Annotated in this window: 99 protein-coding genes and 1 pseudogene (2 of these 100 only partly in view); 51 read left to right on the plus strand and 49 right to left on the minus strand. The window is 66.0% G+C overall.

Features of this window, described 5'->3' with window-relative positions; translation table 11 throughout:
* From GA645_RS02110 to GA645_RS02130, 5 genes are all read left to right on the plus strand, one after another.
* A protein-coding gene (locus GA645_RS02110; RefSeq protein WP_152219522.1) for an Hpt domain-containing protein crosses the window boundary here: on the plus strand, nucleotides 1–3,892 show its final stretch. The gene continues 4,496 nt to the left of window position 1, outside the view; the window shows 3,892 of its 8,388 coding nt (coding positions 4,497–8,388); the start codon falls outside the window, past its left edge; the stop codon is at nucleotides 3,890–3,892.
* Nucleotides 3,885–4,916: a chemotaxis protein CheB gene (locus GA645_RS02115; protein ID WP_152219524.1), complete on the plus strand. Its 1,032-nt coding sequence runs from the start codon at nucleotides 3,885–3,887 to the stop codon at nucleotides 4,914–4,916. Before GA645_RS02110 ends, GA645_RS02115 begins: the two co-directional genes overlap by 8 nt.
* 16 nt (nucleotides 4,917–4,932) lie before the next feature.
* Nucleotides 4,933–5,433 (plus strand): chemotaxis protein CheW, encoded by a 501-nt coding sequence (locus GA645_RS02120; protein ID WP_152219526.1) that lies wholly within the window; start codon nucleotides 4,933–4,935, stop codon nucleotides 5,431–5,433.
* A 6-nt stretch (nucleotides 5,434–5,439) separates the two neighbouring features.
* The gene (locus GA645_RS02125; protein ID WP_152219528.1) at nucleotides 5,440–6,237 is read left to right on the plus strand and encodes an AraC family transcriptional regulator; all 798 of its coding nucleotides are present in this window, start codon (nucleotides 5,440–5,442) and stop codon (nucleotides 6,235–6,237) included.
* 74 nt (nucleotides 6,238–6,311) lie between these two features.
* Nucleotides 6,312–6,920 (plus strand): LysE family transporter, encoded by a 609-nt coding sequence (locus GA645_RS02130; protein ID WP_152219530.1) that lies wholly within the window; start codon nucleotides 6,312–6,314, stop codon nucleotides 6,918–6,920.
* Between the two features lie 136 nt (nucleotides 6,921–7,056).
* On the opposite strand, the gene GA645_RS02135 is transcribed toward GA645_RS02130, so the two are convergent.
* Together GA645_RS02135 and GA645_RS02140 are read right to left on the minus strand one after the other, a co-directional pair.
* Nucleotides 7,057–7,776: a 16S rRNA (uracil(1498)-N(3))-methyltransferase gene (locus GA645_RS02135; protein WP_152219532.1), complete on the minus strand. Its 720-nt coding sequence runs from the start codon at nucleotides 7,774–7,776 to the stop codon at nucleotides 7,057–7,059.
* A 65-nt stretch (nucleotides 7,777–7,841) separates the two neighbouring features.
* Nucleotides 7,842–9,245, minus strand: coding sequence for an adenosylmethionine--8-amino-7-oxononanoate transaminase (locus GA645_RS02140; RefSeq protein WP_152219535.1), 1,404 nt, complete (start codon nucleotides 9,243–9,245; stop codon nucleotides 7,842–7,844).
* Nucleotides 9,246–9,436: 191 nt separating this feature from the next.
* Here GA645_RS02140 and GA645_RS02145 point away from each other — a divergent pair, with 191 nt between their 5' ends.
* From GA645_RS02145 to GA645_RS02155, 3 genes are all read left to right on the plus strand, one after another.
* Complete coding sequence (locus tag GA645_RS02145) at nucleotides 9,437–10,927, plus strand: flavin monoamine oxidase family protein (RefSeq protein WP_152219537.1); 1,491 nt, start codon at nucleotides 9,437–9,439, stop codon at nucleotides 10,925–10,927.
* A 177-nt stretch (nucleotides 10,928–11,104) separates the two neighbouring features.
* Nucleotides 11,105–11,659: a cytochrome b gene (locus GA645_RS02150; protein WP_152219539.1), complete on the plus strand. Its 555-nt coding sequence runs from the start codon at nucleotides 11,105–11,107 to the stop codon at nucleotides 11,657–11,659.
* 27 nt (nucleotides 11,660–11,686) lie between these two features.
* Nucleotides 11,687–12,262, plus strand: coding sequence for a YceI family protein (locus tag GA645_RS02155; protein WP_152219541.1), 576 nt, complete (start codon nucleotides 11,687–11,689; stop codon nucleotides 12,260–12,262).
* A 195-nt stretch (nucleotides 12,263–12,457) separates the two neighbouring features.
* On the opposite strand, the gene GA645_RS02160 is transcribed toward GA645_RS02155, so the two are convergent.
* A complete protein-coding gene (locus GA645_RS02160) occupies nucleotides 12,458–12,892 on the minus strand; it encodes a MarR family winged helix-turn-helix transcriptional regulator (RefSeq protein ID WP_152219543.1) in 435 nt (144 codons plus the stop codon).
* Nucleotides 12,893–13,149: 257 nt separating this feature from the next.
* Here GA645_RS02160 and mexA point away from each other — a divergent pair, with 257 nt between their 5' ends.
* The 3 genes from mexA to GA645_RS02175 are packed head-to-tail and all read left to right on the plus strand — an operon-like array spanning nucleotide 13,150 to nucleotide 18,916.
* Nucleotides 13,150–14,307, plus strand: coding sequence for a multidrug efflux RND transporter periplasmic adaptor subunit MexA (gene mexA / locus GA645_RS02165; protein ID WP_152219545.1), 1,158 nt, complete (start codon nucleotides 13,150–13,152; stop codon nucleotides 14,305–14,307).
* A 15-nt stretch (nucleotides 14,308–14,322) separates the two neighbouring features.
* Nucleotides 14,323–17,466, plus strand: coding sequence for an efflux RND transporter permease subunit (locus GA645_RS02170; RefSeq protein ID WP_152219547.1), 3,144 nt, complete (start codon nucleotides 14,323–14,325; stop codon nucleotides 17,464–17,466).
* Nucleotide 17,467: 1 nt separating this feature from the next.
* Nucleotides 17,468–18,916, plus strand: coding sequence for an AdeC/AdeK/OprM family multidrug efflux complex outer membrane factor (locus GA645_RS02175; protein ID WP_152219549.1), 1,449 nt, complete (start codon nucleotides 17,468–17,470; stop codon nucleotides 18,914–18,916).
* Between the two features lie 113 nt (nucleotides 18,917–19,029).
* Here the strand turns inward: GA645_RS02175 and GA645_RS02180 are convergent, their stop codons facing one another.
* The 13 genes and pseudogenes from GA645_RS02180 to ubiE all read right to left on the minus strand — a co-directional run bounded on the left by GA645_RS02180 (nucleotide 19,030) and on the right by ubiE (nucleotide 29,724).
* Entirely contained in the window at nucleotides 19,030–19,464 is a 435-nt protein-coding gene (locus tag GA645_RS02180; protein ID WP_152219551.1) for a UPF0158 family protein, read from the minus strand.
* 100 nt (nucleotides 19,465–19,564) lie between these two features.
* Nucleotides 19,565–21,142, minus strand: a complete 1,578-nt coding sequence (locus GA645_RS02185) for a methyl-accepting chemotaxis protein (RefSeq protein WP_152219553.1) — start codon at nucleotides 21,140–21,142, stop codon at nucleotides 19,565–19,567.
* 383 nt (nucleotides 21,143–21,525) lie between these two features.
* Nucleotides 21,526–22,398, minus strand: coding sequence for a methyl-accepting chemotaxis protein (locus GA645_RS29225; RefSeq protein WP_372239794.1), 873 nt, complete (start codon nucleotides 22,396–22,398; stop codon nucleotides 21,526–21,528).
* A 48-nt stretch (nucleotides 22,399–22,446) separates the two neighbouring features.
* Nucleotides 22,447–23,478 (minus strand): annotated as a pseudogene (locus tag GA645_RS29230) (methyl-accepting chemotaxis protein); the annotation flags it as partial.
* A gap of 145 nt (nucleotides 23,479–23,623) precedes the next feature.
* Entirely contained in the window at nucleotides 23,624–24,331 is a 708-nt protein-coding gene (locus GA645_RS02195) for a 16S rRNA (uracil(1498)-N(3))-methyltransferase (RefSeq protein ID WP_152219557.1), read from the minus strand.
* On the minus strand, nucleotides 24,328–25,125 hold the full coding sequence (gene tatC, locus GA645_RS02200) for a twin-arginine translocase subunit TatC (protein ID WP_152219559.1): 798 nt from the start codon (nucleotides 25,123–25,125) through the stop codon (nucleotides 24,328–24,330). The genes GA645_RS02195 and tatC overlap by 4 nt, the downstream gene beginning before the upstream one ends.
* The gene (gene tatB, locus GA645_RS02205) at nucleotides 25,122–25,616 is read right to left on the minus strand and encodes a Sec-independent protein translocase protein TatB (RefSeq protein WP_152219561.1); all 495 of its coding nucleotides are present in this window, start codon (nucleotides 25,614–25,616) and stop codon (nucleotides 25,122–25,124) included. The genes tatC and tatB overlap by 4 nt, the downstream gene beginning before the upstream one ends.
* Before the next feature lie 3 nt (nucleotides 25,617–25,619).
* Entirely contained in the window at nucleotides 25,620–25,865 is a 246-nt protein-coding gene (locus GA645_RS02210) for a twin-arginine translocase TatA/TatE family subunit (protein WP_152219563.1), read from the minus strand.
* A gap of 24 nt (nucleotides 25,866–25,889) precedes the next feature.
* A complete protein-coding gene (locus GA645_RS02215) occupies nucleotides 25,890–26,228 on the minus strand; it encodes a phosphoribosyl-ATP diphosphatase (protein ID WP_065086256.1) in 339 nt (112 codons plus the stop codon).
* Nucleotides 26,218–26,631, minus strand: coding sequence for a phosphoribosyl-AMP cyclohydrolase (hisI, locus tag GA645_RS02220; protein ID WP_152219565.1), 414 nt, complete (start codon nucleotides 26,629–26,631; stop codon nucleotides 26,218–26,220). Before hisI ends, GA645_RS02215 begins: the two co-directional genes overlap by 11 nt.
* An 83-nt stretch (nucleotides 26,632–26,714) precedes the next feature.
* Complete coding sequence (ubiB, locus tag GA645_RS02225; RefSeq protein ID WP_152219567.1) at nucleotides 26,715–28,322, minus strand: ubiquinone biosynthesis regulatory protein kinase UbiB; 1,608 nt, start codon at nucleotides 28,320–28,322, stop codon at nucleotides 26,715–26,717.
* Nucleotides 28,319–28,945, minus strand: coding sequence for an SCP2 domain-containing protein (locus GA645_RS02230; protein ID WP_256676158.1), 627 nt, complete (start codon nucleotides 28,943–28,945; stop codon nucleotides 28,319–28,321). The genes ubiB and GA645_RS02230 overlap by 4 nt, the downstream gene beginning before the upstream one ends.
* Entirely contained in the window at nucleotides 28,942–29,724 is a 783-nt protein-coding gene (gene ubiE, locus GA645_RS02235; RefSeq protein ID WP_152219571.1) for a bifunctional demethylmenaquinone methyltransferase/2-methoxy-6-polyprenyl-1,4-benzoquinol methylase UbiE, read from the minus strand. Before ubiE ends, GA645_RS02230 begins: the two co-directional genes overlap by 4 nt.
* 140 nt (nucleotides 29,725–29,864) lie before the next feature.
* On the opposite strand from ubiE, the gene GA645_RS02240 reads away from it, so the two are divergent.
* From GA645_RS02240 to GA645_RS02250, 3 genes are all read left to right on the plus strand, one after another.
* Entirely contained in the window at nucleotides 29,865–30,140 is a 276-nt protein-coding gene (locus GA645_RS02240; protein WP_152219573.1) for a polyhydroxyalkanoic acid system family protein, read from the plus strand.
* Between the two features lie 168 nt (nucleotides 30,141–30,308).
* Complete coding sequence (locus GA645_RS02245; RefSeq protein WP_152219575.1) at nucleotides 30,309–30,719, plus strand: phasin family protein; 411 nt, start codon at nucleotides 30,309–30,311, stop codon at nucleotides 30,717–30,719.
* A gap of 10 nt (nucleotides 30,720–30,729) precedes the next feature.
* The gene (locus tag GA645_RS02250) at nucleotides 30,730–31,590 is read left to right on the plus strand and encodes a phasin family protein (protein WP_152219577.1); all 861 of its coding nucleotides are present in this window, start codon (nucleotides 30,730–30,732) and stop codon (nucleotides 31,588–31,590) included.
* 49 nt (nucleotides 31,591–31,639) lie between these two features.
* On the opposite strand, the gene GA645_RS02255 is transcribed toward GA645_RS02250, so the two are convergent.
* The 10 genes from GA645_RS02255 to GA645_RS02300 form a co-directional block, all read right to left on the minus strand.
* A complete protein-coding gene (locus GA645_RS02255; RefSeq protein ID WP_152219579.1) occupies nucleotides 31,640–32,254 on the minus strand; it encodes a TetR/AcrR family transcriptional regulator in 615 nt (204 codons plus the stop codon).
* Nucleotides 32,255–32,492: 238 nt separating this feature from the next.
* A complete protein-coding gene (gene phaC / locus GA645_RS02260; RefSeq protein WP_152219581.1) occupies nucleotides 32,493–34,175 on the minus strand; it encodes a class II poly(R)-hydroxyalkanoic acid synthase in 1,683 nt (560 codons plus the stop codon).
* 317 nt (nucleotides 34,176–34,492) lie between these two features.
* Nucleotides 34,493–35,494, minus strand: a complete 1,002-nt coding sequence (gene phaZ / locus GA645_RS02265; protein ID WP_256676048.1) for a poly(3-hydroxyalkanoate) depolymerase — start codon at nucleotides 35,492–35,494, stop codon at nucleotides 34,493–34,495.
* Nucleotides 35,491–37,170, minus strand: a complete 1,680-nt coding sequence (phaC, locus tag GA645_RS02270) for a class II poly(R)-hydroxyalkanoic acid synthase (RefSeq protein ID WP_152219583.1) — start codon at nucleotides 37,168–37,170, stop codon at nucleotides 35,491–35,493. Before phaC (GA645_RS02270) ends, phaZ begins: the two co-directional genes overlap by 4 nt.
* A 620-nt stretch (nucleotides 37,171–37,790) precedes the next feature.
* Nucleotides 37,791–38,162 carry a gamma-butyrobetaine hydroxylase-like domain-containing protein gene (locus GA645_RS02275; RefSeq protein ID WP_152219585.1) on the minus strand — a complete coding sequence of 124 codons (372 nt, stop codon included), beginning with the start codon at nucleotides 38,160–38,162 and terminating at the stop codon, nucleotides 37,791–37,793.
* A 92-nt stretch (nucleotides 38,163–38,254) separates the two neighbouring features.
* Nucleotides 38,255–39,595: an ATP-dependent protease ATPase subunit HslU gene (hslU, locus tag GA645_RS02280; RefSeq protein ID WP_152219587.1), complete on the minus strand. Its 1,341-nt coding sequence runs from the start codon at nucleotides 39,593–39,595 to the stop codon at nucleotides 38,255–38,257.
* 170 nt (nucleotides 39,596–39,765) lie between these two features.
* Nucleotides 39,766–40,302: an ATP-dependent protease subunit HslV gene (hslV, locus tag GA645_RS02285; protein WP_152219589.1), complete on the minus strand. Its 537-nt coding sequence runs from the start codon at nucleotides 40,300–40,302 to the stop codon at nucleotides 39,766–39,768.
* A gap of 152 nt (nucleotides 40,303–40,454) precedes the next feature.
* The gene (locus GA645_RS02290) at nucleotides 40,455–41,288 is read right to left on the minus strand and encodes an SPOR domain-containing protein (protein ID WP_152219591.1); all 834 of its coding nucleotides are present in this window, start codon (nucleotides 41,286–41,288) and stop codon (nucleotides 40,455–40,457) included.
* A gap of 6 nt (nucleotides 41,289–41,294) precedes the next feature.
* Nucleotides 41,295–43,058: an arginine--tRNA ligase gene (argS, locus tag GA645_RS02295; RefSeq protein WP_152219593.1), complete on the minus strand. Its 1,764-nt coding sequence runs from the start codon at nucleotides 43,056–43,058 to the stop codon at nucleotides 41,295–41,297.
* A 203-nt stretch (nucleotides 43,059–43,261) separates the two neighbouring features.
* A complete protein-coding gene (locus tag GA645_RS02300; RefSeq protein WP_152219595.1) occupies nucleotides 43,262–45,481 on the minus strand; it encodes a primosomal protein N' in 2,220 nt (739 codons plus the stop codon).
* A 210-nt stretch (nucleotides 45,482–45,691) separates the two neighbouring features.
* On the opposite strand from GA645_RS02300, the gene rpmE reads away from it, so the two are divergent.
* From rpmE to GA645_RS02340, 8 genes are all read left to right on the plus strand, one after another.
* Nucleotides 45,692–45,907, plus strand: a complete 216-nt coding sequence (gene rpmE / locus GA645_RS02305) for a 50S ribosomal protein L31 (protein ID WP_090264577.1) — start codon at nucleotides 45,692–45,694, stop codon at nucleotides 45,905–45,907.
* A 25-nt stretch (nucleotides 45,908–45,932) separates the two neighbouring features.
* A complete protein-coding gene (locus GA645_RS02310) occupies nucleotides 45,933–46,736 on the plus strand; it encodes a thermonuclease family protein (protein WP_152219597.1) in 804 nt (267 codons plus the stop codon).
* On the plus strand, nucleotides 46,733–48,184 hold the full coding sequence (locus tag GA645_RS02315; protein WP_152219599.1) for a M48 family metalloprotease: 1,452 nt from the start codon (nucleotides 46,733–46,735) through the stop codon (nucleotides 48,182–48,184). The genes GA645_RS02310 and GA645_RS02315 overlap by 4 nt, the downstream gene beginning before the upstream one ends.
* Before the next feature lie 103 nt (nucleotides 48,185–48,287).
* Nucleotides 48,288–49,556 (plus strand): malic enzyme-like NAD(P)-binding protein, encoded by a 1,269-nt coding sequence (locus GA645_RS02320; protein WP_152219600.1) that lies wholly within the window; start codon nucleotides 48,288–48,290, stop codon nucleotides 49,554–49,556.
* Between the two features lie 140 nt (nucleotides 49,557–49,696).
* On the plus strand, nucleotides 49,697–51,040 hold the full coding sequence (locus GA645_RS02325) for a nodulation protein NfeD (protein WP_152219602.1): 1,344 nt from the start codon (nucleotides 49,697–49,699) through the stop codon (nucleotides 51,038–51,040).
* Nucleotides 51,040–51,810, plus strand: coding sequence for a slipin family protein (locus GA645_RS02330; protein WP_152219604.1), 771 nt, complete (start codon nucleotides 51,040–51,042; stop codon nucleotides 51,808–51,810). The genes GA645_RS02325 and GA645_RS02330 overlap by 1 nt, the downstream gene beginning before the upstream one ends.
* A 92-nt stretch (nucleotides 51,811–51,902) precedes the next feature.
* The gene (locus tag GA645_RS02335) at nucleotides 51,903–52,676 is read left to right on the plus strand and encodes a phosphatase PAP2 family protein (protein WP_256676049.1); all 774 of its coding nucleotides are present in this window, start codon (nucleotides 51,903–51,905) and stop codon (nucleotides 52,674–52,676) included.
* Nucleotides 52,677–52,742: 66 nt separating this feature from the next.
* Entirely contained in the window at nucleotides 52,743–53,474 is a 732-nt protein-coding gene (locus GA645_RS02340) for an ABC transporter substrate-binding protein (protein ID WP_152219606.1), read from the plus strand.
* A 112-nt stretch (nucleotides 53,475–53,586) separates the two neighbouring features.
* Here GA645_RS02340 and yccS read toward each other — a convergent pair whose 3' ends face one another.
* On the minus strand, nucleotides 53,587–55,782 hold the full coding sequence (yccS, locus tag GA645_RS02345; RefSeq protein ID WP_152219608.1) for a YccS family putative transporter: 2,196 nt from the start codon (nucleotides 55,780–55,782) through the stop codon (nucleotides 53,587–53,589).
* Nucleotides 55,783–55,965: 183 nt separating this feature from the next.
* The gene (gene dbpA / locus GA645_RS02350) at nucleotides 55,966–57,342 is read right to left on the minus strand and encodes an ATP-dependent RNA helicase DbpA (protein ID WP_152219610.1); all 1,377 of its coding nucleotides are present in this window, start codon (nucleotides 57,340–57,342) and stop codon (nucleotides 55,966–55,968) included.
* A gap of 321 nt (nucleotides 57,343–57,663) precedes the next feature.
* Between dbpA and GA645_RS02355 the strand changes: the two genes are divergently transcribed.
* Together GA645_RS02355 and GA645_RS02360 are read left to right on the plus strand one after the other, a co-directional pair.
* Nucleotides 57,664–57,876 (plus strand): cold-shock protein, encoded by a 213-nt coding sequence (locus GA645_RS02355; RefSeq protein WP_015475193.1) that lies wholly within the window; start codon nucleotides 57,664–57,666, stop codon nucleotides 57,874–57,876.
* A 90-nt stretch (nucleotides 57,877–57,966) separates the two neighbouring features.
* Nucleotides 57,967–58,494: a RimK/LysX family protein gene (locus tag GA645_RS02360; RefSeq protein ID WP_152219612.1), complete on the plus strand. Its 528-nt coding sequence runs from the start codon at nucleotides 57,967–57,969 to the stop codon at nucleotides 58,492–58,494.
* On the opposite strand, the gene mdtD is transcribed toward GA645_RS02360, so the two are convergent.
* Nucleotides 58,495–59,931, minus strand: a complete 1,437-nt coding sequence (gene mdtD, locus GA645_RS02365; RefSeq protein WP_152219614.1) for a multidrug transporter subunit MdtD — start codon at nucleotides 59,929–59,931, stop codon at nucleotides 58,495–58,497.
* A gap of 305 nt (nucleotides 59,932–60,236) precedes the next feature.
* Between mdtD and GA645_RS02370 the strand changes: the two genes are divergently transcribed.
* Nucleotides 60,237–60,770 carry a DUF2780 domain-containing protein gene (locus GA645_RS02370; RefSeq protein WP_152219616.1) on the plus strand — a complete coding sequence of 178 codons (534 nt, stop codon included), beginning with the start codon at nucleotides 60,237–60,239 and terminating at the stop codon, nucleotides 60,768–60,770.
* A gap of 101 nt (nucleotides 60,771–60,871) precedes the next feature.
* The gene (locus GA645_RS02375; protein WP_152219618.1) at nucleotides 60,872–61,426 is read left to right on the plus strand and encodes a DUF2780 domain-containing protein; all 555 of its coding nucleotides are present in this window, start codon (nucleotides 60,872–60,874) and stop codon (nucleotides 61,424–61,426) included.
* An 8-nt stretch (nucleotides 61,427–61,434) separates the two neighbouring features.
* On the opposite strand, the gene GA645_RS02380 is transcribed toward GA645_RS02375, so the two are convergent.
* A complete protein-coding gene (locus tag GA645_RS02380) occupies nucleotides 61,435–62,319 on the minus strand; it encodes an acyltransferase (protein ID WP_152227861.1) in 885 nt (294 codons plus the stop codon).
* Nucleotides 62,320–62,485: 166 nt separating this feature from the next.
* On the opposite strand from GA645_RS02380, the gene GA645_RS02385 reads away from it, so the two are divergent.
* From GA645_RS02385 to GA645_RS02405, 5 genes are all read left to right on the plus strand, one after another.
* Nucleotides 62,486–63,013 (plus strand): ATP-dependent zinc protease, encoded by a 528-nt coding sequence (locus GA645_RS02385; protein WP_152219619.1) that lies wholly within the window; start codon nucleotides 62,486–62,488, stop codon nucleotides 63,011–63,013.
* Between the two features lie 66 nt (nucleotides 63,014–63,079).
* Nucleotides 63,080–63,766, plus strand: coding sequence for a two-component system response regulator CreB (gene creB, locus GA645_RS02390; protein WP_152219621.1), 687 nt, complete (start codon nucleotides 63,080–63,082; stop codon nucleotides 63,764–63,766).
* Entirely contained in the window at nucleotides 63,766–65,184 is a 1,419-nt protein-coding gene (gene creC, locus GA645_RS02395) for a two-component system sensor histidine kinase CreC (RefSeq protein ID WP_152219623.1), read from the plus strand. Before creB ends, creC begins: the two co-directional genes overlap by 1 nt.
* A 352-nt stretch (nucleotides 65,185–65,536) precedes the next feature.
* On the plus strand, nucleotides 65,537–66,982 hold the full coding sequence (creD, locus tag GA645_RS02400; protein ID WP_152219625.1) for a cell envelope integrity protein CreD: 1,446 nt from the start codon (nucleotides 65,537–65,539) through the stop codon (nucleotides 66,980–66,982).
* 23 nt (nucleotides 66,983–67,005) lie between these two features.
* Nucleotides 67,006–67,293 (plus strand): hypothetical protein, encoded by a 288-nt coding sequence (locus tag GA645_RS02405; RefSeq protein WP_372239795.1) that lies wholly within the window; start codon nucleotides 67,006–67,008, stop codon nucleotides 67,291–67,293.
* A 288-nt stretch (nucleotides 67,294–67,581) separates the two neighbouring features.
* On the opposite strand, the gene GA645_RS02415 is transcribed toward GA645_RS02405, so the two are convergent.
* A complete protein-coding gene (locus GA645_RS02415) occupies nucleotides 67,582–68,205 on the minus strand; it encodes a glutathione S-transferase family protein (RefSeq protein WP_152219629.1) in 624 nt (207 codons plus the stop codon).
* A 16-nt stretch (nucleotides 68,206–68,221) separates the two neighbouring features.
* Nucleotides 68,222–69,181 (minus strand): lyase, encoded by a 960-nt coding sequence (locus GA645_RS02420; RefSeq protein ID WP_152219631.1) that lies wholly within the window; start codon nucleotides 69,179–69,181, stop codon nucleotides 68,222–68,224.
* Nucleotides 69,182–69,261: 80 nt separating this feature from the next.
* On the opposite strand from GA645_RS02420, the gene GA645_RS02425 reads away from it, so the two are divergent.
* Entirely contained in the window at nucleotides 69,262–70,119 is an 858-nt protein-coding gene (locus tag GA645_RS02425; protein WP_152219634.1) for a protein phosphatase 2C domain-containing protein, read from the plus strand.
* Between the two features lie 240 nt (nucleotides 70,120–70,359).
* Here GA645_RS02425 and GA645_RS02430 read toward each other — a convergent pair whose 3' ends face one another.
* The 3 genes from GA645_RS02430 to GA645_RS02440 form a co-directional block, all read right to left on the minus strand.
* Nucleotides 70,360–72,756: a TonB-dependent siderophore receptor gene (locus GA645_RS02430; protein ID WP_152219636.1), complete on the minus strand. Its 2,397-nt coding sequence runs from the start codon at nucleotides 72,754–72,756 to the stop codon at nucleotides 70,360–70,362.
* 177 nt (nucleotides 72,757–72,933) lie between these two features.
* On the minus strand, nucleotides 72,934–73,896 hold the full coding sequence (locus GA645_RS02435) for a FecR domain-containing protein (protein WP_152219638.1): 963 nt from the start codon (nucleotides 73,894–73,896) through the stop codon (nucleotides 72,934–72,936).
* A complete protein-coding gene (locus GA645_RS02440) occupies nucleotides 73,893–74,411 on the minus strand; it encodes an RNA polymerase sigma factor (protein ID WP_256676050.1) in 519 nt (172 codons plus the stop codon). Before GA645_RS02440 ends, GA645_RS02435 begins: the two co-directional genes overlap by 4 nt.
* A 173-nt stretch (nucleotides 74,412–74,584) precedes the next feature.
* Between GA645_RS02440 and GA645_RS02445 the strand changes: the two genes are divergently transcribed.
* A complete protein-coding gene (locus GA645_RS02445; RefSeq protein ID WP_152219642.1) occupies nucleotides 74,585–75,337 on the plus strand; it encodes a glutathione S-transferase family protein in 753 nt (250 codons plus the stop codon).
* Nucleotides 75,338–75,390: 53 nt separating this feature from the next.
* On the opposite strand, the gene GA645_RS02450 is transcribed toward GA645_RS02445, so the two are convergent.
* Both GA645_RS02450 and GA645_RS02455 read right to left on the minus strand, forming a co-directional pair.
* Nucleotides 75,391–76,920: an NCS1 family nucleobase:cation symporter-1 gene (locus tag GA645_RS02450; protein WP_152219643.1), complete on the minus strand. Its 1,530-nt coding sequence runs from the start codon at nucleotides 76,918–76,920 to the stop codon at nucleotides 75,391–75,393.
* Between the two features lie 467 nt (nucleotides 76,921–77,387).
* Nucleotides 77,388–79,565 carry a malate synthase G gene (locus GA645_RS02455; RefSeq protein ID WP_152219645.1) on the minus strand — a complete coding sequence of 726 codons (2,178 nt, stop codon included), beginning with the start codon at nucleotides 79,563–79,565 and terminating at the stop codon, nucleotides 77,388–77,390.
* Between the two features lie 294 nt (nucleotides 79,566–79,859).
* Here GA645_RS02455 and GA645_RS02460 point away from each other — a divergent pair, with 294 nt between their 5' ends.
* Nucleotides 79,860–80,309, plus strand: coding sequence for an N-acetyltransferase (locus GA645_RS02460; protein ID WP_152219647.1), 450 nt, complete (start codon nucleotides 79,860–79,862; stop codon nucleotides 80,307–80,309).
* Between the two features lie 13 nt (nucleotides 80,310–80,322).
* Nucleotides 80,323–80,841, plus strand: coding sequence for a glycine cleavage system protein R (locus tag GA645_RS02465; RefSeq protein ID WP_152219649.1), 519 nt, complete (start codon nucleotides 80,323–80,325; stop codon nucleotides 80,839–80,841).
* 649 nt (nucleotides 80,842–81,490) lie between these two features.
* Here GA645_RS02465 and rarD read toward each other — a convergent pair.
* The 6 genes from rarD to GA645_RS02495 all read right to left on the minus strand — a co-directional run bounded on the left by rarD (nucleotide 81,491) and on the right by GA645_RS02495 (nucleotide 86,064).
* The gene (gene rarD / locus GA645_RS02470) at nucleotides 81,491–82,378 is read right to left on the minus strand and encodes an EamA family transporter RarD (protein WP_152219651.1); all 888 of its coding nucleotides are present in this window, start codon (nucleotides 82,376–82,378) and stop codon (nucleotides 81,491–81,493) included.
* A 233-nt stretch (nucleotides 82,379–82,611) separates the two neighbouring features.
* Nucleotides 82,612–83,586 (minus strand): serine/threonine protein kinase, encoded by a 975-nt coding sequence (locus GA645_RS02475; RefSeq protein ID WP_152219653.1) that lies wholly within the window; start codon nucleotides 83,584–83,586, stop codon nucleotides 82,612–82,614.
* A gap of 56 nt (nucleotides 83,587–83,642) precedes the next feature.
* A complete protein-coding gene (locus GA645_RS02480) occupies nucleotides 83,643–84,053 on the minus strand; it encodes a substrate-binding domain-containing protein (RefSeq protein ID WP_152219655.1) in 411 nt (136 codons plus the stop codon).
* Between the two features lie 111 nt (nucleotides 84,054–84,164).
* Nucleotides 84,165–84,929: a TOBE domain-containing protein gene (locus GA645_RS02485; RefSeq protein WP_152219657.1), complete on the minus strand. Its 765-nt coding sequence runs from the start codon at nucleotides 84,927–84,929 to the stop codon at nucleotides 84,165–84,167.
* 93 nt (nucleotides 84,930–85,022) lie between these two features.
* Nucleotides 85,023–85,745: a ComF family protein gene (locus tag GA645_RS02490; RefSeq protein WP_152219659.1), complete on the minus strand. Its 723-nt coding sequence runs from the start codon at nucleotides 85,743–85,745 to the stop codon at nucleotides 85,023–85,025.
* Between the two features lie 25 nt (nucleotides 85,746–85,770).
* On the minus strand, nucleotides 85,771–86,064 hold the full coding sequence (locus tag GA645_RS02495; protein ID WP_152219661.1) for a hypothetical protein: 294 nt from the start codon (nucleotides 86,062–86,064) through the stop codon (nucleotides 85,771–85,773).
* Between the two features lie 239 nt (nucleotides 86,065–86,303).
* Between GA645_RS02495 and bioB the strand changes: the two genes are divergently transcribed.
* From bioB to GA645_RS02545, 10 genes are all read left to right on the plus strand, one after another.
* Nucleotides 86,304–87,362 (plus strand): biotin synthase BioB, encoded by a 1,059-nt coding sequence (bioB, locus tag GA645_RS02500; protein WP_152219663.1) that lies wholly within the window; start codon nucleotides 86,304–86,306, stop codon nucleotides 87,360–87,362.
* Nucleotides 87,363–87,558: 196 nt separating this feature from the next.
* A complete protein-coding gene (gene bioF / locus GA645_RS02505; protein WP_152219665.1) occupies nucleotides 87,559–88,764 on the plus strand; it encodes an 8-amino-7-oxononanoate synthase in 1,206 nt (401 codons plus the stop codon).
* Nucleotides 88,757–89,482: an alpha/beta fold hydrolase gene (locus GA645_RS02510; protein WP_152219668.1), complete on the plus strand. Its 726-nt coding sequence runs from the start codon at nucleotides 88,757–88,759 to the stop codon at nucleotides 89,480–89,482. The genes bioF and GA645_RS02510 overlap by 8 nt, the downstream gene beginning before the upstream one ends.
* Nucleotides 89,475–90,278 carry a malonyl-ACP O-methyltransferase BioC gene (gene bioC / locus GA645_RS02515; RefSeq protein WP_152219670.1) on the plus strand — a complete coding sequence of 268 codons (804 nt, stop codon included), beginning with the start codon at nucleotides 89,475–89,477 and terminating at the stop codon, nucleotides 90,276–90,278. Before GA645_RS02510 ends, bioC begins: the two co-directional genes overlap by 8 nt.
* 87 nt (nucleotides 90,279–90,365) lie before the next feature.
* Nucleotides 90,366–91,049, plus strand: coding sequence for a dethiobiotin synthase (gene bioD / locus GA645_RS02520; protein WP_152219671.1), 684 nt, complete (start codon nucleotides 90,366–90,368; stop codon nucleotides 91,047–91,049).
* Nucleotides 91,050–91,123: 74 nt separating this feature from the next.
* Nucleotides 91,124–91,354 (plus strand): hypothetical protein, encoded by a 231-nt coding sequence (locus GA645_RS02525; RefSeq protein ID WP_152219673.1) that lies wholly within the window; start codon nucleotides 91,124–91,126, stop codon nucleotides 91,352–91,354.
* Nucleotides 91,355–91,662: 308 nt separating this feature from the next.
* Nucleotides 91,663–93,468, plus strand: a complete 1,806-nt coding sequence (locus GA645_RS02530) for a phenylacyl-CoA dehydrogenase (protein ID WP_152219675.1) — start codon at nucleotides 91,663–91,665, stop codon at nucleotides 93,466–93,468.
* 165 nt (nucleotides 93,469–93,633) lie between these two features.
* Nucleotides 93,634–94,914 carry a GGDEF domain-containing protein gene (locus tag GA645_RS02535; RefSeq protein ID WP_152219677.1) on the plus strand — a complete coding sequence of 427 codons (1,281 nt, stop codon included), beginning with the start codon at nucleotides 93,634–93,636 and terminating at the stop codon, nucleotides 94,912–94,914.
* Nucleotides 94,915–95,032: 118 nt separating this feature from the next.
* Nucleotides 95,033–96,829, plus strand: coding sequence for an acyl-CoA dehydrogenase C-terminal domain-containing protein (locus GA645_RS02540; protein ID WP_152219679.1), 1,797 nt, complete (start codon nucleotides 95,033–95,035; stop codon nucleotides 96,827–96,829).
* Between the two features lie 304 nt (nucleotides 96,830–97,133).
* Nucleotides 97,134–98,912: an acyl-CoA dehydrogenase C-terminal domain-containing protein gene (locus GA645_RS02545; protein WP_152219681.1), complete on the plus strand. Its 1,779-nt coding sequence runs from the start codon at nucleotides 97,134–97,136 to the stop codon at nucleotides 98,910–98,912.
* A 626-nt stretch (nucleotides 98,913–99,538) separates the two neighbouring features.
* Here the strand turns inward: GA645_RS02545 and GA645_RS02550 are convergent.
* The gene (locus tag GA645_RS02550; RefSeq protein WP_152219683.1) at nucleotides 99,539–100,417 is read right to left on the minus strand and encodes a LysR family transcriptional regulator; all 879 of its coding nucleotides are present in this window, start codon (nucleotides 100,415–100,417) and stop codon (nucleotides 99,539–99,541) included.
* Between the two features lie 100 nt (nucleotides 100,418–100,517).
* Here GA645_RS02550 and GA645_RS02555 point away from each other — a divergent pair, with 100 nt between their 5' ends.
* On the plus strand, nucleotides 100,518–101,225 hold the full coding sequence (locus tag GA645_RS02555; RefSeq protein WP_152219685.1) for an MOSC domain-containing protein: 708 nt from the start codon (nucleotides 100,518–100,520) through the stop codon (nucleotides 101,223–101,225).
* Nucleotides 101,226–101,438: 213 nt separating this feature from the next.
* Nucleotides 101,439–103,412 carry a PhoX family phosphatase gene (locus GA645_RS02560; protein WP_152219687.1) on the plus strand — a complete coding sequence of 658 codons (1,974 nt, stop codon included), beginning with the start codon at nucleotides 101,439–101,441 and terminating at the stop codon, nucleotides 103,410–103,412.
* Nucleotides 103,413–103,562: 150 nt separating this feature from the next.
* On the opposite strand, the gene fnr is transcribed toward GA645_RS02560, so the two are convergent.
* The gene (gene fnr, locus GA645_RS02565; protein ID WP_152219689.1) at nucleotides 103,563–104,264 is read right to left on the minus strand and encodes a fumarate/nitrate reduction transcriptional regulator Fnr; all 702 of its coding nucleotides are present in this window, start codon (nucleotides 104,262–104,264) and stop codon (nucleotides 103,563–103,565) included.
* Between the two features lie 294 nt (nucleotides 104,265–104,558).
* Between fnr and GA645_RS02570 the strand changes: the two genes are divergently transcribed.
* The 4 genes from GA645_RS02570 to GA645_RS02585 all read left to right on the plus strand — a co-directional run bounded on the left by GA645_RS02570 (nucleotide 104,559) and on the right by GA645_RS02585 (nucleotide 108,703).
* Nucleotides 104,559–105,317 carry a hypothetical protein gene (locus GA645_RS02570; protein WP_152219691.1) on the plus strand — a complete coding sequence of 253 codons (759 nt, stop codon included), beginning with the start codon at nucleotides 104,559–104,561 and terminating at the stop codon, nucleotides 105,315–105,317.
* Between the two features lie 107 nt (nucleotides 105,318–105,424).
* Nucleotides 105,425–106,714, plus strand: coding sequence for an FAD-binding oxidoreductase (locus GA645_RS02575; RefSeq protein ID WP_152219693.1), 1,290 nt, complete (start codon nucleotides 105,425–105,427; stop codon nucleotides 106,712–106,714).
* 13 nt (nucleotides 106,715–106,727) lie between these two features.
* Complete coding sequence (locus tag GA645_RS02580) at nucleotides 106,728–107,279, plus strand: helix-turn-helix domain-containing protein (RefSeq protein WP_152219695.1); 552 nt, start codon at nucleotides 106,728–106,730, stop codon at nucleotides 107,277–107,279.
* A gap of 74 nt (nucleotides 107,280–107,353) precedes the next feature.
* Complete coding sequence (locus GA645_RS02585; RefSeq protein ID WP_152219697.1) at nucleotides 107,354–108,703, plus strand: glutamine synthetase family protein; 1,350 nt, start codon at nucleotides 107,354–107,356, stop codon at nucleotides 108,701–108,703.
* 387 nt (nucleotides 108,704–109,090) lie between these two features.
* On the opposite strand, the gene GA645_RS02590 is transcribed toward GA645_RS02585, so the two are convergent.
* The 4 genes from GA645_RS02590 to GA645_RS02605 form a co-directional block, all read right to left on the minus strand.
* Nucleotides 109,091–110,659, minus strand: coding sequence for a PAS domain-containing methyl-accepting chemotaxis protein (locus tag GA645_RS02590; protein ID WP_152219699.1), 1,569 nt, complete (start codon nucleotides 110,657–110,659; stop codon nucleotides 109,091–109,093).
* The gene (locus tag GA645_RS02595; protein WP_152219701.1) at nucleotides 110,656–112,836 is read right to left on the minus strand and encodes a bifunctional diguanylate cyclase/phosphodiesterase; all 2,181 of its coding nucleotides are present in this window, start codon (nucleotides 112,834–112,836) and stop codon (nucleotides 110,656–110,658) included. Before GA645_RS02595 ends, GA645_RS02590 begins: the two co-directional genes overlap by 4 nt.
* A gap of 161 nt (nucleotides 112,837–112,997) precedes the next feature.
* Entirely contained in the window at nucleotides 112,998–113,321 is a 324-nt protein-coding gene (locus GA645_RS02600; protein WP_152219703.1) for a hypothetical protein, read from the minus strand.
* A 299-nt stretch (nucleotides 113,322–113,620) separates the two neighbouring features.
* Nucleotides 113,621–113,864 carry the 3' portion of a Bro-N domain-containing protein gene (locus tag GA645_RS02605; protein WP_152219705.1) on the minus strand. 242 nt of this gene lie beyond the right edge of the window, so the window shows 244 of its 486 coding nt (coding positions 243–486); its start codon lies off the right edge, out of view; the stop codon is at nucleotides 113,621–113,623.

Here is a 113,864-nt window from a genome sequence, read left to right on the forward strand (position 1 = left end):
GGCCGAGCTGGCCGATGCGCTGCTGGCGGTCTATGGCGAAGTGCAGCGGGGTCGGCTCGATGTTGGCGAAGCCTTCTTCAGTGCCGCCGAGGAGGCCCACGAAGCGCTGATCGGCATGATGGACCAGGTGGCTGCTGCGTTGCAGGTCAGCGCACGCCCGGAACAGGTCCAAGCGCTGCGCCGCCTGCTGGACTCGGTGACCGGGCCGGAGGAGGACTTCGTCGACCTGGAGAGCCTGACCGCCGACGACTTCCCGGCCGAGGACGAAGAGTTCCTGCTCGACACCCGCCCGGTGGCCGAGGAAGACCTGCCGGACGGCCTGACCTGGCCGCCCCGCAATGACGCCGCCGAACAGGCGCAGAACGCCGATGACGATGAAGTCATCACCGCCACCGACCCACGCCCGCACACCGCGCCGCAGCATCCGCCGCAAGCGCTGGACGAGGAAATGGTCGCGATCTTCCTCGAAGAGGCGGTGGATATCCTGGATAACGCCGGCCAGGCGCTGGATCAGTGGCTGAAGTCGCCGGAGGCCCTGGCGGCCCTGTCGACCCTGCAGCGTGACCTGCACACCCTCAAGGGTGGCGCGCGCATGGCCGAGATCCGCGAGATCGGCGACCTGTCCCACGAACTCGAATCGCTCTACGAAGGCCTGCTGGACCACCGCTTCCAGCACAGCCCGGCATTGGGCGATCTGCTGCGCACCTGCCACGACCGCCTGGCCACCCAGCTCGACCAGCTGCAGGCCGGCCAGGCGCTGACCGACCCGGCCGATCTGGTGCAGACCATTCGCACCTTTCGGCAGAACCCCGCCGCCGGCCTGAGCGCTTCACTGGCCCAGGCTCCCCTGGCGGTGGAAGCAGAAGCCGAAACGGAGCAGGAGCCGGTCGCGCAAGCCATCGAACTGGAGCTGCCCGCCGAGCCAGAGCTGGAAGTCGAAGCCGACACCGCCGAAGAGGCGCTGCCGGAGGTCGACGTGCAGTCCACCCTCGACAACGCCGAGACCCGGAACGTCGACGCTCCGCGCGAGATCGCCGAGGCGCGGGCCGCCGAAGCCGGCTACGAGCTGGACGACGAGCACGATCAGGAACTGGTGGAAATCTTCCTCGAGGAAGGTTTCGACATCCTTGAAAGCTCCTCCGGCGCCTTGCAGCGCTGGATGGAAAATATCGACAACAGCGTCGAACTGGAGGCGTTGCAGCGCGACCTGCACACCCTCAAGGGTGGCGCCCGGATGGCCGAGATCCGCCCCATCGGCGACCTTGCCCACGAACTGGAATTCCTCTACGAGGGCCTGTGCGGCGGGCGCCTGCGCGCAAGCCCGACCCTCTTCGAACTGTTGCAGCGCTGCCACGACCGTCTCGCCGAGATGCTCGAGGCCGTCCAGAGGCACCGTCGGATTCCGGAGGGCGACTCGTTGATCGAGGCGATCCGCCGATTTCGCGCAAGCCCCGACGAACAACTGAGTATCCCCAGCAGCGTCAGCCTGCAGCCGCTGGGCGCCGAATCGACCCTGCCGGAAGGTCCGGAAGCGGACATCCTCGACATCTTCCTCGAAGAGGCCGATGACCTCCTCGACAGCATGGAGCAGGCACTGGGTCGCTGGGACGGGGAGCGTGAGAACGGCGCCCTGGACGAGCTGCTGCGCATCCTTCACACCCTCAAGGGCGGCGCGCGCCTGGCTGGCCAGAGCAGCCTGGGCGACCTGGCCCATGACCTCGAACAGCACCTGTCCGAGGCCCAGCAGCAGGGTGCACCCTGGCCCGACAGCCTGTTGCTGGACGTTCAGTCCGGCTTCGAGGGGCTGCAGGCCGAGGTGGATCAGCTACGCCTGCACCTGGGTGAAGCCGATAGCGTCGAGGCGGACATCGAGGCACCGCGAGTCGAAGAGCCGGCTCCGCAGCACCTGCCGGTACTGCCCGAAGCCATCATGGCCGCCACTGTGCCGCAGCGCGTCGAAGCGCCGGTGGTGCTGCCCTTCGTCCGCCGTGCCCAGGAGGCCGCTCAGGAGGCGGCTACCCGCCGTGCACCGCAGGAACTGGTGAAGGTCCCCGCGCAGCTGCTCGAAGGGCTGGTCAACCTCGCCGGTGAGACCTCCATCTTCCGCGGTCGCGTCGAGCAGCAGGTGAGCGACGTCGGCTCGACCCTGACGGAAATGGAAGCCACCATCGAGCGGGTGCGCGACCAGCTGCGCCGTCTGGACACCGAGACCCAGGCGCAGATCCTCTCGCGCCACCAGGCCGACGCCGAGCGTGCCGGCTACGAAGAGTTCGACCCACTGGAAATGGACCGCTATTCGCAGTTGCAGCAGCTCTCGCGCGCGCTGTTCGAGTCCGCGTCCGACTTGTTCGACCTGAAGGAAACCCTGGCCGCGAAGAACCGCGACGCCGAGACCCTGCTGCTGCAACAGGCGCGGGTCAACACCGAGCTGCAGGAAGGCCTGATGCGCACCCGCATGGTGCCCTTCGACCGCCTGGTTCCGCGTCTGCGCCGGATCGTCCGCCAGGTGGCGAACGAGCTGGGCAAGCAGGTGGAGTTCGTGGTCAGCAACGCCGAAGGCGAAATGGACCGCACGGTACTCGAACGCATCGTCGCGCCGCTGGAGCACATGCTGCGCAACGCGGTGGACCACGGCATCGAGTCCGGCGAGGCGCGCCGCCTGGCCGGCAAGCCGGAGGTCGGCACCATCCGCCTGACCCTCGGCCGCGAGGGTGGTGACATCCTCCTGACCCTGGGCGACGACGGCGGCGGCATTCGCCTCGATGCGGTGCGCCGCAAGGCCATCGAACGTGGACTGATGACCGCTGACAGCGACCTGACCGACCATGAGGTGCTGCAGTTCATCCTCGAGGCCGGTTTCAGTACCGCCGAGAAGATCACGCAGATTTCCGGCCGTGGCGTCGGCATGGACGTCGCCGCGTCCGAAGTGAAGCAGCTGGGCGGCTCCATCAGCATTCACTCGACGCTGGGCGAGGGCACCCACTTCAACATCCGCCTGCCCTTCACCGTGTCGGTGAACCGCGCGCTGATGGTGCTCTCCGGCGAGGACCTGTACGCCCTGCCGCTGAACACCATCGAAGGTATCGTGCGAGTCTCCCCGTACGAGCTCGAGGCGCTCTACGAGCAGGCCGCGGCCGAGGGCAACGCTTCGCCGCGCTTCGAATACGCAGGCCAGGACTACGAACTGAAGTACCTGGGCGACCTGCTCAACAATGGCCAGCATCCGAAGCTGGTGGGCCAGTCGCTGCCGCTGCCGGTGATCCTGGTGCGCTCGGCGGACCACGCCGTGGCGGTGCAGGTCGACGCCCTGGCGGGCTCCCGCGAAATCGTGGTGAAGAGCCTCGGCGCGCAGTTCGCCGGGGTTGCCGGTATCTCCGGCGCGACCATCCTCGGTGACGGCCGCGTGGTGGTGATTCTCGACCTGCTGGCGACCATCCGCGTGCGTCATGCCCACGCCCTGCAAGCGCAGCCGCGCCGCCAGCTGGTGGGGCCTGCCGTGGCGGAAGTCGAGCACCAGCGCCCGACCCTGGTCATGGTGGTGGACGACTCGGTTACCGTGCGCAAGGTCACCAGCCGCCTGCTGGAACGCAACGGCATGAACGTGCTCACCGCCAAGGACGGGGTGGACGCCATCGCCCAGCTGCAGGATCACAAGCCCGACATCATGTTGCTGGACATCGAGATGCCGCGAATGGACGGCTTCGAGGTGGCGACGCTGGTGCGCCACGACGAACAACTCAAGGACCTGCCGATCATCATGATCACCTCGCGTACCGGCGAAAAGCACCGCGACCGTGCCCTGGCCATCGGCGTCAACCAGTACCTGGGCAAGCCGTACCAGGAATCCGAACTGCTGGAGAGCATCCTGAGCCTGGTGAAGTCCCATGTCTGAGCAGAGCACGCCGCGTATCGCGGTCATCGCCGACACCTCGCTGCAGCGCCACGTGCTGGCCCAAGCCCTGGCCGGCCACGGCTACCAGGTGGTGCTCAACGCCGATCCGGCGCGCCTGGACAGCGAGCAACTGGACGCCTGCGAGACCGACCTGTGGCTGGTGGACCTGGCACAACAGGAAGACTCGCCCCTGGTAGACAACCTGCTGGAGCAGTCGCGGATACCCGTGCTGTTCGGCGAGGGCCATGCGCCGGAGCGGCATTCCGAACATTACCCGCGCTGGGAACGGCGCCTGGTCTCCAAGCTGCGCAAGCTGGTGGGCGACCCCAGCGCCGGCGTCGGCCGCAGCCTCGCGGCGCTGCTTGAAGAAGCGCAGCGGCCGACCCGCGTGACGCTGCCCGACGACCTTGCCGCATCGCCCCTGAAAGCCGGCGAGCCGGCTTCGCAGGTCTGGTTGCTGGCGGCCTCGATGGGCGGACCGGCGGCGGTGAAGGCCTTCCTCGACGCGCTGCCCGGCGCCTTGCCGGTCGGCTTCCTCTACGCCCAGCACATCGATCCGGCGTTCGAGGCCAACCTGCCGCAGGCTGTCGGTCGTCACAGCCAATGGCATGTGAACACCGTGCGTGACGGCGATCCGGTGCGTTGCGGCGAAGTGGTGGTGGTGCCGATCAGCCAGGAGCTGGGCTTCGACGGCGAAGCGCAGATGCGTGTCCTTGATCGCCCCTGGCCGGAGCCCTACAGCCCGTCCATCGACCAGATGATGCTCAACCTGGCCCAGCAGTACGGCGAGCGCTGCGGCGTGATCGTCTTCAGCGGCATGTGCAGCGACGGCAGCGCCGCGGCGGCCTACGTGCGCCGGCAAGGCGCGGAAATCTGGACCCAGCGCGCCGACAGTTGCGCCTGTTCGAGCATGCCCGACAGCCTGCGCGAGGGCGGCTACAGCACGCTCACCGCCGACCCGCGCGAGCTGGCGGCGGCGCTGGTCAACCATCTGGCCGCGCAGTGCGTGGCCGAAGTAACCTGAAAGCTGGAGTGGTGCGATGAGTGATCTTTCCGTGGTCAAGGAAGGCGGCCAGCCTGCCGTGGCGGCCAGCGCCGCGCCGGCGACCCTGACCGGCCTGCTGGTGCCGCTGGCCGATCGCAACCTGCTGCTGCCCAACGTGGCGGTGGCCGAGCTGATCACCTACCGCGCGCCGCACCCGGTGGACGGCCTGCCGGCCTGGTACCTGGGCCAGGTGGCCTGGCGCGATCTGCGCCTGCCGCTGCTGTCCTTCGAGGCGGCCTCCGGCGGCCAGGCGGAAGTCGGCGCCGGCGCCCGGGTGCTGGTGCTCAACGCTCTCGGCGGGCGGGCCAACGTCAAGTTCCTGGCCCTGCTGGTGCAGGGTATTCCGCGTTCGCTGAAGGTCGGCGTCGACCTCAAGCGCGCCGACGTGCCGCTGGCGGCGCTGGAGCTGGATGCGGTGGGCCTGGGCGACGAGCAGGCGCGCATTCCCGACCTGGTCGCGCTGGAGCAGATGCTGGCCGACTCCGGCCTGATCTGATCGCCCGTGAGCGGCCTGCGACTCCTGCAGCTGGGTGATCAGCCCGGTTTCGAGGTGGCCAGCGCCACGCTCGGCGGCCATTCCTTCGAGCGCCACAGCCACGACGAATTCGTCATCAGCGCCAACCTGCGTGGCGAGGAGAGCGTCTGGCTGGACGGGCGCACCTTCGACGCCGGCCCTGGCGCCATCACCAGCTACAACCCTGGACAGATCCAGGGCGGCGGAGTCGCCGAAGGCCAGCCCTGGCAGTTCGTCAGCCTCTACATTGCGCCGGATCAGTTGGCCTCGATGCTCGGCCTGCAGCGCCTGGAGTTCGAGCGATCGAGCGAGCGGCCGCCCGCTCTCGCCGGTGCCATGGCCGATGCCGTTGAGCGTGTGCTGGGCGATGACGCCTTCGTCCGCCAGCGCGGAGAGGAGCATCTGACGCTACTGCTGGCCGAGATCGCTCGTGTCATGGGCGTACGCCTGCCGCAGGAGGGTGCCGAGAGTGGCGGTCGGATTATCGAGCTGCAGGACTGGCTGGCCGCCGACCTGGCGCAACAGCCGAGCCTGGACGAGATGGCTGCCTATGCGGGGCTGTCGAAGTATCACCTGTTGCGCAGCTTCCAGAAGCAGGTGGGCTTGAGCCCCCGGCAATGGGCGATGCAACTGCGCACCCGGCGTGCCCAGGCGCTGCTTCGCGCAGGCCTTGCGGCCACTGACGTGGCGCATGAGCTGGGCTTCGCCGACCAGAGCCACCTCAACCGGCACTTCCGCGCGGCCTATGGCGTATCGCCGGGGAGTTTCCAGCGCGCCCTGCGCTGAGCAATCTCGTTCAAGTACGGTGTCCGTTGCCCAGGCAAAATCACGCCATCGCCCTTCTGTTCGAGAACTGATCCATGACCCTGTTCTTCGCCGCACTGCTGTTCGGCATCGTCTTCTGCCTGTCCCCCGGCGCCGTGCTTGCCGAAACCCTGCGCCGTGGTCTCAACGGCGGCTTCCGCCCGGCGCTGCTGGTGCAGTTCGGCTCGCTGATCGGCGATGCCGTCTGGGCGTTGATCGGCCTGACCGGGCTGGCGCTGCTGCTCGGCCATGAGACGCTGCGCCTGCCGCTGACCCTGTCCAGCGCGGCGTACCTGGCGTGGCTGGGCGTGCAGAGCCTGCGCGATGCCCGTCGGGTGGGAGTGGTGGCGGGCGCCGGCGGCGAGCAAAACGCCGGGGCCTTCGCTTCCGGGGCCATGCTGTCGCTGTCGAACCCGAAGAACATTGTCTACTGGGGCGCGCTGGGCGGGGCCATGGCCGGGCTGGTGGAAGGCGTGCCGACGCTGCGGGACTCGCTGGTGTTCTTCGCCGGCTTCATGATGGCATCGGTGCTCTGCTGCTTCTTCTGCGCGGCGCTGGTGGACTGGCTGCGGCGCAACGCTTCGCCGCGCTGGCATCGGGTGAGCCACGCATTGTGCGGTGTGGTGCTGCTGCTACTGGCGGGGCTGGCGTTGCGGGGAATCTGAGGCGCCGGATGTTTCGGCGCTGGACGGTTCGCGAGCAAGCTCGCTCATACAGGTCGCCGGTAAGTACAGTGCGCTTTTCGTAGGGCCGAGGGGGACGCCTAGTTCGTGCTCGCGAACCCGTCATACGCCGAAGCGATTAGAAATCACCCCAAAGCTGCTGCGCCACGCTCAGCGCCACCACTGGCGCGGTCTCGGTCCGCAACACCCGCGGCCCCAGTCGCGCCGCATGGAACCCTGCGGACTTCGCCTGTTCCACTTCCGCATCGCTCAACCCACCCTCGGGGCCAATCAGGAAAGCCAGGCTCTGCGGCTTGTCATGGCTGGTCAGCGGCTCCGCCACCGGGTGCAGCACCAGCTTGAGCTGCGCCTCGCAGCTTTCCAGCCACTCGGCCAGGGTGACCGGCGCATTGAGCACCGGCAGCACCGAGCGGCCGCACTGTTCGCAGGCGCTGATCGCCACCTGGCGCCAGTGGGCCATGCGCTTGTCGGCGCGCTCGTCCTTCAGGCGCACTTCGCAGCGTTCGCTGACGATCGGGGTGATCTCGCTGGCACCCAGTTCGGTGGCTTTCTGGATCGCCCAGTCCATGCGCTCGCCACGGGACAGGCCCTGGCCCAGGTGCACGCGCAGCGGCGATTCGGCCTGGCCGTCGAAGACCTCACGCAGCTCCACGCGGACGTTCTTCTTGCCCACCTCGATCAGCTCGCCCAGGTATTCGCGGCCCGAGCCGTCGAACAGTTGCACGGCGTCGCCGGCCGTGTGCCGCAGCACGCGGCCGATGTAGTGGGCCTGGGCTTCGGGCAGCTCGTGCTGGCCGAGGGAGAGCGGGGCGTCGATGAAGAAGCGGGAGAGGCGCATGGCGTTATCGGTGCAGAAGGGGAAAGCGGCAAGCTTAAAGCTTTCGGCCTGCCGCTTGTAGCCGATCAGCCCGGATCGCGGTGGTCCGGGTGGAAGTTGCTGACGGCCACGCTCACCGCGTCGCGGGTGGCGATGTCGATGCCTTCGCTGGCGACTTCGGCGAGGAAGTCGATCTGCTCGGGGGTGATGATGTACGGCGGCAGGAAGTACACCACGCTGCCCAGCGGGCGCAGGAGTGCGCCGCGCTCCAGGCCATGCTGGAAGACCTTCAGGCCGCGGCGCTCCTGCCACGGGTAGGCGGTTTTCGTGGCCTTGTCCTGGACCATCTCGATGGCGAGGATCATGCCGGTCTGGCGGATTTCCGAGACGTGCGGGTGGTCGGCCAGGTGCACGGTGGCGCTGGCCATCTTCGCCGCCAGGGCCTTGTTGGCCTCGATGACGTTGTCCTGCTCGAAGATGTCCAGGGTCGCCAGGGCGGCGGCGCAGGCCAGCGGGTTGCCGGTGTAGGTGTGCGAGTGGAGGAAGGCGCGCAGGGTGGAATAGTCGTCGTAGAACGCCTGGTAGACCTTGTCGGTGGTGAGCACCGCGCTCATCGCCAGGTAGCCGCCGGTCAGCGCCTTGGAGAGCACCAGGAAGTCCGGGGTGATGCCGGCCTGCTCGCAGGCGAACATGGTGCCGGTGCGGCCGAAGCCCACGGCGATCTCGTCGTGGATCAGGTGCACGTCGTAGCGGTCGCAGGCCTCGCGCAGCAGCTTGAGATAGATCGGGTGGTACATGCGCATGCCGCCGGCGCCTTGCACCAGAGGTTCGACGATGACTGCCGCAACCTCTTTATGGTGCTGCTCCAGCGCCTGCTCCATGGCGGCGAACATGGTCCGCGAGTGTTCTTCCCAGCTCACCCCCTCGGGGCGCAGGTAGCAGTCGGGGGTCGGCACCTTGATGGTGTCCATCAGCAGCGACTTGTAGGTCTCGGTGAACAGCGCCACGTCGCCCACCGACATCGCCGCCACGGTCTCGCCGTGGTAGCTGTTGGTCAGGGTGATGAAGCGCTTCTTCTCCGGCTGGCCGAGGTTGTGCCAGTAGTGGTAGCTCATCTTCAGCGCCACTTCGATGCCGGCCGAGCCGCTGTCGGCGTAGAACACCCGGGAGAATCCGGCCGGGGCCAGGCGCAGCAGGCGCTCGGACAGCTCGATTACCGGCTGGTGGCTGAAGCCGGCGAGGATCACGTGCTCCAGCTGGTCCACCTGGTCCTTGATGCGCTGGTTGATGCGCGGGTTGGCGTGGCCGAAGACGTTGACCCACCAGGAGCTGACCGCATCCAGGTAGCGCTTGCCTTCGAAGTCCTCCAGCCAGATGCCTTCGCCGCGGCGGATCGGGATCACCGGCAGGCGCTCGTGGTCTTTCATCTGGGTGCAGGGGTGCCATAGCACCTGGAGATCGCGCTGCATCCACTCGGCATTCAGGCCCATGGGGCTGCTCCTTATCTGTCTGGTCGTCTGGCTGGCGGCTTGAGAGGGGTCGGCCAAGCCTATGCAATGCACCTGAGATGAACAAGGACAGGTCCTACGACACATACCGTTGATTGCCGACCAAGATGGCTATCCGCCCTTCAGGCGCTGACGTATGCTTCGCGCTTTTGCACCTTTTGGGGAACTTGGCGATGAAGAAGGGATGGCTGCGCGCTGCCGCGTTGCTTGCTCTGGGGGTGTTCAGCGTTGTGGCGCTGGGCAAGGACAAACAGCCGACGGCCATCGTGGTGGGCGCCGGACTCGCGGGTCTGTCTGCGGCCTATGAACTGCAACAGGCCGGCTGGCAGGTCACCGTGCTGGAGGCCAAGCCGCAGGTGGGTGGGCGCTCGGGCCTGGCCACCAGCGAGTGGATCGGCAACGCCAAGGTGCAGCCGACACTGAACGGTTACCTGGATACCCTGAAGATCAAGTCCGTTCCGGCCCCCGAGTTCGTGCGTACGCCGAGTTACCTGATCGATGGCGTGTACTACTCCAGCAGCGACCTGAAGCAGAAGATGCCGGCCGTTGCCGCGGATCTGGAGCGCTTCGAGAAGTCGCTGGACGAGCTGGCCGCCTCCATCGAGGACCCGCTCAACCCGCTGGCGAGCAAGACCCTGTTCGCCCTTGACCAGATGAACGCCGCGCGCTGGTTGGACAAGCTGAACCTGTCGCCGACCGCGCGCCTGCTGGTCAACCAGCGCATCCGTTCGCGCTATGACGAGCCGTCGCGCCTGTCGCTGCTGTACCTCGCCCAGCAGGGCCGCGTGTACCGCAACGTCGATGACCGCGACCTGCGCGCTGCGCGCCTGCCGGGTGGCAGCCAGGTGCTGGCGCAGGGCTTCGTCAAGCAGCTCAAGACCATCAAGACCAACGCCAAGGTCACCTCGATCACCCAGGACAAGGACGGCGTGACCGTCAAGGTCGGCCCCACCGGCTACAGCGCCGACTACCTGGTGCTGGCCGTGCCGCTGCGCGCGCTGGGCAACATCCAGATGACCCCGGGCCTGAACGAGAAGCAGCAGGCCGCGCTGAAGGGCACCAACTACGGTTGGCGCGACCAGATCCTGATGAAGTTCAAGCGTCCGGTATGGGACGATAAGACCCGCCTGTCCGGCGAGATCTTCAGCGACCAGGGCCTGGGCATGATCTGGGTCGAGCCTGCGACCAAGGGCGGCGCCAACGTGCTGATCAACCTGTCCGGTGACAACGCCCGCCTGATGCAGGCTTTTGGCGACCGTCAGCTGTCGGAACAGGTGCTGATCCGCATGAACAAGTACTACCCGAAGATGCGTGGCGCGTACGACGGCTATGAAATGCGTCGCTACAGCATCGACGCCGGCACCGGCGGCTCCTACCTGGCCTACGGTCCGGGTCAGATCAGCCGCTTCTGGCGTGTCTGGGAAACCCCGGTGTCCCGCGTCGCCTTCGCCGGCGAGCACACCGACGCGCTCTATCCGGGTACCCTGGAAGGCGCCCTGCGCAGCGGCAAGCGCGCCGCCAGCCAGGTCCGCGACCTGCAGGTCGGCAAGACCCCGGCGCTCGAAGGCAAGATGCCAGTGGCCGACAGCAAGCCCGCCGCTGGCGAGGCTCCGGCCGCTGCCAAGGGTGAGAAGAAGGGCGTTCTGTCCTGGCTGCCGTTCTGACCTGATCCGTTCTGCACACAATGCCGGCTAAAGCCGGCATTGTTGTTTTCGGGCGCTGGTTCGCCCGTTTCACTGGCGATCTATCTTGTGAATCGATGTTTCAAAGCAGGATTTTCCGCTTTTATTCGATGGATTTGCCGCTAGTCTTGAGCCTCCATTTTTCAAGGATGTGGATCGATGCAATGGCGTAATTCCCCCGCACGCTACGGACTGGTCAGCCTGTTCATGCACTGGGGCAGTGCGCTGGTGGTCTTCGGCCTGTTCGGCCTGGGCCTGTGGATGCGTGAGCTGGACTACTACGACAGCTGGTACCACCGGGCTCCGGAAATCCACAAAGGCATCGGCATCCTGCTGCTCATCGCCCTGGTTCTGCGCGTGTTCTGGCGCTTCGTCAGCCCGCCGCCGCCGGCGCCGGCCAGCCATGGCTCGATGACCCGCCTGGCCACCAGGCTGGGGCACCTCGCCCTGTATGGCCTGCTGTTCGCCGTGATGATCGCCGGCTACCTGATCTCCACCGCCGAAGGCAAGCCGATCAGCGTATTCGGCTGGTTCGACGTGCCTGCCACCCTGAGCGGCCTGCCTGACCAGGCCGACGTCGCGGGCGCCATCCACCTCTACCTGGCCTGGGCGCTGGTGGTACTGGCCGTGCTGCACGCCCTGGCGGCCCTCAAGCATCACTTCATCGATCGCGACGCCACGCTGACGCGTATGCTCGGCCGCGCCGCGAAGTAAAAAACTCACTCATAGGGAGATTGTTCAATGTTGAAGAAGACCTTCGCCGCGCTGGCTCTGGGGACTGCGTTGTTCTCCGCCGGCCAGGCCATGGCCGCGGATTACAAGATCGACAAGGAAGGCCAGCACGCCTTCATCGAGTTCCGCATCAAGCACCTGGGCTACAGCTGGCTGTATGGCCGCTTCGACGACTTCGGCGGTGATTTCACCTTCGACGAGAAGAACCCGGCGGCCGACAAGGTCAAGGTGACCATCAACACCAACAGCGTGAACTCCAACCACGCCGAGCGTGACAAGCACCTGCGCAGCGCGGACTTCCTCAACGTGTCGAAGAACCCGACCGCGACCTTCGAGTCCACCGCTGTGAAGGCCGATGGCAAGAACGCCGAAATCACCGGCAACCTGACCCTGAACGGCGTGACCAAGCCGGTCACCATCAAGGCCGAGCTGGTTGGCCAGGGCGACGATCCGTGGGGCGGCTACCGTGCCGGCTTCCACGGCACCACCACCCTCAAGCTGAAGGACTTCAACATTCAGCGCGACCTTGGCCCGGCTTCCCAGGAAGTGGAGCTGACCCTGTCGGTCGAAGGGGTGCGTCAGTAAGACGCGAGACTGCGAAAACGCCGGCGGATGCCGGCGTTTTCGTTTGTGCGGCTCAGAGCCTGTTTACGATCTGGCGAGCTAGAGCCGTAGTAGGCGAGAAGCGCCCGAAGAGCGGAGTTTACGTGCTGTAAATGAGCATCTGAGGGCGCTTTTCAACGCCCTACGGCTGACGCGCAGCAGATCGTAAACAGCTTCTTACTCCGGGCGGCCTGTCAGGCACTGTTGGAGCAGACGGCTGAGCATCTGTTGCTGGGTGTCGTCGAGCGGCGCGAACAGATCGTCATGAGTTTGTGCGAGGATGGCTTGGGTGCGCGCTTCGATGGTCCAGCCGGCCTCGGTGAGGAATAGCTGGAAGCTGCGTTGATCTTCGGGATTGCGCTCGCGGCGGACCAGCCCGAGCTCTTCCATCTCGCGAATCTTGCGGGTGACCAGCGCCTTGTCGCGGCACAGTTTTCGCCCCAGGCTCTGCAGGCTCTGGCCGGCATCGGCGCCGATCAGTTCGAGCAGGCGGATGTCCGGCGGCGCGAGGTCGATACCCTCGGCGCACAACTTGTCCTGGATGCGTTCGCGCAGGTAGTCGAAAACCTGCATCAGGGCTTGTGGCAGCTCGGGATTCACGGTGTGGGTCATCGGTGCGGTCACGGTAAACGGAATGTAAATTCGGTTGATTGGATCAACCATTTTTCTTATTTTAGTTGATGTTATCAACTTTGTGCTGTCAGACCTCCGCCTTGCGGGAAATCTACTGCGAATTCGGCAAATGGCTAAATCGTTTCAGTAGGTTTCCTTCAGGGCTTTCGGACGTTTACAAACAGAATTGAATGTAAGTATTTTTGCCAGCTTTTCCGGACCGCCACGCCGGATGCTTTGCTCACGAGGACAACGATATGCAACGAAAGCCAGCCATGCGCGCCCTGGTTCCGGCCCTGCTCGTCGCCATGGCCACCCTTGCCGGCTGTGACAAGAGCCAGGCTCCGCAGGAGAAGCCGATCCCCGAAGTCGGGGTGGTGACCCTGCAGCCGCAGGAGGTCGCCTTGAGCACCGAGCTGCCCGGCCGCACAACTGCCTATCGCATCGCCGAGGTTCGCCCGCAGGTGAACGGCATCATCCTCAAGCGCCTGTTCAAGGAAGGCAGCGACGTCAAGGAAGGCCAGCAGCTGTACCAGATCGATCCGGCCACCTACGACGCCACCCTGCAAAGTGCCGAGGCCAACCTGGTCTCCACCCAGCAGCAGGCCGAGCGCTACAAGGAGCTGGTGAAGGACGAGGCGGTGAGCAAGCAGCAGTACGCCGATGCCCAGGCTGCCTACCTCCAGGCCAAGGCCACGGTGGACAACGCCAAGATCAACGTGCGCTACACCAAGGTCTACTCGCCGATCTCCGGTCGTATCGGCCGCTCCTCGGTCACAGAGGGCGCGCTGGTGCAGAACGGCCAGGCCACCGCGATGGCGACCGTGCAGCAGCTGGACCCGATCTATGTCGACGTGACCCAGCCCACCACCTCGCTGATCCGCCTGCGCCGCGAGCTGGCCGCAGGGCAACTGGAGAAGGCCGGCGACAACGCGGCCAAGGTCAAGCTGTACCTGGAGGACGGCTCCGAGTACCCGATCGAGGGCAAGCTGGAGTTCTCCGAGGTTTCGGTCGACCAGGGCACCGGCTCGGTCACCGTGCGCGCGATCTTCCCCAACCCGAACAAGGAGTTGCTGCCGGGCATGTTCGTCCATGCGCAGCTGCAGGAAGGCGTGAAGAAGCAGGCCATCCTCGCGCCGCAGCAAGGCGTGACCCGTGATTTCCGTGGCCAGGCCACTGCGCTGGTGCTGGGTAACGGCGACAAGGTCGAGCAGCGCACTCTCAAGGCCGAGCGCACCGTCGGTGCCTACTGGCTGGTCACCGACGGCCTGAAGCCCGGTGACCGACTGATCACCGAAGGCCTGCAGTTCGTCCAGCCGGGCGTCCAGGCCAAGGCCGTACCCGCGAAGAACGTGGCGCCCACCGCTGGGGCCGCCGAGCAACCCGCCGCCGCGCAACCGGCCAAGCAGGGTTAATCAAGGGGATTCGTAATGTCGAAGTTTTTCATTGACCGGCCGATCTTCGCCTGGGTGATCGCCCTGGTGATCATGCTGGCGGGCGGTCTGTCGATCCTCAAGCTGCCGGTAAACCAGTACCCGGCCATCGCGCCGCCGGCCATCGCCATTCAGGTCGCCTACCCGGGCGCCTCCGCCGAAACGGTGCAGGACACCGTGGTGCAGGTGATCGAGCAGCAGATGAACGGTCTCGACCATCTGCGCTACATCTCCTCGGAAAGTAACTCCGACGGCAGCATGACCATCACCGTGACCTTCGACCAGGGCACCAGCCCCGACATCGCCCAGGTCCAGGTGCAGAACAAGCTGCAGCTGGCCACGCCGCTCCTGCCGCAGGAAGTGCAGCAGCAGGGCATCCGCGTGACCAAGGCGGTGAAGAACTTCCTGATGGTGGTTGGCGTCGTCTCCAAAGACGGCAGCATGACCCGGGAAGACCTGTCGAACTATATCGTCTCCAACCTCCAGGACCCGCTGTCGCGGACCACCGGTGTGGGTGACTTCCAGGTGTTCGGTTCGCAGTACGCCATGCGCATCTGGCTCGACCCGGCCAAGCTCAACAGCTACCAGATGACCCCGGGTGACGTGCGTACGGCGATCCAGGCGCAGAACGTGCAGATTTCCTCCGGCCAGCTGGGCGGTCTGCCCGCGGTCAAGGGCCAGCAGCTCAACGCCACCATCATCGGCAAGACCCGCCTGCAGAACGCAGAGCAGTTCAAGGAAATCCTCCTCAAGGTCAACGCCGACGGTTCCCAGGTGCGCCTGAAGGACGTCGCCGACGTGACCCTGGGCGGCCAGGACTACAGCATCAACGCCCAGTTCAACGGCAAGCCGGCCTCGGGTATCGCGATCAAGCTGGCCACCGGCGCCAACGCGCTGGACACTGCCAAGGCGATCCGCGCCACGCTGTCCTCGCTGGAGCCGTTCTTCCCGCAGGGCATGCAGATCGTCTACCCGTACGACACTACCCCGGTGGTTTCCGCCTCCATCCATGAGGTGGTGAAGACCCTGGGTGAAGCGATCCTGCTGGTATTCCTGGTGATGTACCTGTTCCTGCAGAACTTCCGCGCCACGCTGATCCCGACGATCGCGGTGCCGGTGGTCCTGCTGGGCACCTTCGGCGTGCTCGCCGCCTTCGGCTTCTCGATCAACACCCTGACTATGTTCGGCATGGTGCTGGCGATCGGCCTGTTGGTGGACGACGCCATCGTCGTGGTGGAAAACGTCGAGCGGGTGATGGCCGAGGACGGCCTGTCGCCCAGGGAAGCGGCGCGCAAGTCCATGGGCCAGATCCAGGGCGCGCTGGTCGGTATCGCCCTGGTGCTGTCGGCGGTGTTCCTGCCGATGGCGTTCTTCGGTGGTTCCACCGGGGTGATCTACCGCCAGTTCTCCATCACCATCGTCTCGGCCATGGCCCTGTCGGTGCTGGTGGCCCTGGTACTGACCCCCGCGCTCTGCGCCACCATGCTCAAGCCCATCGAGAAGGGCGATCACGGCGAGCACAAGCGCGGCTTCTTCGGCTGGTTCAACCGCGCCTTCATCTCCACCACCCATGGCTATGAGCGCGGCGTTTCGTCGATCCTCAAGCACCGCTTCCCGTACCTGCTGATGTATGTCCTGATCCTCGGCGGCATGGTCTACCTGTTCTCCCGCATCCCCACCGCGTTCCTTCCCGACGAGGACCAGGGCGTGCTGTTCGCCCAGGTGCAGACGCCGGCCGGCTCGTCCGCCGAGCGCACCCAGGTGGTGGTGGACGCCATGCGTGAGTACCTGCTGGACAAGGAAAGCAGCTCGGTGGCCTCGGTGTTCACCGTGACCGGCTTCAACTTCGCCGGCCGTGGCCAGAGTTCGGGCCTGGCGTTCATCATGCTCAAGCCCTGGGAAGAGCGTCCGGGGGCGGAGAACAATGTGTTTGCCCTGGCCCAGCGTGCCCAGAAGCACTTCTTCAGCTTCAAGGATGCGATGGTGTTCGCCTTCGCCCCGCCGGCGGTACTCGAACTGGGTAACGCCGTGGGCTTCGACATCTATCTCCAGGACCAGGCCGGCGTGGGGCACGACGTGCTGATGCAGGCGCGCAACCAGTTCCTCGGCCTGGCGGCGAAGCACCCGGCGCTGCAGCGCGTGCGTCCCAACGGCCTGAACGACGAGCCGCAGTACAAGCTGCTGATCGATGACGAGAAGGCCAGCGCACTGGGTGTTTCGCTGGCCGATATCAACAGCACCCTTTCCATCGCCTGGGGTTCGAACTACGTCAACGACTTCATCGACCGGGGCCGGGTGAAGAAGGTCTACCTGCAGGGCCAGCCGAATGCGCGGATGAGCCCGGAAGACCTGGACAAGTGGTACGTGCGCAACGACAAGGGCGAGATGGTGCCGTTCAGCGCCTTCGCTACCGGCGAGTGGAGCTATGGCTCGCCGAAGCTGGCGCGCTACAACGGCGTGCCGGCCATGGAAATCCTCGGTGAGCCGGCCCCGGGCCGCAGTACCGGTGAGGCCATGGCCGCGGTCGAGGAGATCGTCCAGCAATTGCCCAAGGGCGTTGGTTACGCCTGGACCGGCTTGTCCTACGAGGAACGGCTGTCCGGCTCCCAGGCCCCTGCGCTCTACGCCCTGTCGCTGATCGTGGTGTTCCTCTGCCTGGCGGCCCTGTACGAGAGCTGGTCGATTCCGTTCTCGGTGATGCTGGTGGTGCCGCTGGGTGTGATCGGCGCACTCTTGGCGACCTCCATGCGCGGCCTGTCTAATGACGTGTTCTTCCAGGTGGGCCTGTTGACCACCATCGGGCTGTCGGCGAAGAACGCGATCCTCATCGTGGAATTCGCCAAGGAACTGCACGAGCGAGAGGGCAAGCACATCGTCGAGGCGGCCATCGAGGCGTGCCGGATGCGTCTGCGTCCGATCGTCATGACCTCCCTGGCGTTCATCCTCGGCGTGGTGCCGCTGGCGATTTCCTCCGGCGCAGGCTCGGGCAGCCAGCACGCGATTGGTACCGGCGTAATCGGCGGCATGGTCACGGCGACCGTCCTGGCGATCTTCTGGGTACCGTTGTTCTATGTGGTGGTGAGCACTCTGTTCAAGGACGCAGCGTCCAAGGAACAGGAAGCCACCGAGAAAGGGCATTGATATGAGAAAGTCCCTATTGTCCCTCGCGATCGCCGCCGGTGTGTTGTCCGGCTGCTCGCTGATCCCCGACTACGAGCGCCCCGAGGCGCCCGTGGCCGCGGCCTACCCGCAGGGCGAAGCCTACGAGGCGGCGAAACCGGCGAATGCCGGCGCCGACATCGGCTGGCGCGAGTTCTTCAAGGACCCGCAGCTGCAGCGCCTGATCGAAGTGTCGCTGGAAAACAACCGCGACCTGCGCGTCGCCGCGCTGAACATCGAGGCCTACCGGGCGCAGTACCGCATTCAGCGGGCCGATCTGTTCCCGGCGGTGGATGCCAGTGTCAGCGGTTCGCGCCAGCATGTGCCGGGCGCCCTGTCGCAGACCGGCCATTCGACGATCACCAGCGAGTACGGCGCGACCCTGGGCGTCACCGCCTGGGAGATCGACCTGTTCGGCCGCCTGCGTGCCCTGCGCGACCAGGCGCTGGAAACCTACTTCGCCAGCGAGCAGGCGCGCCGCAGCACCCAGACCAGCCTGGTGGCCAACGTCGCCAACGCCTATCTGACGCTGCGCTCCGACCAGGCCCAGCTGGAACTGGCGCGCAGTACCCTGGCCACCTACCAGAAGAGCTACGACCTGACCAAGCGCAGCTACGAGGTGGGTGCCGCCTCGGCGCTGGACCTGGCCCAGTCGCAGACTTCGGTGGAGCGCGCGCGTGCGGGCTCGACGCAGTACACCCGCCTGGTCGCCCAGGACCAGAATGCCCTGGTATTGCTGCTGGGCTCCGGCCTGCCGGCCGACCTGCCCAAGGGGCGCGAGCTGTCCGACGACCTGCTGGCCACCGTGCCGGCGGGCCTGCCGTCCGATCTGCTGCAGCGTCGTCCGGACATCATTCAGGCCGAGCACCAGCTCAAGGCCGCCAACGCCAATATCGGCGCGGCGCGCGCGGCATTCTTCCCGCGCATCAGCCTGACCGCCAACGCCGGCAGCTTGAGCCCGGATCTTTCCGGCCTGTTCGATTCCGGTTCCGGCAGCTGGCTGTTCCAGCCGTCCATCAGCCTGCCGATCTTCAACGCCGGCTCCCTGCAGGCGAGCCTGGACCTGGCCAAGGTGCAGAAGGACATCAATGTGGCGCAGTACGAGAAGACCATCCAGACGGCCTTCTCCGAAGTCGCCGACGGCCTCGCCGCCCGTGGCACCTTCGGCGAGCAGCTGCAGGCGCAGCGTGCGTTGGTCGCCGCCAGCGACAAGTACTACCAGCTGGCCAACCATCGCTACCGCACCGGGGTTGATAACTACCTGACCCTGCTCGATGCGCAGCGCTCGCTCTACGCCGCCCAGCAGCAGCTGATCAGCGATCGACTGAACCAGCTGACCAGCGAGGTGAACCTGTACAAGGCCCTCGGCGGCGGCTGGAGCGAAAGCGCGGCGCAAGCCAAGCCGATCAAGGACGAGGCGCCGCAAGGCTGATCGTTCTGGATTGGGAAATGAAAACGCCGCCCTTCGGGGCGGCGTTTTTGTTTATGCGGTGGAGTCAGCCTGTAGGAGCGGGCCATGCCCGCGATCGCGCCCATGGGGCGCTCCTACAGGGGCGCGCCAATACTGCGCCCCGCGGGATGGATATGGTTGTCCGCCAGCCAGTCCAGCGCACACTCGCGCAGGCGCTCGGCCTGGTACGCATTCCAGGCCTGCAACAGCTCGGGATATCCCATCAGCACGTGACGGAAGGCCTTGAACGGCTTGCGCCCCTCGATGGCATTGGCCAGGGCGGAGTAGGCGTGGGGGTCGGGTACGTCGCGCAGGAAATTGCGCATCAGGTCCAGCGACTGGCCGCTGCTCAGCGGCTCGATGGGCAGCAGGCGCTCCGGTTCGCGGTGCAGCAATTCGGCCAGCTCGGGGTCGGGATCGTCTTCGGGAATCAGCAGCACCTGGCCGCTGAGCAGGTCCAGGTAGTGGTCGATCCCTTGGGTATCGAGCGCGAAGGCCAGTTCGTCGAGGTCGATGGTCAGCGGGCGCATGGTCTCTCTCCCAAAGTGGCGAGTCACTGATCCTACGCCATGCCCATGACAACTGTCCTGCCGTTGCTGGTCGGCGCGGGAGCACCGACCGGTTCGACGGTCACAGGCGGAAGCGGCCTACCTGCAGCTGCAGTTCATTGCCCAGACGTGCCAGTTCGGTGCTGGAGCCGGCAGTCTGCTCGCTGGCGGCGGCGGACTGCTCGGCGATCTCGCGCACCTGCACCACGCTGCGGTTGATCTCCTCGGCCACGCTGCTCTGCTGTTCGGCGGCGGAGGCGATCTGCAGGTTCATGCCCTGGATGTCGGCCACGGCGCGGGCGATCTCGCCCAGTGCCTCGCCCGCGCGGCGGGTCAATTCCACCGAGCTGCCGGTCAGCCGGCGGCTGCCGTCCATGCGCTGCGCCGCGTCCTGGGCGCCGCGCTGCAGGGCGGCGATCAGGCCCTCGATCTCTTCGGTAGACTGCTGCGTGCGCTTTGCCAGGCCGCGCACTTCGTCGGCCACCACGGCGAAACCACGCCCGGCGTCGCCAGCGCGGGCGGCCTCGATGGCAGCGTTGAGCGCCAGCAGGTTGGTCTGCTCGGCCACCGACTTGATCACATCCAGTACGCTGCCGATCTTGTCGCTTTCCTGGCGCAACGACTCCATGGCCTCGGCGGAACGATCCACCTCGCTGGCCAGGCGGTCGATCTGCGCCACCGCGTCGCGCACCACCTGGTCGCCCTGGCGTGCCTGCTGGTCCGCTTGCTGAGCAGCCAGGGAGGCCTGTTCGGCATTGCGCGCGACTTCCTGCACAGTGGCGGCCATCTCGTGGATGGCGCTGGCCACCTGTTCGGTTTCCACCCGCTGGGCGTTCACCCCGGCGCGGGTCTGCTCAGTGACCGCCGAGAGCTCGTCGGCCGCCGTGGCCAGCTGGCCGACGCTGCCGCCGAGCTGGCCGATCAATAGGGCCAGGTTCTCGCGCATACGCATCATGACCCGTTGCAACTGCCCCAGCTCGTCGGGACGGTGCAGGTTCAGTTCGCGCGCCAGGCCCCGCGACAGGTCACCCTGAGCGATGTGCTCGGCCAGCTCCAGCGCTTCGTGGAGCGGGCGGACGATCTGGCGGTTGATGGCCCAGCCGGACAGCAGGCCGAAAGCCAGGGCAAGGACCGCGATGAAGATCAGGCGGGTCTTGGCGGCGGCGGTTTCATCCGTGTTGCGCTGCAGCGTGTCGCTGTACAGCCGGGTGCTGGCGCTGAGCATCGCCTGGCTGGCGACGTCCAGGGCCTGGCGCGCCTGCTGCGTGGCGGTGACGCCGGAGCGGGTCAGGCCATTGAAGGCCTCGCGGTAATTGGCCACCGCCTGGCGCACCGCATTCAGCTGCGCTGCGTCGACGTCGCTGTCGTTCAGGCGTCGCTCGATCAGCTCCAGCATCTTCGTGCTGTGCTGCTCGACCCGCTCGGCCTGGGCGCGGTCGCCACCCAGTTCGAATTGCAGACGGGCGAGGTTGGCTTGCTGGCTGAGACTGCTCAGTTCGGTGATGGTCGCCAGTTGCTCGCCGCGCCCGGCTTGGTTGTCCAGGCTGCGCAGGCCGCCGAGCAGGACCAGCAGCGTGAGGAACAGAAGGATGCCGAAACCCACCACCAGCTTGAGGCTGACGTTCAGACGTCCCAGCTGGACTACTAACCAATCGTACATGTCGAAAGCTCCAGAAAGGCTTCGCCACGGGATCGACGGCCCGAGGCAGGGAGGATCGGTTGGGGGGCGGGTGAGGCGGATTTTCTCGGGACGCATCTGTGTGCGTCAGAGGGTATCGGCGGCTAATTCGGAAACTAAAGGTGAAAAATGGTCACGATTTGCTCTTTTGGAGATAGGCCCGCTCCTACAGGGTGCTGTGTAGTGTTGGCTTCGTAGTTACGTAGGATGGGTGGAGCTTGCGATACCCACCAGAAGTGTTCGCGCGGGAAGCGATGGGTATCGCTTCGCTCCACGCCATCCTACGGACCGATCGAAGACAGGGCGCTGGGCGATGAGCAGAAAAAAGGCCCGCATTGCGCGGGCCTTTGTCATCACGCCGACGATCAGACGCGGAAGTGGCTGACCAGCACCTGCAGCTCATTGCCCAGGCGCGCCAGCTCCATGCTGGAGGCGGCGGTTTCCTCGCTGGCGGCGGCGGTCTGCTCGGAGATGTCGCGCACGTTCATCACACTGCGGTTGATCTCTTCGGCCACGGCGCTCTGCTGCTCGGAAGCGGCGGCGATCTGCTGGTTCATCGACTGGATGGTCGAGACGGTGCGGGTGATCGCGCCCAGGCGCGCGCCGGCGCGACGGGTCAGGTCGACGGTGCTGACGGTCAGCTCGCGGCTGGTCTCCATCATCTGCACGGCCTGTTGGGTGCCGCTCTGCAGGCCGGCGATCAGCTCCTCGATCTCCTCGGTGGAGGACTGGGTGCGCTGCGCCAGGGCGCGCACTTCATCGGCCACCACGGCGAAGCCACGGCCGGCGTCGCCGGCGCGGGCGGCCTCGATGGCGGCGTTGAGCGCCAGCAGGTTGGTCTGTTCGGCCACCGCCTTGATCACGTCCAGCACGCTGCCGATCTTCTCGCTTTCGCGCTTGAGCTTGAGCACCGACTCGTTGGAGCGGTCGACCTCACTGGCCAGGCGGTCCATCTGCCCGACCGCTTCGTTGACCGCGCCTTCGCCTTCGCGGGCCTCGCGGTCGGCGGCGGAGGCGGCCTCGGAGGCCTCCTCGGCGTTGCGCGCGACTTCCTGCACGGTGGCGGCCATCTCGTTCATGGCGGTGGCGACCTGGTCGGTCTCGCCCTTCTGGTTGTTGACCCCGGCGCTGGTCTGCTCGGTGACCGCGGACAGTTCCTCGGCGGCGCTGGCGATCTGCGTTACGCCGTCGTGGATGCGGCCGATCAGCTCGCGCAGGGACAGGTTCATGCGCTGCATGCTCTTCTGCAGCTGGCCCAGTTCGTCGGTACGGCTGGTGTGGATGTCGCGGGAGAGGTCACCGTCGGCGATGCGTTCGGCGTGCCCCAGTACCTCGCGCAGCGGATTGACGATCTGCCCGGTGATGGTCCATGCGGCGACCAGGCCGAACACCAGCGCGATCAGCGCGGCCAGGCCCAGCAGGGTCTTCGCCTGGTCGACGCCGGCATCACGCTTGGCGGTCTCGCTGACGGTCAGCTCACTGCTGATCTTCTCGATCTGCACCCCGGCCTCACGCATGCGGTCACGGGCGGCCTGGCTGGCATTGACCTCGGTGCGGTAGGTGTCGAGCGCCGCGCGATAGGCGGCCAGTGCGTCGAGGGCGCTCTGGTAGTCGGCTGCCAGATCGGTGGGGGCGCCCTGCATGCCGGCCTGCACGGCCTGGGTGGCTTGCTGGAGCCCGTCGACCGCGGTCTTTTCCAGCGCGGGGTTGTCGACGCTGGTGTAGGCGAGCACCTGGAAGCGCGCCGCCATCACCTGGCGGCCCAGGCTGGCCAGCGCCTGCAATTGCCGCGGAGCCTCGAGGCTGCTGCTGGCGACCAGTTTCTGTTCGGCTTTCTCCAGGCCGCCGGTGATCAGCGCGGCATTGCGGATGAGGTTCTGCTTGGCGGCGTCGCGGGCTTCGAAGGATTTCACCAGTTCGGCATACAGGCGGCGGTAGTCCCCGGACAGCTCATGTTGCTGGTCCAGCTTGCGGTGGTCGTCCTTCTCGCTGAACTTCGCGTAGAGGTTCTTATGCCGCTGATCCAGCTGGTCCAGCGTATCGATCACCAGCTTTGCGTCTTCCGGCGCACGGGTGGACTGGAACTTCAGGCGGGCGATGCGCAGGTCCTTGGCGACTGCCACCAGTTCGGAAATCTCGCCGAGCTTGTCGCCCCGGTTGATCACGTTGCTCAGGTTGATCCAGCCGGTGAGGGCGATCAGCAGGGTGAGCAGCAGCGCCAGGCCGAAGCCGGCGGCGAGTTTGAGTTTGACACTGAGGTTGTTGAACCAGCGGAACATGGTGGCGGGGCTCCAGCGATGAACAGGTCCGGTACGCATGGCTGAGCGGGGGATGCGCAGAGTGGGAACGACCGGTATCGCGGGTATCGGCGCCGATGCCTGGAACTGAAGTGTTTCGAGATGTTTTTCTGACTACTGGTTCACGCTGGAGGCCGCGTGGTTGCGGGCTTTGAGCCAGTTGGTACTAGAACAGGCGTGCCAAGAGAGCGGTGACGGCGGTTTCGACGCGCAGGATGCGTTCGCCCAGTTGTACGGGGTTCAGGCCAGCTTCGCGCAGCTTGTCGACCTCATAGGGAATCCAGCCGCCTTCGGGGCCGATGGCCAGGGTCACCGGCTCGCTCAGCGCGCGCGGGCACTCGGGCCAGGGGCCGGGATGGCCGATCAGGCCGAGGCTGCCGGCGGCCAGCGCGGGCAGGCGGTCCTCGACGAAGGGTTTGAAGCGCTTCTCGATGGTCACCTCGGGCAGTACGGTGTCGCGGGCCTGTTCGAGGCCCAGGATCAGTTGCTCGCGCACGGCCTCGGGGTCGAGGAAGGGGGTCTGCCAGAAGCTCTTTTCCACCCGGTAGCTGTTGAGCAGGACCAGGCGCGGCACGCCCATGGCGGCGACGGTCTGCAGTACGCGGCGGAGCATTTTCGGGCGGGGCAGGGCGAGCAGCAGGGTGATCGGCAGCTTGGCCGGTGGTCCCAAGTCGAAGCTCACCTGCAGCTCGGCTTCGTTGGCTTCCAGGCGCAGCAGGCGACCTTCGCCCATCAGGCCGCCGAGTCGGCCGACACGCATCCGGTCGCCGCTTTCGGCGCGGTGGACTTCCCGCATGTGGGTCAGGCGGCGGTCGCGCAGGATCACGCGATCCGCCGCGACGAAGTCGGCGTCGTCGAGCAGCAGCAGGTTCACGGGCGGGTCGCCGGCGGCTGGTCGCCCTTGGATTCGTCTTCTTCGGTTTCCGGCCCGCGCTTGCGGATCAGGTGGCTGAACAGCACGCCGGCCTCGAACAGCATCCACATCGGCACCGCCAGCAGGGTCTGCGACATCGGGTCCGGCGGGGTGAGGAGCATGCCGACCACGAAGCAGCCGATGATCACGTAGGGGCGGATCTTCTTCAGGTAGGCCACATCGACCACCCCGATCCACACCAGGAGGACGGTGGCCACGGGAATCTCGAAGGCCACGCCGAAGGCGAACAGCAGGGTGAGGAAGTCCAGGTAGCTGTTGATGTCGGTCATCGGCGTCACGCCTTCCGGGGCCTGGCCGAGGAAGAAGTGGAACATCAACGGGAATACCAGGAAGTAGGCGAAGGCCATGCCGGCATAGAACAGCACGATGCTGGAAGCCAGCAGTGGCAGGGCGACGCGCTTCTCGTGCTTGTACAGGCCCGGCGCGATGAAGCCCCAGATCTGGCCGAGGATCACTGGCATGGCGAGCAGCACGGCGACGATCATGGTCAGCTTCAGCGGCGCGAGGAAGGCCGACGCCGGGTCGATGGCGATCATGGTCGCGCCTTCGGGCAGGAAGCGCCGCAGCGGCGCGGAGGCCAGGGCGTAGATCTTCTGCGAGAAGTACAGCAGGCCGATGAAGATCACGAAGATCGAGATCACGCAGCGCAGCAGGCGTGTACGCAACTCGGTCAGGTGCGAGACCAGGGGCATTTCCTGGTCGTGTTCGGGCTGTTCGGGTTTTTCGGCGCTCATGGGTTACGCGGCGTCTCGGACGATGCGGGCGGCTGGCTTGCGGCCGGCGCCTGGGGCGTGGCGGTCGGCTCGGCCGGGGCGGCGGGGGCCGCTTCCGGGCTGGCGGCAGGCGCAAGGCCCACACCCGGCAGGTTGTTCAGGCGGCTGTTGGGCGCGATGGTCGGCGCTACAGTCGGGGCTGGGGGCGGGGTTTCCGCCTGCGGCTGCGCGGCCTGGCCTTCGTCGGCGGATGGATTGAGGCCAGTCAGCGGCGCCATCAGCTTCTTGGCTTCCTGTTCCATCTGCAGGATGTGCTCGTTGTGCAACTGGCGGCGGATTTCATCCGCGCCCAGCTCACGCTCCACTTCCGTCTTGATGGCGTTGAAGCTGCGCTTGAGCCGGCCGATCCACAGGCCGGCGGTGCGCGCGGCACCCGGCAGGCGCTCGGGGCCGAGCACCAGCAGGGCGACCAGGCCCACCAGCAGCAGTTCGCTGAAGCTGATACCGAACATGGATCAGTCCTTGCGCGCCGGCTCTTCGACCTTCTGCGCCTGGGCGTCGATGGTGTGCGGCTGGTTCAGCGGCTGAGCGGGAGTGGCGGGTGCGTCTTTCTTCTCGTCTTCCTCGGTGTTCATCGCCTTGCGGAAGCCCTTGATGGCTTCGCCGACGTCCGAACCCAGGTTCTTCAGGCGCTTGGTGCCGAAGACCAGGACTACGACGATCAGGATGACGACCCAGTGTTTCCAGTCAAAGATGCCCATCTTGTTCTCCTCGAGTTGTTCGTGTCAGGCCGACGGCTGGCGTGCCGCTTTCTCGTCGTGCCCGGAAAGGCCGAAGCGGCGATCCAGCTCGTCCAGTACCGCCTGTGGGTGCTGGCCGAGGGCGGCGAGCATCACCAGGGAGTGGAACCAGAGGTCGGCCGTTTCGTAGATCAGGTCCGTGCAATCACCGCTGGTGGCGGCGTCCTTGGCGGCGAGAATGGTTTCCACCGACTCTTCGCCAACCTTCTCCAGGATCTTGTTCAGGCCCTTGTGATACAGGCTGGCCACGTAGGAGCTGTCCGGTGCGGCATTCTTGCGCGCTTCGAGGACTTCCGCCAGACGGGCGAGGGTATCAGTGCTCATGGGGTTTTCCTGTAGCGGCGTGGGTGTAGATGGCATCCGGGTCCTTCAGGACCGGGTCGACCGTCTGCCAGGCGCCGTTCTCGAACACCCGGTAGAAGCAGCTTTCGCGGCCGGTGTGGCAGGCGATGCCGCCCAGTTGCTCGACTATCAGGATCACCACGTCGGCGTCGCAGTCCAGGCGCAGCTCGTGCAGCTTCTGCACATGCCCGGACTCCTCGCCCTTGCGCCAGAGCTTGCCGCGCGAGCGCGACCAGTAGATGGCACGGTTCTCGGCGGCGGTCAGGGCCAGGGCCTCGCGGTTCATCCAGGCCATCATCAGCACGCGACCGGTGCGATGGTCCTGGGCGATCGCCGGCACCAGCCCATCGGCATTCCAGTTGATTTCGTCCAGCCAGTCTTTCATCTCGGGTTCCGTACGGCGGGCACGCGCGGTGCCCGGAGCCACTGTCTACAACGCTTAAGTGTGCCAGCCGGGGCGGCGACTGGCTATCGGCGCAGAATCAGATATAGACCACCGGCCAGCATCGCCCAGGCTGGCCAGGCGGCGAGGGTATGGGTGGCGAGGCCGGTTTCGGCGGCGCCGGCGACCAGCACCGCGCCAATCAGTCGCGCCGGCCAGGCGCTGGCCATGCCCGCCTGGCCGCTGCCATCGCGGCTTTCAGGCTGTGGCTCGCGGGACAGGCGCTCAAGGGTGTCACGGGTCATCTGTGCCAGATGCGGCAGCTGTTCGAAGTGCTGCTGGGCGTTGCGCAGCAGGGTGCCGGGGCTGACGCGCTCGCGCATCCAGCGTTCCAGGAAGGGCTGCGCGGTGGTCCACAGGTCCAGTTCCGGGTAGAGCTGGCGGCCCAGGCCTTCGATGTTCAGCAGGGTCTTCTGCAGAAGCACCAGTTGCGGCTGCACTTCCATGTTGAAGCGGCGCGCGGTCTGGAACAGGCGCAGCAGCACCTGGCCGAAGGAGATGTCCTTGAGCGGCTTCTCGAAGATCGGCTCGCACACGGTGCGGATCGCCGCTTCGAAATCGTTGACCTTGGTCTCGGCCGGTACCCAGCCCGAGTCGATGTGCAGCTGGGCGACCTTACGGTAGTCGCGCTTGAAGAAGGCGATCAGGTTGCGCGCCAGGTAGTCCTGGTCCTCGTCGGTGAGGCTGCCGACGATGCCGCAGTCCACCGCGATGTACTGCGGGCTCCAGGGCGTGCGGGTGCTGACGAAGATGTTGCCGGGGTGCATGTCGGCGTGGAAGAAGCTGTCGCGGAATACCTGGGTGAAGAAGATCTCCACGCCGCGCTCGGCCAGCGCCTTGAAGTCGGTGCGCTGGTCGCGCAGGGTGTCCAGGTCGGTGACCGGGATGCCGTAGATGCGCTCCATCACCAGCACCTTCGGGCGGCACCAGTCCCAGTACACCTGGGGTACGTAGAGCAGCGGCGAGCCGTCGAAATTACGCCGCAGCTGCGAGGCGTTGGCGGCTTCGCGCAGCAGGTCGAGCTCGTCGTAGATGGTCTTCTCGTAGTCGCTGACCACTTCCGCCGGGTGCAGGCGGCGCGCGTCGGCGGAGATGCGTTCGGCGGTACGGGCGAGGATGTGCAGCCAGGCGATGTCGGAGCGGATCACCGGCTCCAGGTTCGGGCGGATCACCTTCACCACCACTTCTTCGCCGGATTTGAGCTGCGCGGCGTGAACCTGGGCCACCGAGGCCGAAGCCAGCGGTTCGCGCTCGAAGCGCGAGAACACCTGCTCGATCTTCGCCCCCAGCTGCTCCTCGATGCGCGCTACGGCGAGCTCGGGCGGGAAGGGCGGAACCTTGTCCTGCAGTCGCGCCAGCTCGTTGGCGATGTCGTCGGGCAGCAGGTCGCGGCGGGTGGAGAGGATCTGGCCGAACTTGATGAAGATCGGCCCGAGGTCCTCCAGCGTCAGCCGCAGGCGCTCGCCACGGCTGAGCTGCAGCGGCTTGCGCGGCAGCCAGCGCCACGGCAGCAGCCCTCCGACCAGACGCAGCCACCAGGGCAGGAAGGGCAGTTCGAGGACCATGTCGTCCAGTCGGTAGCGGATGGCTACGCGCTGGATGCGCAGCAGGCGGCGGAAGGCGAGCAGCTTCATGCGTCAGGCTTGATCTTCTGGGTCATGCGGGTAATCCGCGCGTCGAGGCGGTCGAGGGACATCTTCAGCTGGTCCAGCTCTTCGAAGCGGGCTTCGGCTTCGTGCTGTCCGACCAGGGTGCGGCTCTCCTCGGCGAGGTAGTCCGCCAGGCTCAGGCGCAGGCTTGCCAGGCTGTCGCCGGCCCAGGCCATGCCGCCGCGCAGGCGCGCGCCGAGCAGGTGCGCAGGCACCGGGCCGAGCCAGCGGGAGACTTCGTATTCCCAGTCCAGCTCCAGGCTCTGGAGGATGTCGGCCAGCTCCAGCAGCATGGCGCTGTCTCCGCCCATGGTCACTTCCGGGCTGTGCAGGACGCGGGTCTTGTCCTTGGCCAGCGCCAGTTGCAGCAGGCTGCCGGCCGGCGCGACGAGGGTGCAGTCGGCCTGTGCCTCATGGTGCGCGGCCAGGTGCAGGCCGTCGGCATCGGGCAGGATGAACAGCCGCAGCGCGGGCGCCTGGCAGTCCACTTCCAGCACCTTGCCGGCGAGCCGGCCGAGACGCCGCAGCGCCACGCCATCGAGCCGCAGCACGCGGTTGACGGTGGCCTCGGCGCTGGCCAGGGCGGCCTGCAGGAGCAGGGTCATCAGGGCTTGATGCCGCGGTGCAGGGCGACCACGCCGCCGGTCATGTTGTGGTAGGTGACGCGGTCGAAGCCGGCCTCCACCATCATCGACTTCAGGGTTTCCTGGTCAGGGTGCATGCGGATCGATTCGGCGAGGTAGCGGTAGCTCTCGGAATCGTTGGTCACCAGCTTGCCCATCAGCGGCAGCAGGGTGAAGGAGTAGGCGTCGTAGGCCTTGGACAGCAGGCTGCTGGTGGGCTTGGAGAATTCCAGCACGAGCAGGCGGCCACCGGGCTTGAGCACCCGCAGCATGGAGCGGATGGCTTCGTCCTTGTGGGTGACGTTGCGCAGGCCGAAGGCGATGGTCACCGCGTCGAAGTAGTTGTCGGGGAAGGGCAGCTTCTCGGCATCGGCCTGGACGAAGCTGACGTTGCCGGCGACGCCGCTGTCGAGCAGCTTGTCGCGGCCGACCTTGAGCATCGAGGCGTTGATGTCGGCCAGCACCACTTCGCCGGTAGGGCCGACGAGGCGGGAGAACTGGCGGGTCAGGTCACCGGTGCCGCCAGCGATGTCCAGCACCCGGTTGCCGGCGCGCACGCCGGACAGCTCGATGGTGAAGCGCTTCCACAGGCGGTGGACGCCACCGGACATCAGGTCGTTCATCAGGTCGTACTTGGCGGCGACCGAGTGGAATACCTCGGCGACCTTCTCGGCCTTCTCGCTCTCGCGCACGGTCTTGTAGCCGAAGTGCGTGGTGGGATCGGCGGGGTCTTGGCCCGCTCCGGGCTTGCGCGGTTCGCTCATGGCATTTCTACCCTGGAAGTCAGTGGCGGGCATTCTAACAGGAAGCACGGAAAACGCCGCCCCGGTCACGGCGCCACCGGGGTGCGGCGATACGGCGCGGCGCGTATGATCGCAAGGTCAGTCAGTCTCGGAGTTCCAGCATGTCCCGTATTCACGTCGAACGCCCCCATTCCCTCGGCCGCGAAGCCGCCCGCGCGAAGGCGGAAAAGCTTGCCGACAAGCTCAATCGCGAGCATGGCGTGAGCAGTGAATGGCAAGGCGACACCCTGGTGATCAAGCGCAGCGGCGTGGACGGACGTATCGAGGTGGGCGAGGACAGGATCGCCGTGGACGTGAAGCTGGGGCTGATGCTCTCGGCCATGAGCGGCCTGCTCAAGGGGGAGATCGAGCGCGCCCTGGACAAGGCCCTGGCCTGATTCGAAGCCGGCCCCGTTCCCCGCGGGGCCATGCCGTTTTCCAGCGGCGCCGGCGGTCCTACAAACGCTGGTATGTGTTTTCTAATTTTCCCCGATACCTTGGCCACAGTCCCGCCTTTCGCGGGCAGCTATTCGACATCTTCGAATCCGAATCTGTGAGGTGCCACCATGGCCAAGGCTGTCAGCAAGAAGAAAGTCGTAGAACTCGAATCATCCCTCTACTCCGATGCCAAGCACTACGCCCGGCAGATCTGGCTCGCCGGCCTGGGCACCTATGCCCGCGTGGGGCAGGAAGGCAGCGAGTACTTCAAGGAACTGGTCAAGTCCGGCGAGTCCGTGGAGAAGAAAGGCCGCGAGCTGGTGACCACCCAGATCGACGCCGCCAACGACAACGTCAAGGGTCGCCTGCACAGCGTGAAGGCCAAGCTGAATTTCGAGAAGATCGAAGCGGTGTTCGACGCACGTGTAGCCTCTGCCCTCAACCGAATCGGAATTCCCTCCAGGCGCGATGTAGCGGAGCTCTCTGCTAAGCTGGATTCGCTGAGCGAAGTGCTCGAGCGTGTCGCGAGAACTCAATAAGGAGAGCAGGATGGCTGGCAAAAAAACTACCGATAAAGAGTCCAGTTGGATCGGCGAGATCGAGAAGTACTCGCGGCAGATCTGGCTGGCCGGCTTGGGGGCCTACTCGAAGGTCAGCAAGGACGGCAGCAAGTTGTTCGAGACCCTGGTCAAGGACGGCGAGAAGGCTGAAAAGGAAGCCAAGACCGAAGTCGACAAATCCGTCGGCGCGGTGAAGTCTTCGGCGCGCTCCGCCAAGTCGAAGGTTGAAGCGGTCAAGGGCAAGGCGATCGACAAGTGGGGCGAGCTGGAAGAGGCGTTCGACAAGCGCCTGAACAGCGCGATCTCCCGCCTGGGCGTGCCGAGCAGCCGTGAGGTGAAGGACCTGCACAGCAAGGTCGAGAGCCTGACCAAGCAGATCGAGAAACTCACCGGCGTCAGCGTCAAGCCCGCAGCCAAGCCGGCCGCGAAAGCTGCCGCGAAACCGGCTGCCAAACCCGCCGCGAAAGCCGCAGCCAAACCGGCCGCGAAACCCGCTGCGAAGACCGCGGCGGCCAAGCCTGCGGCGAAACCAGCCGCCAAGCCGGCTGCGAAAGCTGCTGCGAAGCCTGCGGCCAAGGCTGCCGCCAAACCGGCTGCGAAGCCGGCAGCCAAGCCCGCTGCAAAACCGGCTGCCAAGGCTGCTGCGGCGAAACCTGCCGCTGCGAAACCTGCCGCTGCGAAACCTGCCGCTGCGAAACCGGCTGCCGCGAAGAAGCCGACCGTGAAGAAGGCAGCTGCACCCAAGCCTGCCGCCGCCAAGCCGGCAGCTCCGGTGGTCACTCCGACACCGGCCGCTGCACCGGTCGTGACGCCCGCCGCCGCTCCGGTGACGCCGCCGACCCAGGCCTGATAGGCCCGTCGCTGTACCCACGCCCGGCCTCGCGCCGGGCGTTTTCATTTCAGCGGCTCAGGTAACGCTCGGCCAGGCGTTCGGCGATCTGCCGAGAGTCTTCGCGCAGGTGCGGAGCCACCAGCATCATCACCTGGTAGACCACATGGCGCACATCGCCCGGGTGGCCGAGGATGCGCTGGTAGTCGAGGGAGAACAGCAGGGTCAGGGTGATCTGTTCGACCAGCTGGCCAAGGGATTCGGTATCGCTGCTCAGCTCGCCACGCGCCTTGAGCTGCGCCAGCAGGGTCGCCAGGGTGCGCTTGAGGCCGTTGAGCCAGCTGCGCATGCCGCGCGCCAGCTTGCCCAGGCGTCCGGCGAGGTTGGAGAGGTCCTGGAACAGGAAGCGGTAGTGCGCCAGTCGCTCGACGATCAGGTGCAGGAACAGCCAGTAATCCTCGGCGCCCAGGCGCACGTCTTCCGGCGGGTCGAGCAGTGGCGCGAGCTCATCCTGGAAGCGCTCGAACAGCGCCAGCACCAGCGGTTCCTTGCCGTGGAAGTGGTAGTAGAGGTTGCCGGGACTGATGCCCAGCTCGGTGGCGATCTCCAGGGTGGAGACGTTCGGTTCGCCCCGCTCATTGAACAGCAGCAGAGCGCACTCGAGGATTCGGTCGCGCGTTTTCATCCGTGTTCTGGTTCTGGCCGCAGTGGGGCCGACGATAGCCTCAGGGGTGAGGGGCTGCCAATCGGACGGTTTCAATCTTTTTGGGGGTTTGTGTAGGAGCGAGCTTGCTCGCGAACCTCGTCGAGCCGAGAGCACATGGCATCAAGCGGTTCGTGAGCAAGCTCGCTCCTACGAAGAGCAAAGCAGAACGGTGCAAGCGGCGAGCGTGGAGCGAACAACCCGCAACGGGTTGCGGCACTCAACGCACGTGCACGTAGGTGCCTGGCGCCGCCTCCTTTTCCGGGTACTCGGCATTGCCCAGCTCGAAGCTCACCGGGCGGCGCTCGCCGGAGCGTTGCTGGATCCACTCCAGCCACAGCGGCCACCAGCTGCCTTCGTGGCGCTGGGTGTCGTAGTACCAGGCGCGTGGGTCGGAGCTGAGCTTGGCGTTGTCGAAGTAGCAGGCCTTGGGGTTGCCCGGCGGGTTGAGGATGCTCTGGATATGCCCGCTGTTGGAGAGGATGAAGCGGCTCTCGCCGCCCAGCAGCAGGGCCGAGCGATACACCGAATCCCAGGGAGTGATGTGGTCGGTGATGCCGGCGACGTGGAAGTTGTCCACCGCGACCTTCTTCAGGTCGATGGCGGTGCCGTTCACCTCCATCGCCCCCGCCCTGGCCAGCGGGTTGTGCTTGAAGAAGTCGAGGAAGTCGCCGTGCAGCGCGGCCGGCAGGCGGGTGTTATCGTTGTTCCAGTAGAGGATGTCGAAGGCCGGCGGCTCCTTGCCCAACAGGTAGTTGTTGACCCAGTAGTTCCAGATCAGGTCGTTGGGGCGCATCCAGGCGAATATCTTGGCCATGTCGCGGCCGTCCAGTACGCCGTGCTGGTAGGAGCGACGCTTGCTGCTCTCCAGGGTCTGCTCGTCGGCGAACAGCGCGGCGGGGGTTTCCACCTGGCTGTCGAGCAGGCTCACCAGGTAGGTGGCGCTGGCGATCTTGCGTAGTTGTCGGCGCGCCTGCAGATGCCCCTGCAGTGCGGCGATGGTCAGACCGCCCGAACAGGCGCCCATCAGGTTGACGCTGCGGCTGCCGCTGACCGAACGGCAAACCTCGATGGCCTCGTCCAGCGCGTTGACGTAGGTCGACAGACCCCACTCCCGATGGCGTGCATCCGGGTTGCGCCAACTGACCATGAACACCTGCAGATTGTTCTTCAGGGCGTACTGGACGAAGCTCTTCTCCTGCGTCAGGTCGAAGATGTAGAACTTGTTGATCTGCGGCGGGACGATCAGCAACGGCTTGGCATGCAGGTGCTCGCCCATCGGCTTGTACTGGATCAGCTCCAGCACCTCGTTGCGGAACACCACCGCGCCGTGCGTGGTGGCCAGGTTGTGGCCGATCTCGAAGGCGCTGCGGTTCACCTGGCTGGGCATGCCACCGTTGTGCATCAGGTCGTCGAGCAGGTGCTGCACGCCCTTGAGCAGGCTCTGGCCGCCGGTGTTGAACAGCTCCTTCACCGCCAGCGGGTTGAGCAGGGTGTTCGACGGCGAGGCCGCGTCGGACAGGATCGACAGGAGGAAGCGCGCACGGGCGCGGTCGTCGTCGCTCAGGTTGCTTTCATCGACCCAGGCCAGCAGTTGCTTCTGCCAGGCCAGATAGGCCTGCACGGTGCGCCGGTAGATCGGGTTGAGGCGCCAGGACGGGTCCTGGAAGCGCGCGTCCTGCGGGTTGGGCTGCAATGGCGAGTCGCCGATCAGCACCCGGCCGATCTGCTTGCCGAATGCCGCCAGGTGGCGCGCCGAGTGGACCGGCTGGCGGACCCCCTGCACGGCGACCATGCGCAGGGTGGACAGCAGGTCCTTGCCGCGCAGGCCGACGATGGCGCTCCGCGCATTCATGAACTCGGTGGGAACAGGGACGCTACCTGACTCGGCTTTCTCTCGCATGAACAGCACTCCGTAAGGGGCCAACCTGGCAGTGGCGAAGCAAGGCCTGTACCGGAAGTCGGGAAGACCCTTCCGCAGGCGGCTGCCGCCGGTTCAAGGAGGTGCACGGGTATCGACGCGAGAGGAAAACTGCCCGAAAACAGGGCAGCGGATCAGCAGTCAGGCAGCAGTCCGGCCACCTTTTGGGGCGGCGGGAGTCTGCTGTCCCGAATCAGGCGCTACGTGTCGATACCCGCGAACACGCCTGTTTGTTGTTAGTAACTGCGAAGCGAATGGTCAAGGCAGGATGCCCTCGTACTATTACGAAGCTGTGATATTCAACCGGCCTTTGGCGTAAATGGCCGCGGGTGGATGACCGCGCGCTGCCGCTCCTCCTGGAGGAACTTCATGATGATCGGCGCCACGGTTTCGGCGCGGGTCACCAGGAACAGGTGGCCGTCGTCGATCACGTGCAGCTCCGCGTTGGGGATGCGCCAGGCGAGCATGCGCATGTTGATCAGCGGGATGATCGGGTCGTCGTCGCCGGCCAGGATCAGCGTTGGCTGGCGGATCTTGTGCAGCCAATGGATGCTGGTCCAGCCCAGGCCGGCGAACAGCTGCCAGTAGTAGCCCATCTTGCCCGAGGAGCGCACCTTGCTGGCGAACGCCATGGCCAGCTTGGGGTCGCGGCGGAAGGCACCGCCGTAGATGTCCGGCGCGATGTGCACGCCGTAGGACGGCTGGATGTAGCGACGCGGACTGGCCATGCGCCAGAGCACCTTGGGCTTGCCCGGCACCATCACCGCGCCGGCGGCGGTGGCGGCCAGGATCAGCTTCTTGCAGCGCTCCGGGTAGTCATGGGCGAACTGCTGCGCCAGCGCGCCGCCCCAGGACACGCCGATGGCGGTCACCTGGCCGTAGTCCAGGTAGTCGAGCATCCGCGCGGCCAGCTTGGCCAGGCCAGGGAAGCGATACGGCGTGCTGGGTGTGGACGAGCCGCCGACGCCGGGGACGTCGAAGGCGATCACCTCCAGGTCCGGGTCCAGCGCGGCGACGAAGGGGAATACCAGCTCAAGGTTGGCGCCGATGCCATTGAAGATCAGCAGCGGCGTCATGTGTTCCTTGCCCGGTCTCACGGCGGTGCGGATGGTCTGCCCGTCGAGCTCGATGGTGCGGAACTCGAAGGGCTGGGCGGCCGGCGCCTTGCTTGGTGACACTTCCGGACTACTGCGCCGGGCCTTGGTTCGCCGCGGCGCGGCGACCACCTCGGTGGCCGCTGGCGGTTGCTGGAAGGCGTCGTCCATGACGGCGTCGACGGGTGGCACAGGTTCTGTCTTCATCGCTCGTGTACGTAGGTTCCAGGGGCGGCTTCGGCGGCCGGGTGGGCCTTGTTGCCCAGCGCGGTGGGCGCCTTGCGGGTCTTGCCCGAGCGCTCGGCCAGCCAGTTCTGCCAGTGCAGCCACCAGGAGTCGGCATGCTTGCTGGCGTTTTCCTGCCAGGTCTTGGGATCGGCGGACAGCTCCGGTCCGGTCATGAAGCGCGCCTTGGGGTTGCCCGGCGGGTTGAGGATGCTCTGGATGTGCCCGCTGTTGGACAGGATGAATTCACATTTCCCACCCAGCAGTCGCGCGGAGCGGTAGCAGGCTTCCCAGGGCGTGATGTGGTCGGACAGGCCGGCCACGCAGTAGAAATCGCAGGTGATCTGCTTGAGGTCGATCGGCGTACCGGCCACTTCCAGCGCACCGGAACGGGTCAGCGGGTTGGTCTTGAACATCTCCACCAGCTCGCCGTGCAGCGCGGCCGGCAGGCGTGTGGTGTCGTTGTTCCAGAACAGGATGTCAAAGGCTGGCGGCTCGTTGCCCAGCAGGTAGTTGTTGACCCAGTAATTCCAGATCAGGTCGTTGGGACGCATCCAGGCGAACACCTTGGCCATGTCCTTGCCTTCGAGCACGCCGGACTGGTACGAGCGGCGCTTGGCGGTCTCCAGGGTCTTCTCGTCGGCGAACAGGGCGATCTGGGTGTTCATCTCGAAGTCGAGCACGCTGACCATCTGGGTGAAGGCGTGCACCTTGCTCTCGCCCAGGGCGGCATAGTGACCCAGCAGCGTCACGGTGGTGATGCCCCCGGAGCAGGCGCCCAGCATGTTCAGGTCCTTGCTGCCGGTAATCTCCAGAATGACATCGATGGCCTCCTTGAGCGCCTCGATGTAGGTGGTCAGGCCCCACTCGCGCTGCGCCTTGGTCGGGTTGCGCCAGCTGACGATGAAGGTCTGCACGCTGTTGCGCAGGCAGAAGCGCGCCAGGCTCTTCTCCGGTGACAGGTCGAAGACGTAGAACTTGTTGATCTGCGGCGGCACTACCAGCAGCGGGCGCTCATGCACGTTCTCGGTGATCGGCTTGTACTGGATCAGCTCCAGCACGTCGTTGCGGAACACCACTGCGCCTTCGGTCAGGGCCAGGTTCTTGCCGACCTCGAAGGCTTTCATGTTCACCTGGCTGGGCATGCCGCCGTTGTTCACCAGGTCCTTGGCCAGGTGGGTGAGGCCGTCGAGCAGGCTCTTGCCGCCGGTCTCGAAGAAGCGTTTGACCGCCGCCGGGTTGGACAGCGTGTTGGTCGGCGCCATGGCTTCGGTCATCAGGTTGATGACGAACTGGCCGCGGCTGATGTCCTGCGCCGACAGGTCGCTGTCGCCGATCCACGAATGCAGCTCCGTGCGCCAGGCCAGGTAGGTCTGCAGGTAGCGGCGGTAGAGCGGGTTCTGGCTCCAGGCCGGATCGTTGAAGCGGCGGTCGTCGTCGGAGGGCTTGAGTTCGGACTTGCCGAGCAGCACGTTCTTCAGCTCTAGGCCGAAGTGGGTCACGTGCTTGGCACTGTGGATAGGCTGCTTGAGTGCCTGCAGCAGCACCATGCGGGCAGACGTGAGCAGGTCCTTGCCACGAATGCCGATCACCGGATTGAGGTTGAGTGTATTTTCCGCGGCTTGCTGAGGCAGATCGTTGTTTTTCTTCTGGGTCATCGGCGACGCTCCATTGTCCTGAGACGAATACTGGCGAGGCTCAACTGGAGTGACGCGGCCAAGTACTGCTCGGATTGGCGGAACGTGGAGAAAACTCCACGCGGTTCATCACTTGGCGGCGTCACTGGAAGTCAGGAACCTCAAGTGCGGTGCATTGCACTGTCTTGGTTACCCGAGTTTCCTTCACCGCGCAAGCTGGTGCAGCGTGGGCCTTCTCCTAGGAGTATGTCGGGAAAAGTTAGAAAACGCGCCCTAGAGAGGGGGGATCTTCCGAACTCGTCCACGGCAACCACGCGAGAGCCAGTCTGCACGGCGAATGTTGCAAATGGCGTGCCCCGAAGTGATTCCCCGACGAAGGTTTGTGCGCAGAGGGGAGTGAGGGGAGGTTTCGAATTACTTCTAGGGGCTCGAGTGGGGCCGTAGGATGGCGTGGAGCGAAGCGATACCCATCACGGCGGATAACGCTGCGCGTTATTCGCCCTACGGCTTGAGTCTCATGCGGCTGAACTGCTCTTCGTAGGACCGAGGGGCGCCTAGTCCTTGCTCGCGAACAGATTTTCCTGGCGACACCGGTGTTGGGCGGTTCGCGAGCAAGCTCGCTCCTACAGGTAAGACATGCCTTACAGCATCAGCTTGACCACCGACTCCGACGGATCGCGCGACTTACCGGCCTTCTCCAGTTGCGCCAGGTAATCCGCCCACATTTCGTCCTGGCGGGTGCACAACTCGTACAGGTAGTCCCAGGTGAACAGGCCGCTGTCGTGGCCGTCGTCGAAGGTCAGCTTCAGCGCGTACTGGCCGGCCGGCTCCAGCCCGGACAGGCCAACATTGAGCTTGCCGTATTGCAGCACCGGATTGCCGTGGCCCTGCACCTCCGCCGAAGGGGAGTGCACACGCAGGAACTCGGCGGAGAGGTCGTAGGACTGCTCCCCATAGGTCAGCGAAAGCTTCTTCGAGGCCTTGTGCAGCTTGATGGCGGAGGGGATGCGCATGGACGGCTCCTGAACGGGGACTCCGGCATTGTAGCGCCGGCGGAAAACGAGCGGGGCGCCCTGAGGCGCCCCGTCGCAGCGATGCGGATTGCTTACAGGATGTAGCGGGACAGGTCTTCGTCCTGGGCCAGTTCGCCCAGGTGGCCGTTGACGTAGGCCGCGTCGATCACGATCGGCTTGTCGCTGTGCTCGCTGGCCAGGTCGGCGGCGTCGAAGGACACCTCTTCCAGCAGGCGTTCGAGCAGGGTGTGCAGGCGACGGGCGCCGATGTTCTCGGTCTTCTCGTTGACCTGGTAGGCGATCTCCGCCAGGCGCTTGATGCCGTCGGCGGCGAACTCGATGCCCAGGCCCTCGGTGTTGAGCAGCGCGGTGTACTGTTCGGTCAGCGAAGCGTGTGGCTCCTGGAGGATGCGCTCGAAGTCGCTCGGGGTCAGGGCTTTCAGCTCGACGCGGATCGGCAGGCGGCCCTGCAGTTCCGGCACCAGGTCGCTCGGCTTGGAGAGGTGGAAGGCGCCCGAGGCGATGAACAGGATGTGGTCGGTCTTCACCATGCCCAGCTTGGTGTTCACCGTGCAGCCTTCGATCAGTGGCAGCAGGTCGCGCTGCACGCCCTCGCGGGAGACGTCGGCGCCGCCCACGTTGCCGCGCTTGGCGATCTTGTCGATCTCGTCGATGAAGACGATGCCGTTCTGCTCCACGGCCTCCAGGGCGCGGGCCTTGAGGTCCTCTTCATTGACCAGGCGCTGCGCTTCCTCGTCGCGGATCAGCTTCATGGCCTCGGCGACCTTCAGCTTGCGGGTCTTGCGCTTGCCCTTGCCCATGTTGGAGAACAGGCTCTGCAGCTGGTTGGTCATCTCTTCCATGCCGGGCGGGGCCATGATTTCCACGCCTGCCGGAATGTCGGCCACCTCGACGTCGATTTCCTTGTCGTCCAGCTGGCCTTCACGCAGGCGCTTGCGGAACAGCTGGCGGGTGTTGGAGTCCTCGCGCGGCGGCTCGTCGCCGAACCCGCCGGAGCGCGCCGGCGGCAGCAGGGCGTCGAGGATGCGCTCTTCGGCGGCGTCTTCGGCGCGGTACTTCACCTTCTGTACTTCCTGCTCGCGGAGCATCTTGATCGCGGCATCGGCGAGGTCGCGGATGATCGACTCGACGTCACGGCCGACGTAGCCGACCTCGGTGAACTTGGTCGCTTCCACCTTGAGGAAGGGCGCGTTGGCCAGCTTGGCCAGACGACGGGCGATCTCGGTCTTGCCGACGCCGGTCGGGCCGATCATCAGGATGTTCTTCGGCGTCACCTCGGCGCGCAGTTCGGCGGGCAGCTGCATGCGCCGCCAGCGGTTGCGCAGGGCGATGGCCACGGCGCGCTTGGCGTCGTCCTGGCCGATGATGTGACGGTTGAGCTCGTGGACGATCTCGCGGGGAGTCATGGACATTTGATGATTTACTCCGGAACGACAGGCCAATAATCCATTCCTGATCAGCTGCGCGTCGGCAGAACTGCGTTGGAAAAGGATTCAGGATGCTCATTTGCAAATGCAAACTCCGCTCCTTCATCCCTTTCCGCCTTGTTCTGCTCTAGCTCGCTAGATCATGAACAGGATTCTTAGATGGCGCTGTCGAGCTCCTCGATGGTCAGATTCTGGTTGGTGAATACGCAGATGGAACCGGCGATGTTCAACGCGGTTTCGGCGATCTCGCGGGCGCTCATGTCGTCGGTGCCTTTCTGCAGCAGGGCCATGGCCGCTGCCTGGGCGAAGCCGCCACCGGAGCCCATGGCGATCAGGCCAAGCTCGGGTTCGACCACGTCACCGTTGCCGGTGATGATCAGGGAGGCGTCCTTGTTGGCCACGGCGAGCATGGCTTCCAGTCGGCTAAGGGAGCGGTCGGTACGCCAGTCCTTGGCCAGTTCGACGGCGGCACGCACCAGGTGTCCTTGATGCTTTTCAAGCTGCTGCTCGAAGCGTTCGAAAAGGGTGAAGGCATCGGCGGTGGCGCCGGCGAAGCCGGCCAGCACTTCACCGTGGTACAGGCGGCGGACTTTCTTCGCGTTGCCTTTCATCACGGTGTTGCCCAGGGAAACCTGGCCGTCGCCGCCCATGACGACTTTGCCGTTACGGCGGACAGATACGATGGTGGTCAAGGGTCTTACTCCACACTGCGGGGCGATGTGCCCGAATGCAGAGTCAGATGGGGACTACGAAGGCGGGGTTCAAGTCCTGCGCCGATCGGTGAAGGTGCTTTTCGCACACCACCCGTCGGCGCAGGGCCTGATCTTGCTGGAGAGACTGGGGATCAGCGGGTCTGGCGCTGCTGTAACAGCAGATTGCTGAAGCCGTTGCCGGCCAGTTGCTTCTGCGCGGCCGAGGCCTTGGTGCGGTCGCCATAGGGGCCGACCATCACCCGGTACCAGGTTTCGTCGCGCACGGTGCCGGACTCCACGCGAGCGTTCTGGCCCATCATGATGATCTGCGCGCGCAGGTGGTCGGCGTCGGTCTGTTTGCGGAACGAGCCGGCCTGCAGGTAGTACTGGGCGGCGGCCACTGCCGGCGGCGGCGTGGGCTTGGCCGGTGCCGTCTGGCCAGCCGGGGTCTGCGGCTGCGCCTGCTTCTGCGCCGTCGCTACCTGGTTGGCGGCGGCTGCGGTAGCCGGGGTTGCCGGAGTAGTGGCTGGCTTGACCACCGCGGGCGGAGGCGGAGTCTGGCCGCTGAGGGCGGTCAGCGCGCGCTGGGTGTCGATTTTTTCCGCTTCTTCCTTGGTGGCGACCACGGTCGGCGGCTGCTGCGGTTGCGCAGGCTTGGCCGGCGGAGGCACGGCTTCCGGCGGCACGGCGACTTCCGAACCCGGCAGCAAGGTGTAGAAGTCGTACTTGGGCTTCACCCCGGTCGGAGCGCTGGGTTGCTGCTGCACGGTGCCCGACGGCTTGTTGGAGCCGACCACGGTCTTGGGCGCCTCGGGCTTCTCGCGTTTGACGTCGTTGCGACCCGGCTCCAGCTTCATCAGGAACATGATGAAGCCGCCGATGGCCAGGCCGGCGACCAGCCAGGCCCAGCCGGGGACCGAACTCTTCTTGGCCGGGGCCTGGTAGCGGCTGGCGCCGCGCTTGGGAGCGGGTTTCTTCTTCGCCATGGGTGCTTACATGCGCTCCAGGGTTTCCAGGCCCAGCAACTCCAGGCCCTGCTTGAGGGTACGGCCGGTCAGCGCGGCAAGGCGCAGGCGGCTTTCCTGTTGCGCCGGGTCTTCGGCGGTGAGGATCGGGCAGTGCTCGTAGAAGCTGGAGAACAGGCCGGCCAGCTCGTACAGGTAGGCGCAGAGGATGTGCGGGACCCCCTTCACGGCGACGTTGTTGAGCACATCGGCGAACTGCGCCAGCTGCGCCGCCAGGGCAATTTCCTGGGGCTGCTGCAGGACGATCTTGCCGCCAACCTCGTCGTAACCCTTGCCCAGCTTGCGGAATACGCCGGCCACACGGGTGTAGGCATAGAGCAGGTAGGGGGCGGTGTTGCCCTCGAAGCTCAGCATCAGCTCGAAGTTGAAGCTGTAGTCACTGGTGCGGTGCTTGGACAGGTCGGCGTACTTGACCGAGTCGATGCCCACCACGTGGCCGATGCGGCGCAATTCTTCCTCGTCGAAGGGCGTTTCGCCTTTCTCGATGCGCTTCTCGTTAAGGCCTTTGACCAGGGTGTAGGCGCGCTCCTCGGCTTCGATCAGCAGGTCGATCAGCTTCACGGTGCCGCCGTCGCGGGTCTTGAACGGCTTGCCGTCGGCGCCGTTCATGGTGCCGAAGCCCATGTGCTCCAGCTCCATGCCGGCCGGGACGAAACCGGCGCGGCGGGCCACTTCGAACACCTGCTGGAAGTGCAGGGCCTGGCGCTGGTCGACGAAGTACAGCACGCGATCGGCGTGCAGCGCCTTGTGGCGGTAGCGCATGGCGGCGAGGTCAGTGGTGGCGTAGAGGTAGCCACCGCCGGCCTTCTGCACGATCACCGGCAGCGGCTCGCCTTCGGCGTTCTTGAACTCGTCGAGGAATACGCACAGGGCGCCGTCGCTCTCGACCAGCAGGCCCTTGGCGGTGAGGTCGGCGACCACCTGGGCGAGGTCATCGTTGTAGGCGCTCTCGCCCTTCACGTCGGCCATGGTCAGTTTCACGCCCAGCAGGTCGTAGACCTTCTGGCAGTGGGACAGGGAGATGTCGTTGAAGCGGGACCACAGGGCCAGGCACTTGGGATCGCCGGCCTGCAGCTTCACCACCAGCTCACGGGCGCGGTCGGCGAACTCGGGGGATTCGTCGAAGCGCTTCTTGGCGGCGCGGTAGAAGACTTCCAGGTCGTGCAGCTCGGCCTGGGCGTCCACCGGTTGTTCTTCCAGGTAGGCCAGCAGCATGCCGAACTGGGTGCCCCAGTCGCCCACGTGGTTCTGGCGGATCACCGTGTCGCCGAGGAATTCGAGTACGCGGCTGACGGCGTCACCGATGATGGTCGAGCGCAGGTGGCCGACGTGCATTTCCTTCGCCAGGTTCGGCGAGGACAGGTCCACCACCACGCGCTGCGCGGCTCCGGCCTTGCGCACGCCGATGTGGCCGTCGGCCAGGGCCTTGTCGAGGCTGGCGGCGAGCCAGGCCTGGTCCTGGAAGAAGTTCAGGAAGCCGGGGCCGGCGATCTCGACCTTGGCCACTTCCGGGCTCTGCGGCAGCGCCTCGACCAGCTTGGTGGCCAGGTCGCGCGGCTTCATGCCGGCGGGCTTGGCCAGCATCATGGCGATGTTGCTGGCGAAGTCCCCGTGGGTTCGGTCCTTGGTGTTCTCCACCTGGATGTCGGGCGTCAGGCCGGCCGGCAGGGTGCCGTCTTCGGTGAGGCTGACAAGGGCTTGCTGGATCAGGTGGCGAATCGTGTCTTTCATCGTTTTCTCCGTGCTCGCGTGCATCCGGCGCGCGCGACCGGTTTATCGGGCTCAGAACCGCGCATTATCCGTGGCCGGGCATGGCTTGCCAACCGCGGCGCGCTCCTTGTCAGTCTCACCGTTGTGGCAGAGCCCGCGGATGATGGAAGTCAATGTAGGACGGATGCGCAAGCCCAGACGGTTTTATCTGGGCGGATCATCTGTCAGAACAGATCAATCGGGTCCACATCCAGCGACCAGCGCACCTGCCGGCCACTGGGCATGCCTTCGAGCACTTGCAGCCAGGGTGTGAGCAGGCGGTGCATCGGTGCGCGTGCGCTGCTCATCAGCAGCAGCTGGGCGCGGAAACGACCGGCGCGGCGCTCCATGGGAGCCGGCACCGGGCCAAGCAGTTCTACGTCGCTGCCCAGCCCAGCCTGCAGGCGTTCGGCCTCGGCGCAGGCTTCGTCGAGGAAGGCTTCGGCCTGCCCCGGCTTGTGCGCTTCGGCGCGCAGCAGCGCGAGGTGGGCGAAGGGCGGCAGGCCGGCGGCGCGGCGTTCGGCCAGGGCCTGGTCGGCGAAGGCGAAGTAACCCTGCTCGGTGAGCTGTACCAGCAGTGGGTGGTCGGCCAGGTGGGTCTGGATCAGCACGCGGCCGGGCTCCTCGGCCCGTCCGGCGCGGCCGGCGACCTGGACGATCTGCTGGGCCATGCGCTCGCTGGCGCGGAAGTCGGCGGAGAACAGCCCGCCGTCGGCATCGAGGATCGCCACCAGGGTGACGCGCGGAAAGTGGTGCCCCTTGGCGAGCATCTGGGTGCCCACCAGGATGCACGGCTCACCCTTGTTGATGGTGGCGAACAGGTCGCGCATGGCGTGCTTGCGCGAGGTGCTGTCGCGGTCGATGCGCAGCACCGGGTAGTCCGGGAAGAGGATGCGCAGGCGCTCCTCGGCGCGCTCGGTGCCGGCGCCGACCGGGCGCAGGTCGACCGTGCCGCATTTCGGGCAGTTGCGCGGCGGCCGTTCGCGGTGATCGCAGTGGTGGCAGCGCAGCTCGCCGCTGCCCTGGTGCACGGTCATCCGCGCGTCGCAGCGCGGGCACTGGCTGATCCAGCCGCAGTCGTGGCACAGCAGGGTCGGGGCGAAGCCGCGGCGGTTCAGGTAGACCAGTACCTGCTGGCCAGCGGCCAGGGTTTCCTTGATCGAACGCTGCAGCGGCATGGAGATGCCCGAATCCAGCGGCAGGCTCTTCACGTCCAGGCGCTGGAACTTCGGCTGGTGCGCGCCGCCGGCGCGCTGGGTCAGGCGCAGCAGACCGTAGCGGCCGCTCTGGGCGTTGTGCAGGCTTTCCAGCGCGGGGGTGGCCGAGCCGAGCAGGATCGGCACGTTCTCCAGCCGCGCGCGCACCATCGCCAGGTCGCGGGCGTGGTAGCGCAGGCCTTCCTGCTGTTTATAGGAAGCGTCGTGTTCCTCGTCGATGATGATCAGCCCCGGATTCATCAGCGGGGTGAACAGCGCCGAGCGGGTGCCGATGACGATGTCCGCCTCGCCGTCGCGGGCGGCCAGCCAGGCGTCGAGGCGCTCGCGGTCGGTCAGCGCCGAATGCAGCAGGGCGATGCGCGCGTTGAAGCGGCGCTCGAAGCGGGAGAGGGTCTGCGGGCCGAGGTTGATCTCGGGGATCAGCACCAGCGCCTGCTTGCCGGCCTCCAGGGTTTCGCGGATCAGCTGCAGGTAGACCTCGGTCTTGCCGCTGCCGGTGACGCCGGCCAGAAGGAAACTGTGGAAGCTGCCGAAGCCGGCGCGTACCGACTCGAAGGCGGCGCGTTGCTCGGCGTTCAGCGGCAGTTCCGCCTGCGCCAGCCACGGGCCGTGGTGCGCCGGCACGCTGAGGGTGCGGACTTCCAATGAGACCAGGCCTTTCTCCTGCAGCAGGTCGAGGCTGTCCTTGTTGATCTGCAACTGGCTGAGCAGGTCGTGGGCGACGCCATGGGGGTGCTGCTTGAGGATCTTCAGTGTCTCGCGCTGGCGTGGTGCGCGGGCCAGGCGCACGTCGTCCTCGCGGGCGCCGGGCTCGGCGTGCCAAAAGCGCTGCTGGCGTGCCTCGGCGGGGTCACCCTGGCGCAGCAGGTTCGGCAGCGCCCAGGAGAAGGTGTCGCCCAGGCTGTGCTGGTAGTACTGCGCGGTCCAGCGGCACAGCTCCAGCAGGTGAGCCGGCATCGGCGGCTCGCGGTCGAGCACGGCCAGGGCCGGGCGCAGCTTGTCCGCCGGGACCTCGGAGGTCTCGACCTTGTCCACCAGCACGCCGACCATCTCGCGGCGGCCGAACGGCACGCGCAGCCGCACGCCCGGTTGCAGGCGCGATATGTCGACCCCGCGTGGCGGCAGGTAGTCGAACAGGCGGCGCAGCGGCGAGGGCAGGGCGAGGCGTAGAATGGAGGGTGAGGGCACGCGGCGGATTCCGGAGCGGCGGGGAGCGGCGATCTTAGCACCCGGTGACCATCGGTCGAGGCTTGACTTGCGTGGAAAAACAGCTCTGGTATGATCCACGCCCTTAATTTGTGCGGTGCCCGGTAAAGATCCCGCCTGCGGTCCTTGAAGACCGTGGCTCGGCTTCTGACAGAGACTGGGTGGCGGCACACCAACCAGAGAGAAGACATCATGAAACCGGAAATCCATCCCGCTTACGAAGAAATCGAAGCTACCTGCAGCTGCGGCAACGTGATCAAAACCCGTTCGACCCTGTGCAAGAGCATCCACCTGGACGTCTGCTCCGAGTGCCACCCGTTCTACACCGGTAAGCAGAAAGTCGTCGACACCGGCGGCCGTATCGATCGCTTCAACCAGCGTTTCGCCATGTTCGGTGGCAAGAAGTAAGATCGATTTCCGGGAAAGGCCCTCGATGGTTTTTCACGGTATCTCGAAAAAGGCGTCCCTTGTGGGCGCCTTTTTTATGGCCGTCTGTTTTGTGGCGGATGTGGCTGCCGCTGCCTGCCCTAAGCCTGAGTCGCCTGAAACGGTGCGCGTGGCGCGGGTCGTGGACGGCGACACCTTGAAGCTCGCCGATGGTCGCAGCGTGCGTCTGATCGGCGTGAACGCCCCGGAGCTGGCACATCGCGGCCGTCCGGAAGAGCCCTTCGCCGTCGCTGCGCAGCGACGGTTGCAGGCGCTGGTGGCGACCAATGACGGCGAGCTCGGCCTGGTCATCGGCCGCCAGGGCAAGGACAAGTACGGCCGCACCCTGGCCCATGCCTATGATTCGCGCGGCAACAACCTCGAATCCCGCCTGCTTGCCGAAGGCCTGGGCTACCTTGTAGCTATTGCCCCGAACACCGATCTCACCGCCTGCCAGCAGTCCGCCGAGCGCGAGGCGCGCATTGCCGGGTTGGGATTGTGGAAGCGTGCGCCGGTTCAAACCGCGAAACAGCTTCAGGAAAGTGGCTTTGCCGTGGTTCGCGGGCGCGTCGAACAGGTGCAACGTAACGGCGGAGGCCTGTGGATCGATCTCGATGGCCCGCTGGTGCTGCGCATCGATCCGCGACTGCTGAAGAACTTCAATGATGTAACCCTGCGTGACCTGCGCGGTCGACAGGTGGAGGCGCGAGGCTGGGTGATCGACCGGGCCGAGCGCGACGCAATTAAACCCGGACAGGCACGCTGGATGCTGCCTTTGACCGATCCGGCGATGATGGAGGTATTGCCATGAGCTTACGCTCGTTCGGAATTCTGGCCCTGCTGGCGTTGATCAGCGTCCTGGCCGGCTGCGCGGTCAACCCGGCCACCGGCAAGACTGACTTCGTGACGATGAGCGAGCAGGAAGAGCTAAGTCTGGGGCAGAAGTACAGCCAGGAGATCCTCAAGCAGTACCCGCGCTACGAGGACGAGAAGCTGCAGGCATACGTGCAGCAGGTCGGCGAACGGGTCGCCCGTGCCGGCGACCGGCCCAACCTGCAATACCATTTCACTGTCATCGATACCCCGGACATCAACGCCTTTGCCTTGCCCGGCGGCTACATCTACATCCATCGCGGCCTGATGGCCTACCTGGGCTCTGAAGCGGAGCTGGCTGCCGTGCTCGGCCACGAAGTCGGCCATGTCACCGCCCGCCACAGCGTGCGCCAACAGAGCCAGTCCAGCGCCTGGAACGTCCTCGGCCAGGCCGTGGCCATCGGCACCGGCGTCGGCGCCGCGGCTGACCTCACCAACGTACTCGGCACCGCCTTCGTGCGGGGTTACGGCCGCGATATGGAGCTGGAGGCCGATGGCTTGGGCGCCAAGTACCTGGCCCGCGCTGGCTACGACCCCACCGCGATGATCCAGGTGGTGCGGGTGCTGAAGAACCAGGAAGACTTCGCCCGTGACGAAGCCGCGCGCAAGGGGCAGGCGGTCCAGCCGGTGGGCTACCACGGCCTGTTCGATACCCACCCCGACAACGACGAGCGCCTCAAACAGGTGATCGGCCCGGCCCAGGCGCTGGCCGCCGGCGGCCAGCTCGAGGTCGACGTCGAGCGTTACCTGAAGGCCATCGACGGCATGCCGTTCGGCGACTCGGCCTCCAGCGGCGTCCGTCGTGGGCAGAGCTTCTACCATTCGGAGCTGGACTTCACCCTGACCTACCCGACGGGCTGGAGCATCCTCAACCAGCCGACCGCCCTGGTGGGCTTCACCGCCGACCAGCAGGCCTACATCGGCATGAAGCTGGTGCAGCGTGATGGCCAGCTGACGCCGGCGGAGTTCCTGCGCAAGGGAACCGGCGGCCGCCTGGCGGGCGAGGAGAGCTTCCAGCAGGCCGGTCTGGACGTCGCTACCGGCGTAGTGCCCGGTTCGCCCGCGCGTCGCGTCGCGGTGATCTACCAGAAGGACCGCGCCTACCTGTTCGTGGGTGCGGTGAAAGGCCGCGCCTCCCTGGAGAGCGTGGATGACCAGTTCATGCAGGTGATCCGCAGCTTCCGGCCGATGCGTGCGGACGAGAAGAAGCTTGCGCAACCGCGCCGGATCGCCGTCGTTCAGGTCAAATCCGGGCAGACTGTCGAGGAGTTTGCGAAAGCGGGTCCGGGCCTGGAATCTGACTCGATAAGTCGTATACGTTTATTGAATGACTTGTATCCAATCGGTCAGCCAAAACCTGGCGATTGGCTGAAGGTCGTACGCTAGAGGTCTTGACAGCAGGGGCTTGGGCTACCTTGGCAGGTGCGGGCTTTCTGCGTATGCTCGGACCCCCGTCTGTCCAACAAGTAACAAAAGCGGAAGTGCCCAAATGTCTGATCTGAAGACCGCTGCCCTCGAATATCACGCCCAACCCCGCCCCGGTAAACTGAGCGTCGAGCTGACCAAGCCGACCTCCACCGCCCGCGACCTGTCGCTGGCGTACAGCCCGGGTGTTGCAGAGCCGGTCCGCGAAATCGCGCGCGATCCGGAACTGGCCTTCAAGTACACCGGCAAGGGCAACCTGGTCGCAGTCATTTCCGACGGCACCGCCATCCTCGGTCTGGGGAACCTCGGCCCGCTGGCCTCCAAGCCGGTCATGGAAGGCAAAGGCGTGCTGTTCAAGCGCTTCGCCGGTGTCGACGTGTTCGACATCGAAGTCGACGCCGAAAGCCCGCAGGCCTTCATCGATACCGTCAAGCGCATCTCCATCACCTTCGGCGGCATCAACCTGGAAGACATCAAGGCGCCCGAGTGCTTCGAGATCGAGCGCGCGCTGATCGAACAGTGCGACATCCCGGTGTTCCACGATGACCAGCACGGCACCGCCATCGTGACCGCCGCCGGCATGCTCAACGCCCTGGAAATTGCCGGCAAGAAGCTGGAGTCCGCGAAGATCGTCTGCCTGGGCGCCGGCGCTGCCGCCATCTCCTGCATGAAGCTGCTGGTGAGCATGGGCGCCAAGGTCGAGAACATCTACATGATCGACCGCCAGGGCGTGATCCACGCTGGCCGCAACGACCTGAACCAGTACAAGGCCGTATTCGCCACCGAGACCGACAAGCGCACCCTGTCCGACGCCCTGCAAGGCGCTGACGTGTTCGTCGGCCTGTCCGGCGCCAACCTGCTGAGCGCGGAAGACCTCGCTCGCATGGCACCGAACCCGATCGTCTTCGCCTGCTCCAACCCGGACCCGGAAATCAAGCCGGAACTGGCTCACGCCACCCGCAATGACGTGATCATGGCCACCGGCCGTTCGGACTACCCGAACCAGGTGAACAACGTACTGGGCTTCCCCTTCATCTTCCGCGGTGCCCTGGACGTACGCGCCACCCGTATCAACGAAGAGATGAAGATCGCCGCCGCCCTGGCCCTGCGTGACCTGGCCAAGCAGCCGGTACCCAAGGACGTGTGCGATGCCTATGGCGTGAGCTCCCTGGAGTTCGGCCGCGAGTACATCATTCCGAAGCCGATGGACAAGCGCCTGATCACCGTCGTCTCCGACGCCGTGGCCAAGGCCGCCATCGAGACCGGTGTTGCCACTCTGCCGTATCCGAAGCACTACCCGCTGAAGTCCGTCGACGACGTCTTCAACGGCTGATTCGCATAGGCTCACGAGAAACCCCGCTTCGGCGGGGTTTTTCGTTTCTGGCGGGAGGCCTGGTCCAGAGGGCTATGCTTAGAAGAGGGCGTCGCCCATTCATCCGCCGCGACGCCCGCCGGCTATGGCCAGGAGGCGCCATGCTGAGGCTGCTCCGTCGACTCGCCTGTTTCCTGCTGCTTGGCGCAGGCGGAGCGCTGGCGTCCCCGACGGCAGTGGTGCTCGACCTGGACGGCGCCATCGGCCCGGCCAGCGCCGACTATGTGGTGCGCGGCATCAGTCGCGCTGCCGATGAGGGCGCGGCGCTGGTGGTGCTGCGCATGGACACCCCCGGCGGGCTGGACAGCGCGATGCGCAGCATCGTCAAGGCGATCCTGGTCAGCCCGGTGCCGGTGGCGGGCTACGTCGCCCCTGGCGGTGCGCGGGCCGCCAGTGCCGGGACCTACATTCTCTACGCCTGCCACATTGCGGCGATGGCGCCGGGCACCAACCTGGGGGCGGCAACGCCGATCCAGATCGGCATGCCCAATCCCGACCGCTCGCCGGACAAGTCCGGCGACAAGCCCGATAGCAACGCCAGCACCCTCGAACGCAAGCAGATCAATGATGCATCGGCCTACATCCGGGGCCTGGCGCAGTTGCGCGGGCGCAACGCGGACTGGGCCGAACGCGCGGTGCGCGAGGCGGTCAGCCTGTCGGCGGATGAGGCGCTGAAGCAGAAAGTGGTGGATGTGGTGGCGCCGGACGTGCCGATGCTGCTGGCGATGATCGACGGCCGCAGCGTCAGCGTCGACGGCCGCGACCTGCGCCTGCAGGTGGCCGGCGCGGCGCTGGTGGAGCGTCAGGCTGACTGGCGGACCAGGCTGCTGGCGGTGATTACCGATCCCAGCGTGGCGCTGATCCTGATGATGATCGGCATCTATGGGCTGATCTTCGAGTTCGCCAACCCCGGCATGACCCTGCCCGGCGTGCTGGGCGCGATCTGCCTGCTGCTGGGGCTGTACGCGTTGCAGATGCTGCCGGTGAGTTATGCCGGCGCAGCGCTGATCCTGCTCGGCCTGGCCTTCATGGTTGCCGAGGCCTTCATGCCCAGCTTCGGCGCCCTTGGCTTGGGCGGCATTGCCGCCTTTGTGGTCGGCGCGCTGATCCTGGTCGACACTGATGCACCGGGGTTCGGCATTCCCCTGGCGCTGGTGATCGCCCTGGCGACCGTCAGTGCCCTGTTCATCGCCGGTGTACTCGGGGTCGCGCTCAAGGCCCGGCGTCGCGCCGTGGTCAGTGGTCCGGCGGGCTTGGTGGGCAGCCTGGCGACCATCCAGTGGGTGGCCGACGACGATCCCTGCGCCGGCTGGGTGCTGCTGCAGGGCGAGCAGTGGCAGGTTCACGCCAGCCGACCGCTGCACAACGGCCAGCGGGTACGGGTGATGGCGCGTAACGGCCTGAGCCTGGAAGTGGCGGCCAACGACGATTCAGGAGGTGTGTAATGGGCTTTCCCTTCGGGCTCTTGGTGGCGCTGATCCTGCTGCTGTTCCTGGTGCTCAGTGCGCTGCGGATCCTGCGCGAATACGAGCGCGGGGTGGTATTCCAGCTGGGTCGTTTCTGGAAGGTGAAAGGGCCGGGGCTGGTGCTGGTGATCCCGGTGGTGCAGCAGATGGTCCGGGTCGACCTGCGCACGGTGGTGCTCGACGTGCCGCCGCAGGACGTGATCTCCCGCGACAACGTCTCGGTGAAGGTCAATGCCGTGGTGTACTTCCGCGTGCTCGATCCGCAGAAGGCGATCATCCAGGTGGAGAACTTCCTCGCCGCTACCAGCCAGCTGGCGCAGACCACCCTGCGCGCGGTGCTGGGCAAGCACGAGCTGGACGAGATGCTGGCCGAGCGCGAGCGGCTCAACATGGATATCCAGAAGGTCCTCGACGCGCAGACCGACGCCTGGGGCATCAAGGTCGCCAACGTCGAGATCAAGCACGTCGACCTCAACGAATCGATGATCCGCGCCATTGCACGCCAAGCCGAAGCGGAGCGCGAACGGCGGGCCAAGGTCATCCACGCCGAGGGCGAGCTGCAGGCGTCCGAGAAACTGATGCAGGCCGCCGAGATGCTCAGCCGCCAGTCCGGCGCCATGCAATTGCGCTACATGCAGACGCTGAGTGCGATCGCCAGTGACAAGAACTCCACCATCGTATTCCCCATGCCCATCGAGTTGCTCAAGGGCCTGCTCGAGTCGAGCGGCAAGTCGACCAAGCCTGACTGAAGGCAAAGTCCCTCAGATAGCCAGCGTCTATAGTTGCCGGCTCATGCATTGACGCGCTCATGCCAGGACGACATGGGCGCCCTGGGGGAACGATGAAACCTACCCTGCTTGCGGCCGTGACGCTGGCCGTTACCACCGGCCTGCTCGGTTGTGCCGGTGCGCCGCAGATGAGTTGGTCGCGCGTGGGTGATTCCGCGCAGCGCGCGGTGGTCAGTCCGGATGTCTGGGGGCCGGTGGCCGGCGCGGCGGTGATCGCCGCCGGCAACTGGGATCACAAGTGGCAGCGTTCGGCGAGCGATCACGGCTGGGTCTTCGGTGACGATGCCAACCAGGCTGCCGACCGCATGCTCAACCTCGCCACCGGGGCGAGTGTGGTCAGCGCGCTGGTTGCCGCGCCGAAACAGGCGGACAGCGAGGAAAAATGGAGCTGGCGCGGGCGCAACCTGGCGCTGCTGACGGCGGACCGCTACGCCGTGACCGGGTTCGTCGAGCAGGCCAAGGACTGGTCCGGGCGCGAGCGGCCCGACGGCGTTCCGGACGACTCCTTCCCGTCCAAGCACACTGCGGTCACCGCCGTGCACACCAGCTTCACCCGGCGCAACCTGGACTACATCGAGATGGACCCGACCCTGCGCTACACCGCCAAGGCCGGGCTCTACACGCTTGACGGGCTGACCGCGCTGGCGCGGGTCGAGGGCGACAAGCACTATCCGACCGATGTGCTGGTGGGCATGGCGGTGGGCAACTTCTTCGCCAACTTCACCTACAACCTGTTCCTCGAAGAGCCCGAGCGCGACCGCTACAACCTCGCGGTGATCCCCGAGACCGGTGGAGGCATGAGCCTGCGCGCAGCGATGCTGTTCTGATCGGGTTGGCGTGTCGTGGGGGGCTGCGGCTAGTCTTGCCTGATCATTTTCCGAATGAGTAAGTCGATGCCGCTGCGCCTCCTGTTGTTGCTGTTGTGCCTGGTCAGTGTCGCCCCGCGTGCCGATGAGGTACTGCGCATGGCGGCGGACCGCTGGCCACCCTATGCCGACATCCGCCTGCCGGGCGGTGGCGTGGCGGTGCATCTTGTACGCGCGGCCCTGCAGCGCGCCGGCTATGCCAGCGAGTACGTCGAAGTGCCCTGGCCGCGCGTGCTGTATGGCGTACGCGGCGGCGAATACGACCTGGTGGTGGATGCCTGGTACAGCCCGGACCGGGAGACCTTCGGCGAATACTCCGAACCCTACCTGACCAATCGCGTGCGCCTGATCAAGCGCCAGGGCTCGCCGATCACCTTCGCTCATCTCGCCGACCTCTATCCCTACCGGATCGCCGTGGTGCGGGGCTACAGCTATTCCCCCGAATTCGACCGAGACCCGCAGTTGCAGCGGGTGAAGGTGCTCAGTTTCGCCAACGCCGCGATGATGCTGCAGGCCGGGCGGGTGGACCTCACCCTGGAAGACGAGGTGACCGCTCGCTATCAATTCGCCGGAGAGCTGACGGCGATCAGGGACCAGTTGGAGTTCCTGCCGGTGCCGCTGGCGGAAAAGGGGCTGCACATCCTGGTCAGCCTGCGCAATCCGAAGCATGCGCAGATCGTGGCGGCGTTCAATGAGGCCATCCGCACGATGCGCGCGGATGGCAGCTATGACGCATTGATGCGGAAGCATGGGTTGTAACGGGTGGGGAGTGTCAGAACGGTGCTCTTTGCAGGAGCGAGCTTGCTCGCGAATAGACTCTCCCGGTGGCAGCGGTGCTGTGCGGTTCGCGAGCAAGCTCGCTCCTACAGGATCAGGCCGTCTCGGCCTGCTCCGCGGCAATCTCCTTCTTCAGCAGGTGCGCCGCCAGCGTCCGCAGCGGTGTGAGCTGCCGGCAGATCAGCGCCAGCTGGGTCTGCACCAGTCGATGCGCGTCGTCCTCGTCCTCGGGCAGCTCTTCCAGGCGCTTGGCCAGCGCGTCTTCCTCGTCGCTGTAGATTTCCACCGGACGCTGCTCAGTTAGGCGCGCGGCGATGTCATCGAGGCTGGCGGTGAGGCGTTCGGCGGCTTCGCTAATCAGCGTGTCGCTCGGCGCCGGGGGCAGGCGGTCGCGGTGCGCGCCGAGGGCGGAGAGGTAGCTGAGCAGGGTGTGGGAGAGCACCAGGAAGCGGAAGCCGATCTCCGCGTCCTTCCGGAAGTGGCCGGGCTCCAGCAGCATGTTCGACAGCGTGGTGGAGAGCGTGGCGTCGGCGTTGTGCGCGTTGCGCCGGGCGGTGCGGTAGGCCAGGTCGTCGCGCTTGCCGTTGGCGTACTGCTGCATGATCTCGCGCAGGTAGCGGCTGTTGCAGGCCAGGGTGCCGCCCACCAGCCGGTGCAGGCTGCGGCCGTGCCAGTCGGGCAGGACCAGCATCACCGCGGCGCCGGCGATCAGTGCGCCGAGCAGGGTATCGATCAGTCGCGGCAGGATCAGCCCGTAGCCGTCGCCCACCTGGTTGAAGCAGAACAGCACCAGCAGGGTGATCGCCGCCGTGGCGAGGGTGTAGCGCGTGCTGCGGCTGGCGAAGAAGGCGACCCCGGCGATCACGGCCAGCAGCGACTGGATCAGTGGGTTGGGGAACAGGTCGATCAGCGCCCAGCCGGCCACCAGGCCGATCAGGGTGCCGAGAATCCGCTGCACCAGGCGGATGCGCGTGGCGCCGTAGTTCGGCTGGCAGACGAACACGGTGGTCAGCATGATCCAGTAACCCTGGGTCGGGTGGATCAGGTGCAGCACGCCGTAACCGGCGGCCAGCGCCAGGGACAGGCGCAGGGCGTGGCGGAACAGCAGCGAGGTGGGCGAGACCTGCAGGCGGATGCGCTCCAGCGCCTCCTTCAGGGAGTGTGGCGAGCGGTCCAGCAGAGTGCTGTCCTGCTCGTCGTCCAGCGTGTCCGGGTTGCTCGCGCCGCTGAGCTTGCGGTCCAGCGTGGTGAGGTTGGCCGCCAGGGCGCCGAGGGAGCGCAGCAGTCCGCGCCAGGCCGGATTACCCTGCTGGCGCAGGTACTCGAGCGAGGCATTGAGGTCGGCCAGGGCCAGCTCACTGTCGTTGTAGTCGAATGGCTGGCGTAGCTGGATGGCCTTGGCCAGCGCCTTGCACGCCTTGCCCTGCTGGTTGAGCAGGCGCTGGCAGCGGAACAGCACGTCGCTGTGGAAGAAGGCTTCGGCCAGCTGGTTGTACGGATGGTGCGAGGAGCTGGCGCGCTCGTGGACGTCCTGGGCGATGAAGTAGAGCTTCAGGTAGCGGCTGATCTTCGGGCTCGGTCGGCCATGGGACAGGCGCGCGAGGATGGTTTCCTTGGCCTGGTTCAGCGCCACCACCACCCGGCCGTTCTGCCGCGCCAGGGCCAGGCGCTTGGCCTCCACGTCGAGCTGGCGCAGGGGTTCGAGCAGGCTCGACTTGATCTTCAGGTACTCGCCCAGTTCGAGGAACAGCTTCGCCAGGCTCTGCTGTACCGGCTGGTTGGCGAACAGCGCGTTCCACAGCACCGACAGCAGGCCGTACCAGCCGGCGCCGATCACCAGTAGCGCCGGCTCGCGCCAGAAGTCGGTGGGCGTGCCGCCGCGCTGGTCGACGCCGATCATGGTGTAGATCGACAGGATCAACGTTGCCGACGCGATGGCCGCGTAGCGCTCGCCCAGCGCGCCGAGCAGGGTCATGGCGAAGGTCGACAGCGCAAGGCCGGCAACGAAGACGAGTGGGTAGGGGAACAGCAGCTCCACCGCCAGCGATGCGATGGTGAAGCAGGCCAGGGTCACCAGCAGCGCCTGCAGGCGGCCCAGCCAGTGGTCGTCGGTTTCCGCCAGGGCACTGGCGATGACCCCGAGGAACAGCGGGATCACGAGCTCCGGCCGACCCTGCAGCCAGCACGCGAGCATGACCCCGCTGAGGGCGACGAACACCCGCAGGCTGTAGGCGAACTTGTCCAGCGCCCAGAGGCGCCGCAGGGACTGGAGCAGCGGGGAGGAAAACATCGAATCGGGGGTTTCCGGGTGTCTGCCGCCCAGACTAGCGGAACGTCTGCAGCGCTGCTATCGCAGGGGCGCCAGCGCGTCGTGTTGGCCGCGTCGTCCGCTTCAACCCGATGCGCTCCCTGTAGGAGCGCGCCATGCGCGCGATCGCGGGCATGGCCCGCTCCTACAGGGTGAACGGTGGTGTCAGAGAATGCGCGCCTTGAACGAGCGCCCCTTGATCTTGCCTTCGTTGAAGTGCTTGAGCGCCTGCTTGGCGCTGTCGCGCTCCACGGCGACGAAAGCCTGGAAATCGAAGATGGCGATCTTGCCGACCTGGGTGCCCTTGAGCCCGGCATCGCCGGTCAGCGCGCCGAGGATGTCGCCGGGGCGCAGCTTGTCCTTGCGTCCGCCGGCAATCGACAGGGTGGTCATCGGCGGCAGCAGCGGGGTGTCGTTGGCCTTGAGGAAGTCGATGCGCTCCCAGTTCAGCGGCGCGCCCTGCAGGTCCTCGATGGCCTGGGCGCGGCTGGCCTCGGCAGGGGTGACCAGCGACAGCGCCAGGCCCTTCTCGCCGGCGCGGCCGCTGCGGCCGATGCGGTGCACGTGGACCTGCGCATCGCGCGACAGCTCGACGTTGATCACCGCTTCCAGGGCGGCGATGTCCAACCCGCGCGCGGCCACGTCGGTGGCCACCAGAACGCTGCAGCTGCGGTTGGCGAACATGGTCAGCACCTGGTCGCGCTCGCGCTGCTCCAGGTCGCCGTGCAGGGCCAGGGCGGAAATCTTCCGGGCATTGAGCTGCTCCACCACTTCCATGCACTGCTGGCGGGTATGGCAGAAGGCGACGCAGGACTGCGGGCGGAAATGCTGCAGCAGGCGCACCACGGCATCCAGGCGCTGCTTCGGATCGATCTCGTAGAAGTGCTGTTCGATCTGGCTGTCGTCGTGCAGCGCTTCCACTTCCACGCGCTCGGGGTTCTTCAGGAACTTCGCCGCCAGTTGGCCGATGCCTTCGGGGTAGGTGGCGGAGAACAGCAGCGTCTGCCGGCGCGCCGGCAGCTGGCCGATGATGTCGGCGATGCTGTCGTAGAAGCCCATGTCGAGCATGCGGTCGGCTTCGTCCAGCACCAGGGTGTTCAGGCCGTCGAGCTTCAGTGTGCCGCGGCGCAGGTGCTCCTGCACCCGGCCCGGGGTGCCGACCACCACATGGGCGCCGTGCTCCAGGGAGCCGATCTGCGGGCCGAAGGGCACGCCGCCGCAGAGGGTCAGCACCTTGATGTTGTCGGCGGCGCGGGCCAAGCGGCGGATTTCCTTGGCCACCTGGTCGGCCAGCTCGCGGGTCGGGCACAGCACCAGCGCCTGGCAGCCGAAGTAGCGCGGATTCAGCGGGCTGAGCAGGCCGATGCCGAAGGCGGCGGTCTTGCCGCTGCCGGTCTTGGCCTGGGCGATCAGGTCGCGCCCCTTGAGGATCACCGGCAGGCTGGCGGCCTGGATCGGAGTCATCTCGCGGTAGCCGAGGGAATCGAGGTTGGCCAGCAGGTCGGCCGACAGGGGAAGGCTGGAGAAGGCGGAGGTGGTCACGAAAGAGGCCCGGGTGAATCCATATGGCCGCGCAGTGTAGCAGGAGGGCGCCCTCCAGCGGGCCAGGATACCGGCCGCGCAGGGCTTTGCGGCCACTCGTCAGAAATCGCGCGACCGCGCTCATATGGTTTTTTATACAGATTCGCTTTCCGCAGATTTTTGTCGTAGAGTGCCTGAACTGTGTTTGCATGGGTCGCCGTCGATCGTGACCTGATGCGGTCGGTTATTCCACCCCGTCCTGCTCGACTCCTTGTAACTCCTTGCAACTCAGTTCCTGGCCACTCGCGTGGCTAATTTCCAATTCGTTCCAAGGAGAACACCATGTCGAATCGTCAGAACGGCACCGTCAAGTGGTTCAACGAGACCAAAGGCTACGGCTTCATTACCCCGGAAAGCGGCCCGGACGTATTCGTTCACTTCCGCGCTATCGAAGGTAACGGCTTCAAGACCCTGGCCGAAGGCCAGAAAGTCAGCTTCGAAGTCGTGCAGGGCCAGAAAGGCATGCAGGCCGAGCGCGTTCAGGTGATCAACTAAGATCCCCTGGCGTCAGCCAAAGAACCCCGGGTGGAAACATCCGGGGTTTTTTATTGCCTGAAGCTGCCATCCCGTCCGGAGTTTTGATCCATGTCGTCGCCCGTCTTCCGCCTGCTGGCCCTTGGTCTGTTCGCCGTCACCGGCACCTGCGCCGTTGCGGCCGACGAACCGGCTCAGCCCGCCCAGCCCACGAACTGGGGATGGGTCGAAACGATCAAGTTGATGCCCGAGGAAGCCGCCTTCAAGGCCCGGCTGGATACCGGCGCGCAGACGTCCACGATGGACGCGCGCAACATCGTCCGGATCAAGAAGAACAACGAGCGCTGGGTGCAGTACGACGTGATGGTCACCGACCCCTCGACCGGCAAGGAACTGCGCCTGCCCTTCGAGCGCAAGATCGAACGTGTGCTGAAGTTCCACAACGCCAGCGGCGTTGAGCGCAGCCCGGTGGTGCTCATGGACGTGTGCCTGGGCAACAAGGTCTACCGCGAGCAGTTCTCCCTGCGCGACCGCCAGGGCCAGGACTACCCGGTGCTGCTCGGCCGTCGCAGCCTGGAGCACATGGGATCGGTGGACTCGTCGAAGACCCAGACCCTGGCCCCCACCTGCAAGCCCTGATCAGTGCTCGCTGACGTTGTTCTCCGGATCGACCCGGCGCGGCGCGGTGCGGCCATCCTCGGCATTGAGCTGGAAGAAGATCGCCGCCGCCAGCATCGACAGTAGTCCGACGCTCATATAGGTCGCGTGGAAGGCCGACAGCACGTCGCCCTGCGCACTCTCCATATCGCCATTGAAGCCCCCCAGCAGCGCTGCCGCGCACGCCACGCCCAGGCCAATAGACAACTGCATCACCACCGAGAGCAGGCTGTTGCCGGCGCTGGCGTTGTCGTCGCGCAGGTCGATCAGGGTCAGGGTATTCATGGCTGTGAACTGCAGCGAGTTGATCCCGCCCAGCACCGCCAGTTGCGCCAGCAGCAGGGGGTATGACGTGCCATGGTCCACCAGGCCGAGGCTGGCGATCATGGCGCCCAGCAGCAGCGTGTTGCCCACCAGCAGCTGGCGGTAGCCGAACAGCTCCAGCAGCGGCTTGGCCAGCGACTTGATCAGCATGGCGGCCAGGGCCATCGGGATCATGGTCATCCCCGCCTTGGCCGGCGAGTAGCCCAGCCCGACCTGCAGCAGCAGGGGCGTCAGGAATGGCAGCGAGCCGCTGCCCAGGCGGGCGAACAGGTTACCCAGCACGCCCACGGCGAAGGTGCGGGTACGGAACAGCGACGGATGGAACAGCGGCGCCTCGACGCGCAGCGCGCGTAGCCAGTATGCCGCCAGCAGGACCAGGCCGCCCACCAGCAGGAGCACCACGCGCACATGGGGCATGTGCAGCTCGCCCAGGCCTTCCAGGGCGATGGTGATCAGCACCATGGCGCCGCCGAAGAGCAGGAAGCCGACGCTGTCGAAGCGCGTGGCGCGCGCGCCGCGCAGGTCCGGCATCAGGCGCAGGGCGATGATGAAACCGATCAGCCCCACCGGCAGGTTGATCAGGAAGATCCAGTGCCAGCTGGCGTACTCCACCAGCCAGCCGCCCATGGTCGGGCCGGCGAGCGGGCCGAGCAGGCCGGGGATGGTGACGAAACTGAGGATCCGCACCAGCTCGCTGCGCGGGTAGACCCGCAGGATCACCAGGCGCCCTACCGGCATCATCAGTGCGCCGCCGATGCCCTGGACCACCCGTGCGCCGACCAGGATGCCGAGGGTGGGCGACAGCGCGCAGAACAGCGAGCCAAGGCTGAACAGGAAGATCGCGAAGAGGAACACCCGGCGCGTGCCGAAACGGTCGGAAATCCAGCCGGAGGAGGGGATCAGCAGCGCCACCGTGAGCAGGTAGGCGATCACCACGCCCTGCATGCGCAGCGGGTCCTCGTTGAGCGAGCGGGCCATGCTCGGCAGCGCGGTGTTGAGGATGGTGCCGTCCAGGGCCTGCATGAAGAAGGCGATGGCCACCAGCCAGGGCAGCAGGCGGGCCACGCGGGGCGTCAGGGTGAAGGGTTCGCTCATGATCGATCCATCGGTCAGGGATGGCTCTAGCTTAGGGAATGTTCGGCACTGGTGGGGAGTTTCAAGGGTGTGCCGTGCCTTGCCCTCATCGGAAGAGGCTCTGCATGCGCGCCTGCTGCGGTCATCCGGCGGGACCTTCTATGTGTTTGGAAATGCCTGTGCTAGACCTTTACCGGCCATCTTTTTCCGTCGTTGTGATGCAGCGCCGCGTTTCACCGAGGCCACCGATCATGGCGGAACGATGTCACTGCCGACCGGTCGATATGGCGTCCGGTCGCTTGCCGGAATTCCCAAAGGAGACAGCGATGTCCGTCAAACCCAGTGCCACCCTCGCCCTTGCCGCCCTGCTGGCGGCCTCTTCCGCATTTGCCTTCAACCTTGGCGACGCCGCCAAGGCGGTATCCGGCGCCACCGGTGGCAGCACCGCACAGGTCGCCGCCACGCCGCAGGCCAGTGGTCTGCTCAGCGCTCTGACCGGCCAGCTCGGGGTCAACGAAGAACAGGCCGTGGGCGGTACCGGCGCGTTGCTGGGCCTGGCGAAGAACCAGCTCAGCGGCGGCGACTACTCGCAGCTGCTCAAGGCCGTTCCCGGCCTCGACAAATTGTCCGGCGCGAGCGCGCTCAGTGGCCTGGGTGGCCAGCTTGGCAACTCGGCGGCCAGCAGCATGCTGGGCAACGTCAGCAGTATGGGCGATGTGAACAAGGCCTTCGGCGCGTTGGGCATGGATCAGAGCATGACCGGCAAGTTCGCTGGTGTGCTGCTGGACTACTTCGGCAAGCAGGGCGTGAACAGCCAGCTGCTGAGCAGCTTGAGCGGTCTCTGGGGCGCTGGCGCCTGAGTTGACAGGCCGTCGGACGGCGTGGAACCGCCGGCGGCCCGCTTTGTCATATCGACGACCCGGTCCCTGTTCGGGGCCGGGCATCCTCTCCGGAGCCGTCGATGTTCGCCAAATCCGCCGCTGTCCTGGCCGCCGCCTGGCTGGCCGTATCTCCCGTGTTCGCTGCCACCTTCACCGAGACCGCGGAACCTGCGCCGTCGGCTGAGGCTCCTGCGCAGACGGCCAATGCCCTGTTGAGCAACCTGACCCGCCAACTGGGCGTCAGCGAGCAACAGGCCATCGGCGGCACTGGCGCTTTGCTTGGGCTGGCCCTGAACACCCTGAAGGAAAACGACAGCACCCAGCTGCAGAAGGCCATGCCGAACATGCAGCAACTCTCCGGCAACGAGTCCATGGGCGACCTGGGCGGCGTGCTGGGTGGCCTGGGCGGAGCCGCGGCGCTGCTCGGCGGGATCAACAACCTGCAGGATGTCGACCAGATCTTCGGCGTGCTGGGCATGGACCAGTCGATGATCGGTCGCTTTGCCGGGGTGATCCTCGACTACTTCACCGAACAGGGCCTGAGCAGCCAGTTGCTCGGCACGCTCGGCGGCCTCTGGGGCATGCCCGCATCGCCGGCGTTGAAGGTGCCGCCGGTTACCGGGCGCGGGGTATAGAGCCCGCGTCAGAACTCCTGGCGCAGTGCCTCGATACGCGCGTCCTTCTCTTCCCACAGGCGCGAAACCCAGGCCTGCACGTACTGACGGAATTCCGCGTCGTTCTCGTAGTCGCCCTGCCACAGCGCGGGGTCGATTTCGCGCGCCTGGATATCCACGATCACCCGTGGCACGCGTCCGCACAGCAGGTCCCAGAAGCCCGGTCGTGGGCCCTTGGGGTAGACCAGGGTGATGTCCAACAGGGTATCGAGCTGTTCGCCCAGTGCTGCCAGGACGAAGGCGACGCCGCCAGCCTTGGGGCGCAGCAGGTTCTTGTAGGGTGACTGCTGATTGGCCTGCTTGGCCGGGGTGAAGCGGGTGCCCTCGAGGTAGTTCACCACGGTCACGGGCATGCGCTTGAACTTCTCGCAGGCGGCCTTGGTGATCTCCAGGTCCTTGCCCTTGAGTTCCGGGTGCTTATCCAGGAAGGCCTTGCTGTAGCGCTTCATGAAGGGGTAATCCAGCGCCCAGAAGGCCAGGCCGAGGAAGGGCACCCAGATCAGCTCCTTTTTCAGGAAGAACTTGAAGTAGGGCGTCTTGCGGTTGAACGCCTGCACCAGCGCCGGGATGTCGACCCAGGACTGGTGGTTGCTGATCACCAGGTAGGAGGTGTCGCCGCGCAGCTGGCTGGCGCCGCGGATGTCCCAGACGGTCGGGGTCATCAGCGCGAAGATGGCCTTGTCGATTTCCGCCCAGGTCTCGGCGATCCACATCACCCCGCGTGAGCAGGCGTCCTTGGCCGCATGGCCGGGGAGGACCAGCTTGAGCAGGGCGATCAGCAGCATCGGGCCGATCAGGACCAGGGTGTTGAGCAGCAACAGGAGGCTGGCGATGATGCCGGCCAGTGCTTGCATGGAGAGTGCCCGCGTGGAGAGTGCCTGCATGGCGATCCGGTTCCTTGTGCGACGGTGGCGCGGCCATGATACGCAGACAATTCCCCTGGCCCAAGCGGGACGCTATGGCGAACCAAGGGCCGTCGTGCTAGTCCTATGCGCACATGTCCCACCCCGGAGATTCTGCGTGAAACGCGCCCTCGCCCTGCTATCCCTGTTCGCTCTGCCCAGCCTGGTGCTGGCCGCCCAACCCAAGCTCTACGGCCGCTACGAATGGGTCAGCCTGCCCGAGCTCAACCAGACGCTGCAGGCGAAGATGGATACTGGCGCCTACACCTCGTCGCTGTCGGCCAAGGACATCCAGATCTTCCAGCGCGACGGCGAGGACTGGGTGCGCTTCAAGCTGGCCACCAAGGACGGCGGTGACTCGGTGTACGAGCACAAGCTGCTGCGCATCTCCAAGATCAAGAACCGCGCCGACGGTGCCGCCGAGGACGAAGAGGAAGACCGCAACCCCGGCCTCAGCCAGCGCCCGGTGATCGAGCTACCGGTGTGCCTGGGCGGTGACCAGCGCACCATCGAGGTCAACCTGACCGACCGCAGCCACTTCAACTACCCGTTCCTGATGGGCACCAAGGGCCTGCGCAAATTCCACGTCGCGGTCGACCCCGGTGAGCGCTTCACCGCCGGAAAACCGAACTGCTCTGGCGGCTGAGGCCCCGATTGACGCGGTGCCGGGCTTGCGGCACCGTGCCGGCAGATTCCACGGAGCCGGAACCCCATGCCGCACATCCTCATCGTCGAAGATGAAGCCGCCATTGCCGACACGCTGCTTTACGCGCTGCAGGCGGAGGGCTTCGAGACTACCTGGCTGAGCCTGGCTGGCGCTGCGCTGGAGCGGCTGCAACGCGAGGGCTTCGACCTGGTCATCCTCGATGTCGGCCTGCCGGACATCAGCGGCTTCGAAGCGTGCAAGCGGCTGCGGCGCTTCTCCGAGGTGCCGGTGATTTTCCTCACTGCCCGCGACGCCGAGATCGACCGGGTGGTGGGGCTGGAAATCGGCGCCGACGACTACGTGGTCAAACCCTTCAGCCCGCGCGAAGTCGCCGCGAGGGTGAGGGCGATCCTCAAACGTACCGCGCCGCGCGAGACGCCCGTTGCAAGCAATGGCAGCGGTCCCTTCGAGGTGGACGAGGCGCGTGCGCAGATCCGCTTTCACGGCCAGCCGCTGGCGCTGACCCGCCATGAATTCCGTCTGTTGCAGACCCTGCTGGCGCGTCCGGAACGGGTGTTCAGCCGCGAGCAATTGCTCGATGCACTGGGCGTCTCCGCTGACGCCGGCTACGAGCGCAATGTCGACAGCCACATCAAGAGCCTGCGCGCCAAGCTGCGCCAGGTCGCCGCCACCGCCGAACCCATCCAGACCCATCGTGGCCTGGGCTACAGCTACGCGCCGGACAAGAGCTGATGCGCCTGTCGCTGCGGATCTTCCTGGTCTACTTCTTTTTCGTCGGGCTGACCGGCTGGTTCGTCCTGCGCACGGTGATGGACGAGATTCGCCCCGGCGTGCGCCAGTCCAGCGAAGAGACCCTGGTGGACACCGCCAACCTGCTGGCCGAGGTGCTGCAGGCCGACGTGAAGAGCGGCACCCTCAGCCAGAGCCGGCTGCCCGAGATGCTCCGCGCCTACGGTGCGCGCAGTCCGCAGGCGGATATCTGGGGAGTGAACAAGACAGCGGTGAGCCACCGCATTTACGTCACCGATGCACGCGGCATCGTCCTGCTGGATTCCCTCGGGCAGGCGGTGGGCCAGGACTATTCGCGCTGGAACGACGTCTACCTGACCCTGCGCGGACAGTACGGGGCGCGCTCCAGTCGTGAGTCGGCGGACGATCCGGAGTCCTCGGTGATGTATGTCGCCGAGCCCATCCGCGATGGCGAGAAGATCATCGGCGTGGTCTCGGTGTCCAAGCCCAACCGGACCCTGCAGCCCTACATCGACCGCTCCCAGCGTCGCCTCGCCTGGCTCGGCGCCGGGCTGATCGTCCTTGGCCTGCTGGTCGGCGCGCTGTTGTCCTGGTGGCTCAGCCGCTCGCTGGGGCGCCTGACCCGCTACGCCCAGGCGGTCAGCGAAGGACGGCGCGCGGAACTGCCGCGCTACCGGGGTGGCGAGATGGCGCAGCTGGCCGCCGCAGTCGAGCGCATGCGCGTGCAGCTGGAGGGCAAGGCCTATGTCGAGCGCTACGTGCATACCCTGACCCACGAACTGAAGAGCCCGCTGGCGGCGATCCGTGGCGCGGCGGAACTGCTCGACGGCGAGATGCCGGCCGAGCAGCGCGCGCGTTTCGTCGGCAACATCGCCGGGGAAAGCGAGCGGCTGCAGCAGTTGATCGAACGTCTGCTGAACCTGGCCCAGGTGGAGCAGCGCCAGGGGCTGGAAGAGCGCGAGCCGGTGGCCCTGCACGGGCTGGTCGATGAACTGATCGACGAGCGTCTGGCGCGTGGGCAGGGCGTGCAACTGGCGAACGATATCCCCCTGGAGGTGACTGTGCTGGGCGAGCGCTTCCTGCTGCGCCAGGCGCTGGGCAACCTGCTGGACAATGCGCTGGATTTCACGCCGCCCGGTGGCACGGTGCGCTTTTGCGCTGAGCCGGAAGGCAACGGCTGGCGCGTCGAGCTGTTCAACCAGGGCGAGGCGATTCCCGACTTCGCCCTGGCGCGCCTGACCGAGCGCTTCTACTCCCTGCCGCGTCCGTCCAGTGGGCGCAAGAGCACCGGGCTTGGGCTCAACTTCGTCGCCGAGGTGGCGGCGCTGCATGGCGGTGGGCTGAGTGTCGAGAACGTCGATGGCGGGGTGCGGGCGAGTTTGTCGCTGCCGGAGTCATAGCGCGCCTATCGGCGCTGTTCGCGGGCATGGCCCGCTCCTACAGGGAGCGGCGGGGCTGTTTCCGTAGGAGCGGACCTTGTCCGCGAAATCCATCGCGGCGGCGCTCGTTCCAACCGGGAAATACTTGCGTATTGGGCCCGCGTAAACGACCCCTGTCCGAGGCTGGTTTGCGGTTCAGAAAGAGCATCGCGGAGAAGGGCTAGGCGCCCCCCTCGCTCCTACGAGAGCGTTGCGCCGGTAGGGGGACTGCCTTCGCCACAAAAACTCCACACAGTCTCCACATTCACTCCCCGGCGCCACCATGTCCGCGCCCCAAGCTCTCTTCGTCGTCCACCCACGGAGAGCCCTCCCCATGAATCGCCAACTCGGCATCAAGCTCGGCGCCATCGCCCTGCTGATCGTCCTCCTGCTGATCCCCCTGCTGATGATCGACGGCCTGGTCGACGAGCGTCAGAACTACCGCGACGGGGTGCTGCAGGACATCGCCCGCAGCGCCAGCTACAGCCAGCAGCTCACCGGCCCGCTGGTGATCGTGCCCTACAGCCGCACCGTGCGTGTCTGGCGCCTCGACAAGGCCAGCCAGCAGCGCGTGCTGCAGGAGCGCGAGATGCGCGGCCGCCTGTACTTCCTGCCGGAGACCTTCCTGCTCGACGGGCAGATGCGCACCGAGCTGCGCCACCGGGGCATCTACGAGGCGCGCCTGTATCACGCGGACAGCAAGGTCAGCGGCAGCTTCGTGCTCCCGGCCAACTACGGCATCGCCAGCGACCTGGACAGCTATCGCTTCGATGCCCCTCTGCTGGCAGTGGGCATCAGCGATGTGCGCGGCATCGAGAACGCACCGAAGCTGAAGGTGGGCGACGAACTGCGCGATTTCCAGCCCGGTACCCAGAGCCAGTTTCTCGGCAATGGCGTGCACGCCGTCCTGCCGCTCAAGGCCAGCGACCGCGAACAGCGCTTTGACTACGCCTTCGAGCTGTCGCTGCTGGGCAGCAGTCGCCTGGACATCACCCCGGTGGGCCGCGACAGCCAGGTCAACCTGCTGTCGGACTGGCCGCACCCCAGCTTCGGCGGCGAGTTCCTGCCCACCGAGCGCAGCGTGAGCGACCAGGGCTTCAGCGCACGCTGGCGCACCAGCTTCTTCGCCACCAACCTGGAAGACCAGCTGCGTGCGTGCACCGCACCGGCCCAGACTGATGTCGCCCGCGCCGTTACGGAGGAAGACCCCGATGCATCGCGCGCCGCTCCCGCCGTGTGCAATGAGTTCGGCAATCACCGCTTCGGTGTGGCGCTGGTGGACCCGGTGGACCAGTACCTGAAGACCGACCGCGCGGTGAAGTACGCGCTGCTGTTCATCGTCCTCACCTTCGCCGGCTTCTTCCTCTTCGAGGTGCTCAAGCGCCTGGCCGTGCACCCGGTGCAGTACGCCCTGGTGGGCATGGCGCTGGCGCTGTTCTACCTGCTGCTGTTGTCGCTTTCCGAGCACCTCGGCTTCGAGCTGGCCTACCTGATTTCCGCCAGTGCCTGCGTCGGCCTGATCGGTTTCTACCTCTGCCACGTGCTGCACAGCCTGTGGCGCGGGGCCGGTTTCAGCGCCGGGCTCGCCGGGCTCTACGGGATGCTCTACGCACTGCTCAGCGCCGAGGATTACGCGCTGCTGATGGGCTCGCTGCTGCTGTTCGGCGTGCTCGGTGGCGTGATGGTGCTGACCCGCCGGCTGGACTGGTACGGCATCGGCAAACCGGCACGCGACGACGAGTTGTCCTTTTCCCTGAGTGAAGTGCGCGTCGAGCGCTGAGGAGCATGGCCATGCCGAATCTGCTGCGTCTTTTCCTCTGCCTGCTGGCCGGTCTGCTGCTCGCCGGACTCTGCCTGCCAGTGCTGATGCTGATCGGTCGCTTCGACTGGATTGCGCTGTTGATTGCCGCCGGCAAGCCGCTGGCGCATCTCGCCCTGCTGTTGCCCGGTGGGTTGTGGGAGCAGCTCACCGGCGTGGAGGACGCGGCGCACAACCCCCATGTGCGCTCCTTCCTCGAACTGTGCGCTGGCGTTGGCCAGATGGGCTTGCTGCTGGCGCTGCCGCTCTACCGGCTGGGGAGAGCGTCATGAGTGCCTGGCGCGGGTTGCGCGAGGAGCGCGATGCCGGAGGCCGGCTGGCGCGACGCATCGCCGGGTTGTTCGGGCAGGTGATGGGCAAGCGGGTGGTGCGCGATGAGCGGTTTCAGCGGCGGGTGGTGAGGCACGCTCAGTCCGTGGTGATGACCTGGCGCACGGGCCTTGCCCTCTCCCCAACTGCGGAGAGGGTACTGGGCGGTGCGGGCTGGCGGGTGTGGAGCACGCCGGCCCGACTCTCAGGCTCTGCAGGATGGGGGGAGCGCAGCGATACCCACCAGGCTGTCAGGTCGGCACGGTCGCCTGCAGCGATGGCCGCTGGCTGACCTCGGCGAACCACGTCGCCAGCTGCGGGAACTCGGCGCGCCAGTCCCAGTGCGGCTGGCGGAAGTCCAGGTAGCCCAGGGCACAGGCCACGCCGATGGCGGCGACGTCGAAGCGCTCGGCCAGTTCGGCGTGGGCCGGGCCGTCGAAGTAGGCGAGGGTACGGACGATCTTCAGTTGCTGGTTGTCGAGCCAGGTGTCCCAGTGCTTTTCCTGCGGGCGCATGGCGGTCTCGTAGCGAATCAGCACGGCGGCATCCATCACCGCGTCTGCCAGCGAGGCCAGGGTCAGGCGCCGCCAGCGCGCCGGGCCGTCGCGCGGGATCAGTGGCTCGCCCGCGTGTTGCTGGTCGAGGTATTCGAAGATCACCCGGCTGTCGTGCAGGGTCTGGCCATCGGCCAGGCGCAGGGCGGGAATCTTGCCGGCGGGGTTGTCCTGGACCACGCCGGCATCCGGCGAGATGGGGGTGTGGACGGCGGCGTAGAGTTCGACCTGGTCGAGCTGGCCGGTCTCGTGCAGCAGGACCATGAGCTTGCGCACGAAGGGCGAGGCGGCGGCGTGGAACAGGATGGGACGGACGCTCATGGATTCTCCTCGGCGTTCATTCGTGGATGACCACCAGGCGGTCGGTGCCGGATTCGGCACCCCAGACCTCGCCCGGTCGGCCCAGCAACTGGCGCACGTTGGCGTGCTCGCGGTCGCTCGGATAGGCGGTGAAGCGTTCGCTCTGCGGGTCGAAGCTCAGGATGGCGTTGCCGGCGAAATCGCTCAGCCACACCTGGTCCATGGCGTCGACGAAGAGGGCGTAGGGTTGCGGATGATCGCCCGGCAGCTTCCAGGTTTTCCACTGGTTGTTGTCCGGATCGAAGCGTGCCAACTGGCCGGCTTTCCACTGACTGATCCACAGCCGCCCGACCGAATCGGACCACAGCCGGCGCGGGCCGCTGCTGGCGGTCGGCGAATCGATGCGGGTGACCTTGTCGCCGACCGGGTCGATATGGCCGATGTAGTCGCCGGCCAGTGAGGCGTACCAGAGCTCGCCGTCAGGCGTCACGGCGATGCCGTACGGGCCCTTGCCCTTGGGCGCCGACCAGACCTTGAGTTCGCGGGTGGTCGGGTCGAGGCGGCCGTAGAAACCGTTCTGGCCGGTGAACCACAGGATGCCATCGTCATCGAAGACACCAGTATTGAGGTTGGCCTTGGCCGCCTCCTTGGGCAGCGGAATGACCTCCACGCCCAGGCGTTCGCTGTCGACATGGACGATGGCATTGAGCCCGCCGTCGGTGATCCAGGCGTCGCCATTGGGCGCGGCCACTACGCCGTGGGGTGCGGAGTCCTTGCCCAGGTCGACCTGCTCGGTGGCGCCGGTCTGCGGGTCGAGCCGGCCGAGTGCGTGGGCGTGCTGTGCGGTGTACCAGACCTTGCCGTCCGCCGTGGGTGCGACGTCGTGCGGGCCGGAGCCCTTGGGCACGTCGAAGTACTTCACGCTGGCGGCATCGGCGCTGCCGGCCAGCAGCAGGCCGACGAGCAGCAGGGGCAGGGCGCGCAGGGTGGTGGACATGGGGCTCTCCTTGGCGGGTCCGGAATTGGCTGAGACTGTACGCCGAGCTCGGCGTTCAGCGATATGCAGGAGTGAAGCGCGTGACAACGATACAACTACTGGGGGCGGCTTGCCGCCAGGGTTCGCCGGTCAACGACGATGCCATCGGCTACACCGCGGGTGCGGCCTGGGTGCTTGACGGCGCCACCAGCCTGGGGCCGGGTCTGGTGGATACGCAGAGCGATGCGCGCTGGCTGGCGCAGTGCGCCAATGGCCATCTGCAGCGGTTGCTGGAAGCGCAGCCTGGGCTGCCGGCCAAGGACTTGCTGCGGGCCTTGCAGCAGGGCATTGCCGAGGACTTCCGGCGTGACGCCGGTGTCGACGCCACGCCAGAGCTGGACCTGCCCACCGCGTGCCTGAGCCTGCTGCGTGTGCTGGACGACGGTTCGCTGGAACTGCTCAACCTGTGCGACAGCCGTATCCACCTGGCCTGGGACGATGGCCACGTGGAGAGCTTCGGCGACACGCCGCTGGAGGCGCTGGACCGGCAGTCGGTGGAGCGCCTGCTGGACCTGCGCGAGATGCACCCGGACTGGAGCCACGCCCAGCTGTTCCAGGCCAGCCGCGAGTGGGTGCGGCGCAACCGAAAGCTGGCCAACACCGCGCAGGGTTACTGGGTGCTCGACCCGACCGATCGCTGGCTGCCGCAGGTGCAAAGACGGGTGCTCGATCCTGCGCGGCTGAAGGCATTCATGCTGGTGACCGACGGCTTCGACCGCCTGCTGGAGTTCCGCCGCTACGGACTTGCCGCGCTGTTCGAGGCGCTGCCGGAGCGTGGGGTGGTGGCGCTGATCGACGAGTTGCGGGCACTGGAGTCCGCCGATGGCCAGGCGCTGGAGCATCCGCGCCTGAAAATTCATGACGATGCCAGTGTGGTCTGGGGAGCGTTGCGCCGCTGAGGGTTACCCGGCAGCAGGGCAGGCTGGTGATTGCGTAGGCGCGGACTCCGTCCGCGATGCTTTCCTACGACGTCTTCTGGGCTCCCGCGTGCGCGGGAGTGACGGTGCAAGGTATAGCCCTCCTGTAAACGTCATCCCCGCGAACGCGGGGACCCAGAAGACAACCCTTAGGACGTGCCAGAGACAGTCGCTCCAGTAAGAGCCCCCGAAATCATCCGGCAGTCGAATCCGCCCCTCTCATCACCACTTGTAGGTCAGGCTCGCCACCACCTTGCGCTGGTCGCCGTAGTAGCAGTAGTAGCCGTCGCAGGTGGAGATGTAGTCCTTGTTGAACAGGTTGGTCGCGTTGACCGCCACCGAGGTGCCGTTGAGGCCGCTGGACAGCTTGCCCAGGTCGTAGTGCACCGCGGCGTCGTACAGGGTGTACGAGCCCGCGTAGCCGTCGTAGGTGTTGGCCTGATCGCCGTAGGTGTCGCCCACGTAGCGCACGCCGTAGCCGACGCCGAAGCCGTCGAGGGTGCCGGCGTGCCAGGTGTAGTCGGCCCACAGCGCGGCCTGGTTGCGCGGGATCAGCTGCAGGCGGTTGCCGGCGTAGATGCCCTTCTTCACCTCGGTGTCGGTGTAGCTGTAGCCGCCGACCAGCTTGAGGTTCTCGGTCAGGTTGGAATTGGCTTCCAGCTCCAGGCCGGTGACCTTCACCTCGCCGGTCTGGCTGGTGACGGAGACGCCACCGATGTTGTCGGTCACGCTCACGTTCTTCTGCCGCAGGTCGTAGACGGCGGCGGTGAGCAGGGTGTCGCTGCCCAGCGGCTGGTACTTCACCCCCAGTTCCCACTGCTTGCCTTCGGTGGGCTTGAACGACTCGGTGGCGGAGACGTCGGCGCCACTGGCCGGCTGGAACGACTCGGCGTACGACAGGTACGGCGCCACGCCGTTGTCGAACAGGTAGCTCAATGCGGCGTTGCCGCTGAACTTGCTGTCGGACTCGGAGTTGGTGGCATTGCCCTTGTTGTGGAACCGGGTGCCGGTGTGCACCCAGTCCTGGCGGCCGCCGAGGGTCAGGCGCCAGTTGTCCAGGGCGATCTGGTCCTGCACGTAGGCGCCAGTCTGGAAGATGTCCTGGTCATAGTCGTAGGTTGCATCCGAGCGCGGCGGACGGACGATGGGCTGGCCGTAGATCGGGTCGTTCACGCTGGTCGGCGGCACGTTGTAGCCGTAGATCGCCAGGTAGCTGGTGTCAGTGCGGTTGTGGTCCAGGCCCAGCAGCACGGTGTGGCCGAGCGCGCCGGTCTGGAAGTCGGCCTGGAAGTTGTTGTCCACCACGAACTGGGTGACGTCCTCGTCCACCGAGGTGCTGACGCGGCTGAGGGTGCCGTCGTCGCTGACGGTGTCCAGATAGCCACCGGGGGTGAGGGCGTCGAAGCTCAGGTCGTTCTTCATGTAGCGCAGGTTCTGGCGGAACTGCCAGACGTCGTTCAGCCGGTGCTCGAAGCTGTAGCCCAGCCACCAGGTGGTGCGGTCGTAGTTTTCCCAGTCCGGGTCGCCCAGGTTCTTGTGGTGCGAGATGTCGCCGAAGGGGGCGTCGTACTTGGTGCCCTTGAGCGGCAGGAACTGGGTGGTGATGCCGGTATCGTCGCGGGTGAACTGGCTGAGGAAGGTCAGCCTGGTGTCGTCGTCGGCATTCCAGGTCAGGCTCGGCGCGAGGTTGTAGCGCTTGTCCGGGATGTGGTCGATCTGCGTGTTGCTGTCGCGCGCCACGCCGCTGACGCGGTAGAGCAGGCGGCCTTCGCCGTCCACGGGGCCGGTGCTATCGAAGTTGATCTGCTTGTGGTTGTAGTTGCCGCCCTGCAGCTGGACGGCGCTGGCCTGCTCGGCCTGTGGGCGCAGGCTGGTCATGTCCAGCAGGCCGCCGGGCGGGGTCTGGCCGTAGACCGAGGAGGCCGGCCCGCGCAGCGCGGCGACGCGCTCCAGGTCCCAGGTTTCCAGCTTCGGGTTGGCGTAGATGCCGGTGGCCATCGGCAGGCCGTCGAGGAACTGGGTTGGCTCGAAGCCGCGGATGCGCAGCCAGTCGGAGCGGGTATCGCTGCCGAAGCTGCTGGCGACGGTGCCGGGCATGTAGCGCACGGCGTCGTCGATGTTCTGCACCGCACGGTCCTGCATCTGCTCGCGGGTCACCACGGAGATCGACTTGGGGGTTTCCAGGATCGGCGTATCGGTCTTGGTGCCGATGCGCGAGCGGGTGGCGACGTAGCCGACCGCCGGGCCGTCCGGGTCTTCCTGGGCGGCGCTGATGGTGGTGGCGGACATCGACAGGGTGTCGCCCGGTTCCGGGCGCAGGCTGTAGCTGCCCGAGCCGCTTTCCACCAGCTCAAGCCCGGTGCCCTGCAGCGCCTGGCGCAGCGCTCCGACGGTATCGAAACGGCCCTGCACGGCGTGGGCATTGCGGCTCTGGGCCAGCGCCGGGTCCAGGCTGAGACTCAGGCCGCCTTCGGCGGCGATGCGGTTGAGCGTGCTGGACAGCGGGCCAGCCGGCAGCTGGTAGTCACGCTGGGCATCGGCGGCGAAAGCCGGGGAGCCCAACAGGATGGCGGTCGCCAGCAGGCAGGGGCGGAGCGAAAGGTCGAACGGGCGGCGCATGGACAACGACTCCTGAATAAAACGTTCTCGATGCCTCCTTGCCGAACGAGAAATGAAAAGTGATAGGGCTGGGTGAAGATTTTTTTCGCGGGGTGTTCCGAAGGGTTCGCGGGAGCGACGGTCTCATGCCCATTCCCGCACACGTCATCCCCGCGAACGCGGGGATCCAGATAAGCATCAACTACGCGGCACCACGCGCGCCCACCAGGGGCCATGCCGCTCGATCCGCACCGGCAGACTCGGCTCCAGCGAGCTCAGCGCCAAGCCGATGTTGTGCAGAGGGAAGCTGCCGGTGATGCGCAGGTCGGCCACCGCCGGGTCGACGGCGAGGTAGCCCGGACTTTCCCGCGACAGCCGCTCGACCAGATCGGCCAGGCGCACGTTGTCCACTACCAGCATGCCGTGGGTCCAGGCGTCGGCGGTGGCGCTGTTGGCTTCCACCGGGCCGAGGCCGTCGGGCCTTACGCGCACGTGCCGACCCTGGGGAATGACCTTTTCTTCCGTCAGTGCTCCGGGGCGCGCGGCAACGGCCGATTGCAGGACGCTGAGCAGGGTGCCGTCATCGCCTTCGCGTTCCACCAGGAAGCGCGTGCCCAGCGCGCGCAGGCGGCCGTCGCGGGTCTCGACGATGAAGGGGCGGCTGTCGCCGTGTGCGGTTTCCACCATGATCTCGCCGCTGAGCAGGACGATGCGCCGCTGCTCGGCATCGAAGCGCACGTCCACGGCGGTACGGCTGTTGAGGTGCAGCAGGGTGTTGTCGGGCAAGCGCAGCTCGCGCTGTTCGCCGGTGCCGGTGAGCAGGTCGGAGAAGGCGTACTGCACCGGCAGGTAACGATTGCCCACGCCGAGTGCCAGTGCACCGACCAGCAGCAGTGACAGACCGCTTCCCGCCAGCCGGCGGACCTTCTGCTGTGCCTCCCGCGGCGAGCGCAGCAAGGCATTGCGCGCCGCCTTGGGCGCGGCGCCGGCAAGGCTGCGGTCGAGCATGCCCAACTGGCTCCAGGCGCGCGCGTGCTCGCTGTGTTCGGCATGCCAGCGAGTGAAGGCGGCCTCGTCATCGGGCCGGCTTTCGCCTGAGCCCAGGCGCAGCTGCCAGCTGATGGCCTCGTCGAGCACGCGCAGGGATACCGGGCCGTTCACGTTGGCGCTCCGTACAGCGCGATGTAGCACTGGCGCAGGCCCTGTGCGATGTACTGGCGCACGCGCGGCACGGAGACGCCAAGTTGTTCGGCGATCTCAGCGTGGCCCAGGCCGTCCAGGCGGTTGAGCAGGAAGGCGCTGCGCGCGCGGGCCGACAGGCTGCCGAGCAGGCGGTCGATTTCGCGCAGGTCGGCAAGGATGAGGCAGTGCTCTTCCACCGAAGGCTGCACGGCTTCGGGCAGGTGGTGCAGTTCTTCCAGGTAGGCCTGCTCCAGCGCCACGCGGCGCCAGTGGTCCACCAGCAGGCCCTTGGCGACGGTCACCAGGAAGGCGCGGGGTTCGCGCAGGGACGGCAGCTCGCGGCGGCCGAGCACGCGGACGAAAGTGTCCTGACTCAGGTCTTCGGCACGCTGCACGCAGCCCAGGCTGCGATTGAGCCAGGCGGTCAGCCAGTCGCGATGATCGCGGTACAGCACAGCCACGCGTTCGCCATTGCCAATCTGGACGGCCGACACCCGTTGCTCCCCCATGCCCAATATTGGGAAGTAATTTAATAACGAGAACTATTCGCAAATGATCGCAGACTGCCGCTATCGCTGCAATCACGCCCGTCGGCTTTTATCGGCCAATCGCCGGTAGATCGACGGCGTTCTACAATCGATCCTCTGCATTCCACCGGATATCCGATATGCGCGAACCCCTGCTGATCATTGGCTCCTATCTCTCGCCCTACGTGCGCAAGGCTCTGGTCATGCTCGAACTCAAGGGCGTGGATTACCGTATCGACTCCGTCGTGCCCTTCTACGGCAACGACGAATTCGAGCGCCTGAGCCCGCTGCGCCAGGTGCCGGTGCTGGTGGACGGCGAGCTGGTGCTCAACGATTCGTCGGTGATCTGCCAGTACCTGGAAGAGCGTTATCCACAGCCCGTGCTATACCCGGCGGACATCGCCCAGCGTGCCCGCGCGCGCTGGATCGAGGAGTTCGCCGACGCCCGCATGGGGCAGGTAGTGATCTGGCAGTTGTTCGACCAGTTGGTGATCGGCCGTGGCGTCTGGGGCCGCGAGCCGGATGCGGCGTTGCTGGAGAAGACCTACCAGCATGACCTGCCGGCGGTATTCAATTATCTGGAAGCGCAGTTGCCGGCCAACGGTTGGCTGTTCGGCGAGCTGTCCATCGCCGACATCAGCATCGCCTGCTTCATGCGCAACGCGCAGTTCGCCCGCTACGAACTGGATGCCCAGCGCTGGCCGAAACTGGCGGCGATGCTCGCGGCGGCCTTCGCGCTGCCGGCGTTCCAGAAGCTCAACACGTTCGAGCGCGCCATCGCCCGCACGCCGATCCTTCAGCAACGCGAGGCGCTGATCGCCGCTGGCGCGCCGGTCAGCGAGGTCAGCCACATGCGCGAACAGCCGGTGCGCGGACCGATGAGCCGCAGCTGACGCGTTGAACGAACAAGGCCGCCCATGGGCGGCCTTGTTGCTTTTGCACAGTCTTAGTGGTGCGCGGCATCCACCGCGATGGACTCGCCGGAAACGTCCGCATGGAAGCGCTTGCGGTCCGCCAGGGTGTAGTGGATCAGCGCGCCGAGGCCGGCGCCGAAGAACCAGGAGAACTGCGACAGCGCATCGAACGCCGGCACCAGCGCCAGCACGATGGCGATCAGCGCCGCCGGAATGAAGGCCGCCACGGCACGCAGGTTGATTCCGCCGCTGTAGTGGTAGGCGGCTTCGCGGCATTCGCTGTAGAGCTCCGGCAGGTTCACCCGGCCACGGCGCACCAGGTAGTAGTCGGTGACGATGATCCCGTACAGCGGGCCGAGCAGGGCGCCCAGGCCGCCGAGGAAGTACACGATCACCGCCGGGCTGTTGTACAGGTGCCAGGGCAGGATCAGCACCGCGATGGTGGCGCTGAGCAGGCCGGCGCGTCGGAAGTTCAGCAGGTTCGGCGCGAGGTTGGTGAGCACGTAGGCCGGGGCGACGAAGTTGGCCATGATGTTCACCGCCACGGTGACGATCAGGAAGGCCAGGCAGGCCAGTACCAGGCCGGTGGTGTCGGGGATGGCGGCGACGATCTCGGTCGGGCCCTGCACCAGCTTGCCGTCGATGCTGAATTGCGCCCCGGCGAGCACCACGGCGATCAGCGCGAAACCCAGCATGTTCACCGGCAGGCCCCAGAAGTTGCCCACGCTGATGGTGCGGCGGTCCGGGCAGTTGCGGGTGAAGTCGCAGAAGTTGAGGATCATGGTGCCGTACAGCGAGACCCACAGCGCGGCGGCGCCGAACACTTTCAGCCACATCGCCGAGCCGGTCGGCGCATTGCCGCTGGACCAGGAAATCGACAGGCCGCTGCGCCAGTACATCCAGCCGGCGAGGGAGGCAAAGGCGACCAGGATGATTGGGCCGGCGAAGGATTCGTAGCGCCGCACCATTTCCATGCCGTAGGCGAAGATCACCAGCTGCACGCACCAGATACCGAGGAAGGTGATCCAGCCGAGGGTCGACAGGCCGAGGATCGAGTTCTGGTCGTAGGGCTTGAGGTCCGGGGCGATGGCGGTGAGCAGCACGCGCAGGACCACCGAGGCGAGGTAGGTCTGGATGCCGAACCAGGCGATGGCGATCACCGCGCGGATCAGCGCCGGAACCTGTGCGCCGTGGATGCCGAAGCTGATCCGGCACATCACCGGGTAGGGCAGGCCGGTCTTCTGGCCCATGTAGCCGGAGAGGTTCATCAGGCCGTAGATCACCAGCGCGCCGAGGGCGAAGGCGACGAGGATCTGCGCGCCGCTCATGCCGAGGGCGAAGAGGCCGATGGCGAAGGAGTAGTTGGCGATGTTGTGCACATCGTTGGTCCACAGCGCGAACAGGCTGTAGCGCCCCCAGCTGCGGCCTTCGGCCTTGGTCGGCGCGAGGTCGGCGCTGTACAGGCGCGGGCTCAGGGTCGGCGCGGCGCCGCTGATCGGGGCCGCGCTGTCGACAGGTTGGATGGGGGAAACTCCGGACAGATGAGAGGGACTGGAATTCATGGGCTGCTCGGTTTTTGTATGCACGGCTTTTTAGGTTTGTATGCAAAAGCCAATTCCATGCCAGGGTGCATGGAGCGATTCCCGATGCGCTGCTGATCGCGACAACGGATCATGGTGAAGCCCCGATTTGGTGCGGTCTGAGAGACTGTCTAATCGGTCAGGAAATTATTTTCCAAGATATATCATTGACTTACAGATCAAGTTTTGTGGCTTGCGTCGAATGCGCGATTGGGGATTTTGTACACAAAAATTGTGCACAAGCGTTACGCCCCCGCCTGGGACGCACAGGTTCTCCCTCGTAGGAGCGGGCCATGCCCGCGATCGCGCGCATGGCGCGCTCCTACAGGCCGAATCCGATGCGGGGAATGGACTCTGAACGCGATGGGTCGGGGTATCGGGCTAATCCCAACCTGCGCCCATAAAAAAACCGCCCCGAAGGGCGGTTTTTTAATCGCGGCGCGAAGTTCTTACAGACCGTTCTTGGCCTTGAACTCGCGACGACGGCGGTGCAGGACCGGTTCGGTGTAGCCGTTGGGCTGCTTGGTGCCCTCGATGACCAGTTCCAGTGCGGCCTGGAAGGCCACGTTGTCATCGAAGTTCGGCGCCATCGGGCGGTACAGCGGGTCGCTGGCGTTCTGGCGGTCAACCACCGAAGCCATGCGCTTGAGGCTTTCCAGCACCTGCTCCTGGGTCACCACGCCATGGCGCAGCCAGTTGGCCAGCAGCTGGCTGGAGATACGCAGGGTGGCGCGGTCTTCCATCAGGCCCACGTCGTTGATGTCCGGCACCTTGGAGCAGCCGACGCCCTGGTCGATCCAGCGGACCACGTAGCCGAGGATGCCCTGGGCGTTGTTGTCCAGCTCGTTCTTGATCTCTTCCGCACTCCAGTTGGTGTTCGGCGCCAGCGGAATGGTCAGGATGTCGTCCACCGAAGCCGGTGCGCGCTTGGCCAGCTCGGCCTGGCGGGCATACACGTCGACCTTGTGGTAGTGCAGCGCGTGCAGGGTGGCGGCGGTCGGCGACGGAACCCAGGCGGTGTTGGCGCCGGCCAGCGGGTGAGCGATCTTCTGCTCGAGCATGGCGGCCATCAGGTCGGGCATGGCCCACATGCCCTTGCCGATCTGTGCCTTGCCCTGCAGGCCGGTGGCCAGGCCGATGTCCACGTTGCTGTTCTCGTAGGCGCCGATCCACTTCTCGTTCTTCATGGCGCCCTTGCGCACTACGGCGCCGGCTTCCATGGAGGTGTGGATCTCGTCACCGGTGCGGTCGAGGAAGCCGGTGTTGATGAACACCACGCGCTCGGCGGCCGCCTTGATGCAGGACTTCAGGTTGATAGTGGTGCGGCGCTCTTCGTCCATGATGCCGACCTTCATGGTGTTGCGCGGCATGCCCAGCACGTCTTCGACGCGGCTGAAGATCTCGGCGGCGAAGGCCACTTCTTCCGGGCCGTGCATCTTCGGCTTGACCACGTACATCGAGCCGGTGCGGCTGTTCTTGCGGCTGTTGTTGCCGTTGAGGTTGTGCAGCGCGATCAGGCCGGTGAAGAGGCCGTCCTGGATGCCTTCGGGCACTTCGTTGCCCTGGGCGTCGAGGATCGCCGGGTTGGTCATCAGGTGGCCAACGTTACGCACGAACAGCAGGGAGCGGCCGTGCAGGGTGATCTCGGAGCCGTCGGCCTTGGAGTAGACGCGGTCCGGGTTCATGGTACGGGTGAAGGTGCTGCCGCCCTTGGTCACGGACTCGGCCAGGTCGCCTTTCATCAGGCCCAGCCAGTTGCGGTAGACCACGACCTTGTCGTCGGCGTCGACGGCAGCGACCGAGTCTTCGCAGTCCATGATGGTGGTCAGCGCGGACTCCATCAGGACGTCTTTCACGCCAGCGGCGTCTGTCTGACCAACCGGGGTGGTCGGGTCGATCTGGATTTCGAAGTGCAGGCCGTTGTGCTTGAGCAGCACGGCTGCAGGCTTGGCGGCGTCGCCCTGGAAGCCGATGAACTGCGCGGCGTTCTTCAGGCCGGTGTCGCTGCCGCTCTTCAGGGTCACGACCAGCGCGCCGTGCTTCACGGCGTAGGCGGTGGCGTCGACGTGGGAGCCGGATTCCAGCGCGGCGGCTTCATCGAGGAAGGCGCGGGCGAAGGCGATCACCTTGTCGCCACGGACCTTGTTGTAGCCCTTGCCCTTCTCGGCGCCATTCTCTTCGCTGATCACGTCGGTGCCGTACAGTGCGTCGTACAGCGAGCCCCAGCGGGCGTTCGAGGCGTTCAGGGCGAAGCGCGCATTCATCACCGGCACGACCAGCTGCGGGCCGGCCATGCGAGCGATTTCTTCGTCGACATTCTGGGTGCTGGCCTGGAAGTCAGTCGCTTCCGGCAGCAGGTAACCGATTTCCTGCAGGAAGGCCTTGTAGGCGACCGCATCGTGCGGCTGACCGGCGCGGGCCTGGTGCCAGCCGTCGATCTTCGCCTGGAGGTCGTCGCGCTTGGCGAGCAGGGCTTTGTTCTTGGGGGCCAGATCGTTGATCACGGCTTCCACACCTGCCCAGAACTTGCCGGCGTCGACGCCGGTGCCGGGAATGGCTTCGTTGTTTACGAAGTCGAACAGGACTTTGGCGACCTGCAGGCCACCGACTTGAACGCGTTCAGTCATTGCTTGCCTCACTCTGCTCAGGACCAGCTCGCGACACAGGCAAAACGCCTTGTAGTCCGAGCCGCGGAATACTACATGATGCCATGGGAAAAATCAGTGGGCTTGCGTCGCGGTTAGACCAAAGTACGCATCTCAGTCACGTAGCACGTAATATGTTCGCAAAGTTTTTATGGGTTGTTCCAGATAAATCTTCAAACTGTATACGAATGACTTGACGCGGTATCTGTGGCACCCCGTCGCAGCCAGCTCCGCGAGCCCCGCCTATACTGCTTTCTCCCTCCTGGAGAATCCCGCATGTCCGTGACACTTGCCACCCCCGCCGATCTCGATGCCCTGGTACCGCTGTTTTCCGGCTATCTCGACTTCTACGAAGTGCCTGCGCCTCACGCGACGATTCGTGGCTTCCTCCAGGCGCGCATCGAGCAGCGCCAGTCCACCGTATTCATCGCTCGCAGTCTCGATGGTCTGGCGGTGGGGTTCGTCCAGCTCTACCCGTTCTTCGCTTCGTTGATGCTGCAGCCGGCCTGGCTGGTCAGCGACCTTTACGTGGTACCGGCTGCGCGCCGCGACGGCTACGGCGAGGCGCTGATGAATGCCGGCCGCGCCCATGCAGAAGCCACGGGCGCCTGTGGCCTGATGCTGGAGACGGCCAAGACCAACCGCGCCGGCCAGTCGCTCTACGAGCGTCTGGGCTACCAGCGCGACGAGAAGTTCTACACCTATTGGCTGGATCTTTCCGCCTGACGGAGGTTGCCCCATGGATCACCTCGTTCTCACGGTCATCGCCCCGGACCAGCCCGGCCTGGTGGAGCGCATCGCCCAGTGCATCGCCGCCCACGGCGGCAACTGGCTGGAAAGCCGCATGTCGCGCATGGCCGGGCAGTTCGCCGGCATCCTGCGGGTGGCGGTTCCCGCCGAGGGCTACGACGAGCTGGTCGAGGGGCTGCAAGCGCTGTCTGCCCACGGCATTCGCGTGCTGCTGGCGGAAAGTGGCATCGAGCCGGCATGCAACTGGAAACCGATCCTTCTGGATCTGGTCGGCAACGATCGTCCAGGGATCGTCCGCGATATCACGCGTTTGCTCACCGAGCATGGCGTTAACCTGGAGCGCCTGACCACCGAGGTCCTGCCGGCGCCGATGAGCAGTGAGCCACTGTTCCATGCCGAGGCGCTGCTGGCGGTGCCGCTGACACTGTCGCTGGAAACCTTGCAGGCGCGTCTGGAGGAACTGGCGGACGACCTGATGGTGGAAATGAGTTTCCACAGCGGGGAATGATCCTCCGCCACCTCTATCCCATTTTGTGCATAAGTCTGTGGGCTCTCTGTGATTGGATTTACAGAGGGCCCATTCTTATTGGGATGTAGCCATCATTGTTTATCCATGATCGGCAGCGGCGCTGTGCACAGATCGCGTGGATCGCTCCGTGAGCTTTCTGTTGATAACTTCCTCTAGGCCAATAGTGACGAGGCCTGGATGGGCTTGATCGTTTTCTGAGCGGCTTTTTCATTCCCGCCTTGGTGGCAGGTGAGCCGGTTCGCGGCTGTGCACAAAACCTCTGGATGAGTCTGTGGAAAGGCCGTTGGTCGATGGCTGCAAGCCTTTTTCTGCAAGGCTTTCAGTAAGTTGTCCATGTACTGATCAGTAAGCGTCGCGAGATTCACAGCTCTCGGGGATTAGCCTGTGGAAAAGCGCTGGGAATATTGCTGTATCCCAGGAATCCCGAGGCTTTGCGAGAGTTGATCGAAAAGTGATCGAAAGACGTTCTGGCGAACCGCTCGATCAAGGCTGAAGCGGAAGGGTTGGGGATAAAGGCTTGGGTCAGGCGCTTATCCCCGTTTGTACGGGATGGGGCTGTGGATAGTCTGGTAGTTGCTTGCTGGAAGACCCGACTACCGGGGCTTCCAGCGATGCGCTCAAAAACTGATCAATTGCCGCGGGACAGGCGATACCAGATGTCCACGCTATACACCACCAGCGCCAGCCAGATGCAGCCAAAGGACAGCAGGCGGGTGCTGTCCAGGTGCTCGCCGAACAGGAAGATGGCCTGCAGCAGCACCAGGGTCGGTGCCAGGTATTGCAGGAAGCCCAGGGTGGCGTAGGGTAGGTGGCGGGCGGCGGCGTTGAAGCACACCAGCGGCACCAGGGTGATCGGGCCGGCGGCGGCGAGCCAGAGGGCGTCCTTGGTGCTCCAGAAGTCCGCGTGCACGCTCGGGCCGTTGGCGAACAGCACGAGATAACCGATCGCCAGCGGCAGCAGGATCCAGGTTTCCACCACCAGCCCCGGCAGCGCGGCCACCGGCGCCTGCTTGCGGATCAGTCCGTAGAATCCGAAGGTCAGCGCCAGGGCCAGCGATACCCAGGGCAGGCTGCCCAGTTGCCAGAGCTGTTGGGCCACACCGAGCGCGGCAAGGCCCACGGCGACCCACTGCAGCGGGCGCAGGCGTTCGCGCAGGATCACCATGCCCAGCAGCACGTTGATCAGCGGGTTGATGTAGTACCCCAGGCTGGCCTCGATCATGTGGCCGTTGTTCACCGCCCAGACGTAGACCAGCCAGTTGCTGGCGATCAGCAGGCCGCTGGCGGTGAGCACGGCGATGCGTTTGGGGTTCTCGCGCAGCTCGCGCCACCAGCCGGGATGCTTCCACACCAGCAGGAGCAGGGCGCCGAACACCGCGGACCAGATGGCCCGGTGGGTGATGATTTCCAGGGCGGGAATGCGTTCGAGCAGTTTGAAGTAGATCGGGAAGAGCCCCCAGATGACGTAGGCGGTCAAGCCCAGGGCATAGCCCTGGCGGGGATTGGCGGTGGCCATGGAACATCCTTGGTTAGGCAGCTAATGAGTGGCTGGCTAATTCTAGGGTGCGCGCGGGGGCTTGTCTGTGTCGCGGAGGTCGCCGATGCAGTGCCGTTGGCGAATGAGCGTAACGTTGTCGTTACGGCATGGGCCATTGTAGGAGCGCCCCATGGGCGCGATCGCGGGCATGGCCCGCTCCTACCGTCATCGGGAGCATCGCGGGCGTCAGGCCGGTAATTGGATACCGGTGATCAGAACAACCGCAGCGGCTCCTCATCCAGCGCCGCCAGCTGCTCGCGCAGCACCAGCACCTGGTCGCCCCAATAGCGTTCGCTGCCGAACCAGGGGAAGCTCGGCGGGAACGCCGGGTCGTCCCAACGGCGCGCCAGCCAGGCGCTGTAGTGCATCAGGCGCAGGGCGCGCAGGCCTTCGATCAGCGGCAGTTCGCGCGGGTCGAAATCGTGGAACTCCTGGTAGCCGTCGACCAGCTCGGAGAGCTGCCCGAGGCGATCCTGGCGCTCGCCGGCGAGCATCATCCACAGGTCCTGTACGGCAGGGCCCATGCGGCAGTCGTCGAGGTCCACGACGTGGAAGGTGTCGTCACGGCACAGCAGGTTGCCGGGGTGGCAGTCGCCGTGCATGCGGATGGGGGTGTAGCTCACCCGTGCGTACAGCTCGTCGATCTTCTTCAGCAGGTCGCGGGCCACGGACTCGTAGGCCGGCAGCAGGCTTCTGGGGATGAAGTTGCCTTCCAGCAAGGTGGCCAGGGACTGGTGGCCGAAGTTCTCCGGCGTCAGCGCTTCTCGGTGCTCGAAGGGGCGGTTGGCGCCCACGGCATGCAGGCGGCCGAGCAACTGGCCCAGGCGGTACAACTGGTCGAGGTTGCCGGGCTCCGGCGCGCGGCCGCCACGGCGGGGGAACAGGGTGAAGCGGAACCCCGCGTGCTCGAACAGGGTCTTGCCTTCGTGCACCAGTGGCGCCACGAGCGGGACTTCGCACTCGGCCAGTTCGGCGGAGTAGGCATGCTCTTCGAGGATTGCCTCGTTGCTCCAGCGCCCCGGGCGGTAGAACTTGGCGATCAGCGGCTCGCTGCCCTCGATGCCTACCTGGTAGACGCGGTTCTCGTAGCTGTTGAGTGCGAGCACGCGGGCGTCACTCAGGAAACCGATGCTTTCCACCGCATCCAGAACCAGGTCGGGCGTGAGGTCGGAGAAGGGATGGGACATGGCGACGATCCGGGCAGTGTGCAGGCCGCCTAGTGTACCCCCGCCAGCGTTTTGCCTCAGCGTCCGATGCAGTCCTGTTGTTTCAGGTAGTCGAGGAAGTGCGTGGCCAACCCGTGCCGTTCGCCGCGCACGAGGGTCAGCTCCTGCATCGGCTGGGCCTGGCAGCCGACCGGGCGGGGTTTCTCACCGTGGCCCTGGTGGTGCAGGTGGGTCAGCGGCGCAGGTTGCGCGCTGAGCAGCAGGTCATAGGGCGTGCCCTGGCGCACCTGCTCGCCGAGCTCTTCGTCACCGCCGCCGATCAGCAGCACCTTGTTGTGGGTGTCGACCTGGTAGCGGTCCACCAGCGGCTCCAGTGTCGCCATCAACGCGTGGCTGGCGCCGACACGCAGTACGTCAGGGCCGGCATGGCCGACCAGGGGCAGGGACAGCAGCAGGGGCAGGGCGCAGAGACTGGGCAGGCGGCGCATGGTGGGGCTCCGGAATGGCTGAACCGCAGGACCCGCCCCGGAAGGGCGGGAGTCGCTGACGGTTATTGGAGCGCGGAGCGGCGGCGCGGAGCTTGATATGCGGCAGGGAAACTACAGCGGCGTGCCGAGGATCACCTGGGCCGGGGAGAACTGCGCACGCACCTGGGTACCGGGCGTAAGGCGCAGGATTTCGATGCGCTCGGGGTCGGTCAGGGCGCAGAGCATCTGCCCGCTGGGCAGTTGGATACGCACCTCGCTGGGGCCGTCGTCGGCTTCGCGGATGTCATCGATATGGCCTTCCAGTGCGTTCAACCCTTCCGGGCAGGGGATCTGCGGCAGGTCGACGTAGATCCAGCCGGCCTTCATCAGCGCCACCACCGGCTGGCCGTCGCGCAGCTCCAGCTTCTCGGTGCTTTCGCGGGTGACCCGCGCCTGGATGCGCGCGCCGCCGGGCAACTCGATGCACACCAGGTCGTTGAGCCCGGCGCGCTCGATGGCGCAGATGTGTCCGTGCAGCTGGTTGCGCGCGCTGGTGCGCATCATCAGACGGCCGATCAGCTCCAGGTCGGCCTGGTGTTCGACGTGCTCGACGATGTGTTCGCGCAGGGCTTCCAGGCGTTGGTAGAGCGCCAGCAGGCGTTCGCCGTCGGCGGTCAGGCGTGCGCCGCCACCGCCCTTGCCGCCGACGCTGCGTTCCACCAGCGGGCGGTCGGAGAGGTTGTTCAGTTCATCGATGGCGTCCCAGGCGGTCTTGTAGCTCATCCCGGCCGCTTTGGCGGCGTGGGTGATCGAGCCGAGCTGGGCGATCTGCGCGAGCAGGGCGATGCGTTGCGGGCGGCGGGTGACGTGCTGGGTCAGCAGGCTGAGGGTTGTCATGGGTTCGCAGGTGCTTATTGGTATTGGGCGAGGCTCCGTCGCTTGCCGACAAAACGCAAGGGGAAGTTGCCGGGAATGTGGACGAGCGGTCGTCTATTCCGGGGCCGGCGTGCGCGCCAGGCAGTAGACGTCGACCCGCCTCGCACCGGCTTTGTGCAGCGCGCGGGCAATGAACTGGGCGGTGGCGCCGGTGGTCAGCACGTCGTCCACCAGCGCCAGGTGGCGGCCTTCCACCTGTGCGCCATCGGCCACGGCAAAGGCGTGGCGCAGATTGCGTTTGCGCGTGGCGGCGTCCAGTCCCTGCTGCGCCGGGGTGTCCTGGACGCGTCGCAACAGCCGGTTATCCACAGGCAGGCCGAGCGGATCGGCCAGCCAGCCGGCCAGCAGGGCGGCCTGGTTGAAGCCGCGCAGGCGTTCTCGTTGGCGCGACAGGGGCACCGGTATCAGGACGTCCGGACGTTCTAGTCTCTCATCGAAGGCATGTCTCAGGTGGCGTGCCAGCAGCTGTGCGAGCAGCCGGCCGAAGGGCGCGCTGGACTGGTGCTTGAAGCGGGTGATCAGCGCATCGACGGGAAAGCCGTAACGCAGGGGTGTTTCGACACGGTGAAAGGCGGGCGCACGGTGCAGGCATTGCCCGCAGGTGAGGCCGGCGACCGGCAGGGGCAGGGCACAGATCGCGCAATGCCCGGCGAGCCAGGGGAGGTCGTCATCGCACCCCGGGCACAGTGGCAGATCGGCCTGATCCGCCATTGCCCCACACAACAGACACTGCACGCGTGGGCGCCACCAGACAGGACGCCATCGAGGTAACCGCATTCCGCCCCTCCCTGGGCGGCGGGTTTCAATGGATCAGCCAACTCAGCACCAGCAGCCCGAGCACCGTCCAGATCAGCCCGCCGAAGATAGAGCGCCGCAGGAAGGCGCGGATGCCACTGTAGAGCAGCAGCAGGCCGAGGAAGAGCAGGACGAAGCTGAAGATCGAGACGTCGATTCCGACGGCACGCGCCAGACCGTGGAAAAAGTCGTCCATGGCACGCCAAAGGCCGCCGAGCAATCCTGACAAAAGGTCGACGATGAAGCGGATGGCCTTGCCGACCATCTGGCCGAGGTTGTCGAAGAATCCTTGTGTTCCCATCTGCGGGGTGACTCCTGAATGTACTGCTGGATTGGAGAGGTGTCTGGGGCGCCGGGTTCAGCGGATTGCGGCGCGTGAAAATCGATTTGTATAGAAATTGATCACTTGTCGACCTGTGTCGCGTTACTGGTTGACAGCGTCTCAGCTCCCAATATGATGCCTTTAGCCTGAATCCCGGTGGCGTGCTGCCGGCTCACTAGACAAAAAGGCGCCCCCGACAGCGTCGAAAGGAAATGCCCATGAGTGCCACTGCAGCCCAGGTTACCCGCCACGACTGGACTCTCGCGGAAGTCCGCGCCCTGTTCGAACAACCCTTCAACGACCTGTTGTTCCAGGCGCAGACCATGCACCGCGCGCACTTCGACCCGAACCGCGTACAGGTTTCCACCCTGCTGTCGATCAAGACCGGCGCCTGCCCGGAAGACTGCAAATATTGCCCGCAGTCCGGCCACTACAACACTGGCCTGGACAAGGAAAAGCTCATGGAAGTGCAGAAGGTGCTGGAGGCCGCGGCGGAAGCCAAGGCCATCGGCTCCACCCGCTTCTGCATGGGCGCGGCGTGGAAGCACCCGTCGGCCAAGGACATGCCCTACGTGCTGGAAATGGTGAAGGGCGTGAAGAAGCTCGGCCTGGAGACCTGCATGACCCTCGGTCGTCTGGACCAGGAGCAGACCAAGGCCCTCGCCGACGCGGGCCTGGACTACTACAACCACAACCTGGATACCTCGCCGGAGTTCTACGGCAACATCATCACCACCCGTACCTACGGCGAGCGTCTGCAGACCCTGGCCTACGTGCGCGAAGCGGGGATGAAGATCTGCTCCGGCGGCATCCTCGGCATGGGCGAGTCGGTGGACGACCGCGCCGGCCTGCTGATCCAACTGGCCAACCTGCCCGAGCATCCGGAGTCGGTGCCGATCAACATGCTGGTGAAGGTCAAGGGCACCCCGCTGGCCGAGGAGAAGGACGTCGATCCGTTCGACTTCATCCGCACCCTGGCCGTGGCCCGCATCCTCATGCCGAAATCCCACGTGCGCCTGTCCGCCGGCCGCGAGCAGATGAACGAGCAGATGCAGGCCCTGGCCTTCATGGCCGGCGCCAACTCGATCTTCTACGGCGAGAAGCTGCTGACCACCAAGAACCCGCAGGCCGAGAAGGACATGCAGCTGTTCGCGCGGTTAGGCATCAAGCCCGAAGAGCGCGAGGAGCACGCCGACGAAGTGCACCAGGCCGCCATCGAGCAGGCCCTGGTGGAGCAACGCGACTCCCAGCTGTTCTACGACGCGGCTTCGGCCTGATCTGCTTCTCTGTGTAGGAGCGGGCCGATTCGCGAAGGTTTTTCTGGATCCCCGCGTTCGCGGGGAAGACGCTCGATTCAGAACGTCGTTCCCGCGAACGCGGGAACCCGGAAACGGTACTTGCCGACAGCAATCGACCTCCTGCATGCATGAGGGCTGACGGGTCTCGGCCCGTTACCGCCGAGAGGGGTTGCGTATGTCTTTCGATCTCACCGCCCGCCTTGCCCAGCGCAAGGCGGACGACCTCTACCGCCAGCGTCCGCTGCTGGAGAGCCCGCAGGGGCCCGACGTGGTCATCGATGGCCGGCCGATGCTGGCCTTCTGTTCCAACGACTACCTGGGCCTGGCCAGTCACCCTGAGGTAATTGCCGCCCTGCGTGCCGGCGCGCAGCGCTGGGGCGTGGGCGGTGGCGCTTCGCATCTGGTCAACGGCCATTGTGGCCCGCACCATGAGCTGGAGCTGGCGCTGGCCGAGTTCACCGGCCGCCCGCGCGCGCTGCTGTTCTCCACCGGCTACATGGCCAATCTCGGCACCGTCACCGCCCTGGTGGGCAAGGGCGACAGCGTGCTGGAAGACCGCCTCAACCACGCCTCGTTGCTGGATGCCGGCCTGCTCTCCGGGGCGCGCTTCTCGCGCTACCTGCACAACGACGCCGCGAGCCTCGCTGCGCGTCTGGCTAAAACCGAAGGCAGCACCCTGGTGGTGACCGATGGCGTGTTCAGCATGGACGGTGACCTGGCCGACCTGCCGGCGCTGTGCGTCGAGGCTCGCAAGAAGGGCGCCTGGATGATGGTCGATGACGCCCACGGCTTCGGCTCGCTGGGTGCCAGTGGCGGCGGCATCGTCGAACATTTCGGTCTGGGCATGGACGATGTCCCGGTGCTGGTCGGAACCCTCGGCAAGGCCTTTGGCACCGCCGGCGCTTTCGTCGCCGGCAGCGAAGAGCTGATCGAGACGCTGATCCAGTTCGCCCGGCCCTACATCTACACCACCAGCCAGCCGCCAGCGGTGGCCTGCGCCACGCTGAAAAGCCTGGAGCTGCTGCGCGCCGAGAACTGGCGCCGCGAGCACCTGAACACCCTGATAGCGCGCTTCCGCGCGGGTGCCCAGGCCATTGGCCTGGGCCTGATGGACAGCCCCACGCCGATCCAGCCGATCCTCATCGGCGGCAGCCGCCAGGCCATGGCCCTGTCGGCGGAGCTGCGCGAGCGCGGCATCCTGGTCGGCGCGATCCGCCCGCCGACCGTGCCGGCCGGCACCGCGCGCCTGCGCGTGACGTTGTCCGCGCTGCACAGCGAGGCCCAGGTCGACCGCCTGCTGGTGGCGCTGGCCGAGGGCTGGCAGCGGGTCTCGTCTAGCCTTCTGGCGGAGATCGATGCCGAGGAGGGCGACGATGCGTGACCAACTGATCCTGCTGCCGGGCTGGGGCTTGGGCAGCGCGCCGCTGGAGCCGCTGCGCGATGCGCTGCTGGAACAGGCGCCGCACCTGAACGTGCAGATCGAGCCGTTGCCGACCGATGCCGACCCGAATGTATGGCTCGACGAGCTGGACGACAACGTCCGCCATGACGCCTGGATCGCCGGCTGGTCGCTGGGCGGCATGCTCGCCGCCGAGCTGGCTGCGCGCCGGGGCGAATCCTGCCGAGGGCTGGTCACGCTGGCGAGCAACCCCTGCTTCCGCCGCCGCGAGGATTGGCCCGAGGCCATGGCGGGTGAGGTATTCGAGGACTTCTTCGAGGCCTTCCTGCTGGAACCGCAACTGGTGCGCAAGCGCTTCACCCTGCTGGTCAGCCAGGGCGCACGTGATCCGCGCACGCTCGCGCGGCAACTGCAGGTGGCCCTGCCGCAACTGGACAGCGCTGGTCTGACCGCCGGCCTGCAGTTGCTCGGTCAGCTCGATACCCGTGCCGCCCTGGGCCGCTATCCCGGCCCGCAACTGCACCTGTTCGCCGGCAACGACGCCCTGGTGCCGGCCTCCGCCGCCGACGCCCTGCTGGAGTGGCTGCCGGACGTCGAGGTCAGCCTGATCGCCGACGCCAGCCACGGGCTGCCGCTGGAGCAGCCGGACGAAACGGCCGCCGCCATCCTGAGATTCATCCACGAGGGCGACGATGCCTGAACGCAGTACTGCCGGCCTGCCTGACAAACGCCAGGTGGCCGCTTCCTTCTCCCGGGCCGCAGAGACCTACGATGCGGTGGCAGACCTGCAACGCGCGGTTGGCTCGCAGCTCTTGCAGCGGTTGCCGGGCGAGCTGGCGCCACAGCGCTGGATCGACCTGGGCAGCGGCACCGGCTATTTCACCCGTGCACTGGCGGGGCGTTATCCGCAGGCCCACGGCCTGGCCGTCGATATCGCCGAAGGCATGCTGCGCCATGCCCGTGAACTGGGCGGCGCGGAGCATTTCGTCGGCGGCGACGCCGAGCATCTGCCGCTGCGTGACGGCGCCTGCGACCTGCTGTTCTCCAGCCTGGCGCTGCAATGGTGCGCAGACCTGCCGTCAGTGCTGAGAGAGGCGCGCCGGGTGCTGCGTCCCAATGGCGTGCTGGCGTTCAGCAGTCTGTGCATCGGCACCCTGGGCGAACTGCGCAGTGCCTGGGAGGCGGTGGACGGTTTCGTCCATGTGAACCGCTTCCGCGCCTTCGAGGACTACCAGCGGCACTGCGCCGACAGTGGGCTGGAGGTGCTGGAGCTGCGCACCGAGGACCGCGTCCTGCACTTCCCCGACCTGCGCAGCCTGACCCATGAGCTCAAGGCGCTTGGCGCGCACAACCTCAACCCCGGCCGGCCCGACGGCCTGACCGGGCGCGAGCGGGTGCGCGCGCTGATCGCCGCCTACGAACAATTCCGCCAGACCCAGGGGCTGCCGGCCACCTACCGGGTGGTCTACGCAGTCCTGCGCAAAATCTATTCTTAGTAGGAGCGGACCTTGTCCGCGATGGCCATTGAGTCAATGGCTGATCCCGGGCGCAGTCCGCTCATACGGAAAAGCACCGAGGTACCTATGTCCCACGCCTACTTCATCACCGGCACCGACACCGAAATCGGCAAGACCACCATCGCCGCCGGCCTGCTCCATGCGGCGCGGCTGGCCGGGTTGTCCACGGCGGCAGCCAAGCCTGTGGCGTCCGGTTGCGAGCGTACCGCCGAAGGGCTGCGCAATTCCGATGCACTGGCGCTGCTGGCCGAATGCAGCCTGCCGCTGGCCTATGACCAGGTGAATCCCTTCGCCTTTGCACCCGCCATCGCGCCGCACCTCGCCGCACGGGAGAAGGGCGTGAAGCTGCAGGTCGAGTCCTTGACCCCGGCCGTGCGCTCAGTGCTGCAATTGGGCGCCGACTTCTCGGTGGTGGAGGGCGCGGGTGGCTGGCGGGTGCCGCTGTCGGGGGAGGAGAGCCTGTCTGACCTGGCGATCGCCCTCGACCTGCCGGTGATCCTGGTGGTCGGTGTGCGCCTGGGCTGCATCAACCACGCGGTGCTCAGCGCCGAGGCGATCCAGCGTGACGGCCTGCAGCTGGCTGGCTGGGTGGCGAATATCGTCGACCCCAGCACCTCGCGCCTGGAGGAGAACCTGGCGACCCTGGCCGAACGCCTGCCGGCGCCCTGCATCGGCCGCGTGCCCCGGCTGTCGCCCGCAACACCCGCTGCGGTCGCCGCCCACCTGGACCTGAGCATCCTCGATCTGTAACAACGCCTGGCCGGGCGGGCGGAAGTCTGCTTGAATGGTGGCCACTGGCTGCCTATGTCCTGGGAGACGCGCCGATGGAAATCTCCGGTAATGCATTTGCCGCGGGCCTGAGCTCGGTTCAGAGCGGCCAGAGCCGCCTCGACCAGGCCGGCGCCGGGATCGCCAGCGGCCGCAACGGGTCCAGCGAGGCCCTGGCCGATCACCTGGTGGACCTGCGCCGCGGCCAGCATGAGGTCGAAGCCGGCGCCAAGGTCATCCAGGCCGCTGACGAAACGCTCGGCACCCTCATCGATATCCGCGCCTGACGGTCACTGTCCCTCCGTATCTTCTTTCTGCCCCGCCGGCTGTCCTCGCGACACGCCGGCCGCTCTGCCATGGGCTTTAATCAATGTCAGGACGGCGGCGCAAAGGCGCTCCGGCGGTAGCCCTGCGAGCGTGACCGGGCGGTCGGTCTGCATGCTTGACAAGGGTATGGCGTAAACGTATGTTTCAAACGCCTGTTTGACTGTCGGGATGCGTGCGCGCACCGACTGGGCGGCCGGGAACGATCCCGCACTGCGACCGCAACTACCGGTCGCCCATTAACCAGAACCCTTCGTAGAGGTTTACCGCTATGCCTGATTACAAGGCCCCCTTGCGTGATATCCGTTTCGTTCGCGACGAGCTGCTGGGCTACGAAGCGCACTACCAGAACCTGCCGGGCGCCCAAGACGCCACCCCGGACATGGTCAATGCCATCCTCGAAGAGGGTGCGAAGTTCTGCGAACAGGTAATCGCTCCGCTGAACCGTACTGGCGATATGGAAGGCTGCAAGTGGAGCCCGGAAGGCGTTAAGACCCCGACTGGCTTCAAAGAGGCCTACCAGCAGTTCGTCGAAGGCGGCTGGCCGAGCCTGGCCCATGACGTCGAGCACGGCGGCCAGGGCCTGCCCGAATCCCTCGGCATGGCCATCAGCGAGATGGTCGGCCAGGCCAACTGGTCCTGGGGCATGTACCCCGGCCTGTCCCATGGCGCCATGAACACCCTGCACGCGCACGGCACCCCGGAGCAGCAGCACACCTACCTGACCAAGCTGGTCTCCGGCGAGTGGACCGGCACCATGTGCCTGACCGAGCCGCATTGCGGCACCGACCTGGGCATGCTGCGCACCAAGGCCGAGCCGCAGGCTGACGGCACCTACAAGGTCACCGGCACCAAGATCTTCATTTCCGCTGGCGAACACGATATGGCCGACAACATCGTCCACATCGTGCTGGCCCGCCTGCCCGACGCCCCGCAGGGCACCAAGGGCATCTCGCTGTTCATCGTGCCGAAGTTCCTGCCCAACGCCGAAGGCGGCGTAGGCGAGCGCAACGCCGTTTCCTGTGGCTCCATCGAGCACAAGATGGGCATCCACGGCAACGCCACCTGCGTGATGAACTTCGACGCCGCCACCGGCTTCCTGATCGGCCCGCCGAACAAGGGCCTGAACTGCATGTTCACCTTCATGAACACCGCTCGCCTGGGTACCGCGCTGCAAGGCCTGGCCCACGCCGAGATCGGTTTCCAGGGTGGCATCGCCTACGCTCGCGAGCGTCTGCAGATGCGTTCGCTGACCGGCCCGAAAGCTCCGGAAAAAGCCGCTGACCCGATCATCGTGCACCCGGACGTACGCCGCATGCTGCTGACCGCCAAGGCGTTCGCCGAAGGCAACCGCGCCATGCTGTACTTCGCCGCCAAGCAGGTCGACATCGTCCAGCGCAGCCAGGACGAAGAAGAGAAGAAAGCCGCTGACGCGATGCTGGCCTTCCTCACTCCGATCGCCAAGGCGTTCATGACCGAAGTGGGCTTCGAAGCCGCCAACCACGGCGTGCAGATCTATGGCGGCCACGGCTTCATCGCCGAGCACGGCATGGAACAGAACGTCCGCGACAGCCGTATCTCCATGCTGTACGAAGGCACCACCGGCGTTCAGGCTCTCGACCTGCTGGGCCGCAAGATCCTGATGACCCAGGGTGAAGCGCTCAAGGGCTTCACCAAGATCGTGCACAAGTTCTGCCAGGCCAACGAAGCCAACGAAGCCGTGAAGGAATTCGTTGCCCCGCTGGCCGCGCTGAACAAGGAGTGGGGCGAGCTGACCATGAAGGTCGGCATGGCTGCCATGAAGGACCGCGAGGAAGTCGGTGCCGCTTCGGTGGATTACCTGATGTATTCCGGCTACGCGGCCCTGGCCTACTTCTGGGCCGACATGGCTCGCCTGGCTGCCGAGAAGCTGGCTGCCGGTACCAGCGAAGAGGCCTTCTACCAGGCCAAGCTGAAGACCGCGCGCTTCTACTTCCAGCGCATCCTGCCGCGCACCCGCGCGCACGTTGGCTCCATGCTGTCCGGCGCCAGCAACCTGATGGACCTGGCCGAGGAAGACTTCGCCCTCGGTTACTGATCACCAGCGGACGCTTTGCCGTCCGTCTGCTGACCACGAAGAAGCCCGCCGTCCGGCGGGCTTTTTCGTATCTGCGACCACGCAATTATTTCCGGAAAGTGCCATCATTACGCCACTTGCCGGTCCGCTGATCCCGAGTCCGGCGCCAACGCTTCGGAACCCCTTGTGCGACCCACGGCCCCCTACCGGCTCAGCCACTTCCTCATACCCCTGCTGCTGATTCCGGCCGGCATCGCTGCCGGCTCCCTGGCCGAACTGTCCGACTTCTTCATCTCGCTGTTCAACGTCCTGCCGACCCTGTTGCTGCTGCTCGGTGGCGGCCTGTGCATGATCTATGGGCGCCAGCGCCAGCTGTTCATGCTGGGCGTGGTGTACATCGCCTACTTCCTGCTCGATAACCAGGTCGACTACTACCGCGCCCTGCACACGACACGGCCCGACGCGGCGCTGGTGTTCCACCTGTGTTGCGTGCTGCTGCCGCTGCTCTACGGCATGTACGGCATCTGGCAGGAGCGCATGCAGCCGCTGCAGGACCTGCTGGCCCGCAGTGCGGCGCTGCTGGCTGTGGCGGCGACAGCGACGGCGCTTGCGCAACGCTTCCCGCAGGGCCTGGCCGAGCTGCTCAGCGATGTCTACTGGCCGTCCCTGCACGGGCGCTGGATGAACCTGGCGCAGTTGTCCTACTTCGGTTTCATCCTCGCCTTCATCGCCCTGATCGCCGCCTACGTGCGGCAGCCGCGTCCATTGCATGCCGCGCAGCTGGTGGGGCTGGTGGGCCTGCTGTGGATGCTGCCGAAGGTGTTCATCCTGCCCAATGCGCTCACCGTAATGACCAGCCTGGCGATGCTAAACCTGGCCTGCGCGGTGGCCCACGAGGCGTACCAGATGGCTTTCCGCGACGAGCTCACCGGCCTGCCGGGGCGCCGCGCACTGAACGAGCGCTTCGAGCGCCTTGGCCAGCAGTACGTGCTGGCGATGGTCGACGTGGATCACTTCAAGAAGTTCAACGACAGCCACGGCCACGACGTCGGCGACCAGGTGTTGCGCATGGTCGCCAGCCAGCTGCGGCGTACCGGCGGGGGCGGCAAGGCGTACCGATACGGGGGCGAGGAGTTCACCCTGGTGTTCGCCGGCAAGTCGGTGGAGGAGTGCCTGCCGCACCTGGACGCGGTGCGGCAGGCAATCGAGGGTTATGTGATGCAGCTGCGCGACCGCGGCAACCGGCCCAAGGATGATCGCCAGGGCCGGGGCAAGCGCGGTGGCAAGGAAGCGCAGAGCGTCTCGGTGACCATCAGTGTCGGCGTCGCGGAGCGCGACGGCGAGCGGCGCAATCCGGAAGAAGTGATAAAGGGTGCGGACGAGGCGCTGTACTCGGCCAAGAGCGGTGGGCGCAACCGCGTGGCCGTGCACGGGCAGTCGCGTCGCGGAGCGGTGCGCACCGCCTGAACGGCCTGCGTTATGACCGCGCATTCAGCGCATGCAGCGTGATTGTCCGGGTGGACACTGGCCGTTAGGTTCGAGGTTTTCGCGCCGCGCCGGCGCACGAACCGAACGGAGATTCGCGATGCCCGAGTACAAGGCCCCCCTGCGCGACGTGCGCTTCCTCACCGACGAAGTCTTCGACTTCACCGGCCGCTATGCAGCCCTCGGCGCCACCGACGCCACCGCGGACATGTTCGCCGCCATCCTCGAGGAGGGCGCCAAGTTCTGCGAGCAGGTCATCGCCCCGCTGAACCGCTCCGGCGACGAGGAGGGCTGCCACTTCGACAACGGCGTGGTAACCACGCCCAAGGGCTTCAAGGAAGCCTTCGCGCAGTACGTCGAGGCCGGCTGGAACGGTGTCTCCAGCGATCCAACCTACGGCGGACAGGGCCTGCCGCCGTCCCTCGGCCTGCTGGTCAGCGAGATGATCGGCGCCTCCAACTGCTCCTGGGGCATGTACCCCGGCCTGACCAAGGGCGCCATGGCCGCTATCCACGCCCACGGTACGCAGGAGCAGAAGGACACCTACCTGCCGCGCATGACCAGCGCGGTCTGGACCGGCACCATGTGCCTGACCGAGCCGCACTGCGGCACGGACCTGGGCATCATCAAGACCCGCGCCGTGCCCAACGCCGACGGCAGCTACGCGATCACCGGCACCAAGATCTTCATCTCCGCCGGTGAGCACGACATGAGCGAGAACATCATCCACCTGGTACTGGCCAAGCTGCCGGACGCCCCGGTCGGCACCAGGGGTATCTCGCTGTTCATCGTGCCCAAGTTCAACCTTGACGCGAATGACGAGGCCGGCGCGCGCAACGCCGTGGCCTGCGGCTCCATCGAGCACAAGATGGGCATCAAGGCCTCGGCCACCTGCGTGATGAACTTCGACGGCGCCCGCGGCTTCCTGATCGGCGAGGCCAACAAGGGCCTGGCCTGCATGTTCACCATGATGAACCATGCGCGACTGGGCACCGGCATGCAGGGCCTCTGCCTCGGCGAAACCAGCTACCAGGGTGCCGTGCGCTACGCCCAGGATCGTCTGCAGATGCGTTCGCTGACCGGCCCGAAGGCGCCGGATAAGCCCGCCGACCCGATCATCGTCCACCCGGACGTGCGCCGCATGCTGCTGACCATGAAGGCGTTCAACGAAGGTAACCGCGCACTGGCCTACTTCACCGCGCAGCTGCTGGACATCGAGCATCTCTCCCAGGACGCCGAGGAGCGCGAGCACGCCGCCAACCTGCTGGCCTTCCTCACCCCGATCTGCAAGGCCTTCATGACCGAGACCGGTCTGGAAGTCACCAACATCGGCATGCAGGTGTTCGGCGGCCATGGCTTCATCCGCGAGTGGGGCATGGAGCAGTTGGTGCGCGACTGCCGCATCGCGCCGATCTACGAGGGTACCAACGGCATCCAGGCGCTGGACCTGCTGGGCCGCAAGGTCCTCGGCAGCCAGGGCAAGCTGCTGATGGGCTTCACCAGGCGGGTGCACCAGCTCTGCCAGCAGCACGCCGAGCACCCGCAACTGAAGACGCAGGTCGCCCAGTTGGCGGCGCTGAACACGCAGTGGGGCGAGCTGACCCAGAAGGTCGGCATGGCCGCCATGAAGAACCCCGACGAAGTCGGCGCCGCCTCGGTGGACTACCTGATGTTCTCCGGCTACGTCACGCTCGGCTACTTCTGGCTGCGCATGGCGCTCGTTTCCCAGCAGAAGCGGGAGGAGGGCGCTGGCGAGGCCGCCTACTACGAGGCCAAGCTGACGACGGCCGAGTTCTACTTCAGCCGCCTGCTGCCGCGTGCACAGGCCCATGCGGCGGCGGTGGAGGCCGGTTCCGACGTACTGATGCGTCTGTCGGCGGAGCAGTTCGCCCTGTAAATCCCGTAGGACTGCGTAGGACTGCGTAGGGCGGATAAAGCGGAACGCTTTATGCGCCGGCCGGCATGGCGGATAACGCCGTTGGCGTTATCCGCCCTACGCGCTGCAGACGAGGAGGTCTGGCGCATCCGGACCTTTCACGTCGGCTACATTTAGTGACCAATATATAGTTGATTGGTCACAACATGACGCTTAAAGTCTGAAAAGTTGTTGGAGTAAACTCCGGCGGCGTACCTTCGCGTACCTCCTATTCTGATACCGCTGGCTGGCTGATCAGCCGTCGTTTTCGTTCGAGGATTTATCCATGGCTGACTACAAAGCTCCCCTGCGTGACATGCAATTCGTCCTCAATGAGGTCTTCGAGGTTGCCAAGCTCTGGGCAGAACTGCCGGCGCTGGCCGAGACCGTCGATGCCGAGACCGCCAGTGCGATCCTTGAAGAGGCCGGCAAGGTCACCGGCGGCGTGATCGCCCCGCTGAACCGCAGCGGCGACGAGGAAGGCTGCAGCTGGAGCGCCGAGGGCGTGAAGACCCCGGCCGGCTTCCCCGAGGCCTACCGCACCTACGCCGAAGGCGGCTGGGTGGGCGTGGGCGGCGCGCCGGAATTCGGCGGCATGGGCATGCCCAAGGTGATCGGCGCCCAGGTCGAGGAAATGGTCAACGCGGCCAACCTGTCCTTCGGCCTCTATCCGATGCTCACCGCCGGCGCCTGTCTGTCGCTGCTCAACCACGCCAGCGAAGAACTCAAGGCCAAGTTCCTGCCGAACATGTACGCCGGCACCTGGGCCGGTTCCATGTGCCTGACCGAGCCGCACGCCGGCACCGACCTGGGCATCATCCGCACCAAGGCAGAGCCCCAGGCCGACGGCAGCTACAAGATTTCCGGCACCAAGATCTTCATCACCGGCGGCGAGCACGACCTGACCGAGAACATCATCCACCTGGTCCTGGCCAAGCTCCCCGACGCGCCGGCCGGCTCCAAGGGCATCTCGCTGTTCCTGGTGCCGAAGGTGATGGTCAACGCAGACGGCTCCCTGGCCGAGCGCAATGCCGTGTCCTGTGGCTCCATCGAGCACAAGATGGGCATCAAGGGCTCCGCCACCTGCGTGATGAACTTCGACGGCGCCACCGGTTGGATCGTCGACGCGCCGAACAAGGGCCTGGCCGCCATGTTCACCATGATGAACTACGAGCGCCTGGGCGTTGGCATCCAGGGCCTGGCCACCGGCGAGCGCTCATACCAGAGCGCCGTGGAATACGCCCGCGAGCGTATCCAGAGCCGCGCGCCGACCGGCCCGGTGGCGAAAGACAAGGCCGCCGACCCGATCATCGTGCACCCGGACGTGCGTCGCATGCTGCTGACCATGAAGGCGCTCAACGAGGGCGGCCGTGCCTTCTCCAGCTACGTCGCCATGCAGCTGGACACCGCCAAGTACAGCGAAGAACCCACCACCCGCAAGCGCGCCGAGGAACTGGTCGCCCTGCTGACCCCGGTGGCCAAGGCCTTCCTCACCGACATGGGCCTGGAAACCACCATTCACGGCCAGCAGGTCTTCGGCGGCCACGGCTTCATCCGCGAGTGGGGCCAGGAGCAGCTGGTGCGCGATTGCCGCATCACCCAGATCTACGAAGGCACCAATGGCATCCAGGCGCTGGACCTGATGGGCCGCAAGATCGTCGGCAGCGGCGGCGCCTACGCCAAGCTGTTCACCGACGAGATCCGCACCTTCACCGCTTCGGCGTCCGCCGAGCTGGCCGAATTCACCGGCCCGCTGAACGCCGCCGTGCAGAACCTGGAAGAACTGACCGCCTGGGTCCTGGACCGCGCCAAGGGCAATCCGAACGAGATCGGCGCCGCGTCGGTCGAGTACCTGCAGGCCTTCGGCTACACCGCCTATGCCTACATGTGGGCGCTGATGGCGCGCGCCTCGCTGGGCAAGGAAGGCCAGGACGCGTTCTACGCCAGCAAGCTGGGCACCGCGCGCTTCTATTTCGCCCGCCTGCTGCCGCGCATCCACTCCCTGAGCGCCTCGGTGAAGGCCGGCAGCGAGTCGCTGTACCTGCTGGACGCCGCGCAGTTCTAAGCGCTACGCAAAAGCCCCGCCTCGGCGGGGCTTTTTTTTGCCGGTTATAGAGTTTGGTAACCGAGATATCACGATTGCGTGTAAGCCTAGGCTTACAAACGCTGGTGGTGATCAGCGTCTGTCTGAAATCTCCTGGCGCGGTTAATCTTCTCCTCAGTCAGGACATTGCGCAGGAAGCGCCAACGACAACACGGAAATATAGGGATTCCACCAAGGATGGTGGCCAGCACGGACGTCAGGATATCGGTCTGCAAAACCCCGCTTCGAAAGAGGCGGGGTTTTTTCTTGCCTGGGATTCGGCTATGGCGCGAACTTGTCGGTGCGGGCCATGGCCGTGATCGCGCGCATGGGCTAGGCGCCCTGCAGCTCCTACAGGCGGAATACCGTGCTTGTCGGTAGCTGCTTTTGTAGGAGCAACTGTCTTTTGGGCTCCCGCGTTCGCGGGAGTGACGGGGGTGAGATTCGCGCTCCATTGCGTCATCCCCGCGAACGCGGGGACCCAGAAAACAATGTAGGAGCGGATCTTATCCGCGAATCCGGCCGGTAGGCCGGCGGTCAGAGGTTGCGCCGCTGTCGCGGTGATCGCGGAGAAGCTCCGCTCCTACGAGAGCCAGACTCTTGACCGGTCACACAGCGCCGTCGAGCAACGACCGCAGCAACTCCACCGTCGGCTGCTGGCGCTGCGCATCGCGATAGACCAGCCCCACGCTCAACGGAATGCGCGGTTCGCTCAGCGGCTTCCACAACAGGTTCGGATTACCGTGCATCTGTCGTGCGCGCCCCGGTAGCACAGTGGCGAAGCGGCTCTGCGGCAGGCTGTCGAGGATGCCGCTCATGTGGTTCAGCTCGGCCTGCACCCGTGGCCGGCGGCCGATGGCGGCCAGTTGCTCCTGCCAGATCTGCCGGGCGCGGAACTCCTCGCCCAGCAACAGCATTGGCAGTTCCGCCGCCTGGGCCAGCGAGACTTTCTTGAAGTCTTTCAGCGGATGGTCCGCCGCGATCACCAGTTGCAGCTCGTCCGGGTACAGCTCCACGCCGTGCAGCGCCGGCTGGCGCGGCGGCAGGAAGCCAATGCCGATGTCGAGCTGGCCGACCAGCAGGCGCCGCTCGATCTCCACGCCCGACAGCTCGTAGATGCGCACCTGCACGTGCGGTTGCGCGGTATGCAGGCGCTCCACCAGGTGTGGCACCAGGTTGGCATTGACCGTCTGCAACACGCCGATGCTCAGGCTGCGCGCATTCTGGCCACGGAAGCCGCGCAACGATTCGCGGGCTCGCTCCAGGCCGTCGAGCAGAGGCACCGCGTGGTTGTACAGCGTGTGCGAGGCCGCGGTCGGCAGCAGGCGCTTGCCGCTGCGCTGGAACAGCGCCACGTCGAGGTTCTGCTCCAACTGGCGGATCTGCTGCGAGAGCGCCGGCTGGGAAATCGCCAGGCGTTCGGCGGCGCGCCCGACGTGGCCTTCCTCGTAAAGCGCAACGAAATAGCGGAGCTGGCGGAAATCCATAAGGTCTGCTTATCAACGAAACTGGAAAATCGAAATGGATAGTCGGCTATCCAGGCCACTACTCTAGCGCTTGTCCGCTGTCTCAGATGGGTAGACAAAGGTGGAAAGCATCGTCATCCAGGGCGTTTTCATAGGCAAAGTCGAAGAAAGCTGGGGAGGTCTGCTCAGCGACATCGACAAGCTGGAAACGCATCAGGAAGTCTGGCTCGGCGCCGAAGGATTGCCGGGTGACGCCAGGGCCGACCTGCGCCGCGACGGCGGCCTGGACCGCGCACTGCACCACTACCCGGCCGAGCACTACCGCCACTGGCGCAAGCAGCACCCGCAGACGCGTTGGCGACAGGCGGCCTTCGGCGAGAACCTGTCGACCTTCGGCCTCAATGAACACGAGGTGTGCATTGGCGACCTGTTCCGCTGGGGGGAGGCGCTGATCGAGGTGAGCCAGCCGCGCTCGCCCAGCTACCGTCTGGCGCGTCGCTGGAACCTGCCCGAGCTGCCTTTCGAGGTGCAGGCGCAGGGTCGCTGTGGCTGGTTCTACCGGGTGCGCCGTTCCGGCATGGTCGCCGCCGATGCGCCGCTGGAACTGGTGCAGCGGCACTACCCGCAGCTCTCCGTGGCGAGCCTGCTGGACTGGTACTTCGGCCATCCGCTGGAACGTACCGGGCTGCGCCTGATGATGGCGTGCGACGCGCTTTCCCTGCGCTGGCGCAAGACCGCCGCGCAACGCCTCGCCAGTGGCGTGCTGGAAGACTGGACGGCCCGCCTGGCGGGCCCCGAATGTTCGGAGCAGGGCGGCCTGCACAGCTGAATAGCTGAGCCGCACTGTTTCGCAAATGCCCTCGCGCCCGCCCCCGGACGTCGTCTTGGTCCTGTGGGGCGGCTTTTATTCCCGTCGCCGGCCCCTCTGCGGGGCCGGCGGTCCTGTCATCCCGACGTAACACCCCGTTCCTAACCTTCCGCGCATATCTTTGTCTGACAACCCGAGCCGTCCTGCCGACGGCCGTGCGGAAGGAACCCCTCCATGAGCGAACGATTCCAGGACTTCCACGATCGACTGGCTGCCTTCGATGACCAGGTGATCAACCCCTCCGGCAATGTGCCGATGAGCGAGTTGATCGACCCGGCCCGTCGCCGCCTGTTGAAGAGCAGCCTGGTGCTGGGCGCCGTCGGCTTCCTCGGCGGCGGCCTGTTCCCCGGCCGCTCGCTGTTCGCCGCCGATGCTCCGGCGCTTTCCGCGCTACTGGGCTTCAAAGGCGTGCCGGTGCAACAGGACCCGAAGTTCGACCGCGTGATCGTCGCCGAGGGATATACCGCCCGGCCGTTCTTCTCCTGGGGCGACCCGGTGGTGGCCGGCTCACCGGCCTGGAAGGGCGACGCCAGCGAAGACTGGAAAGCCCAGGAGCTGCAGGCCGGCGACAACCATGACGGCATGCACTACTTCCCCTTCCCGGATGCGCCGGACAGCCATGGCCTGCTGGTGATCAACCACGAGTACATCAACCCGACGCTGCACACCAAGGGCCAGACCTTCGAGGATCGCCCCGACGGCACCCGTGGCCGTCCGGAAGCCGAAGTGCGCAAGGAAATCGCGGCCCACGGCCTGAGCGTGATCGAGGTGAAGAAGGACGCCAGCGGCCAGTGGCAGCGCGTCGAGGGCTCTCGCTACAACCGCCGCATTACCGGCAGCTCGCCGTTGGACCTATCCGGCCCGTTGGCCGGCCATGACCTGCTGCGCACCGCCAGCGATCCGGATGCCAAGCAGGTGCTGGGCACGCTGAACAACTGCTCCATGGGCGTCACGCCCTGGGGCACCTACCTCGCCTGCGAGGAGAACTGGCACCAGTACTTCGTCAACCGCGACAAGGACGACTACGCCAAGCGCGTTTCACACAAGCGCTACGGCCTGTCCAACGGTCAGTTCAGCAACTACTACGCCTGGGAGGCAGTGGACGCGCGCTTCGACGCTACGCCCAAGGCCGATCAGCCCCACGGCGGCCACGTCAACGAGCCGAACCGCTTCGGCTGGGTGGTGGAGATCGATCCGTTCGACCCCAAGTCGACGCCGAAGAAGCGCACTGCGGTGGGCCGTTTCTGCCGCGAGTGCTCGACCCTGTCGCTGGGCGCCGACAACCGCATGGCCTTCTACTACGGCGACGACACCAAGGGCGAGTACATCTACAAGTTCGTCCCGGCCGGCAAGTATGACCCGGCCAACCGCGCCGCGAACCGCGACCTGCTCGATGAGGGCACGCTCTACGTCGCCCGCTTCAACGCCGATGGCAGCGGTCGGTGGCTGCCGCTGGTGCACGGGCAGAACGGCCTCACCGCCGAGAACGGTTTCGCCAGCCAGGCCGAGGTCCTGGTCAACGCCCGCGCCGCCGCCGACCTGCTGGGCGCAACACCGATGGATCGCCCCGAGTGGGTCGCCGTACAGCAGACCACCCGCGAGGTCTATGTCAGCCTCACCAACAACGATGCTCGCGGCAAGAAGCAGCCGGTGGACGCCGCCAACCCGCGCAAGGAAAATCTGCACGGGCAGATCCTGCGCTGGAACGAGATCGGCGCTGATCCGACCGCGACGACCTTCCAGTGGGAGATCTTCCTGCTGGCGGGCGAGCAGAAGGTGTCCGGCGCGCCGGAGAACCTGGTCGGCACCATCAACGGCGACATCTTCTCCTCGCCAGACGGCCTGTACTTCGACACCGCCGGGCGCCTGTGGATCGAGACCGATTACGACGATGCGGAGAAACCCATGCACGCCATGGGTTGCAATCAGCTGCTCTGCGCCGACCCACACAGCCGCGAAGTGCGCCGCTTCCTGGTCGGCCCGCGCGGCTGCGAGCTGACCGGCATCACCCAGACCCCGGATGGCAAGACGCTGTGGGTGAATATCCAGCACCCGGGCATCAGTTTCCCTGCCAGCGATGGCAAGAGCATTCCGCGCTCAACGACGCTGGTGATTACCAAGGATGATGGGGGCGTGATCGGGACCTGATCGTTCGGAAGTGATTCCTTGTAAGAGCGGGCCATGCCCGCGACCAGCCCCGCGCCAGGTCCATCAGGCCGGCGCGGAACGGGTGCCGGCCTGCCGGCCGGTTCGCGGGCATGGCCCGCTCCTACGGGTGACGCTCGGAGCGGCTGAATCTCAAAGCTCGACCTCACCCCCGGCCAGCGCACACAGTTCGGTGAAATCGACGATCTCCGTCTCCCGCCCATCCACCCGCACCAATCCATGCTTTTGCAGACGGGTGAAGCTGCGCGAAACGGTTTCCACCGCCAGCCCCAGGTAATCGCCGATCTCGTTGCGCGACATGCTCAGGCGGAAGCGCGTGGCCGAGAAGCCGCGATCGCGGAAGTGCGCGGAGATATTGAGCAGGAAGGCGGCGATTCGCGAGTCCGAATTCAGCCGCGAAAGCAGCAGCTTCATCTGCTGATCTTCGCGGATCTTGCGGCTCATCATCAGCATGATCTGGTGCGACAGGCCGGGGATCTGGTTCGATAGCTCTTCCAGCTGATTGAACGGAATCTCGCTGCACAGCGTGCTTTCCAGCGCCTGCGCCGACACCGGGTAGCTGCCTTCGCCCATGCCGGAAAAGCCGAAGATCTCGGTGGCGAAATAGAACCCGGTGATCTTCTCCAGGCCCTGCTCGTTGGTGGTGAAGGTCTTGATCGAGCCGGAGCGGACCAGATAGACGTTGTGGAACGGGTCGCCCTGGCGGAACACGAAGTCACCCTTGTGCAGCAGGCGGCCCGGCTTGATGATCGCCTCCAGTTCCTCGATCTTGTCGTCGCTCAGAGTCGGCGGCGCCAGCCGGCAGTTCTTGCAGTACGGTTGCGGTTTGATCATCTGATTCATCCATTTCCCCATGGGCCGGCTATCGCGCGCAGCACAGCGTTCCTCGGGCGCATCGCCCCCCTGAAACCATAGCAATAGACAGCCATCTGTCACTTGCCGGGCGCCAGGAGAAGCCTGCGCCGAATGGATTTTTCATTCCAGCTTGACCCTTTCTTCACTGCGCCGACGGCAGTCTTCGCCGCCGCGCACCATGGGGTCATGGGGGAGCCCACAAGAACTCCAGGTGCCGTGACGCACCCGACGGAAGGGAACGCGTCTATCCCGCTTATTTCCGGAGTCCTGTTCGTGAACAAACTGCCACAGATCACCCTGGCTTTCTGGGTGATGAAGATCTGCGCCACCACCCTGGGGGAAACCGCCGGCGACCTGCTGTCGATGACACTGAACGTCGGCTACGCCGTCAGCTCGCTGATCCTCATCAGCCTCTTCCTCGTCACCCTGGTCGGCCAGCTCGCCAGCAAGCGCTACGTGCCCTGGCTGTACTGGCTGGTGATCCTTTCCACCAGCACCGCCGGCACCACCATGTCGGACTTCATGGACCGTACCCTGGGCCTGGGCTATGCGACTGGCTCGGCGATCCTGATCAGCATCCTGGTGGCGATCTTCGCCCTGTGGCGCTTCAGCGGCACCTCGCTGTCGGTGGACAACATCCGCAGCTTCAAGGGCGAGATGTTCTACTGGATCGCGATCCTCTTCTCCAACACCCTGGGCACCGCGCTGGGCGACTTCCTCGCCGACGACTCGGGCCTGGGCTTTGCCGGCGGCGCGCTGCTGGTCGGTAGCCTGATCGCGGTCGTGGTGCTGCTGCACTACTTCACCAAGCTGTCCTCGGTGCTGCTGTTCTGGATCGCCTTCGTCCTGACCCGCCCGTTCGGCGCAACCCTGGGCGACGTGCTGACCAAATCCCACGAGAAGGGTGGCCTGGACTTCGGCACCATCGGCTCTTCCGCCATCCTGGCCGGCATCCTGGTGGTACTGGTGATCGCGGTCAGTGTGCGGCAAAAGCGCGACGAGGAATCCAGCACGGCGGTGCTGGCGTCCTGACCCTCTGACACCGCTTCCCGTCGCTACGGGAAGCGAAGGGCTAGCCTTGTGAAATTTGTTCTGTTATTTTTCATGAAAAATAAACAAAACAATTTCACGAGGTGGCCATGTTCCTGCGTTCGACCGAGCCGGTCGGCACTTACTATGCCGGCGCCAACCCCGAGCTGATCCAGCCGCGCGAGGCGCTGCGCGAGCCGCTGGAGTGTGACGTGCTGGTGATCGGTGCCGGTTTCAGCGGCCTGCATACGGCCCTGCAACTCGCCGAGGGCGGACGCCAGGTCTGCATGATCGAAGCCAGCCGCATCGCCTGGGCCGCGTCCGGGCGCAATGGCGGCCAGGCCCTGCCGGGCTGGTCCAGCGACCTGGGCCCGATCGAGGCCGACCTCGGCCATGAAGGCGCGCTGCGTCTCTGGCAAGGCATGCTCTGGGCCGCCCACGAACTGCGCGACCTGCCGCAACGCCACGGCTTCGATTGCGACTACCGCATCGGCCACCTGTGGACCGCCGTGCTGCCGCGCCGCGTCGGCATGCTCTACGACTGGCAGGCCGAGGCCAATCGTCGCTGGGGCTATGAAGGCCTGCGCTTCGTACCCCGCGAGGAGCTGCCGGAGTGGATCGCCAGCGATCGCTACCAGGCCGGCCTCTACGACCCCAATTCCGCGCACCTGAACCCGCTGAAGCTGGCCTACGGCCTGGCCGGTGCCTTCGAACGCGCCGGTGGCCGCATCTTCGAGCAGACCCGCGCAATGAGCTTCCGCGAGAGCGGCAGCGGCTACGAAGTGACGACGGAGCATGGCAGCGTGCGCTGCGCCTCCCTGGTGCTGGCCTGTAACGCCTATATCGACGGGCTCGACCGCGACGTTTCCGAACGCATGCTGCCGGTGGGCACCTACCAGGTCGCCACAGTGCCGCTGGGCGAGGAACTGGCCCGCTCGCTGCTGCCGAAGAACTGCTGCGTCACCGACAACCAGTTCGTCCTCGACTACTTCCGCCTGACCCCCGACCACCGCCTGCTGTTCGGCGGCGGTTGCACCTACCTGGGCGGCATGCCCAGCGACATCCGCGCGGCAACGCGCCCTTATGTCGAGCGGGTGTTCCCGCAGCTCAAGGGCGTGGAGCTGGAATATGCCTGGGGCGGCCACATCGACTGCACCATGCGTCGCACCCCGGACATCGGCCGGCGCGGCGAGCTGTACTGGCTGCAGGGCTATTCCGGCCACGGCGTACTGCCGAGCCTGGCCGCCGCCCGCGCGGTAAGCGAGGCGATGCTGGGTCGCAGCGACGAGCTTGATCTCTATCAACGCATCCGCAATCCCGGGTTCCCCGGCGGTCAGCGATTCGCTGCACCACTGGAAGCCGCCGGTAAAGCTTGGTATCGATTGCGCGACTTTTTCTGAATCGGATTTCGCCATGACCCAGACGGTCACCAACGAACACCTTGCCACGCTGATCCGCGACCTGCGCAAGCACAAGAACCTCACCCTGGGCGCGCTGGCCGAACAGATCGGCCGCTCGGTGGGGTTCCTCTCCCAGGTCGAGCGCGGCCTGTCGCAGCCAACCGTGGCCGACCTCACCGCCATCAGCGAAGCGCTGGGCGTGCCGACCACCTATTTCTACGCCGGCGACACCCGTCGCGAGCTCGACTGGGTCACCCGCCCGGCCGACCGCCGCACCCTGTACTACGCCGGTGGCGTAACCGACATCCTCGCGTCGCCGAACATGTCCGGCGGCTTCTCCATGCTCGACAGCATCCTCGCCCCTGGCGCCACCAGCGGCGAGGGGCACCTGAACGACAGCTCCGAGCAGGGCGGCTTCGTCCTCGAAGGCGAGCTGACCATATGGTACGAGGGCGACACCGTCACCCTGCAGACCAACGACAGTTTCCAGTTGCCGCCGCACAGCCAGTTCCGCTACGGCAACCTCACCGACAAACCCACTCGGGTGCTCTGGATCTTCACCTGATTTCCCAAGCCAGCCCGAAAGGGTTGGTTTAGGAAAACGATCCGGCTGCGCCCGCTAAACAGGCCCCAAGCACAATGAACCGCTCGACCTATCCCGATCTGCTCAGTGAAGTCCGCGCTTTCCGTCAGCAATACCCTGACGTCCGCTACGTCGACCTGATCTGCCTGGACATCCCCGGCCACTTCTACGGCAAGCGCTACCCCGTCGACATGCTGGAAAAAGTCGCCGCCGGCAGCCCGCTGAAACTGCCGCAGAACTGCGTGCTGCTGGGCGTGCAGGGTGGTCTGCACCCGATCGGCGACTACTGCTTCAACGACGGCGACCCGGACGCGCCGCGCCGCCTGATCCCCGGCTCGCTCAAGCCGGTGCGCTGGGAGAACCAGCCGCTGGGGCAGATGCTGATCAGCTCCGACGGCACCCACGCGCCCATCGAGTTCGAACCGCGCGAAGTGCTCGCCCGCGTCATGCAGCGCCTGGAGTCCAAGGGCATCCGTCCGGTGGTGGCCTTCGAACTGGAGTTCTACCTGTTCGACAAGAAGCTCGACGCCGGCCTGCCGCAATACCCGCGCGACCCGCTGTGCGACGACGAGGATGACCAGCCGAACATGCACATCGAGCGCCTGTCGCGCTTCTCCGACGTGCTCCATGAGATCGTCGAAGCCTCCCGCGAGCAGGGCGTGGATGCCAACGTGATCACCGCCGAGATCGGCCCGGGCCAGTTCGAGATCAACTTCGCCCACTGCGAAGATGGCCTGCACGCCGCCGACCAGGCCGCACTGTTCGCCCGCGCCACCCGTGGCGTGGCGCTCAAGCACGGCTTCCGCGCCAGCTTTATGAGCAAGCCCTACCTGCACGCGCCGGGCAGCGGCATGCACGTCCACGTCAGCCTGTATGACCGTGATGGCAACAACCTGCTCGAGAGCAACGACCAGCAGGCCCTGCGCCACGCCGTGGCCGGCTGCCTGGAGCTGCTGCCGCACTGCATGCCGATCTTCGCCGCCAACCACAACGCCTACCGCCGCTACGGCTCCCGCGTGAATGCGGCGAGCAAGGCCAGCTGGGGCTTCGAGGACCGCGATGCGTGCATCCGCATTCCCGAGTCCGACGGCAAGAACCTGCGCATCGAGCACCGCCTGGCCGGCGCCGACGCCAACCCGTATCTGGTGCTGGCGGCCATCCTCACCGGCATGGAGCACGGGCTGGAAGCCAAGCTCGAACCCATCGCACCACTCAACGAAGACCGCTCCAGCGGCATCGACTTCCCCCGTGACATGCTCGGTGCCGTCGCCGCCATGGAAGACCATCCGGTGGTTAAGGACGGCCTGGGCAGCGAGTTCGTCTTCGTCTACTGCGAGAACAAGCGCCACGACCATCTGGACTTCATGAACGAAGTCAGCGCGCGGGAGTACCGCTGGTTCCTCTGAGACCGGTGAACTCCGTAGGGCGTACAACCGTTCGCGGTTGTACGCCGATACACCGCGCTTAGCCGCTGGTGCCCGGGGTGGGCTCCGAGTGCGCTGGGACCAAGGTCAATCGGCGGATAACGGCTCATGGATATCCTTCTCCGCGGGTGGGCCAGCGAGCTTGCTCGCGAACCTGGCCTCGCAGCGGAGTTGGTTCGCGAGCAAGGACTGGGCGCCCCCACGCTCCCCACAAAATACCTGAACCCACCCTGTAGCCCGTAGGATGGGTAGAGCGCAGCGAAACCCATGCTGTCGTCGCACCGGGTCGATGGGTTTCGCGTTGCTATACCCATCCTACGAAAGCCTGCGCTGCGGCTATCCGCCGGTCAGCCGTCCCCCCGCCATGCGCTAGGCGCTGCGGCTCCCCTCCCAGAAATGCTCCGCCAGCAATCGCAGCTCCGCCGCCAGCTCCGCCATGCGCGCCGCACTGCGCTGGCAGGTGCCGGCGTTGGCCGCATTGCTGTCGGCGGACCCGCGGATCGCCTGCAGGCTACGCTGCACTTCCTCGCTGGCCGCGCCCTGCTGCTCGATGGCGGTGGCGATCTCCAGGCTCATGCGCTGGATCGACGACACCTGTTCGCTGATCCGTTCCAGCGTGCCGGTAGCCTGGCCGGCCTGATCGAGGCTGGCCAGCGCCTGCTCGCAGCAGAGCCACAGTGCGCGTACCGAATCCTCGGCGCCGCGCTGCAGGTTGCCGACCAGCCCCTGGATGTCCCGCGCGGATTCCTCGGTCCGCGAGGCGAGGGCGCGTACCTCGTCGGCGACCACCGCGAAGCCGCGTCCGCTCTCGCCGGCCCGCGCCGCCTCGATGGCGGCGTTGAGCGCTAGCAGGTTGGTCTGCCCGGCCACATCGCGGATCACATCCAGCATCCGCGAGATCGCCTCGCTGTGCGTCTGCTGCTCCTCGACGGCGGCGCAGGCCTGACGCACGCCGGCTTCCAGCTCGGCGAGCTGGCCACGGGTGCTGCGCACGTCGTCATGCCCGGACTGGGTGATGCGGTCGCTGCACTGCGCGGCCACGGCACTGTGCTGCGCGTGGCGCGCCACCTCTTGCACGCTCTGCGCGAGTTCGTGCATGGCGTTGGCCACCTGCTCGGTCTCGCGTTGCTGCAACTGCGTGGCCGCGCTGCCGCCGGCCATGGCATCGGCCAGCGCCGTGGCGTGCTCGGCCAGCTGCTGCGAGGCATCGGCCATGCGCCCGACCACCGCGGCGGTCTCCGCCTCCAGCATGCGCAGGGCGAAATCCAGTTCGCCGAACTCATCGTCACGGCCCGAGTACAGGCGTTGGCTCAGCGGGTTGTCGGCAATCGTCCGGGCGCGCCTGAACAAGGCATCGAGCGGACGAAGGCGTAGCCATAACCAGCCGCTGGCGAGCCCCAGCGAGAGAAGGAAACCCGGCAGCAGCAGAGCCGGAGCGACGAGCGCAAGCAAGGCTCCACCGCCCTGAGCCAGGGCCAGCCCGATCAGCAGCTGGACCCTCACAGGCAGGCGCGGCCGGGACAATCTCGCGCCTTCCCGCAGCCGCGCATACAAGCGCTCGGCCGCCTCGACCTGCTCGGTGCTGGGGCGGGTGCGCACCGACTGGTACTCCACCACCCGGCCGTCGCGACGGATCGGCGTGACGAAGGCGCTGACCCAGTAGTGATCGCCATTCTTGCAGCGGTTCTTCACCAGCCCCATCCAGCTGCGCCCGACCTGCAGCGTCCGCCACAGGTGAGCGAAGGCGGCCGGCGGCATGTCCGGGTGACGCACGCGATTGTGGTTGAATCCCAGCAGCTCCTCGGCGGTGAAGCCGCTGATGGCGATGAAGTCCGGATTGACGTGGCTGACCGCGCCTTTCAGGTCGGTGGTGGAGAGAATGTTGGCGCTTTCCGGGACCTCGACCTGGCGTCCGGTGACCGGCAGGTTCAGCTTCATCGCGGCTGCTCCGGGTTGTTATCGAACAGCTTTTCCGGCGGCTGCGGCCGGCTGAACAGGAAGCCCTGGGCGTAGCGGCAGTTCTCCTGGTGGAGGAAGTCCAGGTGTTCCTGGCGCTCGACGCCCTCGGCCACCACCTCCAGCCCAAGGCTATGGCCGAGGCCGATGATCGCCCGGCAGATGGCGCTCAGTTCCGGATCGTCCGGCGCGCGGGTGATGAAGCTGCGGTCCACCTTCAGGATGTGCAGCGGATAGCGCTTGAGATAACCCAGCGAGGAATAACCGGTACCGAAATCATCCAGCGCCAGGCGCACGCCCTGGGCGGCCAGCTCGCGCAGGCAGGCGAGGGTCTCCGCACCGTCCTGCATCAGCAGGCTTTCGGTGATCTCCAGCACCAGGCTGCACGGCGACAGGCCGCTTTCCGCGAGAATCTGCCGGACCCGTGCGGCGAAACCCGGCTGCTGCAATTGGCGGCTCGACAGGTTTACCGAGCAGTACAAATCCTTGCGCCCCTCGCGTTGCCAGAGCGCCGTCTGCCGACAGGCCTGACGCAGCACCCAGTCACCGACTCGGACGATCTCCCCGGACTCCTCCAGCGCCGGGATGAACTGCAGCGGCGACACCGACTCGCCGTTGCGACTCCAGCGCAGCAGTACCTCCACCGCCACCCAGCGTGCCTGGTTGCCCTCCAGGCGCACGATGGGCTGGTAATTCAGGCTGAACTCATCGTTGCGCAGCGCCTGGGCCAGCGCGCTCTCCAGATCGAGACGGCGTTGCGCCTCCGCCTGCAGCTCCTGGCTGAAGCGCGCGTATTGCGCCTTGCCGGCCTCCTTGGCGCGGTACAGCGCCAGGTCCGCGGCCTGCAGCGTGTCGATGGCCTGGCCTTCGGTGATCAGGCCGGTGATGCCGATGCTGGCGCTGACCACCAGTGTCCGGCCATCCACATGCAGCGGCAGGTGCAGGTAATCGAGCATGCGCTGGGCGACCTGTTCGGCATCGTTGAGGCTGGCCAGGTCATCGAGCAGCACCACGAACTCGTCGCCGCCGAAGCGCGCCAGGTGATCGCCCAGGCGCAGGCAACGCAGCAGACGTTGGGCGACTTCCACCAGCACCCGGTCGCCCACCGCGTGGCCGAGGCTGTCGTTGATCAGCTTGAAGCGATCCAGGTCGATGAACAGCAGGGCGGACTCGCGCGCACCGGGGCGGCGCTGGCGCATCAGTGCCTGCTGCAGCAGCTCGTCCAGGCGCAGGCGGTTGGCCAGGCCGGTCAGTGGGTCGTGCCGCGCTGCGTGGTTGAGCTGGTGCTCGCTGGCCTTGCGCTGGCTGATGTCGGTCTGCGAGCCGGCCATGCGCCCGTCGGTGATCACCCCGCGCGCCTGCACCCAGAGGTAGCCGCCGTCGCGCTGGCGGATGCGGTACTCGTGATTGAGCAGCGGGCTGCTGCCGCGCAGGTGCGCATCGATGGCCTGGCGCAGGCCGGGCAGGTCGTCCGGGTGCACGCGGGTGAACCAGCTGGTACTGCTCTCGCCCAGATTGTCGCGGGAGAGGCCGAGCATGCGCGACCAGCGTTCGGAGACGTAGAGGCGATCGTTGCCCAGGTCCCAGTCCCAGATGCCATCGTTCGCCCCACGCAGGGCTCGGGCGAAGCGCGCCTCGCTGTCTTCCAGCGCCTGGCGCTGCGCCGCGCCGTAGGTGTCGATGGCCAGCGACATGTCGAAGAACACCCGCTTGAGCAGGCTGCTGAAGGCCGGGGCTTCCGGCGCATCGCCGAGCAGCTCGTCGAGCATGTGCTCCAGGTACAAGCGGTAGGCGCCCAGGTACCACTTCAGCTCCACGCCCACATGCTGGTGCACCAGCCCGATGCGCAGGCGATCACGCACATAATCGGCGCTCTGCGGGGCGTCCCAGAGTTGGCGGTAGTACTCGAACTGGCTGCGCTTGAGCCGCTCCAGCGTGGCGGGGTCGGCGAGGATCGCCGCCAGGTGCGGGTAATGGCGCAGGTGGTCGTAGAGTCGCTCGATGAACTGCCGGTGGCACAGATCGAGTTCGCTGGCGCGTCCGTTCAACTGACGGGCATCGTCCTCGCCCCAGTTCAGATACTCCAGGCGCTGATCGATTTCCGTCATCGACAGGCCGATGCGCTCGAGCACGCTATCGAGCTTCGGTCCCAGGCCCATGCTTGGCTCCTTGCGGGTGGCTGGTTTTTGTTCGGGCATGAAAAAAGCGCCGGTTCGTCAGCCGAATGAACGGCGACAAACACGGCGCTTTGTCTTGCAGGCCCACAAGTCCTGCCCGGCAAAGCCAGCTTCCGCAGCGGCGGAACGCGGGTCGGAGAGTTTTACACCAGTGCCCGCGGCGCCGACAACTCTTCCAGCGCAATACTGAGCCGCCGCCGCAATTCCCCCAGCTCACGAGAGCGGAAGGCATGGCGGCTGCGTTCCAGCACGCCGATGGCGTCGGCCAGCAATGCATGCAACTGCGCCGTCTCGCTCAGGGGCGCATCCTTGAACCAGCGGCACAGCGGCGCCTGCACGCAATCCTGGGGGCCTTCGAGCACCGCACAGGGGAGACTGTAGGCAGCCAGCAGGGCACGCACCTGACGGGCCTGCGCCGGGTCCTGGGAAGCGACCAGCAGCTGCACCGGGAACCGGTGGAGAGTCATGACAAAGCTCATTGGTGGCAAAAGGACATCAATGTATCCCTGTATGGGTATTGAGCATTGATCCCTGTCATGCCTGAGCGCGTCCCGTTGGGGGTTGGTGTGATGTGGCTCGCATTGTGGGCGAGAGGGGCGGTGGCGCTACGCCAGACTCGCCCGTAATAGCAACTGCCTTCTGGGTCCCCGCGTTCGCGGGGATGACGGCGCAGCGAGTGGTCAAGTCCTGTCACTCCCGCGCACGCGGGAGCCCAGAAGACAGCGTAGGAGCGGACCTTGTCCGCGATTCCCAACGCCCCGAAGAATCAACGCAGGGTGCGCAGATCCTCCTCCATCAACCGCACGGCATCGCTCCAACGCACCCAGAGCTTGCCCTGCCAATCCATCACGCTCATCAGATGCCCTTCCACCCGCTCCATGCGCCGTTGCGGCAGATGCGGATTGTGCTGCTGCGCGTCGCGCAGCGCTGGCACCACCTCGTTGCTCAGCCACTGCCGCAGGCTGCGGTTCTCCGGGTGATAGAAATGCACCATCAGCAGCGCGTACAGG

The sequence above is a fragment of the Pseudomonas sp. SCB32 genome (assembly GCF_009189165.1).
Lineage (GTDB): Bacteria > Pseudomonadota > Gammaproteobacteria > Pseudomonadales > Pseudomonadaceae > Pseudomonas.

Bases quoted from the DNA above. Each gene is read 5' to 3' on its own strand.
- bioF (WP_152219665.1), top strand. From the start codon at position 87,559: ATGTCTTTCGATCTCACCGCCCGCCTTGCCCAGCGCAAGGCGGACGAC.
- GA645_RS02525 (WP_152219673.1), top strand. From the start codon at position 91,124: ATGGAAATCTCCGGTAATGCATTTGCCGCGGGCCTGAGCTCGGTTCAG.
- GA645_RS02510 (WP_152219668.1), top strand. From the start codon at position 88,757: ATGCGTGACCAACTGATCCTGCTGCCGGGCTGGGGCTTGGGCAGCGCG.
- GA645_RS02325 (WP_152219602.1), top strand. From the start codon at position 49,697: ATGCTGAGGCTGCTCCGTCGACTCGCCTGTTTCCTGCTGCTTGGCGCA.
- GA645_RS02245 (WP_152219575.1), top strand. From the start codon at position 30,309: ATGGCCAAGGCTGTCAGCAAGAAGAAAGTCGTAGAACTCGAATCATCC.
- GA645_RS02185 (WP_152219553.1), bottom strand. From the start codon at position 21,142: ATGTACGATTGGTTAGTAGTCCAGCTGGGACGTCTGAACGTCAGCCTC.
- GA645_RS02275 (WP_152219585.1), bottom strand. From the start codon at position 38,162: ATGCGCATCCCCTCCGCCATCAAGCTGCACAAGGCCTCGAAGAAGCTT.
- GA645_RS02160 (WP_152219543.1), bottom strand. From the start codon at position 12,892: ATGACCCACACCGTGAATCCCGAGCTGCCACAAGCCCTGATGCAGGTT.
- mdtD (WP_152219614.1), bottom strand. From the start codon at position 59,931: ATGAGCGAACCCTTCACCCTGACGCCCCGCGTGGCCCGCCTGCTGCCC.
- GA645_RS02175 (WP_152219549.1), top strand. From the start codon at position 17,468: ATGAGAAAGTCCCTATTGTCCCTCGCGATCGCCGCCGGTGTGTTGTCC.
- argS (WP_152219593.1), bottom strand. From the start codon at position 43,058: ATGAAAGACACGATTCGCCACCTGATCCAGCAAGCCCTTGTCAGCCTC.
- GA645_RS02210 (WP_152219563.1), bottom strand. From the start codon at position 25,865: ATGGGCATCTTTGACTGGAAACACTGGGTCGTCATCCTGATCGTCGTA.
- hisI (WP_152219565.1), bottom strand. From the start codon at position 26,631: ATGAAAGACTGGCTGGACGAAATCAACTGGAATGCCGATGGGCTGGTG.
- ubiB (WP_152219567.1), bottom strand. From the start codon at position 28,322: ATGAAGCTGCTCGCCTTCCGCCGCCTGCTGCGCATCCAGCGCGTAGCC.
- GA645_RS02215 (WP_065086256.1), bottom strand. From the start codon at position 26,228: ATGAGCACTGATACCCTCGCCCGTCTGGCGGAAGTCCTCGAAGCGCGC.
- GA645_RS02420 (WP_152219631.1), bottom strand. From the start codon at position 69,181: ATGTCCACCACCCTGCGCGCCCTGCCCCTGCTGCTCGTCGGCCTGCTG.
- GA645_RS02290 (WP_152219591.1), bottom strand. From the start codon at position 41,288: ATGGCGAAGAAGAAACCCGCTCCCAAGCGCGGCGCCAGCCGCTACCAG.
- GA645_RS02120 (WP_152219526.1), top strand. From the start codon at position 4,933: ATGAGTGATCTTTCCGTGGTCAAGGAAGGCGGCCAGCCTGCCGTGGCG.
- GA645_RS02130 (WP_152219530.1), top strand. From the start codon at position 6,312: ATGACCCTGTTCTTCGCCGCACTGCTGTTCGGCATCGTCTTCTGCCTG.
- GA645_RS02430 (WP_152219636.1), bottom strand. From the start codon at position 72,756: ATGCGCCGCCCGTTCGACCTTTCGCTCCGCCCCTGCCTGCTGGCGACC.
- GA645_RS02450 (WP_152219643.1), bottom strand. From the start codon at position 76,920: ATGAATTCCAGTCCCTCTCATCTGTCCGGAGTTTCCCCCATCCAACCT.
- GA645_RS02170 (WP_152219547.1), top strand. From the start codon at position 14,323: ATGTCGAAGTTTTTCATTGACCGGCCGATCTTCGCCTGGGTGATCGCC.
- GA645_RS02250 (WP_152219577.1), top strand. From the start codon at position 30,730: ATGGCTGGCAAAAAAACTACCGATAAAGAGTCCAGTTGGATCGGCGAG.
- GA645_RS02415 (WP_152219629.1), bottom strand. From the start codon at position 68,205: ATGAGCGTCCGTCCCATCCTGTTCCACGCCGCCGCCTCGCCCTTCGTG.
- bioD (WP_152219671.1), top strand. From the start codon at position 90,366: ATGTCCCACGCCTACTTCATCACCGGCACCGACACCGAAATCGGCAAG.
- hslU (WP_152219587.1), bottom strand. From the start codon at position 39,595: ATGTCCATGACTCCCCGCGAGATCGTCCACGAGCTCAACCGTCACATC.
- GA645_RS02560 (WP_152219687.1), top strand. From the start codon at position 101,439: ATGAGCGAACGATTCCAGGACTTCCACGATCGACTGGCTGCCTTCGAT.
- GA645_RS02595 (WP_152219701.1), bottom strand. From the start codon at position 112,836: ATGGGCCTGGGACCGAAGCTCGATAGCGTGCTCGAGCGCATCGGCCTG.
- GA645_RS02455 (WP_152219645.1), bottom strand. From the start codon at position 79,565: ATGACTGAACGCGTTCAAGTCGGTGGCCTGCAGGTCGCCAAAGTCCTG.
- GA645_RS02575 (WP_152219693.1), top strand. From the start codon at position 105,425: ATGTTCCTGCGTTCGACCGAGCCGGTCGGCACTTACTATGCCGGCGCC.
- GA645_RS02580 (WP_152219695.1), top strand. From the start codon at position 106,728: ATGACCCAGACGGTCACCAACGAACACCTTGCCACGCTGATCCGCGAC.
- rarD (WP_152219651.1), bottom strand. From the start codon at position 82,378: ATGGCCACCGCCAATCCCCGCCAGGGCTATGCCCTGGGCTTGACCGCC.
- GA645_RS02340 (WP_152219606.1), top strand. From the start codon at position 52,743: ATGCCGCTGCGCCTCCTGTTGTTGCTGTTGTGCCTGGTCAGTGTCGCC.
- rpmE (WP_090264577.1), top strand. From the start codon at position 45,692: ATGAAACCGGAAATCCATCCCGCTTACGAAGAAATCGAAGCTACCTGC.
- mexA (WP_152219545.1), top strand. From the start codon at position 13,150: ATGCAACGAAAGCCAGCCATGCGCGCCCTGGTTCCGGCCCTGCTCGTC.
- ubiE (WP_152219571.1), bottom strand. From the start codon at position 29,724: ATGAGCGAACCGCGCAAGCCCGGAGCGGGCCAAGACCCCGCCGATCCC.
- GA645_RS02145 (WP_152219537.1), top strand. From the start codon at position 9,437: ATGAAGAAGGGATGGCTGCGCGCTGCCGCGTTGCTTGCTCTGGGGGTG.
- GA645_RS02240 (WP_152219573.1), top strand. From the start codon at position 29,865: ATGTCCCGTATTCACGTCGAACGCCCCCATTCCCTCGGCCGCGAAGCC.
- GA645_RS02315 (WP_152219599.1), top strand. From the start codon at position 46,733: ATGAGCTTACGCTCGTTCGGAATTCTGGCCCTGCTGGCGTTGATCAGC.
- GA645_RS02150 (WP_152219539.1), top strand. From the start codon at position 11,105: ATGCAATGGCGTAATTCCCCCGCACGCTACGGACTGGTCAGCCTGTTC.
- GA645_RS02485 (WP_152219657.1), bottom strand. From the start codon at position 84,929: ATGACAACCCTCAGCCTGCTGACCCAGCACGTCACCCGCCGCCCGCAA.
- creD (WP_152219625.1), top strand. From the start codon at position 65,537: ATGAATCGCCAACTCGGCATCAAGCTCGGCGCCATCGCCCTGCTGATC.
- GA645_RS02530 (WP_152219675.1), top strand. From the start codon at position 91,663: ATGCCTGATTACAAGGCCCCCTTGCGTGATATCCGTTTCGTTCGCGAC.
- GA645_RS02330 (WP_152219604.1), top strand. From the start codon at position 51,040: ATGGGCTTTCCCTTCGGGCTCTTGGTGGCGCTGATCCTGCTGCTGTTC.
- tatB (WP_152219561.1), bottom strand. From the start codon at position 25,616: ATGTTCGGTATCAGCTTCAGCGAACTGCTGCTGGTGGGCCTGGTCGCC.
- GA645_RS02335 (WP_256676049.1), top strand. From the start codon at position 51,903: ATGAAACCTACCCTGCTTGCGGCCGTGACGCTGGCCGTTACCACCGGC.
- GA645_RS02155 (WP_152219541.1), top strand. From the start codon at position 11,687: ATGTTGAAGAAGACCTTCGCCGCGCTGGCTCTGGGGACTGCGTTGTTC.
- creC (WP_152219623.1), top strand. From the start codon at position 63,766: ATGCGCCTGTCGCTGCGGATCTTCCTGGTCTACTTCTTTTTCGTCGGG.
- GA645_RS02495 (WP_152219661.1), bottom strand. From the start codon at position 86,064: ATGGGAACACAAGGATTCTTCGACAACCTCGGCCAGATGGTCGGCAAG.
- GA645_RS02545 (WP_152219681.1), top strand. From the start codon at position 97,134: ATGGCTGACTACAAAGCTCCCCTGCGTGACATGCAATTCGTCCTCAAT.
- phaC (WP_152219583.1), bottom strand. From the start codon at position 37,170: ATGACCCAGAAGAAAAACAACGATCTGCCTCAGCAAGCCGCGGAAAAT.
- bioC (WP_152219670.1), top strand. From the start codon at position 89,475: ATGCCTGAACGCAGTACTGCCGGCCTGCCTGACAAACGCCAGGTGGCC.
- GA645_RS02255 (WP_152219579.1), bottom strand. From the start codon at position 32,254: ATGAAAACGCGCGACCGAATCCTCGAGTGCGCTCTGCTGCTGTTCAAT.
- GA645_RS02540 (WP_152219679.1), top strand. From the start codon at position 95,033: ATGCCCGAGTACAAGGCCCCCCTGCGCGACGTGCGCTTCCTCACCGAC.
- GA645_RS02590 (WP_152219699.1), bottom strand. From the start codon at position 110,659: ATGAAGCTGAACCTGCCGGTCACCGGACGCCAGGTCGAGGTCCCGGAA.
- GA645_RS02360 (WP_152219612.1), top strand. From the start codon at position 57,967: ATGTCGTCGCCCGTCTTCCGCCTGCTGGCCCTTGGTCTGTTCGCCGTC.
- fnr (WP_152219689.1), bottom strand. From the start codon at position 104,264: ATGATCAAACCGCAACCGTACTGCAAGAACTGCCGGCTGGCGCCGCCG.
- GA645_RS02475 (WP_152219653.1), bottom strand. From the start codon at position 83,586: ATGTCCCATCCCTTCTCCGACCTCACGCCCGACCTGGTTCTGGATGCG.
- GA645_RS02375 (WP_152219618.1), top strand. From the start codon at position 60,872: ATGTTCGCCAAATCCGCCGCTGTCCTGGCCGCCGCCTGGCTGGCCGTA.
- tatC (WP_152219559.1), bottom strand. From the start codon at position 25,125: ATGAGCGCCGAAAAACCCGAACAGCCCGAACACGACCAGGAAATGCCC.
- GA645_RS29225 (WP_372239794.1), bottom strand. From the start codon at position 22,398: ATGCAGCGCATGAACCTGTCCCTGCGCGAGCTGATCGGCCGCATCCAC.
- GA645_RS02320 (WP_152219600.1), top strand. From the start codon at position 48,288: ATGTCTGATCTGAAGACCGCTGCCCTCGAATATCACGCCCAACCCCGC.
- GA645_RS02115 (WP_152219524.1), top strand. From the start codon at position 3,885: ATGTCTGAGCAGAGCACGCCGCGTATCGCGGTCATCGCCGACACCTCG.
- GA645_RS02380 (WP_152227861.1), bottom strand. From the start codon at position 62,319: ATGCAAGCACTGGCCGGCATCATCGCCAGCCTCCTGTTGCTGCTCAAC.
- GA645_RS02490 (WP_152219659.1), bottom strand. From the start codon at position 85,745: ATGCGGTTACCTCGATGGCGTCCTGTCTGGTGGCGCCCACGCGTGCAG.
- GA645_RS02600 (WP_152219703.1), bottom strand. From the start codon at position 113,321: ATGACTCTCCACCGGTTCCCGGTGCAGCTGCTGGTCGCTTCCCAGGAC.
- GA645_RS02140 (WP_152219535.1), bottom strand. From the start codon at position 9,245: ATGGGCCTGAATGCCGAGTGGATGCAGCGCGATCTCCAGGTGCTATGG.
- GA645_RS02355 (WP_015475193.1), top strand. From the start codon at position 57,664: ATGTCGAATCGTCAGAACGGCACCGTCAAGTGGTTCAACGAGACCAAA.
- GA645_RS02460 (WP_152219647.1), top strand. From the start codon at position 79,860: ATGTCCGTGACACTTGCCACCCCCGCCGATCTCGATGCCCTGGTACCG.
- GA645_RS02465 (WP_152219649.1), top strand. From the start codon at position 80,323: ATGGATCACCTCGTTCTCACGGTCATCGCCCCGGACCAGCCCGGCCTG.
- phaZ (WP_256676048.1), bottom strand. From the start codon at position 35,494: ATGAAGACAGAACCTGTGCCACCCGTCGACGCCGTCATGGACGACGCC.
- GA645_RS02445 (WP_152219642.1), top strand. From the start codon at position 74,585: ATGCGCGAACCCCTGCTGATCATTGGCTCCTATCTCTCGCCCTACGTG.
- yccS (WP_152219608.1), bottom strand. From the start codon at position 55,782: ATGTTTTCCTCCCCGCTGCTCCAGTCCCTGCGGCGCCTCTGGGCGCTG.
- GA645_RS02135 (WP_152219532.1), bottom strand. From the start codon at position 7,776: ATGCGCCTCTCCCGCTTCTTCATCGACGCCCCGCTCTCCCTCGGCCAG.
- GA645_RS02370 (WP_152219616.1), top strand. From the start codon at position 60,237: ATGTCCGTCAAACCCAGTGCCACCCTCGCCCTTGCCGCCCTGCTGGCG.
- GA645_RS02180 (WP_152219551.1), bottom strand. From the start codon at position 19,464: ATGCGCCCGCTGACCATCGACCTCGACGAACTGGCCTTCGCGCTCGAT.
- GA645_RS02310 (WP_152219597.1), top strand. From the start codon at position 45,933: ATGGTTTTTCACGGTATCTCGAAAAAGGCGTCCCTTGTGGGCGCCTTT.
- creB (WP_152219621.1), top strand. From the start codon at position 63,080: ATGCCGCACATCCTCATCGTCGAAGATGAAGCCGCCATTGCCGACACG.
- GA645_RS02480 (WP_152219655.1), bottom strand. From the start codon at position 84,053: ATGCGCCGCCTGCCCAGTCTCTGCGCCCTGCCCCTGCTGCTGTCCCTG.
- phaC (WP_152219581.1), bottom strand. From the start codon at position 34,175: ATGCGAGAGAAAGCCGAGTCAGGTAGCGTCCCTGTTCCCACCGAGTTC.
- GA645_RS02585 (WP_152219697.1), top strand. From the start codon at position 107,354: ATGAACCGCTCGACCTATCCCGATCTGCTCAGTGAAGTCCGCGCTTTC.
- bioB (WP_152219663.1), top strand. From the start codon at position 86,304: ATGAGTGCCACTGCAGCCCAGGTTACCCGCCACGACTGGACTCTCGCG.
- GA645_RS02550 (WP_152219683.1), bottom strand. From the start codon at position 100,417: ATGGATTTCCGCCAGCTCCGCTATTTCGTTGCGCTTTACGAGGAAGGC.